The sequence below is a fragment of the Streptomyces bullii genome, assembly GCF_042657145.1.
Taxonomy (GTDB): Bacteria; Actinomycetota; Actinomycetes; order Streptomycetales; family Streptomycetaceae; genus Streptomyces; species Streptomyces bullii.
Genome location: NZ_JBHSNY010000001.1, coordinates 452,016 through 566,942 on the forward strand (window position 1 = coordinate 452,016; position 114,927 = coordinate 566,942).

94 protein-coding genes, 3 tRNA genes and 2 pseudogenes (1 of these 99 cut by a window edge) are annotated in these 114,927 nt (G+C 72.0%); 52 read left to right on the forward strand and 47 right to left on the reverse strand.

Features of this window, described 5'->3' with window-relative positions; translation table 11 throughout:
• The 9 genes from rodA to ACFPZJ_RS02130 form a co-directional block, all read right to left on the reverse strand.
• On the reverse strand, positions 1-187 hold the 5' portion of the coding sequence (gene rodA, locus ACFPZJ_RS02090) for a rod shape-determining protein RodA (RefSeq protein WP_381016298.1). 1,016 nt of this gene lie to the left of the window's left edge; 187 of the gene's 1,203 nt are visible here — the first part of the coding sequence; it begins with the start codon at positions 185-187; its stop codon lies off the left edge, out of view.
• The gene (gene mrdA / locus ACFPZJ_RS02095) at positions 184-2,430 is read right to left on the reverse strand and encodes a penicillin-binding protein 2 (protein WP_381016301.1); all 2,247 of its coding nucleotides are present in this window, start codon (positions 2,428-2,430) and stop codon (positions 184-186) included. Before mrdA ends, rodA begins: the two co-directional genes overlap by 4 nt.
• Before the next feature lie 137 nt (positions 2,431-2,567).
• The gene (gene mreD / locus ACFPZJ_RS02100; RefSeq protein ID WP_381016302.1) at positions 2,568-3,236 is read right to left on the reverse strand and encodes a rod shape-determining protein MreD; all 669 of its coding nucleotides are present in this window, start codon (positions 3,234-3,236) and stop codon (positions 2,568-2,570) included.
• A 13-nt stretch (positions 3,237-3,249) separates the two neighbouring features.
• Complete coding sequence (mreC, locus tag ACFPZJ_RS02105) at positions 3,250-4,224, reverse strand: rod shape-determining protein MreC (RefSeq protein WP_381016305.1); 975 nt, start codon at positions 4,222-4,224, stop codon at positions 3,250-3,252.
• A 215-nt stretch (positions 4,225-4,439) separates the two neighbouring features.
• Positions 4,440-5,459 (reverse strand): rod shape-determining protein, encoded by a 1,020-nt coding sequence (locus ACFPZJ_RS02110; protein WP_006133575.1) that lies wholly within the window; start codon positions 5,457-5,459, stop codon positions 4,440-4,442.
• Between the two features lie 271 nt (positions 5,460-5,730).
• The gene (gene ndk / locus ACFPZJ_RS02115; RefSeq protein ID WP_381016307.1) at positions 5,731-6,144 is read right to left on the reverse strand and encodes a nucleoside-diphosphate kinase; all 414 of its coding nucleotides are present in this window, start codon (positions 6,142-6,144) and stop codon (positions 5,731-5,733) included.
• A gap of 65 nt (positions 6,145-6,209) precedes the next feature.
• A complete protein-coding gene (locus ACFPZJ_RS02120) occupies positions 6,210-6,560 on the reverse strand; it encodes a DUF4233 domain-containing protein (protein ID WP_381016308.1) in 351 nt (116 codons plus the stop codon).
• 7 nt (positions 6,561-6,567) lie between these two features.
• The gene (gene folC / locus ACFPZJ_RS02125) at positions 6,568-8,088 is read right to left on the reverse strand and encodes a bifunctional tetrahydrofolate synthase/dihydrofolate synthase (protein WP_381016311.1); all 1,521 of its coding nucleotides are present in this window, start codon (positions 8,086-8,088) and stop codon (positions 6,568-6,570) included.
• Between the two features lie 97 nt (positions 8,089-8,185).
• Positions 8,186-10,837, reverse strand: a complete 2,652-nt coding sequence (locus tag ACFPZJ_RS02130) for a valine--tRNA ligase (RefSeq protein WP_381016314.1) — start codon at positions 10,835-10,837, stop codon at positions 8,186-8,188.
• A 140-nt stretch (positions 10,838-10,977) separates the two neighbouring features.
• Here ACFPZJ_RS02130 and ACFPZJ_RS02135 point away from each other — a divergent pair, with 140 nt between their 5' ends.
• Positions 10,978-11,967 (forward strand): hypothetical protein, encoded by a 990-nt coding sequence (locus tag ACFPZJ_RS02135; RefSeq protein ID WP_381016317.1) that lies wholly within the window; start codon positions 10,978-10,980, stop codon positions 11,965-11,967.
• 69 nt (positions 11,968-12,036) lie between these two features.
• On the opposite strand, the gene clpX is transcribed toward ACFPZJ_RS02135, so the two are convergent.
• From clpX to ACFPZJ_RS02160, 5 genes are all read right to left on the reverse strand, one after another.
• Positions 12,037-13,323, reverse strand: coding sequence for an ATP-dependent Clp protease ATP-binding subunit ClpX (clpX, locus tag ACFPZJ_RS02140; protein ID WP_381016319.1), 1,287 nt, complete (start codon positions 13,321-13,323; stop codon positions 12,037-12,039).
• A gap of 180 nt (positions 13,324-13,503) precedes the next feature.
• Positions 13,504-14,211: an ATP-dependent Clp protease proteolytic subunit gene (locus ACFPZJ_RS02145; protein WP_381016322.1), complete on the reverse strand. Its 708-nt coding sequence runs from the start codon at positions 14,209-14,211 to the stop codon at positions 13,504-13,506.
• A gap of 109 nt (positions 14,212-14,320) precedes the next feature.
• Positions 14,321-14,926 carry an ATP-dependent Clp protease proteolytic subunit gene (locus ACFPZJ_RS02150; protein ID WP_031114129.1) on the reverse strand — a complete coding sequence of 202 codons (606 nt, stop codon included), beginning with the start codon at positions 14,924-14,926 and terminating at the stop codon, positions 14,321-14,323.
• A gap of 211 nt (positions 14,927-15,137) precedes the next feature.
• Positions 15,138-16,526 carry a trigger factor gene (gene tig, locus ACFPZJ_RS02155; RefSeq protein ID WP_381016325.1) on the reverse strand — a complete coding sequence of 463 codons (1,389 nt, stop codon included), beginning with the start codon at positions 16,524-16,526 and terminating at the stop codon, positions 15,138-15,140.
• A 203-nt stretch (positions 16,527-16,729) separates the two neighbouring features.
• Positions 16,730-16,806 (reverse strand) — tRNA-Pro (locus ACFPZJ_RS02160).
• 153 nt (positions 16,807-16,959) lie between these two features.
• Here ACFPZJ_RS02160 and ACFPZJ_RS02165 point away from each other — a divergent pair.
• Positions 16,960-17,030 (forward strand) — tRNA-Gly (locus ACFPZJ_RS02165).
• Positions 17,031-17,592: 562 nt separating this feature from the next.
• Here the strand turns inward: ACFPZJ_RS02165 and ACFPZJ_RS02170 are convergent.
• A pseudogene (locus tag ACFPZJ_RS02170) lies at positions 17,593-18,069 on the reverse strand (protein kinase domain-containing protein); the annotation flags it as partial.
• Between the two features lie 117 nt (positions 18,070-18,186).
• Complete coding sequence (locus tag ACFPZJ_RS02175) at positions 18,187-18,381, reverse strand: hypothetical protein (protein ID WP_365664803.1); 195 nt, start codon at positions 18,379-18,381, stop codon at positions 18,187-18,189.
• Between the two features lie 695 nt (positions 18,382-19,076).
• Between ACFPZJ_RS02175 and ACFPZJ_RS02180 the strand changes: the two genes are divergently transcribed.
• The gene (locus tag ACFPZJ_RS02180) at positions 19,077-20,213 is read left to right on the forward strand and encodes an acyltransferase family protein (RefSeq protein WP_381016328.1); all 1,137 of its coding nucleotides are present in this window, start codon (positions 19,077-19,079) and stop codon (positions 20,211-20,213) included.
• A gap of 30 nt (positions 20,214-20,243) precedes the next feature.
• Here ACFPZJ_RS02180 and ACFPZJ_RS02185 read toward each other — a convergent pair whose 3' ends face one another.
• Complete coding sequence (locus ACFPZJ_RS02185) at positions 20,244-20,705, reverse strand: HD domain-containing protein (RefSeq protein ID WP_381016330.1); 462 nt, start codon at positions 20,703-20,705, stop codon at positions 20,244-20,246.
• A 45-nt stretch (positions 20,706-20,750) separates the two neighbouring features.
• Positions 20,751-21,929 (reverse strand): PP2C family protein-serine/threonine phosphatase, encoded by a 1,179-nt coding sequence (locus ACFPZJ_RS02190; RefSeq protein ID WP_381016333.1) that lies wholly within the window; start codon positions 21,927-21,929, stop codon positions 20,751-20,753.
• Positions 21,930-22,092: 163 nt separating this feature from the next.
• On the opposite strand from ACFPZJ_RS02190, the gene ACFPZJ_RS02195 reads away from it, so the two are divergent.
• Positions 22,093-23,406, forward strand: a complete 1,314-nt coding sequence (locus ACFPZJ_RS02195; protein WP_381016335.1) for a GNAT family N-acetyltransferase — start codon at positions 22,093-22,095, stop codon at positions 23,404-23,406.
• A 12-nt stretch (positions 23,407-23,418) separates the two neighbouring features.
• Here ACFPZJ_RS02195 and ACFPZJ_RS02200 read toward each other — a convergent pair whose 3' ends face one another.
• The gene (locus ACFPZJ_RS02200; protein WP_381017277.1) at positions 23,419-24,234 is read right to left on the reverse strand and encodes an Fpg/Nei family DNA glycosylase; all 816 of its coding nucleotides are present in this window, start codon (positions 24,232-24,234) and stop codon (positions 23,419-23,421) included.
• 494 nt (positions 24,235-24,728) lie between these two features.
• Complete coding sequence (locus tag ACFPZJ_RS02205) at positions 24,729-25,214, reverse strand: ribose-5-phosphate isomerase (RefSeq protein ID WP_381016338.1); 486 nt, start codon at positions 25,212-25,214, stop codon at positions 24,729-24,731.
• A 206-nt stretch (positions 25,215-25,420) separates the two neighbouring features.
• On the opposite strand from ACFPZJ_RS02205, the gene ACFPZJ_RS02210 reads away from it, so the two are divergent.
• Positions 25,421-26,929 carry an amino acid permease gene (locus tag ACFPZJ_RS02210; RefSeq protein WP_381016340.1) on the forward strand — a complete coding sequence of 503 codons (1,509 nt, stop codon included), beginning with the start codon at positions 25,421-25,423 and terminating at the stop codon, positions 26,927-26,929.
• A 185-nt stretch (positions 26,930-27,114) separates the two neighbouring features.
• Here the strand turns inward: ACFPZJ_RS02210 and ACFPZJ_RS02215 are convergent, their stop codons facing one another.
• Positions 27,115-29,283 (reverse strand): serine/threonine-protein kinase, encoded by a 2,169-nt coding sequence (locus tag ACFPZJ_RS02215; protein ID WP_461096501.1) that lies wholly within the window; start codon positions 29,281-29,283, stop codon positions 27,115-27,117.
• Between the two features lie 198 nt (positions 29,284-29,481).
• On the opposite strand from ACFPZJ_RS02215, the gene ACFPZJ_RS02220 reads away from it, so the two are divergent.
• Together ACFPZJ_RS02220 and ACFPZJ_RS02225 are read left to right on the forward strand one after the other, a co-directional pair.
• On the forward strand, positions 29,482-30,219 hold the full coding sequence (locus ACFPZJ_RS02220; RefSeq protein ID WP_381016346.1) for an LPXTG cell wall anchor domain-containing protein: 738 nt from the start codon (positions 29,482-29,484) through the stop codon (positions 30,217-30,219).
• 48 nt (positions 30,220-30,267) lie between these two features.
• A complete protein-coding gene (locus ACFPZJ_RS02225; protein WP_381017280.1) occupies positions 30,268-30,417 on the forward strand; it encodes a BBE domain-containing protein in 150 nt (49 codons plus the stop codon).
• Here ACFPZJ_RS02225 and ACFPZJ_RS02230 read toward each other — a convergent pair.
• Entirely contained in the window at positions 30,404-30,985 is a 582-nt protein-coding gene (locus tag ACFPZJ_RS02230) for a biotin transporter BioY (RefSeq protein ID WP_381016349.1), read from the reverse strand. The genes ACFPZJ_RS02225 and ACFPZJ_RS02230 overlap by 14 nt on opposite strands.
• A gap of 383 nt (positions 30,986-31,368) precedes the next feature.
• On the opposite strand from ACFPZJ_RS02230, the gene ACFPZJ_RS02235 reads away from it, so the two are divergent.
• Positions 31,369-32,757 carry an amino acid permease gene (locus tag ACFPZJ_RS02235; RefSeq protein WP_381016352.1) on the forward strand — a complete coding sequence of 463 codons (1,389 nt, stop codon included), beginning with the start codon at positions 31,369-31,371 and terminating at the stop codon, positions 32,755-32,757.
• A 189-nt stretch (positions 32,758-32,946) separates the two neighbouring features.
• The gene (locus ACFPZJ_RS02240) at positions 32,947-33,594 is read left to right on the forward strand and encodes a superoxide dismutase (RefSeq protein WP_381016355.1); all 648 of its coding nucleotides are present in this window, start codon (positions 32,947-32,949) and stop codon (positions 33,592-33,594) included.
• Between the two features lie 215 nt (positions 33,595-33,809).
• Here the strand turns inward: ACFPZJ_RS02240 and ACFPZJ_RS02245 are convergent.
• From ACFPZJ_RS02245 to ACFPZJ_RS02255, 3 genes and pseudogenes are all read right to left on the reverse strand, one after another.
• Positions 33,810-33,963: pseudogene (locus ACFPZJ_RS02245) on the reverse strand (SAM-dependent methyltransferase); the annotation flags it as partial.
• A gap of 12 nt (positions 33,964-33,975) precedes the next feature.
• On the reverse strand, positions 33,976-34,599 hold the full coding sequence (locus ACFPZJ_RS02250) for a histidine phosphatase family protein (RefSeq protein ID WP_381016357.1): 624 nt from the start codon (positions 34,597-34,599) through the stop codon (positions 33,976-33,978).
• A complete protein-coding gene (locus tag ACFPZJ_RS02255; RefSeq protein WP_381016360.1) occupies positions 34,596-36,509 on the reverse strand; it encodes an FGGY-family carbohydrate kinase in 1,914 nt (637 codons plus the stop codon). Before ACFPZJ_RS02255 ends, ACFPZJ_RS02250 begins: the two co-directional genes overlap by 4 nt.
• Positions 36,510-36,689: 180 nt before the next feature.
• On the opposite strand from ACFPZJ_RS02255, the gene ACFPZJ_RS02260 reads away from it, so the two are divergent.
• From ACFPZJ_RS02260 to ACFPZJ_RS02305, 10 genes are read left to right on the forward strand one after another with little or no spacing between them, the layout of a single operon-like run.
• The gene (locus tag ACFPZJ_RS02260) at positions 36,690-38,111 is read left to right on the forward strand and encodes an ABC transporter substrate-binding protein (protein WP_381016363.1); all 1,422 of its coding nucleotides are present in this window, start codon (positions 36,690-36,692) and stop codon (positions 38,109-38,111) included.
• A gap of 2 nt (positions 38,112-38,113) precedes the next feature.
• Positions 38,114-38,995: a carbohydrate ABC transporter permease gene (locus ACFPZJ_RS02265; protein WP_381016366.1), complete on the forward strand. Its 882-nt coding sequence runs from the start codon at positions 38,114-38,116 to the stop codon at positions 38,993-38,995.
• Positions 38,995-39,822, forward strand: coding sequence for a carbohydrate ABC transporter permease (locus ACFPZJ_RS02270; RefSeq protein WP_381017282.1), 828 nt, complete (start codon positions 38,995-38,997; stop codon positions 39,820-39,822). The genes ACFPZJ_RS02265 and ACFPZJ_RS02270 overlap by 1 nt, the downstream gene beginning before the upstream one ends.
• The gene (locus ACFPZJ_RS02275) at positions 39,819-40,907 is read left to right on the forward strand and encodes an ABC transporter ATP-binding protein (RefSeq protein ID WP_381016369.1); all 1,089 of its coding nucleotides are present in this window, start codon (positions 39,819-39,821) and stop codon (positions 40,905-40,907) included. The genes ACFPZJ_RS02270 and ACFPZJ_RS02275 overlap by 4 nt, the downstream gene beginning before the upstream one ends.
• A complete protein-coding gene (locus ACFPZJ_RS02280) occupies positions 40,904-41,725 on the forward strand; it encodes a DeoR/GlpR family DNA-binding transcription regulator (RefSeq protein WP_381016372.1) in 822 nt (273 codons plus the stop codon). The genes ACFPZJ_RS02275 and ACFPZJ_RS02280 overlap by 4 nt, the downstream gene beginning before the upstream one ends.
• Positions 41,703-42,779, forward strand: coding sequence for an ABC transporter ATP-binding protein (locus ACFPZJ_RS02285; protein ID WP_381016375.1), 1,077 nt, complete (start codon positions 41,703-41,705; stop codon positions 42,777-42,779). Before ACFPZJ_RS02280 ends, ACFPZJ_RS02285 begins: the two co-directional genes overlap by 23 nt.
• A complete protein-coding gene (locus tag ACFPZJ_RS02290; RefSeq protein WP_381016378.1) occupies positions 42,776-43,819 on the forward strand; it encodes a 2-hydroxyacid dehydrogenase in 1,044 nt (347 codons plus the stop codon). Before ACFPZJ_RS02285 ends, ACFPZJ_RS02290 begins: the two co-directional genes overlap by 4 nt.
• A 29-nt stretch (positions 43,820-43,848) precedes the next feature.
• Complete coding sequence (locus ACFPZJ_RS02295; RefSeq protein ID WP_381016380.1) at positions 43,849-45,273, forward strand: FGGY family carbohydrate kinase; 1,425 nt, start codon at positions 43,849-43,851, stop codon at positions 45,271-45,273.
• A gap of 25 nt (positions 45,274-45,298) precedes the next feature.
• The gene (locus tag ACFPZJ_RS02300; RefSeq protein WP_381016383.1) at positions 45,299-46,336 is read left to right on the forward strand and encodes a glycerophosphodiester phosphodiesterase family protein; all 1,038 of its coding nucleotides are present in this window, start codon (positions 45,299-45,301) and stop codon (positions 46,334-46,336) included.
• The gene (locus tag ACFPZJ_RS02305) at positions 46,336-46,578 is read left to right on the forward strand and encodes a hypothetical protein (RefSeq protein ID WP_381016385.1); all 243 of its coding nucleotides are present in this window, start codon (positions 46,336-46,338) and stop codon (positions 46,576-46,578) included. Before ACFPZJ_RS02300 ends, ACFPZJ_RS02305 begins: the two co-directional genes overlap by 1 nt.
• A gap of 1 nt (position 46,579) precedes the next feature.
• On the opposite strand, the gene ACFPZJ_RS02310 is transcribed toward ACFPZJ_RS02305, so the two are convergent.
• The gene (locus tag ACFPZJ_RS02310; protein ID WP_381016388.1) at positions 46,580-47,227 is read right to left on the reverse strand and encodes a mycothiol-dependent nitroreductase Rv2466c family protein; all 648 of its coding nucleotides are present in this window, start codon (positions 47,225-47,227) and stop codon (positions 46,580-46,582) included.
• Between the two features lie 145 nt (positions 47,228-47,372).
• Between ACFPZJ_RS02310 and pepN (ACFPZJ_RS02315) the strand changes: the two genes are divergently transcribed.
• The 5 genes from pepN (ACFPZJ_RS02315) (at position 47,373) to ACFPZJ_RS02335 (ending at position 55,029) form a co-directional block, all read left to right on the forward strand.
• Entirely contained in the window at positions 47,373-49,949 is a 2,577-nt protein-coding gene (gene pepN / locus ACFPZJ_RS02315) for an aminopeptidase N (RefSeq protein ID WP_381016390.1), read from the forward strand.
• 201 nt (positions 49,950-50,150) lie between these two features.
• On the forward strand, positions 50,151-51,188 hold the full coding sequence (locus ACFPZJ_RS02320; RefSeq protein WP_381016392.1) for a hypothetical protein: 1,038 nt from the start codon (positions 50,151-50,153) through the stop codon (positions 51,186-51,188).
• A 108-nt stretch (positions 51,189-51,296) separates the two neighbouring features.
• Positions 51,297-51,761: an NUDIX hydrolase gene (locus ACFPZJ_RS02325; protein ID WP_381016395.1), complete on the forward strand. Its 465-nt coding sequence runs from the start codon at positions 51,297-51,299 to the stop codon at positions 51,759-51,761.
• A gap of 249 nt (positions 51,762-52,010) precedes the next feature.
• The gene (locus ACFPZJ_RS02330) at positions 52,011-53,777 is read left to right on the forward strand and encodes a TIGR03767 family metallophosphoesterase (RefSeq protein WP_381016397.1); all 1,767 of its coding nucleotides are present in this window, start codon (positions 52,011-52,013) and stop codon (positions 53,775-53,777) included.
• A gap of 103 nt (positions 53,778-53,880) precedes the next feature.
• Positions 53,881-55,029 (forward strand): serine hydrolase domain-containing protein, encoded by a 1,149-nt coding sequence (locus ACFPZJ_RS02335; protein WP_381016399.1) that lies wholly within the window; start codon positions 53,881-53,883, stop codon positions 55,027-55,029.
• An 8-nt stretch (positions 55,030-55,037) separates the two neighbouring features.
• On the opposite strand, the gene ACFPZJ_RS02340 is transcribed toward ACFPZJ_RS02335, so the two are convergent.
• Together ACFPZJ_RS02340 and ACFPZJ_RS02345 are read right to left on the reverse strand one after the other, a co-directional pair.
• Positions 55,038-55,922, reverse strand: a complete 885-nt coding sequence (locus tag ACFPZJ_RS02340; RefSeq protein WP_381016402.1) for a pyridoxamine 5'-phosphate oxidase family protein — start codon at positions 55,920-55,922, stop codon at positions 55,038-55,040.
• A gap of 2 nt (positions 55,923-55,924) precedes the next feature.
• Complete coding sequence (locus ACFPZJ_RS02345) at positions 55,925-56,368, reverse strand: VOC family protein (protein ID WP_381016404.1); 444 nt, start codon at positions 56,366-56,368, stop codon at positions 55,925-55,927.
• Positions 56,369-56,502: 134 nt separating this feature from the next.
• Here ACFPZJ_RS02345 and ACFPZJ_RS02350 point away from each other — a divergent pair, with 134 nt between their 5' ends.
• Together ACFPZJ_RS02350 and ACFPZJ_RS02355 are read left to right on the forward strand one after the other, a co-directional pair.
• Positions 56,503-57,045, forward strand: coding sequence for a CGNR zinc finger domain-containing protein (locus ACFPZJ_RS02350; RefSeq protein ID WP_381016405.1), 543 nt, complete (start codon positions 56,503-56,505; stop codon positions 57,043-57,045).
• A gap of 245 nt (positions 57,046-57,290) precedes the next feature.
• Entirely contained in the window at positions 57,291-60,587 is a 3,297-nt protein-coding gene (locus ACFPZJ_RS02355) for a S8 family serine peptidase (RefSeq protein ID WP_381016408.1), read from the forward strand.
• Between the two features lie 62 nt (positions 60,588-60,649).
• Here ACFPZJ_RS02355 and ACFPZJ_RS02360 read toward each other — a convergent pair whose 3' ends face one another.
• Positions 60,650-61,912, reverse strand: coding sequence for a hypothetical protein (locus ACFPZJ_RS02360; protein ID WP_381016410.1), 1,263 nt, complete (start codon positions 61,910-61,912; stop codon positions 60,650-60,652).
• Between the two features lies 1 nt (position 61,913).
• On the reverse strand, positions 61,914-62,453 hold the full coding sequence (locus ACFPZJ_RS02365; protein ID WP_381016411.1) for a sigma-70 family RNA polymerase sigma factor: 540 nt from the start codon (positions 62,451-62,453) through the stop codon (positions 61,914-61,916).
• A 332-nt stretch (positions 62,454-62,785) separates the two neighbouring features.
• On the opposite strand from ACFPZJ_RS02365, the gene ACFPZJ_RS02370 reads away from it, so the two are divergent.
• Together ACFPZJ_RS02370 and ACFPZJ_RS02375 are read left to right on the forward strand one after the other, a co-directional pair.
• Positions 62,786-63,805: an aspartate-semialdehyde dehydrogenase gene (locus ACFPZJ_RS02370; RefSeq protein ID WP_381016414.1), complete on the forward strand. Its 1,020-nt coding sequence runs from the start codon at positions 62,786-62,788 to the stop codon at positions 63,803-63,805.
• Positions 63,806-63,945: 140 nt separating this feature from the next.
• Positions 63,946-65,082 (forward strand): TerD family protein, encoded by a 1,137-nt coding sequence (locus ACFPZJ_RS02375; protein WP_381016416.1) that lies wholly within the window; start codon positions 63,946-63,948, stop codon positions 65,080-65,082.
• An 11-nt stretch (positions 65,083-65,093) separates the two neighbouring features.
• On the opposite strand, the gene ACFPZJ_RS02380 is transcribed toward ACFPZJ_RS02375, so the two are convergent.
• Positions 65,094-65,570: a DUF1203 domain-containing protein gene (locus ACFPZJ_RS02380; protein WP_381016419.1), complete on the reverse strand. Its 477-nt coding sequence runs from the start codon at positions 65,568-65,570 to the stop codon at positions 65,094-65,096.
• Positions 65,571-66,322: 752 nt separating this feature from the next.
• On the opposite strand from ACFPZJ_RS02380, the gene pepN (ACFPZJ_RS02385) reads away from it, so the two are divergent.
• Positions 66,323-68,914, forward strand: a complete 2,592-nt coding sequence (gene pepN / locus ACFPZJ_RS02385; RefSeq protein WP_381016422.1) for an aminopeptidase N — start codon at positions 66,323-66,325, stop codon at positions 68,912-68,914.
• A 62-nt stretch (positions 68,915-68,976) separates the two neighbouring features.
• Here pepN (ACFPZJ_RS02385) and ACFPZJ_RS02390 read toward each other — a convergent pair whose 3' ends face one another.
• Positions 68,977-69,960, reverse strand: a complete 984-nt coding sequence (locus tag ACFPZJ_RS02390; protein ID WP_381016425.1) for an EamA family transporter — start codon at positions 69,958-69,960, stop codon at positions 68,977-68,979.
• 105 nt (positions 69,961-70,065) lie between these two features.
• Here ACFPZJ_RS02390 and ACFPZJ_RS02395 point away from each other — a divergent pair, with 105 nt between their 5' ends.
• The gene (locus ACFPZJ_RS02395; protein ID WP_381016428.1) at positions 70,066-70,575 is read left to right on the forward strand and encodes a MarR family winged helix-turn-helix transcriptional regulator; all 510 of its coding nucleotides are present in this window, start codon (positions 70,066-70,068) and stop codon (positions 70,573-70,575) included.
• Between the two features lie 27 nt (positions 70,576-70,602).
• Here ACFPZJ_RS02395 and ACFPZJ_RS02400 read toward each other — a convergent pair whose 3' ends face one another.
• Positions 70,603-72,051: an FAD-dependent monooxygenase gene (locus ACFPZJ_RS02400; RefSeq protein ID WP_381016431.1), complete on the reverse strand. Its 1,449-nt coding sequence runs from the start codon at positions 72,049-72,051 to the stop codon at positions 70,603-70,605.
• Positions 72,052-72,354: 303 nt separating this feature from the next.
• Here ACFPZJ_RS02400 and ACFPZJ_RS02405 point away from each other — a divergent pair, with 303 nt between their 5' ends.
• Complete coding sequence (locus ACFPZJ_RS02405; protein WP_381016434.1) at positions 72,355-72,969, forward strand: TetR/AcrR family transcriptional regulator; 615 nt, start codon at positions 72,355-72,357, stop codon at positions 72,967-72,969.
• Between the two features lie 229 nt (positions 72,970-73,198).
• On the opposite strand, the gene ACFPZJ_RS02410 is transcribed toward ACFPZJ_RS02405, so the two are convergent.
• The 3 genes from ACFPZJ_RS02410 to ACFPZJ_RS02420 form a co-directional block, all read right to left on the reverse strand.
• Positions 73,199-73,474 carry a hypothetical protein gene (locus ACFPZJ_RS02410; RefSeq protein WP_381016437.1) on the reverse strand — a complete coding sequence of 92 codons (276 nt, stop codon included), beginning with the start codon at positions 73,472-73,474 and terminating at the stop codon, positions 73,199-73,201.
• 162 nt (positions 73,475-73,636) lie between these two features.
• Complete coding sequence (gene malQ / locus ACFPZJ_RS02415; RefSeq protein ID WP_381016439.1) at positions 73,637-75,745, reverse strand: 4-alpha-glucanotransferase; 2,109 nt, start codon at positions 75,743-75,745, stop codon at positions 73,637-73,639.
• Positions 75,745-75,987 (reverse strand): hypothetical protein, encoded by a 243-nt coding sequence (locus ACFPZJ_RS02420; RefSeq protein WP_381016442.1) that lies wholly within the window; start codon positions 75,985-75,987, stop codon positions 75,745-75,747. The genes malQ and ACFPZJ_RS02420 overlap by 1 nt, the downstream gene beginning before the upstream one ends.
• 244 nt (positions 75,988-76,231) lie before the next feature.
• Here ACFPZJ_RS02420 and ACFPZJ_RS02425 point away from each other — a divergent pair, with 244 nt between their 5' ends.
• The 4 genes from ACFPZJ_RS02425 (at position 76,232) to ACFPZJ_RS02440 (ending at position 81,840) form a co-directional block, all read left to right on the forward strand.
• On the forward strand, positions 76,232-79,132 hold the full coding sequence (locus tag ACFPZJ_RS02425) for a beta-N-acetylglucosaminidase domain-containing protein (protein ID WP_381016445.1): 2,901 nt from the start codon (positions 76,232-76,234) through the stop codon (positions 79,130-79,132).
• Between the two features lie 121 nt (positions 79,133-79,253).
• Complete coding sequence (locus ACFPZJ_RS02430) at positions 79,254-79,787, forward strand: PadR family transcriptional regulator (protein ID WP_381016447.1); 534 nt, start codon at positions 79,254-79,256, stop codon at positions 79,785-79,787.
• A complete protein-coding gene (locus ACFPZJ_RS02435) occupies positions 79,784-80,470 on the forward strand; it encodes an ABC transporter ATP-binding protein (protein ID WP_381016450.1) in 687 nt (228 codons plus the stop codon). Before ACFPZJ_RS02430 ends, ACFPZJ_RS02435 begins: the two co-directional genes overlap by 4 nt.
• Positions 80,467-81,840, forward strand: a complete 1,374-nt coding sequence (locus ACFPZJ_RS02440) for an FtsX-like permease family protein (RefSeq protein ID WP_381016452.1) — start codon at positions 80,467-80,469, stop codon at positions 81,838-81,840. The genes ACFPZJ_RS02435 and ACFPZJ_RS02440 overlap by 4 nt, the downstream gene beginning before the upstream one ends.
• 303 nt (positions 81,841-82,143) lie before the next feature.
• Here ACFPZJ_RS02440 and ACFPZJ_RS02445 read toward each other — a convergent pair whose 3' ends face one another.
• The gene (locus tag ACFPZJ_RS02445) at positions 82,144-82,293 is read right to left on the reverse strand and encodes a hypothetical protein (protein ID WP_381016454.1); all 150 of its coding nucleotides are present in this window, start codon (positions 82,291-82,293) and stop codon (positions 82,144-82,146) included.
• Between the two features lie 51 nt (positions 82,294-82,344).
• Positions 82,345-82,881: an HNH endonuclease gene (locus ACFPZJ_RS02450; RefSeq protein WP_081237222.1), complete on the reverse strand. Its 537-nt coding sequence runs from the start codon at positions 82,879-82,881 to the stop codon at positions 82,345-82,347.
• A 317-nt stretch (positions 82,882-83,198) separates the two neighbouring features.
• Here ACFPZJ_RS02450 and ACFPZJ_RS02455 point away from each other — a divergent pair, with 317 nt between their 5' ends.
• From ACFPZJ_RS02455 to ACFPZJ_RS02500, 10 genes are all read left to right on the forward strand, one after another.
• On the forward strand, positions 83,199-84,290 hold the full coding sequence (locus ACFPZJ_RS02455) for a mechanosensitive ion channel family protein (protein ID WP_381016455.1): 1,092 nt from the start codon (positions 83,199-83,201) through the stop codon (positions 84,288-84,290).
• A 199-nt stretch (positions 84,291-84,489) separates the two neighbouring features.
• The gene (locus tag ACFPZJ_RS02460; RefSeq protein ID WP_381017285.1) at positions 84,490-85,701 is read left to right on the forward strand and encodes an ROK family transcriptional regulator; all 1,212 of its coding nucleotides are present in this window, start codon (positions 84,490-84,492) and stop codon (positions 85,699-85,701) included.
• 91 nt (positions 85,702-85,792) lie between these two features.
• The gene (locus ACFPZJ_RS02465) at positions 85,793-87,127 is read left to right on the forward strand and encodes an ABC transporter substrate-binding protein (protein ID WP_381016458.1); all 1,335 of its coding nucleotides are present in this window, start codon (positions 85,793-85,795) and stop codon (positions 87,125-87,127) included.
• An 8-nt stretch (positions 87,128-87,135) separates the two neighbouring features.
• On the forward strand, positions 87,136-88,077 hold the full coding sequence (locus ACFPZJ_RS02470) for a carbohydrate ABC transporter permease (RefSeq protein ID WP_381016461.1): 942 nt from the start codon (positions 87,136-87,138) through the stop codon (positions 88,075-88,077).
• Between the two features lie 2 nt (positions 88,078-88,079).
• On the forward strand, positions 88,080-88,970 hold the full coding sequence (locus ACFPZJ_RS02475) for a carbohydrate ABC transporter permease (protein ID WP_381016464.1): 891 nt from the start codon (positions 88,080-88,082) through the stop codon (positions 88,968-88,970).
• Positions 88,971-89,079: 109 nt separating this feature from the next.
• The gene (locus ACFPZJ_RS02480; RefSeq protein WP_381016466.1) at positions 89,080-90,345 is read left to right on the forward strand and encodes a 6-phospho-beta-glucosidase; all 1,266 of its coding nucleotides are present in this window, start codon (positions 89,080-89,082) and stop codon (positions 90,343-90,345) included.
• Positions 90,336-91,307 (forward strand): N-acetylglucosamine kinase, encoded by a 972-nt coding sequence (locus tag ACFPZJ_RS02485; RefSeq protein WP_381016469.1) that lies wholly within the window; start codon positions 90,336-90,338, stop codon positions 91,305-91,307. Before ACFPZJ_RS02480 ends, ACFPZJ_RS02485 begins: the two co-directional genes overlap by 10 nt.
• A 236-nt stretch (positions 91,308-91,543) precedes the next feature.
• Entirely contained in the window at positions 91,544-92,977 is a 1,434-nt protein-coding gene (locus tag ACFPZJ_RS02490) for a hypothetical protein (protein ID WP_381016472.1), read from the forward strand.
• A 29-nt stretch (positions 92,978-93,006) separates the two neighbouring features.
• Positions 93,007-94,050 carry a glutamate ABC transporter substrate-binding protein gene (locus tag ACFPZJ_RS02495; RefSeq protein ID WP_381016474.1) on the forward strand — a complete coding sequence of 348 codons (1,044 nt, stop codon included), beginning with the start codon at positions 93,007-93,009 and terminating at the stop codon, positions 94,048-94,050.
• 46 nt (positions 94,051-94,096) lie between these two features.
• Positions 94,097-95,431, forward strand: a complete 1,335-nt coding sequence (locus ACFPZJ_RS02500) for a hypothetical protein (RefSeq protein WP_381016477.1) — start codon at positions 94,097-94,099, stop codon at positions 95,429-95,431.
• A gap of 93 nt (positions 95,432-95,524) precedes the next feature.
• Here ACFPZJ_RS02500 and ACFPZJ_RS39885 read toward each other — a convergent pair whose 3' ends face one another.
• Positions 95,525-95,845, reverse strand: a complete 321-nt coding sequence (locus tag ACFPZJ_RS39885; RefSeq protein WP_461096478.1) for a hypothetical protein — start codon at positions 95,843-95,845, stop codon at positions 95,525-95,527.
• Between ACFPZJ_RS39885 and ACFPZJ_RS02505 the strand changes: the two genes are divergently transcribed.
• The 4 genes from ACFPZJ_RS02505 to ACFPZJ_RS02520 all read left to right on the forward strand — a co-directional run bounded on the left by ACFPZJ_RS02505 (position 95,823) and on the right by ACFPZJ_RS02520 (position 102,429).
• On the forward strand, positions 95,823-98,039 hold the full coding sequence (locus tag ACFPZJ_RS02505; RefSeq protein ID WP_461096476.1) for a serine/threonine-protein kinase: 2,217 nt from the start codon (positions 95,823-95,825) through the stop codon (positions 98,037-98,039). The two genes, ACFPZJ_RS39885 and ACFPZJ_RS02505, sit on opposite strands and share 23 nt — an antisense overlap.
• Positions 98,040-98,042: 3 nt before the next feature.
• Complete coding sequence (locus ACFPZJ_RS02510) at positions 98,043-99,689, forward strand: PP2C family protein-serine/threonine phosphatase (protein WP_381016482.1); 1,647 nt, start codon at positions 98,043-98,045, stop codon at positions 99,687-99,689.
• A gap of 100 nt (positions 99,690-99,789) precedes the next feature.
• Positions 99,790-101,136 (forward strand): vWA domain-containing protein, encoded by a 1,347-nt coding sequence (locus ACFPZJ_RS02515; RefSeq protein ID WP_381016485.1) that lies wholly within the window; start codon positions 99,790-99,792, stop codon positions 101,134-101,136.
• Positions 101,137-101,157: 21 nt separating this feature from the next.
• Positions 101,158-102,429 (forward strand): FHA domain-containing protein, encoded by a 1,272-nt coding sequence (locus tag ACFPZJ_RS02520; protein ID WP_381016488.1) that lies wholly within the window; start codon positions 101,158-101,160, stop codon positions 102,427-102,429.
• Between the two features lie 14 nt (positions 102,430-102,443).
• Here ACFPZJ_RS02520 and ACFPZJ_RS02525 read toward each other — a convergent pair whose 3' ends face one another.
• Positions 102,444-103,427: a methyltransferase domain-containing protein gene (locus ACFPZJ_RS02525; RefSeq protein WP_381016491.1), complete on the reverse strand. Its 984-nt coding sequence runs from the start codon at positions 103,425-103,427 to the stop codon at positions 102,444-102,446.
• 179 nt (positions 103,428-103,606) lie between these two features.
• Between ACFPZJ_RS02525 and ACFPZJ_RS02530 the strand changes: the two genes are divergently transcribed.
• Positions 103,607-104,011, forward strand: coding sequence for a globin (locus tag ACFPZJ_RS02530; protein WP_381017287.1), 405 nt, complete (start codon positions 103,607-103,609; stop codon positions 104,009-104,011).
• Between the two features lie 81 nt (positions 104,012-104,092).
• On the opposite strand, the gene ACFPZJ_RS02535 is transcribed toward ACFPZJ_RS02530, so the two are convergent.
• The 7 genes from ACFPZJ_RS02535 to ACFPZJ_RS02565 all read right to left on the reverse strand — a co-directional run bounded on the left by ACFPZJ_RS02535 (position 104,093) and on the right by ACFPZJ_RS02565 (position 113,259).
• Complete coding sequence (locus tag ACFPZJ_RS02535) at positions 104,093-104,767, reverse strand: DUF8185 domain-containing protein (RefSeq protein WP_381016494.1); 675 nt, start codon at positions 104,765-104,767, stop codon at positions 104,093-104,095.
• A complete protein-coding gene (locus tag ACFPZJ_RS02540) occupies positions 104,764-105,198 on the reverse strand; it encodes an acyl-CoA thioesterase (protein ID WP_381016497.1) in 435 nt (144 codons plus the stop codon). Before ACFPZJ_RS02540 ends, ACFPZJ_RS02535 begins: the two co-directional genes overlap by 4 nt.
• A gap of 2 nt (positions 105,199-105,200) precedes the next feature.
• On the reverse strand, positions 105,201-106,865 hold the full coding sequence (gene ettA, locus ACFPZJ_RS02545) for an energy-dependent translational throttle protein EttA (protein WP_381016499.1): 1,665 nt from the start codon (positions 106,863-106,865) through the stop codon (positions 105,201-105,203).
• Between the two features lie 301 nt (positions 106,866-107,166).
• Positions 107,167-108,576: a Cys-Gln thioester bond-forming surface protein gene (locus ACFPZJ_RS02550; protein WP_381016502.1), complete on the reverse strand. Its 1,410-nt coding sequence runs from the start codon at positions 108,574-108,576 to the stop codon at positions 107,167-107,169.
• A gap of 263 nt (positions 108,577-108,839) precedes the next feature.
• Positions 108,840-109,304, reverse strand: coding sequence for a single-stranded DNA-binding protein (locus tag ACFPZJ_RS02555; protein ID WP_381016505.1), 465 nt, complete (start codon positions 109,302-109,304; stop codon positions 108,840-108,842).
• A 250-nt stretch (positions 109,305-109,554) separates the two neighbouring features.
• A complete protein-coding gene (locus ACFPZJ_RS02560; protein ID WP_381016508.1) occupies positions 109,555-111,648 on the reverse strand; it encodes a GTP-binding protein in 2,094 nt (697 codons plus the stop codon).
• A 3-nt stretch (positions 111,649-111,651) separates the two neighbouring features.
• Entirely contained in the window at positions 111,652-113,259 is a 1,608-nt protein-coding gene (locus ACFPZJ_RS02565) for a dynamin family protein (RefSeq protein WP_381016510.1), read from the reverse strand.
• Between the two features lie 320 nt (positions 113,260-113,579).
• Between ACFPZJ_RS02565 and ACFPZJ_RS02570 the strand changes: the two genes are divergently transcribed.
• A tRNA-Arg gene (locus ACFPZJ_RS02570) sits at positions 113,580-113,655 on the forward strand.
• A gap of 263 nt (positions 113,656-113,918) precedes the next feature.
• Positions 113,919-114,884, forward strand: a complete 966-nt coding sequence (locus tag ACFPZJ_RS02575; protein WP_381016512.1) for a D-2-hydroxyacid dehydrogenase family protein — start codon at positions 113,919-113,921, stop codon at positions 114,882-114,884.
• The last annotated feature ends 43 nt before the right edge of the window (positions 114,885-114,927 follow it).

Genomic DNA, 114,927 nt, shown 5'->3' on the forward strand with positions numbered 1-114,927 from the left:
TGAGCTCGGTGCGGTTGCGGGTCGCCGAGAAGACGAGGAGCGAGCCCAGCAGCGACAGGACCGTCGCCGACAGCAGTATCGGCCAGTCGAGCCGTCGGGCCACCGAGTCACGGGCGAGGATCCGCGTCCAGCCGGAGCGCTCGGGCCCGTAGCCGGAGACCTGGAAGCTGTTCACGCCGCCGGTCATGTCAGCAACCTCCGGCTTCCCCGCCCGCGGCGCCGCCTGCGGGTGTCACGGTTCTCCGGCGTCGGCGGCGCCGCCGTCGCCGGCTGCGTCGGGTCGGTCAGGGCGTTGTCGTCCTTCTCGGTGGCCCGCTGGTCCTTCGCGGGGTCCTTGGGGATCTTCGGGGCGGCGATGGTGCCGTCCGTCTTGACCTTGGGCAGGGCCTTTTGCGGAGCGGGCAGCAGCGCCCTCTTCTTGTCGATCTCGCCGTCCGGGGAGACCCCGTACAGCGCGTTGTAGATGTTGCGGACGGCCGGGCCCGAGGCGCCGGAGCCCGTACCACCCTGGGAGATCGTCATGACGATCGCGTAGTCCTTGGTGTACGTGGCGAACCAGGAGGTCGTCTGCTTGCCGTAGACCTCGGCGGTACCCGTCTTGGCGTGCATCGGGATCTTGTCCTGCGGCCAGCCGCCGAACCGCCAGGCGGCCGTACCGCGGGTGGCGACTCCCGCGAGGGCTTCGTCTATCTCGTCGCGGGTCTTCTGGGTCATCGGCAGCTTGCCGTGCGACTGCGGCTTGATGGGCGTGACCTGCTTGCCGTCGGCGCTGATGACGGCCTTGCCGACGGTGGGGGTGTACATGGTGCCGCCGTTGGAGATGGCCGCGTAGATGGTCGCCATCTGGATGGGGGTGACGAGGGTGTCGCCCTGGCCGATGGAGTAGTTGACGGAGTCACCGGCGCGCAGGCGGTTGCCTTCGAGGCAGTTCTCGTAGGCGATGCGCTGGGCGTAGTCGCCGTCCTTCTTGCCGGTGCGGCACCAGGCGTCCTTGTTGGCCTTCCAGTAGTTCAGCTTCCACTGGCGGTCGGGAACGCGGCCGGTGACCTCGTTGGGCAGGTCGATGCCGGTCTCCTTGCCGAGGCCGAACTGGTGGGCGGTCTTGTAGAACCAGTCGTTGGGGTTCTTCTTCGGCTTGGTGCCGCCGTCGCGCTTCCACTCCTCGTGGGAGAGGCGGTAGAAGACGGTGTCGCAGGAGACCTCAAGGGCGCGGCCGAGGCTGATCGGGCCGTGGTTCTGCGACTCGAAGTTCTTGAAGACCTGGCCGCCGATGGAGTAGCTGCTGGAGCAGTTGTAGGGGCCGTTGAAGGAGTAGCCGGCGTTGACGGCGGCGGCCGTCGGGATCACCTTGAAGATGGAGCCGGGCGCCGACTGGCCCTGAATGGCGCGGTTCAGCAGCGGGTAGTTGGACTTCTTGCCGGTGAGCTTGGCGTAGTCCTTGGCGGAGATGCCGCCGACCCAGGCGTTCGGGTCGTAGGTCGGGTTGGACGCCATGGCGACGACCCGCCCGGTCTTGGCCTCCATCACGACGACGGCTCCGGAGTCTGCCTTGTAGTTCGTGCCGGTGTTGCGGTCGTGCTCCTTGCGGGCCTGCTTCATCGCCTCGTTCAGCTCGTACTCGGCGACCCGCTGGACGCGGGCGTCGAGGCTGGTGACGAGGTTGTCGCCGGGCTGGGCGGGGTCGGCCTCCGCCTGGCCGATGACACGGCCGAGGTTGTCGACCTCGTAGCGGGTGACGCCGGCCTTGCCGCGCAGCTCCTTGTCGTACTCGCGCTCCAGGCCGGAGCGGCCGACCTGGTCGGAGCGCAGGTAGGGCGAGTTGGTGTCCTTCGCCTGTTGGATCTCCTCGTCGGTGACGGGCGAGAGGTAGCCGAGGACCTGGGCGGTGTTGGCCCTGCCGGGGCTCGGGTAACGGCGTACGGCCTGCGGTTCGGCGGTGATGCCGGGGAAGTCCTCGGCGCGCTCGCGGATCTGCAGGGCCTGCTTCGGGGTGGCCTCGTCGGTGATGGGGATCGGCTGGTACGGCGAGCCGTTCCAGCAGGGCTGCGGCGTCTTGGCGTCGCACAGCCGCACCTTCTCCATGACCTCCTTGGGCGTCATGCCCAGCACACCGGCCAGCTTGGTGAGGACCGCCTTGCCGTCGTCCTTCATCTTCAGCAGGTCGGTGCGGGAGGCGGAGACCACCAGCCGGGTCTCGTTGTCGGCGAGCGGCACTCCGCGCGCGTCCAGGATCGAGCCGCGTACGGCGGGCTGGACGACCTGCTGGACGTGGTTGCCGGAGGCCTCCTTGGCATAGGCCTCGCCCTCGCGGATCTGCAGGTACCACAGGCGTCCGCCGAGGGTGCCGAGGAGGGAGAGGACGAGGACCTGGATGACGATGAGCCGGATCTGGACCCGCGGGCTGCGGCCGGTCTCGGGAATGTTGGTCACTGCGGCTGTCTCCCCCTCTCAGTGCGCGTACGTCTGTGCGGGTTCAAGTGATGTGTTCGTGCGTACGAGGGTGGAACGGCGGGCCGGCCCGGCCGGGTTCCTCCCGCCATCACCCGTTCTGGTGAACTCTGCCGAGGTCACAGCCGCTTGACCCCCTTGATGCGTCCCGCCCGGGCCACCCGAGCCCGGGCCGCCTTCACCCGCATCCCGCCCCGCTGGCCGCCGATCCTGAGGCCCGTGCCGCCGGACAGCCAGCCGGAGGAGATGTCGGTGCCCTTGGTCGTGGTGGTCTCGGCGAGCGGGTCGTTCTCGGCACGCCGGGCCAGGGCCATCACCCCGGGCACGACGAACGGGGCGAGCAGCAGGTCGTACAGGGCGGCCGTGAACAGCAGGCTGCCGAGGCCGACGTGGCGGGCGGCGGTGTCGCCGACGAGGGCGCCGACCCCGGCGTACAGCAGCGTGGAGCCGATCGCGGCGGCGACCACCACGATCATGGGGCCGGTCGCCGACTTGAGCTGGCCGGTCTCCGGTTTGACGAGGCCCGCGAGGTAGCCGATGACGCACAGCACCAGGGCGTAGCGGCCGGCCGCGTGGTCGGCGGGCGGCGCGAAGTCGGCGAGCAGCCCCGCGCCGAAGCCGATGAGGGCGCCGCCCACGTGCCCGTACACCAGGGCCAGCCCGAGGACGGTGAGCAGCAGTATGTCGGGGACCGCGCCCGGCAGGTGGAGCCGGGCCAGGACGCTGACCTGGAGGACCAGGGCGACGACGACCAGCGAGGAGGAGAGCAGGATCCGGTTGACGCGCATGAGGTGACAGCTCCTACTGCTCTTGCTGGGGCTGGCCGTCCGCGGACGCCTGACCGTCACCGGGTGCCTGGGCGTCTTCGGCGCCCGGCGTCACGGTGACCGTCACGGTCGGCGTGGGGGTCGGCTTGGGCTTGTCCGGGAGCACCGTGTCGCGTGGGTCCTTCTTCGGGGCCTCCACGACGACGCCGACGATGTCTAGCTTGGTGAAGCTGACGTACGGCGTCACGTACAGGGTGCGGGTCAGGTCGCCGCCGGAGGGGTCCACACGGGAGACCACACCGACCGGCACACCGGGCACGAACGGCCGGTCCGCCTGCGAGCCGAAGGTGACGAGCCGGTCGCCCTTCTTCACCTCGGCCTTTCCGTTGAGCAGCTCCACGCGCAGCGGGCGGTCACCCTGCCCGGAGGCGAATCCGAGCTCGTCGTTGCCCTCCATCCGGGTGCCGACGGTGAAGTCGGGGTCGCTGGCCAGCAGCACGGTCGCCGTGTCGGGCCCGACGGTCGTCACCCGCCCGACCAGGCCGTCCCCGTTGAGGACGGTCATGTCGCGCTTGATGCCGTCGTTGGCGCCGACGTCGATGGTGATGGTCCAGGAGAAGCCCTGCGCCGCTCCTATGGCGATGACCTCGGCGCCCTTGATGCCGTACTGGCCCCTGCCGGCGATCTTCAGCATCTTGTCGAGCTGACGCAGACGGCTGCGGCTGCGGTCGTCGCTGCCGAGCCGGGCCTTCAGGGCCGCGTTCTCCCTCTCCAGCCGGGCGAGCCGGTCGTGCCGCTCGCCGGAGTCGCGGATCGCGGAGACGGCGTTGCCAATGGGGCCGACCGCGGTGGACACCCCGCTCTCGATCGGGCCGAAGACCGCGGCCGCGCCCCGCCGGGCACCGTCGACCGGTGAGTCCTCCCCGCCGCGGATGTCCACCGTGATCAGCGCGAACGCGATCGCGATCAGCAGCACCAGGAGCAGCCGGCTCTCTCGTGTGTCCCTCACGTGCGGCGGCCGTGCCTTCCTCGTCGAGAACGGGTAGGAGGTGTCGGGATGTTCAGGTGTTCGGGCCGGGCGGCACAGCTCGCTCGGCAGCTCGTCGTGGAGCTCGCTGTCCGGAGCTCGTCGTGGAGAGCTCGCTGGGGGGAGCTTATGCCTCGGTATCAACGATCCGCCGTACGAGAGGAGGTCGTCCCGTACGGCGGAATCGAACAGTTACCTCATCTGCGCGGCTGGGCGTCCAGCACCTGCTGGAGCGCCTCGAACTCCTCGACGCACTTGCCGGAGCCCAGCGCCACGCTGTCCAGCGGGTCCTCGGCGATGTGGATCGGCATGCCGGTCTCCCGCCGCAGCCGCTCGTCCAGGCCGCGCAGCAGCGCTCCGCCGCCGGTCAGAACGATTCCCCGGTCCATGATGTCGCCGGACAGCTCCGGCGGGCACTTGTCGAGGGTCGTCTTGACAGCGTCGACGATGGCGTTGACCGGTTCCTCGATCGCCTTGCGCACCTCGGCCGCGGAGATGACGACGGTCTTCGGCAGCCCGGAGACCAGGTCCCGGCCGCGGATTTCGGTGTGCTCGTCGGTGTCGAGGTCGTACGCCGAACCGATCGTGATCTTGATCTGTTCGGCCGTCCGCTCACCCAGCAGGAGGGAGTACTCCTTCTTGATGTGCTGGATGATCGCGTTGTCCAGTTCGTCGCCGGCGACGCGGATGGACTGGGCGGTGACGATGCCGCCGAGGGAGATGACCGCGACCTCCGTGGTGCCGCCGCCGATGTCGACCACCATGTTGCCCGTGGCCTCGTGGACCGGCAGGCCCGAGCCGATGGCCGCGGCCATGGGCTCCTCGATGATGTGCACCTGGCGCGCGCCGGCCTGGGACGACGCCTCGATGACGGCGCGGCGCTCGACGCCGGTGATGCCCGAGGGCACACAGACGACGACTCGCGGCCGAGCCAGATACCGCCGCTTGTGGATCTTCAGGATGAAGTAGCGGAGCATCCGCTCGGTGATCTCGAAGTCGGCGATGACACCGTCCTTCAGCGGACGTACGGCAACGATGTTGCCGGGCGTGCGCCCGATCATCTTCTTCGCTTCGGCGCCGACCGCGAGGATGCCACCGGTGTTGGTGTTGATCGCGACGACGGACGGTTCGTTGAGTACGATCCCGCGACCCCTGACGTACACCAGCGTGTTGGCGGTCCCGAGGTCGACAGCCATGTCACGGCCGATGAACGACATTGAGTTCCCCATCAGGATTCGTCTGGCCTTCCCATGAGCTTTTTGAGGGCTTGTCAGGTAGGCGTGGTGGGTGCTGTGACGTGAAGGCTTCCATCGTAGACGCGCCTTCGCGAACACTGCGGGAGGGTCTCCGCCATTGTCAGCAGATGCGGGACGGCTTCGCTTCTGGAGACGAGCGTTCGGGGACCATCGTTCCCTCGATCGCCACGCATATGCCGGAGAGTCCGGGGGCCGTGCCGTGGGGTGCCCCCGGACCTGCACCGTCGTGCTGTTACGCCCGGCCCGGGAAGAAGATCTTGACCTCGCGCTCGGCGGACTCCTCCGAGTCGGAGGCGTGGATCAGGTTCTCGCGGACGATCACGCCGAAGTCCCCGCGGATGGAACCGGGGGGCGCGGCGATCGGGTCGGTGGGACCGGCCAGCTGGCGCAGGCCCTCGATGACCCGCTCACCCTCGACGATCATCGCGACGACCGGCCCGGAGGCCATGAACTCCACCAGCGGCTCGTAGAACGGCTTGCCCTTGTGCTCGCCGTAGTGCTGCTCCAGGGTCTCCTGATCCAGGGTGCGCAGCTCCAGCGCCGTGATCCGCCAGCCGGCCTTGCGCTCGATACGGCTGATGATCTCGCCGGTCAGGCCGCGACGGACGGCGTCGGGCTTGAGGAGGACGAGGGTGCGCTGGCTCACGACGGGCTCCTTGGAATCAAAGGTTGTGCGGGAGGAAGAGGTTACCGTGCGTGTCCGGGCACCTGTTACGCAGCGTCAGGCTGGTCGGCCTGGGCCGCGAACCGGGCCTTCGCCTCGTCCACCTTCCGCCCGTAGTGCACCGACGCCCACCACAGCGCCCCGAAGATTGCCCCCATGAAGAACATGTGCGGGACGAAGAAGCCGGAGGCGACGAGGGCGATCTGCAGGGCCCAGCCGAGGGCCACCCCGCCGGGCCGGGTGACCATCCCGCACAGCACCAGGCACAGGAACATGGCGACACCGCACACCGTCCACACCGTGCTCACGGACAGGCCCGGGTCCTTCATCGCCACCAGCCCGGCGAAGCCGATGATGAAGAACTCGCCGATCAGCGTCGAGGAGCAGAGCGTACGCATCGGGAACCTAGCCCTTTCCCAGGAGCAGTCGGGCCTCGCCGACAGTGATCACGGAGCCGGTCACGAGCACGCCGCCGCCCGCGAACTCGCCCTCCTCCTCGGCGAGCGTGATCGCGGCCTCCAGCGCGTCGGGCAGCCGCGGCTCGACCTGCACACGGTCCTCGCCGAACACCTCCACGGCGATCGCGGCGAGTTCGTCGGCGTCCATGGCGCGATGGCTGGAGTTCTGGGTGACGACGACCTCGGCGAAGATCGGCTCGAAGGCCTCCAGCAGGCCCCGCACGTTCTTGTCACCGCTGGCGCCGACGACCCCGATGAGCCGGCTGAACTGGAACGCCTCGCCGACCGCCTCGGCCGTGGCCCGCGCGCCCGCCGGGTTGTGCGCCGCGTCGAGGACGACGGTGGGCGAGCGCCGTACGACCTCCAGCCGTCCCGGCGAGGCGACGGACGCGAATGCCTTGCGCACGGTCTCCACGTCGAGCGGCTCGGCCCGCTGCGCACCGACCCCGAAGAAGGCCTCGACGGCGGCGAGCGCGACGGCCGCGTTGTGCGCCTGGTGGGCGCCGTGCAGGGGGATGTAGACCTCGGTGTACTCGCCGCCGAGCCCACGCAGCGTCATCAGCTGGCCGCCGACGGCGACCTGCCGCGACACGACCCCGAACTCCAGCCCCTCCCGGGCCACGGTCGCGTCGACCTCCACGGCCTTCTTCAGCAGCACCTGCGCCGCGTCGACCGGCTGCTGGGCCATGATCACGGTCGCGTCCCGCTTGACGATCCCGGCCTTCTCGGTCGCGATCTCGGCCGGGGTCGAGCCGAGCCGGTCGGTGTGGTCGAGGTCGATGGGCGTGACGACGGCGACGTCCCCGTCGATCACGTTGGTGGCGTCCCAGCTGCCGCCCATGCCCACCTCCACGACGGCGACGTCCACGGGCGCGTCGGCGAAGGCGGCGTACGCCATGCCCGTGAGCACCTCGAAGAAGGACAGCCGGTGCTCCTGCCGCGCGTCGACCATCTCCACGTACGGCTTGATGTCCTGGTACGTCTCGACGAAGCGCTCGGCGGAGATGGGAGCGCCGTCCAGGCTGATCCGCTCGGTGATGGACTGCACGTGTGGGGAGGTGTAGCGCCCGGTGCGCAGGTCGAAGGCGCCGAGCAGGGCCTCGATCATGCGGGCGGTGGAGGTCTTGCCGTTCGTCCCCGTGATGTGGATGGAGGGGTACGACCGCTGCGGCTCGCCCAGGACGTCCATCAGCGCGGCAATGCGGCTGACGGAGGGCTCCAGCTTGGTCTCGCCCCAGCGGGTCGCGAGTTCGCCCTCGACCTCCCGCAGGGCCCTGTCGACCTCCGGGTCCTGGGGCCGCGCGGGCACGTCGGCCTGCGGAGGCCCGCCCTGCGTGCGCAGGGTACGGCTGCCGGCCTCGATGACCGCGAGATCGGGATCGCGGTGCGTCTCCTCCGCGATGATCTCGTCGAAGGAGTCGAGGGGGTCGGGCTGGTCGTCGTTGCCGTTCGGGGGGAGCTCACTCACGGGGCCAGTCTACGTACCCGTGCGAAAGCCCCCGGAACCCGACGGGTCCGAGGGCCTTCACCTCTGCGCGGGACGGCTGCCTCCTCGTGCGGGACGCCTACGCCTGGGGCAGCCGCTCCAGCTGCGTCTGGATCCGGGCGATGTCCTCCTCGGCCTTTGCGAGCCGGGTGCGGATCTTGTCCACGACCTGCTCCGGTGCCTTGGCGAGGAACGCCTCGTTGCCCAGCTTGGCCGTGGCCTGCGCCTTCTCCTTCTCTGCGGCGGCGAGGTCCTTCGCGAGCCGCTTGCGCTCGGCCGCGACGTCGATCGCGCCGGACAGGTCCAGCGCGACCTCCACGCCCGCGACCGGCAGGGTCGCCGTCGCGGTGAAGGCCTCGCCCTCCGGCTGGAGGCGGAGCAGCTGGCGGATGGCGGGCTCGTGCGCGGCCAGGGCCGTGCCCTCCAGGGCCAGCCGGGCCGGGACCCGCTGGCCGGGCTGCAGCCCCTGGTCGGCGCGGAACCGGCGGACCTCGGTGATCAGCGACTGGAGGGTCTCGATCTCCCGCTCGGCGGCCTCGTCACGGAAGCCGCCGGGGGCGTCGGCCCCGGGAACCAGCACGGCCTGCGGCCACTCGGCGATGACGACGGACTCGCCGCCGGTCAGCGTGGTCCACAGCGTCTCCGTCACGAACGGGACGACCGGGTGCAGGAGCCGCAGCGTGACGTCGAGGACCTCACCGAGGACCCGCTGGGAGACCTCGGCCGCCTCGCCGCCCTCCTGGAAGGTCGTCTTGGACAGCTCGACGTACCAGTCGAAGACCTCGTCCCAGGCGAAGTGGAACAGCGCGTCGGACAGCTTCGCGAACTGGTAGTCCTCGTAGTACGCGTCGACCTCGGCGACCACCGAGTTCAGCCGGGACAGGATCCACCGGTCGGTGGAGGACATCCGCGCGGCGTCCGGCAGCGGGCCGGCCACCGTGGCGCCGTTCATCAGCGCGAACCGCGTGGCGTTCCAGACCTTGTTGGCGAAGTTGCGCGAGCCCTGGACCCATTCCTCGCCGATCGGGACGTCGACGCCCGGGTTGGCGCCGCGCGCCAGCGTGAAGCGGAGCGCGTCGGAGCCGTACTTGTCCATCCAGTCCAGCGGATCGACCACGTTCCCGAACGACTTGGACATCTTCTTGCCGTTCTGGTCACGGACCATGCCGTGCAGGGCGATGGTGTGGAACGGCGGCGTGCCGTCCATGGCGTACAGGCCGAACATCATCATCCGGGCGACCCAGAAGAAGAGGATGTCGTAGCCGGTGACCAGGACGGAGTTCGGATAGAACTTCTCCAGGCTCTCGGTCTGCTCGGGCCAGCCCAGCGTGGAGAACGGCCACAGGCCGGAGGAGAACCAGGTGTCCAGGACGTCGGAGTCCTGGTGCCAGCCCTCGCCGCTCGGCGGCTCCTCGTCCGGGCCGACGCAGACGACCTCGCCGTTCGGGCCGTACCAGACCGGGATGCGGTGGCCCCACCACAGCTGGCGCGAGATGCACCAGTCGTGCAGGTTGTCGACCCAGTCGAAGTACCGCTTCTCCATCTCCTGCGGGTGGATCTTGACGCGCCCGTCGCGGACGGCGTCACCGGCGGCCTTGGCGAGCGGACCGACCCTGACCCACCACTGCATGGACAGCCGGGGCTCGATGGTGGTCTTGCAGCGCGAGCAGTGGCCGACCGAGTGGACGTACGGCCGCTTCTCGGCGACGATCCGGCCCTCGGCGCGCAGGGCGCCGACGATGGCGGAACGGGCCTCCAGCCGGTCCAGGCCCTGGAAGGGCCCGTGGGCGGTGATCACGGCGTGCTCGTCCATGATCGTGAGCGCCGGCAGGTCGTGCCGCTGGCCGATCTCGAAGTCGTTCGGGTCGTGCGCCGGGGTCACCTTGACGGCGCCCGTGCCGAACTCGGGGTCGACGTGCTCGTCGGCGACGACCGGGATGCGGCGGCCGGTCAGTGGCAGCTCGATCTCGGTGCCGATCAGGTGGCGGTAGCGCTCGTCCTCGGGGTGGACGGCGACGGCCGTGTCACCGAGCATCGTCTCGGCGCGGGTCGTGGCGACGACGATGGACGCGTCGCCCTCGCCGTACCGGATGGAGACGAGCTCGCCGTCGTCGTCCTGGTACTCCACCTCGATGTCGGAGATGGCGGTCAGGCAGCGCGGGCACCAGTTGATGATGCGCTCGGCGCGGTAGATCAGCTCGTCGTCGTAGAGCCGCTTGAAGATGGTCTGGACGGCCCTGGACAGGCCCTCGTCCATCGTGAACCGCTCCCGCGACCAGGCGACACCGTCGCCGAGGCGCTTCATCTGGCCGGAGATCTGTCCGCCGGACTCGGCCTTCCACTGCCAGACACGCTCGACGAACGCCTCACGGCCGAGGTCGTGCCGCGACTTGCCTTCCTTCGCGAGCTCCCGCTCGACGACGTTCTGGGTCGCGATGCCGGCGTGGTCCATGCCGGGCTGCCACAGCGTCTCGTGGCCCTGCATCCGCTTGCGGCGGGTCAGGGCGTCGATGAGCGTGTGCTCGAAGGCGTGCCCCAGGTGCAGGCTGCCGGTGACGTTCGGCGGCGGGATGACGATGGTGTACGGCGGCTTGTCGCTCTTGTCGTCCGCCTCGAAGTAACCCCGTTCTACCCAGCGCTCGTACAGCTTCCCCTCTACCTCGGCCGGCGTGTACTGGGTCGGCAGTTCGGTCGTGGGCGCTGATTGCGGCTGCTGAGTGTTCTCGGTCACGGGGGTCAGTTTAGAGGTGTCACGACCCAGTCCCGAAACCCGATTCGCTTTGTAACGGTGGGGCCCCCGGCGCCGTGCGCCCGACGTGATTGGGCCAGGATGTCAGGAACACATAAGCATTCTGGAGGGGAACCCAGAACATGAGCTACAACCAGCCGGGCCCGTACGGCGGGCAGCCTCAGCAGCCCGGGCCGTACGGCCAGCCGGGACCGTACGGCCAGCCGCCGCAGGCTCCCCAGCCCGGCTACGGCTACCCCCAGCAGGCGCCGCCCGCCCAGCCCGGTTACGGCTACCCCCAGCAGGCCCCGCAGGGCGTCCCGCCCCAGCCCCCGTACGGCCAGCAGCCTCCCTACGGCCAGCAGCCGCAGTACGGCCAGCCCCCGTACGGCCAGGCTCCCTACGGTATGCCGCAGCCCCCGGCGCCGGGCGGCGGCACGAAGAAGGCGGGCCTGATCATCGGAGCCGTGGCGGTCGTGGCGGCCATCAGCGTGGCGGCGTACTTCCTCTTCGGCGGGGGTGGCGGCGCCGGCGGCCTGGAGGACGACGGGCCGCACAAGCTGGCCACGCCGGAGACGGTGCTCAGTGAGTACAAGCGCGTCGGCAAGGGCGGTGAGGACGCGAGCAGCAGCACCGCGCGGGACCTGGAGAAGAGCGGCGTCAAGAACGGCAAGGCCGTCGGAGCCGCCTACTCGACGGCCGACTTCGGTCACTACGATCCCCAGAACCCCGACCCGGCCGACCTCCCCGACCAGTCCGAACTGCTGACGGCCAAGGGCGTGTCGTTCTTCGGCGGTTACGGTGAGATCGAGGACCCGGAAGCGGTGCTGGACAAGCTCTTCGCCACCATGAAGAAGGAGAGCCAGGAGGACACCTCGAACAGCAACCCGCTGATGTCCGAGCTGGTCGGCGAGCCCGAGGCGGTCGACATCGACGGTGCCGTGATGAAGTGCCAGTCGGCCAAGGGCACCAACGACCTCACCCAGAAGGCCACCACCAACTGGTTCTGCGCCTGGGCCGACTACAGCACGATCGCCGTGGTCTCCCCGGGGGACAACACCAAGGACATCACCAAGGACGCGGCGGTGGACATCGCCACCAAGCTCCGCGGCGAGGTCCGCGAGAAGGCCTGACGAGGCCGCGCACCCCGACGACGAGGGGCCCCGGTCGCCTGACCGGGGCCCCTCGCGTACGTCCGGGAACTACGCCGTCTTCTGCTCCCCCGGTCCCCGCCCCCGCGCGTCCCGCGGGATCAGGGTCGGGTTGACGTTCGACAGGACGACGTCCGCGGTGATGACGACGCGGGCCACGTCCTTGCGGGACGGAACCTCGTACATCACGCCCTGGAGGACTTCCTCCATGATGGCGCGCAGGCCGCGCGCGCCGGTCTGGCGGAGGATCGCCTGGTCGGCGATGGCCTCCAGCGCCTCGCGCTCGAAGTCCAGCTCCACGCCGTCGAGTTCGAAGAGGCGCTGGTACTGCTTGACGAGCGCGTTGCGCGGCTCGACGAGAATCTGCAGCAGGGCCTCGCGGTCCAGGTTGTGCACCGAGGTGATGACCGGGAGGCGGCCGATGAACTCGGGGATCATGCCGAACTTGACCAGGTCCTCCGGCATGACCTCCTGGAACTGGTCCTTGGACTCCATCTCGCGCTTGGAGCGGATCTGCGCGCCGAAGCCGATGCCCTTGGCCCCCGCACGGGCCTCGATGATCTTCTCCAGGCCGGCGAAGGCACCGCCCACGATGAACAGCACGTTCGTCGTGTCGATCTGGATGAACTCCTGGTGCGGGTGCTTGCGGCCGCCCTGCGGGGGGACCGAGGCCGTGGTGCCCTCGAGGATCTTCAGCAGGGCCTGCTGCACGCCCTCCCCGCTCACATCGCGTGTGATGGAGGGGTTTTCACTCTTCCGCGCGACCTTGTCGATCTCGTCGATGTAGATGATGCCGGTCTCGGCCTTCTTGACGTCGTAGTCGGCGGCCTGGATCAGCTTCAGCAGGATGTTCTCGACGTCCTCGCCGACGTAGCCCGCCTCCGTGAGCGCCGTGGCGTCGGCGATGGCGAACGGGACGTTCAGCATGCGCGCGAGGGTCTGCGCGAGGAGGGTCTTGCCGGAGCCCGTGGGGCCCAGCAGGAGGATGTTGGACTTCGCCAACTCGATGGCGTCGTCGCGGCCTTGGGCGCCGCCGTTCTCACCGGCCTGGACCCGTTTGTAGTGGTTGTACACCGCGACGGAGAGCGCCTTCTTGGCGGCCTCCTGACCGACTACGTACCCCTCGAGGAACTCGTAGATCTCGCGAGGCTTCGGGAGTTCCTCCCAGCGGACCTCACTGGTCTCCGCGAGCTCTTCCTCGATGATCTCGTTGCAGAGGTCGATGCACTCGTCGCAGATGTACACACCGGGCCCTGCGATGAGCTTCTTGACCTGCTTCTGGCTCTTTCCACAGAACGAGCACTTGAGCAGATCGCCGCCGTCACCGATGCGTGCCACGGTGTGCTTCCCCTTCGCCTGGGAGACGCCTGGACGTCACCGTCCAGCGGCTCCTGGTGCTGCCTTATGTCCGACGGTACCTTGCCGGGCCCCCCGTTCGGGCCCCCCTTGGCACGGTTCGCTTTGACGTGGACCGTGCCAAACCATGCCAAGGGGCGGCAGACGATACAGCCTCCCGCGTCAGCGCAGGCTGGCGTTGTCCATCTTGCGGGTGGTGATGATCTGGTCGATCAGGCCGTACTGCAGCGCGTCCTCGGCCGTGAGGATCTTGTCGCGCTCGATGTCCTCGCGGATCTTCTCGAGCGGCTGCGTGGAGTGCTTGGCCAGCATCTCCTCCAGCTGCGTCCGCATGCGGAGGATCTCGTTGGCCGCGATCTCCAGGTCGGAGACCTGGCCGCGACCGGTCTCGCTGTACGGCTGGTGGATCAGGACACGGGCGTTCGGCAGCGCCATGCGCTTGCCGGGCGTGCCGGCGGCCAGCAGGACGGCCGCGGCGGAGGCCGCCTGGCCCATGCAGACCGTCTGGATGTCCGGCTTCACGTACTGCATCGTGTCGTAGATCGCCGTCAGCGCCGTGAAGGAGCCACCGGGGCTGTTGATGTAGACCGAGATGTCCCGGTCGGGGTCCATCGACTCCAGGCACAGCAGCTGCGCCATGACGTCGTTGGCGGAGGCGTCGTCGATCTGGACGCCGAGGAAGATCACGCGCTCCTCGAAGAGCTTCGCGTACGGGTCGTACTCGCGGATGCCCTGCGAGGTGCGCTCCACGAAGCGCGGGATGACGTAGCGCGACTCGGCCTGCGGGCCGGTGTACCGGCCCTGGGAGGCGCGCATGTCCTGCACGGCGTGCGTGCGGTCGTAGAGGCCGCTGCCGGGGAAGTCGTTCACGGTGTCTCCTGAGAGGGGCTGAGGCGGTCGGCTGGGGCTGTCTGGGCTCGCTGGGCCCTGTCGGGGCTCACGGGGCCCCACGGGGCCGCTGAGACCCCGTGGGGGCCGCTCAGGCCCCGGTGCCGCCGCCGCCCGGCATACCGGCGGCCGTGGCGATGACGTCGTCGATGAGGCCGTACTCCTTGGCCTCGAAGGCGTCGAACCAGCGGTCACGGTCCGAGTCGCGGGTGATCTGCTCGACCGTCTGGCCCGTGTGCTGGGCGGTCAGCTCGGCCATGCGCTTCTTGGTGTGCAGCAGCCGCTCGGCGTGGATCTTGATGTCCGAGGCCGATCCGGCCAGGCCGGCGGAGGGCTGGTGGATCAGGATCTCGGCGTTCGGCAGCGCGAAGCGCTTGCCGGGGGTGCCGGCGCTGAGCAGGAACTGGCCCATCGAGGCGGCCAGGCCCATGGCGATCGTCACCACGTCGTTCTTGATGTACTGCATGGTGTCGTAGATCGCCATGCCGGCCGTGATCGAGCCGCCGGGGCTGTTGATGTACAGGTAAATGTCCTTGTCCGGATCGGAGGCAAGGAGCAGAAGCTGCGCGGTGATCTTGTTCGCGATGTCGTCGTCGACCGGCTGGCCGAGGAAGATGATCCGCTCGTTGAGCAGCCGGTTGTAGACCTGGTCGCCGAGGCCACCACCGATGGAAGGCTCGCCGGCGGCGGAGGGCATCAGATTCGTCACGTATCCACCTGCTCGTCTTACGACGGCGCCGGGCCGTCTTACGTGTTTCTGCGTATTCATGGACCCTAACGCGGCGGCTCCGCCGGGGAATCCCGTCCAAGGGGGTGTTCGCCGGGGGCGTAGCGCCGCGTAGAACGACGGGCCCCGGGGAGCAAGGTCCCCGGGGCCCGTCGTACGTCCATCAGAGGTGCCGTGAGGCTCAGGCCTCGGGCTTGTCCTCGGCGGCCTCGCCCTCGGTGGCCTCCGTGGCGGCCTCGGCGGCGGTCTCGTCCTCGTCCTCGTCGTCCAGGTCGATGATCTCGCCGTTGGTGTCCTTGACCGTGGCCTTCTCGACCACGACGGCCAGGGCCTTGCCGCGGGCGACCTCGCCGACCAGGAGCGGAACCTGCCCGCCCTCGACGACCGCCTGCGCGAACTGGTCGGGGGACATGCCGGAGGAGGCGGCGCGCCGCATGAGGTGCTCGGTGAGCTCCTCCTGGTTGACGTTGAGCTTCTCCTGCTTGACGAGCTCGTCGAGCACGAACTGGGTCTTGATGCCCTTGATCGCGGCCTCGCGGGTCTCGTTCTCGAACTCCTCGGCGGTCTTGCCCTGGATCTCCAGGTACTTGTCGAGGGTGAGGCCCATCTGGCCGAGCTGGTGGTGCTCGAGGTTGTGCTTGCGGGTGTTGATCTCGTCCTCGAGGAGCTTCTCGGGGACCGGGACCTCGACCAGCTCGAGCAGCTTCTCCAGGACGCGCTCCTGGGCCTGCGTGGCCTGGTCGTACTGCTTCATGTTCTCCAGGCGCTTGCGGCTGTCGGCCTTCAGCTCCTCGAGGGTGTCGAACTCGGAGGCGAGCTGCGCGAACTCGTCGTCCAGCTCGGGCAGTTCCCGCTTGGCGACCTGGGTGACCTTGACGGTGACCTCGGCCTCCTTGCCGGCCGCCGAGCCGCCCTTGAGCTCGGAGGTGAAGGTGGCCTCCTCGCCGGCCGACAGACCCTTGACGGCGTCGTCGATGCCGTCCAGCAGCTCGCCGGAGCCGATGGTGTAGGAGACGCCGTTGGCGACGCCGTCCTCCAGGACCTCGCCGTCGACCTTGGCCTCCAGGTCGATGGTGACGACGTCGCCGTCCTCGGCGGCGCGCTCGACCGGGGAGGTGGAGGCGAAGCGCTCGCGGAGCTGCTCGACCGACTTCTCGACGTCCTCGTCGGTGACCTCGACGGCGTCGACCTCGACCTCGATGCCGGAGTAGTCCGGGATCTCGATGGCCGGGCGGATGTCGACCTCGGCGGTGAAGTTCAGCGTCTCGCCGTCCTTCAGCTCGGTGATGTCGACCTCGGGCTGGCCCAGCGGGCTCAGCTCGGCCTCGTTGACCGCCTCGGTGTAGAACTTCGGGAGGGCGTCGTTGACGGCCTCCTCCAGCACGGCACCGCGGCCGAACCGCTGGTCGATGACCCGGGCCGGGACCTTGCCCTTGCGGAAGCCCTTCACCGTGACCTGCTGGTTGATCTTCTTGTACGCCGCGTCGAGGCTGTCCTTGAGCTCCTCGAAGGGCACCTCGACAGTGAGCCGAACCCGGGTCGGGTTCAGGGTCTCCACGGCGCTCTTCACGGTTCGGTCTCCTTGTGGCTGACTTCTTGGTTTCTGCCGGAGCCAGACAGGTCCGGCGGATTTCGCCGCCCGGAGGGCTTCAGAGGAGTTCTAACCTGAGACACACGGGCGTGCAGCTTGCATAGTAACGGCAGCGGGTAGACGGCCCAAAAGGCGATCGCGCGAGGTGATCGGGTGACGATCACGCGAGCTGATCAGGTGGCTGGTCGGGGTGGCGGGATTTGAACCCACGGCCTTCCGCTCCCAAAGCGGACGCGCTACCAAGCTGCGCCACACCCCGTCTGGTGCGACACGTAGGGTACATGCCGCCGGGCCGTGGGGCCGCCGCATTTCCCCCGCGCCGGTGCGGACGGGAACGGGGTGTGCGGCAAGGCCGGTCCACCCGCTACGATGCCTTCTGTGCCGCGGTCGTCCGACCTGCGGCGCGTTGTACGCGGGCGTAGCTCAATGGTAGAGCCCCAGTCTTCCAAACTGGCTACGCGGGTTCGATTCCCGTCGCCCGCTCCGCATGGCTCAGGCCCAGGTGAGAGGGTGGACACCCGTTCCCTGGGCCTGAGTCGTTCCGGAGGCCGGATCAGCCGTCCGTGTCCCCGGTGTGCCCCTTCCGCCCGGAACCCGCTCGAGCGCCTTCGCGATCATGCCCCCCGCGTCTGCCAGAGACGGTTGACGTGGTTCCGGCGCCTGGAGGAGAGCCGGCCGCCTTCGGCATCGCGACGCCGGCCGTGTGGCCAGCTCACGCCTCTCACGCCTCATACCGCGCCTCGCCGGGTGAGCGCCGCTACTTGTCAGCTCGGTAGAGCTTGATGTCCTTGTTGACGAAGAGCTGGACGTACGCGCACCGCCAGCAGATCAGGCCGGTGGCGTTCTCGTCGGCCCATGCCACAAGTGATCCAGATCTCGCCCAGTGCTGAACGTACCGGCCTTGCCATCGTGCGCACGCCACCCGTCGCTGCCGTGTGAAGCCACGAGACCACCGGGCAGCACGAACCGCTCGGGGAAGAAGACGTCGTCGATGCCGCCGCCGTCGTCGCGGCCGGGCCGGGTGGCCTCGGTCCTGCCTGGCGAACTCGGCGGCGCGGGAGATGCCGAAGCCGATGACGCGGGGGCCGCCTCGGCGAGCATCACCCCGGCCGGTTTCAGGTCCCGGTGGACGACTGTGGCGCGGTGGATGTCGCGCAGGGCCTCGGCGAGCCCGACGGCGGGGTCGCGCAGCCGGGCCGGAGGCAGAAAGGGCCTTGTCGGCGGACCTACGTGCCGAGATCCTCACCCGGGATGTAGAGCGTGGCCCTCCAGGGGTCGGCGCGTCGGCGTTCACGACGGAGGCGGTGAAGGCGCCGCCGACGTGTCGGGCGGCGGCCACCTCGCGGCGGGACCGGGTCGGGAACTCGTCGTCGGCGGCGTGCTGGGCGTGCACGACCTTCACGGCGAGGCGGTGGCCGGAGGCCGATCGGGCGAGGTGGACCACGCCCATGCCGCCGGAGCCGAGGCGGTCCTCGATGCGGTAGCCGCTGCCCTCCCCCGGGTCGGTCTCACGCAGCGCCATTCCCGGACGTTCCCCGTCACGCACCGCCCTCCTGTCCGGGACGAGAGCATGCACTCAGTACGGAGGTCACCCGGATCCTCCGGCCGGGGTGCGCCGGGGCGCGCTCGGGGCGCCCGGTCAGAAGCTGATCGAGTTGATGGTCTCCGCGATCGAGTTGAGGAACCGGTTGATGGACGGCGCCATGCCGGTCGAGGCGAGGAAGAAGCCGAAGAGGATCGCGACGATCGCCGGCCCGGCCTTCAGGGATCCCCCGCGCATCAGCACTATCAGGATGATCGCCAACAGCAGCACCACAGACAGTGAAATGGCCACAACTGATCACACCCTCGGTCGGTCCGCTCTCCCGGCCCGGGGACACGGCCCCGCGCACCCCGCCAGAACCATCGTGCCACCAACCCGGCCGCCCTATGCGGCCCGTGACGCATCGTCCGGATCTCCACCGTCAGGAACCCCTCGCGCGCGCGAGCGGACACGGACCCGACGGCGTTGCTCCGCACAGCAATTCGACAGGACACCCCCGCAGGGAATTCAGTCGGATCGTTTCCATCTCCACACAACGCGTGCGCAGGTAATTCGAATTGCCCCCACAGACATCCCAACGGGCCGGGAACCAGCCGACGCAGGAGCCAGGAAGCGGACATTCCACCGTAGTCGGCTGCTGGTCTTATGCACCGTTTAGTACGGATGAATCATGACAAGTGAGGCGCATATCATGTAAACAATCCTCCCGGTGCGGTGTGTTGACCATCACGTTCACGGCACTGACAACTGCCCGAAATCCGGGGTATCCGCAGCGGTTAGTCAGGAATCACGTCGAGCGTTTTACGGATTGCCGCCTACAACGCTAGGGTGCCTCAGATGTTCCACGCTGCCTCGTCCCCCGCAAGCGCAGCGAGGTCCCGGATGCTCTCCCCGATTCCGTGGTGGGAGGGCCTGTGACGAACTCGCTGCGACCGTACGGCCACCGCAGGGCGCCACTCCCCCCGGCACAGTCGCCGGCGGACGGAGTGCCGAGCCCTCGCTCGCCGCAAAGCCCGCAGAACAAGCAGAACGGCAAGCAGCGCGACGCGTTCTTCGACAACGCCAAGTACCTGGCGATCGTGCTGGTGGCCATGGGCCACGCCTGGGAACCGCTGAAGGATGACAGCCGGATCCTCGAGGCCGCCTACCAGGTCGTGTACGCGTTCCACATGCCGGCGTTCATCATCATCTCCGGCTTCTTCTCGCGCAGCTTCGACATGCGCCCGGACCGGCTCAAGCGCCTGATCACCGGCGTGGCCGTACCGTACATCGTCTTCGAGACCGCCTACCCCCTCTTCAAGCGCGTCATCGACAACGACCCCCACCAGGAGGTCAGCCTCCTCGACCCGTGGTACCTGACCTGGTTCCTGTGCGCGCTGTTCATCTGGCGGCTGACCACTCCCGTCTGGAAGCTGGTGCGCCACCCGCTTCCGCTCGCGCTCGGCCTGGCCATGCTCGCGTCCGTCACGCCCGAGATCGGTGACGACCTCGACCTCCAGCGGGTCCTGCAGTTCCTGCCGTTCTTCGTGCTGGGCCTGGTGATGAAGCCCGAGCACTTCCAGATGGTGCGCCGGCGCTCCGTGCGGATCCTGTCGGTGCCGGTGTTCGCCGTCGCCTTCGCGTTCAGCTGGTGGGCGGTGCCGCGCATGAACACCGCCTGGTTCTACCACCGCGACTCCGCGCAGGAGTTGGGCGCCCCGTGGTGGACCGGACCGGTCATGGTCCTCGCGTTGTTCGGCTGCTCGCTGCTGCTGACCGCCTGCTTCTTCGCCTGGGTGCCGCGCCGCCACATGTGGTTCACCGCGCTGGGCGCGGGCACGCTCTACGGCTACCTGCTGCACGGCTTCCTGGTGAAGGCCGGCGACTACCAGGGCTGGTTCGAGCCCACGTGGCTGCACCGCCCGCTCGGCGAGATCTTCGTGACCGTCCTCGCGGCCGCCGTCGTGACGCTCCTGTGCACCAAGCCCGTCCAGCGGGTCTTCCGGTTCGCGATGGAGCCGAAGATGGAGTGGGCCTTCAAGCGGGACGCGGCCGAACTGGCCCGGGAACGCGAGAAGCGCGAGCAGGGCGACAAGCGGGAGAAGCGCGAGAGCAGCACCGCGCGAGAGAAGGTCGACGCCTAGACAGCGCCCCCTGCTCTCGGGCACCCGTCCTCAGTCGGTCAGACCGAGAAGTGCGCGCATCCGTGCGTACTTCTCGGTCAGTCGTGTGCGGGTGGCCTCGTCGAGGACCGCGAGACGCTGCGGGTCGGCGTTGTGCGCCAGGTCCGCCTCCTTCACCAGCAGCGCGCCGGGCGTGGCCAGGATCCGTGCGGCGTACGCCTCGGGCGGTTCCCCGGCCCGCTTGGTGACCGCCAGCACGATGTCCTTGGTACGGCCGCTCAGCGCCGCCTCGCGCAGCCACCGCTCGCTGAGCGCGTCGTCCTCGACGGCGTCGTGCAGCCAGGCCGCCGCGATCTGCTCCTCGTCGCCGCCGCGGGCCCTGACGCCCTCCGCGACGGCCCGCAGGTGCTCGGCGTAGGGCCGTCCCGCCTTGTCGGTGCGGCCGGCGTGCGCGGCGCGGGCGGTGGACTCGACCTCGGCCAGGGTCAGCGGGGTGCGGGATGTCTCGGTCACTCCCCCAGTGTGGCCCCGCGCGGCACGCGACGACGAGGTGGGGTGTCAGCGGACCGCAGCCGCGGTGGGGCCCTCACGGCAGATCAGCAGCAGCGCCCGGTCGTCGTTGACGTCCCTGGCGACCGCCTCGATGAGGTGCCAGGCCGCTCCGTGGAAGCCTCCGGCGACATAGCGGTCGGCCTCGCCGGTGAGGCGGTCGATGCCCTCGACGATGTCGCGATCGGAGGTCTCCACCAGACCGTCCGTGAACAGCATCAGCACGTCGCCCGGGCGCAGCGAGCCCTTCACGGGGTCGAACTGGGCGCCGTCGTACACCCCGAGCAGCGGGCCCTCGGCCGCCTTCTCCTCCCAGCGGCCGGTGCCGGCGCTGAGCTGGAGGCCCGGCGGGTGGCCGGCCGAGTAGAGCTCGTAGTCGCCGGAGTCCAGGTCCAGCACCAGGTGGATGGAGGTCGCGAAACCCTCCTCCCAGTCCTGGCGCAGGAGGTAGCCGTTGGCGGCGGGGAGGAAGGCGTGCGGAGGGAGGGAGCCGAGGAGACCGCCGAACGCGCCGGAGAGAAGCAGGGCGCGCGACCCGGCGTCCATGCCCTTGCCCGAGACGTCCGTCAGCACGACCTCCAGGGTGCGGCCGCCGTTGGTGCGGGCCGCCACCACGAAGTCGCCGGAGAAGGACTGGCCGCCCGCCGGCCGCAGGGCCATCTCCCGGTGCCAGCCGTCCGGCAGTTTGGGCAGCTTGCTCTGCACCCGGATGCGTTCCCGCAGGTCGAACAGCATGGTGCCACCGCGCCGCCAGGGCACGCCGACCCGGCTGCGGAACTGGGCGAGCAACAGCCCGAAGAAGCCGCAGGCGGCGACGACCAGGACCACGCCCGGGGTCACTCTGGAGGGACCCTCGGTGTACGGGCCGAGCTGCACCGACTCCACGATCAGGGCCGTGGCCGCGGCCGCGTACAGGCCGAGCAGGCTCGCCGGGCGCAGCAGCAGGCCGCCCGCGACGATCGGCAGGACCAGCGCGGCCGGTGAGAACCACACCGAGTTGGCGAGCGTCGCCGTGGTGAGCAGGGGGATCGTGAGGAACAGGCCGCCCAGCGCGACCCAGTCCGAGCCGTCCCCGCGGAAGTAGTCGACGGCGGCTCGGCGCATGCCGACGCGGGCCCGGTGCCACTGCTTCCTCAACCGGGCCGTGAACGTCTCGGCTTCCGCGCGCCGCTCTCGTCCTGCTGCCATTAGTTCGGGACCCTATCCATCGGACCAGCCCCTTGGCACGGGAGGTCCCAGTTGTCCCCCGTCGCAGGGCCGACTTCACAGTGAACTTCACCGCAGGCCGCCGTGCCGCCGTCCCGGAAAAATTCCGTCGCCCCTCCCGTATCGCCCTGGTAGGCATGGCTTCATGGCAACCGACTCGACCGAATCGACCGACGTGCCGGGCCTGACCGACGCGGCCGGCGTGCCCCCATCGACCGACGCCACCGGAGGTGTGCCCGAGCTTCGGGTGCTGCGGCAGGACGAATGGGACAAGTGGTACGACACCCTGATCCGTGCCTTCGGCGGGGTGCCGGAGTCGGCCGAGGAACGGGAGACGTGGAACTCGCTGACCGAGTCCGAGCGTTCTCTGGGTGCCTGGGACGGGGACACCTGTGTGGGGACGGCGGGGGCGTTCACCTTCCGGATGACGGTGCCCGGCGGCGCGTCGGTGCCGGCCGCGGGCGTCACCATGGTCGGCGTGGCCGCCACGCACCGCCGTCGCGGGGTGCTGACGTCCCTGATGCGGCGGCAGTTGGAGGACGTGCGCTCATGGGGCGAGCCGTTGGCCGTGCTGACGGCGTCCGAGCCGGCGATCTACGGCCGGTTCGGGTACGGTGCCGCCGCCTTCCAGCTGAATGCCGAGATCGACACCAGCCGTGTGCGGCTGTCGGTGCCGGACGGTACCGATGACGTACGGCTGCGGTACGCGCCGCCCGCCGACGTCCTCGACGCCTGCGAGGCGGTGTACGCGCGGCTGGTGCCGGGCCGTCCGGGGATGCTGGAGCGGCGGCCCGGATGGGAGCGGGTGGCGCTGCTCGACCCGGAGAGCGACCGGGACGGGGCGTCGCCGTTGCAGTGCGTCGTCGCCGAACGGGGTGGGCAGACGGTCGGGTACGCGCGGTTCCGGGTCAAGCCCGGCTGGGACGTCAGCGGGCACAACGGGACGGTGGTGCTGCGGGATCTGGCCGCGCTGGATCCGGCGGCGGACGCGGCGCTGTGGCGGTTCTTGTTCGGGATCGACCTGACGACGACGCTCGTCGTGCGCGGGCGGCCGGTGGACGACGCGTGGCAGTACATGGTGTCCGACATACGGCGCTGCCTGCCGCGGGTGCGGGACGCGTTGTACGTACGGCTGGTGGACGTGGGGGCCGCGCTGGAGGCGCGGACGTATCAGGCGCCGGTGGACGTGGTGCTGGAGGTGGAGGACTCCTTCTGCCCCTGGAACGCCGGGCGTTGGCGGCTGACCGGGGACGCGAAGGGGGCGACCTGCGTGCGGACCTCGGACGCGGCGGACCTGGCGTTGTCCGTACGGGAGTTGGGGGCGGCGTATCTCGGCGGGGTGAGCCTTGCGTCGCTGGAGGCGGCCGGGCGGGTGCGGGAGATGCGGGCGGGGGCGTCGGCCGAGGCGGCGGTGGGGTTCGGGAGTCCGGTGGCGGCCTGGCTGCCGCACGGGTTCTGAGGGGCGGACCGGCTATTGCGTCTGGCAGGTCGGGCACCAGAAGAGGTTGCGGGCGGCGAGGTCGGCGGTGCGGATCTCGCCGCCACAGATGTGGCAGGGCTGGTGGGTCCTGCGGTACACGTACACCTCGCCGCCGTGGTCGTCGACGCGGGGTGGGCGGCCCATCGCCTCCGGGGTGTGTTCGGGGCGGACCGTGTCGATGCGGTTGGTGCGCACGCCCTCGCGCATGAGCTCGACGAGATCGGTCCAGATCGCGTCCCACTCGGCGGGGGTGATGCCCTTGCCGGGGCGGTACGGGTCGATGTTCCGGCGGAAGAGGACCTCGGCTCGGTAGACGTTGCCGACGCCCGCGACGACCTTCTGGTCCATGAGCAGGGCGGCGATCGTCGTACGGCTGCGGGAGATCCTGGCGTACGCCCTGTGCGGGTCGGCGTCCGGGCGGAGCGGGTCCGGGCCGAGGCGGTCGTGTATCGCCTGCTTCTCGGGAGCGGTGATGAGGGCGCAGGTGGTGGGGCCTCGCAGGTCGACGTACGCGGTGTCGTTGGCGAGGCGGAGACGGACGGTGTCCGTGGGGGGTGGGGCGGGGGCCGGGCCGAAGGTGACCTTGCCGAAGAGCCCCAGGTGGATGTGGATCCAGGCGTCGGAGTCGGCGAAGTTGAGGAAGAGGTGCTTGCCGTGGGCGTCGGCGGTGTGGAGGGGGGTGTGGGTGAGGAGGGCCGCGGCGGCGGCGAACGTGCCCTGGGGGCTGGTCACATGGACGGGGGTGCCGTCGGCGAAGGCGGAGGTGTAGTCCTTGGCCAGGCGGTGGATCGTGTGCCCTTCTGGCAACGTGCGCACCCTCTCTGCATGTCGTTCCTTTGCCCACCGACCCGACCGAATCGGTGGGCCAGAGGCCCGGCTCGGCCTGGGGCTCCGGCCCGGGCGAGTTTCACGCCCACCCCACGCAGGCGGACTCACACACCACACCGGGCAGATGCACGCACCACCTCCGACGGACCCGCACCAACCCGGGCGGACCCGCCAACCCCGGGCAGATTCACGTACCACCCCACGAGCAGGCCCACGCGCCACCCCGGGTGTTCACGCGCCACCCCGGGAGGTACCACCACCGCCCCACCGGGCATGGCCCACGCACCACCCGTGGGGGTCGACGTACAGCCCTTCGCGGATGCGGCACCTCGCTCCTGGCCGCCCTCGTCCCTGGCCCGTCAGCGCATCCGATCCGGGGACGAGGGTCGTGGGCCGAGGGTCAGCACGGCGGAAAGGCTCGCCCCCGGCACACAAGCCACCCTCGCGGCCAGTCGGCGGGGCGGTGCGTGGGGTTACTGCTGGGGGTGGTGGGGCGGGATCGGGGGAAGGTCGCCGGTCGTCTCGTACGTCTTGAGCATGTCGATGCGGCGGATGTGACGCTCGTCACCGGAGAACGGCGTGGCCAGGAACGTCTCGACGAACTTCGTCGCCTCGTCCAGCGAGTGCATGCGCGCGCCCACCGCGACCACGTTGGCGTCGTTGTGCTGGCGGCCGAGTGCCGCCGTCTCCTCGCTCCAGGCCAGGGCCGCACGGACGCCCTTCACCTTATTGGCGGCGATCTGCTCGCCGTTGCCGGAGCCGCCGATGACGACGCCGAGGGCGTCGGGGTCCGCGGCCGTCCGCTCCGCCGCGCGGAGGCAGAAGGGCGGGTAGTCGTCCTGGGCGTCGTAGATGTGGGGGCCGCAGTCGACGGGGTCGTGACCCGCCGCCTTCAGCCATTCGACGAGGTGGTTCTTGAGTTCGTAGCCGGCATGGTCCGAGCCGAGGTACACGCGCATGGGATGAGTGTGACACGGCTGTTTCCGGGCAGCAGCCCCGGGTGTCGATCCTGAAAAGCGTGAGCAACACTCACGAAGCTCAGGAAAACCTCAAGTAACGATCCGGAATCAAAGGTTTCCGAATACCGACACCTCCGATTCACTGGACCAACTCGTACACCGCTCGTACGGGACTCAGTGCAACCGGCGCAAAGGAAATCCGTCCCATGACTTCGCAGCCGACCCTGACGAAGGCCGGAAACGGCCCCGGAGGCCCGGGAGAACCCGGTCCCGGCCTCCAGGCAGGCCTCAAGAACCGCCATCTGTCGATGATCGCCATCGGTGGTGTCATCGGCGCTGGTCTGTTCGTCGGTTCCAGCTCCGGTATCGCCACCGCCGGACCCGGCATTCTCCTGTCGTACGCCCTCGTCGGCACGCTCGTGGTGCTCGTGATGCGGATGCTCGGGGAGATGTCCGCCGCCAACCCGACCTCCGGGTCGTTCTCCGCGCACGCCGACCGTGCGCTCGGGCCGTGGGCCGGGTTCACCATCGGCTGGCTCTACTGGTTCTTCTGGGTGGTCGTACTGGCGGTGGAGGCCACCGCGGGTGCCGTGATCCTCGAAGGGTGGATTCCCGCCGTACCGCAGTGGGCGTGGGCACTCATCGTGATGGTGGTGCTGACCGCGACGAACCTCGTGTCGGTGGGCTCCTACGGTGAGTTCGAGTTCTGGTTCGCCGGCATCAAGGTCGTCGCCATCGCCGCGTTCATCGTGATCGGCGGGCTCGCCGTGTTCGGGGTGCTGCCCGGCGTCGACAGCGAGCAGGCGGGGCTCTCCAACCTCACCGAGCACGGCGGCTTCCTGCCCCACGGTCCCGGGGCCATCCTCACCGGTGTGCTGCTCGTCGTCTTCTCCTTCATGGGCAGCGAGATCGCCACGCTGGCCGCCGGCGAGTCCGAGAACCCGCAGCAGGCCGTGACCAAGGCGACCAACAGCATCATCTGGCGTGTCGCCGTCTTCTACCTCGGCTCCATCTTCGTCGTCGTGTCCCTGCTGCCGTGGGACAGCAAGTCCATCACCGAAAACGGCTCCTACGTCGCCGCGCTGGACTCCCTCGGCATTCCGCACGCCGGTCAGATCATGAACTTCATCGTGCTGACCTCGGTGCTGTCCTGCCTCAACTCCGGGCTCTACACCGCCTCCCGCATGGCGTTCTCGCTCGGTGAGCGCGGGGACGCGCCCAAGTCGTTCGCCCGGACGACCAGCCGGGGCGTGCCGCGTACGGCGATCATCGCGTCGGTCGTGTTCGGCTTCGTCGCCGTCTTCTTCAACTACAAGTTCCCGGACTCCGTCTTCCTCTTCCTGGTCAACTCCAGCGGTGCCGTCGCCCTGTTCGTCTGGCTCGTCATCTGTTTCTCGCAGCTGCGCATGCGGAGGATCATCAAGGCGGAGGCGCCGGAGAAGCTCGTCGTGAAGATGTGGCTGTACCCGTACCTGACCTGGGCGACGGCCGCGCTGATCGTGTTCGTCCTCGGCTACATGCTGACCGACACCGAGCACGACGGGCGCAAGACCGTGCTGCTGTCGCTGCTCGTCGCGGTGGTCGTACTGGCCGTCGCCTTCGTCAAGGAGAAGGTCGGCGGCGGACGCCGGGGGGCCGACGGTGCGGCCCGGGATCGGGACGAGGCCTCGGGCGACGCCCCGAGCGGGGTCTCGGACGAGGTGTCGGCGGGCTGAGCCTCCGGCGTCCGGCAGTTCCGGAACGAGGGCCTGCGGTGCGTACGCGCGCCGCGGGCCCTTCCGTTTTTTCCGCCCTCTTGTAGTCCGTCCTGTTGCCTTCGTCCCCTTGTTGTCCGTCCTGTTGCCTTCGTCCTCTTGTCTTCCGTCTTCCTGTCTCCCGTCTTCCTGTCTTCGCGTGGTGCTCACAGGACCGTGAAGCTGTTCTTGACGTCCTCGTACGTGCTGAGGGCCTCGGTCTCGATCTCCGGCTGGTACCAGGTGTTGACCTGGTACGACGTGCCGTTGGCGTTGAAGCCCAGCAGGCGGGCGTGCCAGTGGACGTCTTCGAGGGTGAAGGTGTACTCCCATACGACCGCCGGGTGCCCCTGGAACGTCGTCTCCTCCAAGCGGATCTTCCGGTAGTCCTGCCCCTGCCGGGCGTTGCGCTCCGAGGTCTGCCAGTTCTCCAGCAAGTCGCCTCTGGCGAGAGAGGACTTGGCGGCCAGTTCCTGCCTGCCGTCCGGCGAGGTGTAGTGGACCTCCGCGCCCGTCTTCACGTCCCGGCGCCAGCCCTCTGGGGTCGCCCACGCGAAGCCTCCCGCTTCCCGGTGTGCGCCGGGCGGCGGACTCGGCGGCCTTGAGGTGCCCTCGACCGTGGGTGACGGCGTGTCGTTTGCGGCGGGGCCGGTGGTGGGGGGCGCGGACGTCGATGAGCTGCCGTGTGCCTGGTGGTCGTCGTCGGGGGATCCCGAGGTCGTGGCCAGGACGATCCCGACGACGGATCCCACGACGGCGACAGCGGCCGCGGCCGGGATGAGCGGTGTACGGCGGCGGCCTCCGCGCCGCCGGGAAGCCGCCGGGACAGCGGGGCCGGGCGGTTCGCCCGGGGGTGCCGGGGTCGGGTGGGGGTGCGTGGGCGGGCGTTGTCGGGTGACCGCTCGGGCGCGCGTGAGGGAGACGGGGGTCGGGGGGTGGGAGGCGGTGGGGCTGTTGCCGGCCGGGGCGTGCTGGGCGGTGGCGGCGGGTTGCTCGTCGGGGGGTGCGGCGTGCTGTGGGGGGACCGCGTCCTCGGGGGGTGGTCGGCGGGGGTCAGGAGGAGCGGACTGGTGCGGGGTCTGCGGGGCGGCCGGAGTGGGCGGCTTGCTGGGGGTCCGGGGAAAGGTGTGGGTGGCCGGGGTCGGGGTCTTCGGTTCCGGTGTGGAGGGGCCGACGGACTCCGGCCCGGACACGGCGGAGCCGCCCGACCCCGGCTCATGTGCCACCCGCGCGGCCTCCCGCCGCTCCGCCGACGCCAACTCCCCTATCGGCACAGCCGAGTCGCCCGACTCCGTCCCCGGCACCGCCCGCGTCGGCTTCGCCGCTCGCCTCGTCCCGCCGTCGTGCCCACCCTCCGGCACGGAGGCCCCTGCGGCCGGTCCCCCACTCCCGCCGCCACCTCCACTCACTCCACCAGCTCCCGTCTCCTCCAGAGCCGACCCCATCACCGGCAACGTCGGCGTCGGGGCCGGGAACGCCACCCGTTCCAGGGTGGATCCGACTTCCGTGAGGGCGGGCCGTACCGACGGGTCCTTGTCCAGCAAGGCGATCAGGAGCTCACGCAGCGGGCCCGCCGTGGGGGGCATGTCGGGCTCCTCGTACAGCACCGCGTGCAGGGTCGCCAGTGTGGTGTCCCGTGCGAACGGGGAGCGGCCGAGGGCCGCGCAGAGGGTGGCGCCGAGGGACCACAGGTCGGAGGGCGGGCCCTGCGGGCGGCCGGAGATGCGCTCGGGGGCCATGTAGTCCGGTGAGCCGACGAGCATCCCGACCATGGTGAGCGCCTTGGCGTCCTGGATGGCGGCGATGCCGAAGTCCGTGAGGACCACACGGCGTTCGTGCGGTTGTGCTCCCGTCGGCGACGTGGTGCCGGTCGCGGGTGCGGGCCGTGTACCGGGACCGGCGTGTGACGCCGGGTTCTCCACCAGGACGTTGCCCGGCTTGATGTCCCGGTGCAGCACGCCCCTCGCATGGACCTGCCGCAGCGCCGCGACGAGCCCCAGTCCGATCCGGGCCGTCTCCCGGGGGCCCAGCGGGCCGTCCTCCGCGAGGACGCGTTCCAGGGAGCGGCCGGCGATCAACTCCATGACGATCCACAGGCATTGGCCCTCGTCGACCACGTCGTAGACCCGTACGACGTGGGGGTGGTCGATCCGGGCCGTGGCCCTGGCCTCGCGCAGCGTGCGTTCGCGCCGGGTCCCGGTGTCCTCGGCGTCGAGGCCGTCCATGCGCATTTCCTTGACGGCGACCTGCCGGTCGAGTATTTCGTCGGTGGCTCGCCACACCCGCCCCATTCCCCCCTGGCCGATACTCTCGACCAATCGATAGCGCCGCGCCACCAATATCCCTGGAACTCCGCCGCTGCTCGTATTCCCCGGCAATTCGCTGCACCCCCTCCATGACGCCGCGAACCGCACCGAGTGAAACACAACGGTCACACTTCGCGCCGTACCAGCATAGTGGGGAGAAATCTTGTGGTAGCTCTTCGAGTACTGCGAATTCAGGCGCAGTCCAGGGGGAACACAAGGGGGGCGAACATGAGTTCTCGTCGCACGACGGCCATCGCGGGGTCGCTGGTCGTGACAGCTTTCTCGGCGGTGGTGATCGTGTCCGGAACCGCCGCGGCGGACGATCCCGGAGCCGCGAGCGGCACGGGGGGAAAGGTGGTCGACCAGGCACCGGCCGGGGTTGAGCTGACCACAGCTCTGCCGGAGAGGATCTCCGTAGACAACGGTTCGGAAAAGACGTCCCTGACCGCCACGGTGAAGAACGAGGGGAGCAAGGACAGCGGAAAGGTCCGGCTGCTGGTCGTCGGTTTCGACGGGCTCACGGTCAGGAACGTCGAGGGTTGTTCCCCGATTGCCGAAAAGAACCTCCCGGAGGGTTCGAACAGCGGTTTCGCCTGTCCCCTCGACAATCTCGCGGCCGGTCGGTCGAAGTCGTACGCCGTCGACGCGACGTACGACCTGGACAAGTCCGGGAAGATCTGTCTGCCCGTGCAGACGGGCGACGGGAAGAAGACGTTCTGGCAGCAGGGTCCGGTGCCGTTCGGCACCACCAACCCCTCGCCCGACGCCCCGGCCACTCCCCTGCTGCTCGGCACCGACAACAAGCCGGTGGCCCCCGACGGCGACGAACGGCCCAGGACCGAACTGCCCAGGACCGGCGTGGAGCAGGCGGTGCCGGCGCTGGGCGCGGCCGGTGCGTCGCTGCTGGCGGTGGGTGCGGCCGGGCTGTGGTGGTCACGGCGACGGCCGGGGCGGCAGCGGGGCTGAGGACGGAGTTTTCCGTCATCGGTCGGGCGGCGGGCCGGGGCCGAAGGGCTGTACGACCCCGGAACGCGCGAGAGGCTCGCCGGGCTGAAGGATCGGTACGACCCGGCGAACCTCTTCCGCAGGAACTGCGGGCCGTTAGCACTGCGGGTCCGCGAGAACTACGGGTTCCGCGAGAGCTACGGCATCAGCGTTCGATGAACTTCCAGGCGGTGGGCAGCGCGCCCATCGCCAGGGCCGCCTTGAGGGCGTCGCCGATCAGGAACGGGGTGAGGCCGGCCGCGATCGCGGCGGTGGCGGACATGCCGGTGGCGAGGGCCAGGTAGGGCACGCCGACGGCGTAGATGATCGCCTCGCCCAGCACCATCGCGCCCGCCATGCGGAGCACGGAGCGGTCGGCGCCCCGGCGGGCCAGGGCACCCACCACGGTGGAGGCGATGATCATGCCGAGGATGTAGCCGAAGGAGGGCGCGGTGGCGCCGGAGGCCCCGCCCGCGAACCACGGCACGCCGGCGATTCCGGCCAGGGCGTACAGCGCGAGCGCGAAGAAGCCGCGGCCCGCGCCGAGGGCCGTGCCGACCAGCAGCGCGGCGAAGGTCTGGCCGGTCACCGGGATTGGGGAACCCGGCACGGGCACGGAGATCTGGGCGGCGAGGCCGGTGAGCGCGGCACCGCCGAGCACGAGGGCCGCGTCCCGGACACGGGAGGCGGGGATCAGGTCGGCGAGAACCTGGCCGGTGCGGGCGGGGGCGGCGGCAGCGGTGCTCATGGGGACTCCGCGGGTGGTGTGGGCAGGTTGGGACACGGCGACGCTATCCCAGCGCGCCGGAGCCGATCACCGTCAGCGCTCGACAAAGGCTCGAGCGCGTGCGTGGTGGGCTCCCGACAACAGAGGGGGGTTACACCGGGTACGGCGTGACGCCGGTCACGGAGGCAGGGAGGTTTCGCTCACGCGGGCGGCGGCCGGGAGGACTGTAGGGTTCCACCAAAAGGGGCCGTCATCGACTCCGGACCGCCGGTGAGCGGACCCCTACGGACCGTGTCCCGGGTGTCCGCATGGTGGGCGGCGCCCGCTTGCCCCTGGGCCCGCCGACCAGACTGGCTCCGTTTTTTGCCGTTCCTGCTCTCTCACGCATTGGACGAACCGCGCCCATGCCCAGCACCACCACCGAGACGCCGTCCACCACGGACGGCGCCTCCCTGTCCCACGGCCTGAAGCAGCGCCATCTGTCGATGATCGCCCTCGGCGGGGTGATCGGCGCCGGTCTGTTCGTCGGCTCCGGCGCGGGTATCGCCGCCGCCGGGCCGTCCATCGTCCTCGCCTACGCCCTCTCCGGTCTCCTCGTGATGCTGGTGATGCGGATGCTCGGCGAGATGTCGGCCGCGTATCCCTCGTCGGGTTCGTTCTCCGCACACGCGGAGCGGGCGATCGGCCCCTGGGCGGGCTTCACCGCCGGCTGGTCGTTCTGGGTGCTGCTGTGCACGGCCGTCGGCCTGGAGGGCATCGGCGCCGCGAAGATCGTCAGCGGCTGGCTGCCGGGCACGCCCGAGTGGGCGTGGGTGGCGCTGTTCATGGCCGTCTTCTGCGTGACGAACCTCGCCGCGGTGAAGAACTTCGGCGAGTTCGAGTTCTGGTTCGCGGCGCTGAAGGTCGGCGCGATCACGCTGTTCCTGGTGCTCGGCGTGCTGGCGATCGCGGGCGTCCTGCCCGGCACGGACTCGCCGGGCACGAGCCACCTCACCGGTGACGGGGGCTTCCTGCCCAACGGCGGCGAGGGCCTGGTCATCGGCCTGCTCGCCTCCGTCTTCGCCTACGGCGGCCTGGAGACGGTCACCATCGCCGCGGCCGAGTCGGAGAACCCGGTGAAGGGCGTGGCGAGCGCCGTGCGGACGGCGATGTGGCGCATCGCGGTGTTCTACATCGGCTCCATGGCGGTCATCGTCACCCTCGTCCCGTGGGACTCCAAGGAGGTCGTCGAGAAGGGCCCGTACGTCGCCGCCCTGGACGAGCTCGGCATCCCGGGCGCGGGCCAGCTGATGAACGTCGTGGTGCTGGTGGCGCTGCTGTCGGCGATGAACGCCAACATCTACGGCGCCTCGCGCATCGCCTACTCGCTGGTGGAGCGCGGCCAGGGGCCGAGGACGCTGGGCCGGGTGTCCGGCGGGGTGCCGCGGATCGCGGTCCTGGCCTCCTGCGTCTTCGGCTTCCTGTGCGTGGTGCTGAGCTACTGGCGGCCCGACGACGTCTTCTCCTGGCTGCTGAACATGATCGGCGCGGTGATCCTGGTCGTCTGGATCCTCATCGCCGTGGCACAGCTGCGACTGCGCCGCCGCCTGGAGCGGGAGGCCCCGGACAAGCTGGCGGTGCGGATGTGGGCGTTCCCGTGGCTGACCTGGGTCGCGATGGCGGGCATGGCCGGGATCTTCGTCCTGATGGCCCGGCAGCCGGACACCCGCGTGCAGCTGTACTCGACGGGCGGCATGACGCTGGTCCTGGCGGTGATCGGGTACGCCCGGCAGAGGGCGCGCGCCCGCCGCTGACCCTCCTCACCCGCCGAAGGCCCCCGCGTGACGCACGCGGGGGCCTTTCGCGTGCCGGGGGGCTTTCGCACGCCCGGGGTTTTCGCACGCCGGGCGCCTTTTTCGCGTGCCCCGGGCCCCGGGCCGACCATCCTGCTGCTAGCGTGCAGTTGCAAGTTTCTTGCAATAAGGTTCGGAGGGGAACCCGCCATGCCCGTCTACACGTTGCCTGACCTGCCGTACGACTACTCCGCGCTCGCCCCGGTGATCAGCCCCGAGATCATCGAGCTGCACCACGACAAGCACCACGCGGCCTATGTGAAGGGCGCCAACGACACGTTGGAGCAGTTGGCCGAGGCGCGGGACAAGGAGCTGTGGGGGTCGATCAACGGCCTGGAGAAGAACTTGGCCTTCCACCTCTCCGGGCACATCCTGCACTCGATCTACTGGCAGAACATGACCGGCCCGAAGGACGGCGGCGGCGAGCCGCTGGCGCAGGACGGCGTGGGTGAGCTGGCCGACGCGATCGCCGAGTCCTTCGGCTCGTTCGCCCGCTTCAGGGCGCAGCTGTCCAAGGCCGCGGCCACCACGCAGGGGTCGGGCTGGGGCGTGCTGGCATACGAGCCGCTCAGCGGGCGGCTGATCGTGGAGCAGGTCTACGACCACCAGGGCAACGTCGGCCAGGGCGCGACGCCGATCCTGGTCTTCGACGCCTGGGAGCACGCCTTCTACCTGCAGTACCGCAACCAGAAGGTGGACTTCGTCGAGGCGATGTGGCGGGTCGTCGACTGGCAGGACGTCGCCCGGCGTTACGAGGCCGCCAAGTCACGTGCGGATGTGCTGCTGATGGCCCCCTGAAGGCCCCGTGGAACGTCCTGCCTCGTGATCGTCTTCTCACCCTTCACGCGGGCAGGCGGCAAGAAGGGAAGCCCCCGCGAGGACGGGACTCGCGGGGGCTTCCCCCTGCCCCGTACGGGTGTCACGGCTTGCGGCGGAGGCCGCCGTGCTGACCGATCGGCCAGGTGGACGCGCCCGGCTCCGGAGGCCAACAGGCACCGGCACCACGCCCGGCAGGCGCGGCTGCTGCGGGCGATCGTGACGATGCCGGGGAAGACGGCGGTGTAGGCGTCGCCGGCCGCCCCGGTCCACGGCGTAGTGGTCCGTGCCGCCCAGCCAGTGGTTCCGGATCCGGGCCGAGTGCGGCACCGACGTGTCGATCTGCGTCATGGGCCCATCACGCTACGGCGCGTCCGGCTCGCATGGCACATTGAGGGACACCAGTGCGGCGGAACCGCCCTCGTCCACGCGGAGTTCGCTCAGGGCCGCGTTGCGCAGCCGTGGGAAGACGCGGCGGTACTCGCCGAGCGGGATGTGCAGCAGGCGGCACAGGACCAGGCGCAGCAGGGTGTTGTGGGCGACGACCAGGACCCGCTGCTCCGGGTGGGCGGCGGCGATGCGGCGCAGGGCGGCGGCGCCGCGGTCGGCCGCCGCGGTGGGGTCCTCCGCTCCCGGGAAGGGGTGTGCGACCGGGTCGGCGCGGAAGGCCGCCGCCCGCTGCGGCTCCTCGGCCGCGAACTCGGCGAGGGTGCGGCCCTCCACCACGCCGAAGTGGCACTCGCGCAGGTCGGTTTCGCGACGCGGCGTCAGGCGCAGTGCACGGCAGGCGGGTTCGGCGGTGGCGATCGCCCGGGACAGCGGGGAGGTCCAGACGGCGTCGACGGGGTGGGCGGCGGCCCACCGGCCCAGCGCCTCGGCCTGGACGCGGCCGGTGTCGGTGAGGGCGATGTCGCTGACCCCGGCGTAGCGGTTCTCGGCGTGCCAGACGGTCTGCCCGTGCCGGGCCAGCAGGAGGGTCGTGGTCATGACTCCGTGGTGTCCAGGTCGAGGCGGGTACGGGCGTGGGCCGCGACCGGGGCGGGCAGCCAGCCGCGCGACTCCAGTGCGTCGACGAGGCGAGCGTACGGCTCGGCGAAGCGGGCGGTGCGGTCGGGGCGCGGGGAGAGGACGGTGCGGACACGGACCATGCGCTCTGCGATGTCGGCGAGCGTGGGAGCGGCGGCCGCCCTGCTCGTCGCCCCGGCACCCGGCACGGCGGCCTGGCTCGCGCCCGCGCCCGGGCCCGTCCCGGCGGCGGTCGCGACGGTCGCGTCGCCGGCCGTAGCGGCGCCCGGTGCGGCGGCCCTACGCCCGGACGCCGCCCCAGGGGGCGCCAGCGAGGCGCCGCGTCCGGGCGTCCCGCCCTCGGCATCCGTACCGCCGGACGCCCGCACATCGGAGGCCGCTCCGTCCTCCCGCCCGGCCGTCCCGCCGTTGCCCCCGGCGTCCGTACCGCAGGGCACCCGCGCGCCGGACGCTCCCGTGTCACCGCGTGCCGCGTCCGCGTGCCCGATCGCCCCCTTGCCCGGCGCGGCACCGGCCGCGGGCCCGCCTTCCGTGTCCGCGTTTCGCGCGGCCCGCACGCCGTACGCCGCCAAGGCCGCCATCCCGAGGGCCGGTTCCGTCTGTTCCGGGACGCGCGCCGGGCGGCCGAGGATGTCGGTGCGCAGCTGGTTCCAGTACGTGCTGCGCGCCGCGCCGCCGGTGAAGGTGAGCGGGCCGTCGAGGGGCGCGCCGAGGTGGTGCAGGTAGTCCAGGCAGAGGCGTTCGGCCAGTCCGACGCCCTGGAGGAGCGCGGCCCACCGGTCGGCGTCGTCGGCGGGCTCGCCGAGGAGGAGGGGCGTGGCGTCGGGGGCCAGGAACGGGAACCGCTCCCCCGGCGACACCAGGGGGTAGGCGAGGGCTCCGGACGGCTCGAAGGCGGCGGCCCGCGCGTCCATGACGGCGGGGTCGGCCTCGGGGAAGGCGGCCGACAGCGCCCCGGCCCCGACGCTCGACGCGCCGCCCGGCAGCCATGTGCCGTCCGGAGCACGGTGGTTGTAGACGACGCCGGTGGGGTCCCGGACCGGGTCGCGGGCGGCGCCCTTCAGGACGAGGGTGGTGCCGAGCACCGCGTTCCAGGCGCCGGGCCGCAGGGCGCCCGAGGCGATCTGGGCCGCGCAGCCGTCGGTCATCCCCGCGATCACCGGCGTGCCGGCGGGGATGCCGGTGGCCGCGCCGGCGGCCGGTACGACCTCGCCGAGGCGGGTGCCGGGGCGGACGACGTCGGGCAACAGGCCGTCGGGCAGGCCGAGTCCGGTGAGCACCGCCTCGGGCCAGACGTCGCGCTCCAGGTCGTAGCCGGTCTTGAGGGCGTGGCTGGAGTCCGCGGGGGGCGGCTTGCCGGTGAGGCGGGCGACGATCAGGTCGGGCTGGTGGGCGAGGCGGAGGCGGGAACCGTACGCCCGCTCGCCGGGCCCGCCCGCACGCACCTCTCCGCCGTACTCCCGCACCAGCCACAGCGCCTTCGGCAGCGCCCAGGTGTCCTGCACCGCGAGTCCCGCCCGGCGGGCCCGGGCCGCCTCGGCCGCCGCGCGCCCGTCGTCGTACATCAGCGCGGGGCTCACCGGGTGCCCCGCGCCGTCCGTCAGGAGCACGGTGCCGGAGGTCCCGCACACCGCGAGCCCGCCGATCCGCACGCCGGCGGCCCGGCCGAGCGCGCAATGGGACGCCGTGCACAGCGCCTCCCACCACTGCCCGGGGTCCTGTTCGTGGCGGATCCCGTCCCGCCGTCCGCGAAGCGGTGCCGAGCCGGCGCCGAGGAGCGTGCCGTCCGAGGTGACGAGCAGGACGCGGACGCTCTGTGTGCCGAGGTCGACGCCCAGCCATGCCTCGCCCCCGAAGCCCTCGTCCGCCATCCCGACCTCCCAGGTTCCCGCACCGGCTTGTTAAGTTCTCACTCTGCCCTGAGATTTTCGGGTGCGCGAGGGATTGACGCCCAACTTCCGCCGTTCCACCCTCTGTTAACGACTCGACTCGACGTGTTAACCCCCGGACACCGGGACCGGACCGGACCGAGCCCCACGTGGAGGTCACGGATGGACACGCACGCGCACGACCGCCGACGCTTCCTCGCCCTGACCGCCGCGGCAGCCGCCGCCCCGCTGCTCACGGCCTGCGGCGCGGGCTTCGGCGGGGGCGACGACAAGAGCGACGGCTCGGCCGCCGACGACGTCACCGGCTCCTTCGACTGGAAGCGCGAGAAGGGCACCACCGTCAAGGCGCTGCTGAACAAGCACCCCTACACCGACGCGCTCCTCGCCGACCTGAAGTCCTTCACCGAGAAGACCGGCATCAAGGTCGAGTACGACGTCTTCCCCGAGGACAACTACTTCGACAAGCTCACCGTGGACCTGTCCAGCGGGCGTGCCTCCTACGACGTCTTCATGCTCGGCGCGTACATGGTGTGGCAGTACGGGCCGCCGGGCTGGCTGGAGGACCTCGGGCCCTGGATGCGCAACTCCTCCGCCACCGGCGACGAATGGGACCAGGACGACTTCTTCCCCAATCTGCTCCAGGCCGACCAGTGGTCGCTGAAGGCGGGCGCGCCGCTCGGGAAGGGCGGGCAGTACGCGCTGCCGTGGGGCTGGGAGACCAACGTCGTCGCCTACAACACCGAGGTGTTCGGCAAGCTCGGCCTGAAACCCGCCGAGACCTTCGACGAGCTGGCCGAACTCGCCGGGACCATCAAGCGCAAGGCGCCGGGCGCCGGCTTCGACGGGATGTACGGGATCGCCGTACGGGGGTCCAGGAGCTGGGCCACCATCCACCCCGGCTTCATGACGATGTACGCCCGCAACGGGCTGAAGGACTTCACGGTCGAGGGCGGGAAGCTCACCCCGGCCATGAACAGCCCCCGGGCCGTGGCGTTCACCGAGGACTGGGCGCGCATGGTCAAGCGGGGCGGGCCGCCGTCCTGGACGTCGTACACCTGGTACCAGTGCTCCAGCGATCTCGGCGCGAAGAAGGCCGGAATGCTGTTCGACGCGGACACGGCCGCCTACTTCCAGGCCGTGCAGGGCGCCAGCCCCGCCTCGGGGAAGATCGCCTTCCATCCGGGGCCGAAGGGGCCGGACGGGTCGCTCGCCACCAACATGTGGATCTGGTCGCTCGGCATGAACGCCAGGAGCAAGCGCAAGAGCGCCAGTTGGCTGTTCCTCCAGTGGGCGACCGGCAAGGAGCACCTGCGCAGGAGCGCGATCACGCACAACCACATCGACCCGGTGCGCAGGTCCGTCAGCCGGGACGGTGCCTACAAGGACAAGATGAAGGGCCTGCCCGGCTTCCTGGAGACCTTCGAGACGGTCGTCGACCACACGAGGATCCAGTTCACTCCGCAGGCCCAGTTCTTCGACGCGACGACCAGCTGGGCCGCGGCCCTCCAGGAGATCTACGGCGGCAAGGGTGCCCGGTCGGTGCTGGACGGGCTGGCGGACGACCTCGCCGGCAAGGTGGGCTAGCGATGCGGCTCGCGCTGCGCCCGTACCTGCTCGTCATTCCGGCCCTGCTGCTGACGTGCGGGATCCTGTATCCCTTCGGGCTCGGGCTGTACTACACGCTGTTCGACTTCTCGGCGAGCACACCGCAGCCCGACATGGTGCGGTTCGAGAACTACCGGACCGTCTTCACCCAGGAGGCGTTCTGGAACTCGGCCTGGGTGACCGTGCTGTACGCGGTCGGGGCCGCCGCCGTCGAGACCGTGCTGGGGGTGGCCGTCGCCCTGCTGCTGCACCGGTCGAGCCTGGTCGGGCGCATCCTGGAGAAGATCCTGATCCTGCCGCTGATGATCGCCCCGGTGATCGCCGCGATCATGTGGAAGCTGATGCTCCAGCCGTCGGTGGGGGTGGTGAACCACCTGCTGAGACCCTTCGGTCTGGGCGGGGTCCAGTGGACCGACACCCCGACCGGCGCGCTGCTGTCGTCCATCGCCGTGGACGTGTGGGTGTACACGCCGTTCGTGGCGATCCTCGCCCTGGCCGGGCTGCGGTCGCTGCCCACCTCGCCCTTCGAGGCGGCGGCCGTCGACGGCGCGGGCTGGTGGTACACCTTCCGGCGGCTGACCCTGCCGATGCTGTGGCCGTACGTGCTGGTGGCGGTGATCTTCCGGTTCATGGACTCGCTGAAGGTGTTCGACATCATCTACGCCCTCACCGAGGGCGGGCCCGGTGACTCGACCGTCGTCCTGCAGATCCGAGCGTACCTGGAGGCGATCCGCTTCCAGCGGTACTCCTTCGGGATCAGCTACACGATCGTGCTGTGGGCCGTGGTGTACCTCGCCGCGATGGTGCTGGTGCGGCATCTGGGGCGGATCCAGCGGCGGGCCGCGGAGGTGGCTGCCACGTGATGTCTCGCAAGCGGTTGTCGGGGTGGCTGGCGGACGCCGCCCTCGTCCTCTACTTCGTCTTCGCGCTGTTCCCGATCGCCTGGATGGTGATCCTGTCCCTGAAACCCGCCGACCAGCTCTTCAGCACGTACTTCTCCTTCTCCCCCACGCTCGACGGGTACCGCACGGTCCTCGGTGACAGCGAGGGCGTCCCGTTCGTGCGGTTCTTCGTCAACAGCCTGGTCGTGTCGGTGGGCGCGGTGGCGCTGTCGCTGGTGGTCGGGCTGCCGGCGGCGTACGCCTCGGCGCGGTGGCGGTTCAAGGGCTCGGACAACCTGATGTTCACGCTGCTGTCGTTCCGCTTCGCGCCGGAACTGACCGTAATCATCCCGCTGTTCGTGCTGTACCAGCAGCTCGGCCTGTTCGACACGTACGTCGGCATGGTGTGGGTGCTGCAACTCGTCACCCTGCCGCTGGTGGTGTGGATCATGCGGTCGTACTTCGCCGACCTGACGCCCGAGCTGGAGCAGGCGGCGCTGCTGGACGGCTACACCCGCAAGCAGGCCTTCTTCAGGGTGGCGCTTCCGCTGGTCAAGCCCGGTATCGCGGCCGTGTCGCTGCTCGCCTTCATCTTCGCCTGGAACAACTTCGTCTTCCCGCTCATCCTCACCTCCAACGAGGCGCAGACGGTGACCGTGGGCGCGCTGTCCTTCCTCGGCGGGGACCGGCCGAAGTACCACCTCACGGCCGCGGCGGCCCTGGTGTCCGTCGTGCCGCCGCTGCTGCTCGCGCTGACGATCCAGCGGTATCTGGTGCGGGGGCTGTCGTTCGGGGCGGTGAAGTCGTGATCCGGCTTCAGGGCGTCCGGAAGACGTACGGGAAGGTCACCGCGCTGGACGGGCTCGACCTGGAGGTGCGCGAAGGCGAGTTCTTCTGTCTGCTCGGGCCGTCCGGCGCCGGCAAGACGACCACCCTCAAGACCGTCGCCGGGCTGGAGCGGCCCGACTCCGGGACGGTCGCCCTGGACGGGCGGGACATGGCGGACGTCGAGCCGTACGACCGGGGCGTGGCCATGTGCTTCGAGAGCTACGCGCTCTACCCGCACCGCTCGGCCTACGACAACCTCGCCTCGCCGCTGCGCTCACCCCGCCACCGCCTCCCCGCCGACGAGGCGCGTCAGAGGATCGGCGCGGTCGCCGAACTCCTCGGCATTTCCGGCCTGCTGGACCGGCCGGTGGGCCGGCTGTCCAACGGTCAGCGGCAGCGTGTGGCGCTGGGCCGGGTGCTGGTCCGGCCCGCCCGCGCCTTCCTCCTCGACGAGCCCCTCTCCCACCTGGACGCCAAGCTGCGCCAGCAGATGCGGGCCGAGCTCAAGGCGATCGGCGCGATGCAGCGCACCACCACGCTGTACGTGACGCACGACTCCGTGGAGGCGCTGGCCCTCGGCGACCGGATCGGGGTCGTCCGGCAGGGGCGGATCGTGCAGACGGGCACCCGGGAGGAGATCTGGTACGAGCCCCGCGACACGGAGGTCGCGCGGGCCTTCGGCCGTCCCCGGATCAATCTGCTGCCGGGGACGGTGACGGACGGCGGCGGTTTCCGGTCGGCGGACGGGCGGGTCGAACTGCCGGTGCGGGCGCAGGCCTCGCCCGGCACCGACGTCCTGGCCGGGATACGGCCCCGCGACCTCGCGCTGCGCGGCGACGGGCACGAGCTGACCGGCACCGTGTACGTCACCGAGGTGCTCGGCCGGTCCGTCGAGGTGACCGTGCGGCTCGGCGGGCAGCGGGTCTCGCTGGTCGCGCCGCGCGCCGACGCGGCGCGCCTGCGGCCCGACGAGACGGTACGGCTGTCGCTGCGTCCTGAGAACCTGCTGCTGTTCGAGGCCGACCGGCCGGAGCGCCCAGGACGACGGATAGAGACACAGCGATGAGCAGCAGCAGCGCGCAGCAGGGACCCGCGGCCCGGCAGGCCGCGATGGCCGAACAGGTGCTGGCCGAGGGCTCGGCGACGGCGGCCGAGCTCGCCGAGCGGTTCGGGGTGAGCCTGATGACCATCCACCGCGACCTCGACGAACTCGAACGGCAGGGCATCGTACGGAAGTTCCGGGGCGGGGTGACGGCGCAGCCGTCGGGGGTCTTCGAGTCGAACGTGCAGTACCGGCTGAAGACCATGCGGGCCGAGAAGGCCGCGGTCGCCGAGCAGGCGGCGGCGCTGATAGAGCCCGGCATGGCGGTCATGCTCGACGACTCGACCTCCACCCTGGAGATAGCCCGCAGGCTGCGCCTCGGCGACGTCACCCCGCTGACGGTCGTCACCAACTTCCTGGAGGCGATCAACCTGCTGTCGGACCAGCGGGGCATCCATCTGATGGCCCTGGGCGGCGATTACGACCCGCTGCACTCTTCCTTCCTCGGGGTGTCGTGCGTGGAGGCGATCGAGCAGCTGCGGGTGGACGTGTGCTTCACGTCGACGTCGGCCGTGCACGGGGGGTACGCCTACCACCAGGAGCAGCACATCGTGTCCGTGAAGCGGGCGATGCTCGACGCGGCGGCGCGCAACGTGCTGCTGGTCGACCACACCAAGCTGGGCCGCGTCGCCCTGCACCGGGTGGTGCCGCTGTCCCGTTTCGACCTGCTCCTGGTGGACGACGGGGCGTCGGCCGAGGCACTGCGGGACCTGGACGAGCACAAGGTCGACTACCGAGTCTGCGCGACGAAGGGCCGTGATGACCGAGCTGGAGCTACGTGATCTGCGCAAGTCCTACCGTTCCCGGGGCCGCCCCGCCGTGGACGCGGTGCGCGGCCTCGACCTGAGCCTGCGCTCCGGGGAACTGCTCGGGCTGCTGGGCCCGTCCGGGTGCGGAAAGTCCACCACCCTGCGGATGATCGCCGGGCTGGAGACGGTGACCGGCGGGGACATCCTGGTCGGCGGGGCGTCGGTGGTGGACCGGCCGGCACAGCGGCGGAACATCGGGGTCGCCTTCGAGAACTACGCGCTGTATCCGCCGCTGACGGTCGCGGAGAACCTGGCGTTCGGGCTCCGGGCGCGGGGCCGCAAGGCCCGTGGCGACGTGGAGCGCACGGTGGCCGGCATCGCCGAGCGGGTCGGACTGACCGGCCTCCTGGACGCCCGCCCGGCCGGCCTGTCCAGCGGCCAGAAGCAGCGCGTCTCCCTGGCCCGCGCCCTGATCCGCGAACCGGACGTCCTCCTCCTCGACGAACCCCTGTCCCACCTGGACGCGGCCGAGCGCGACACCACGCGCCGCGAACTCAAGCGCATCCAGAAGGACCTGGGGCACACGACGATCCTGGTCACCCACGACCAGGAGGAGGCGCTCTCCCTCGCCGACCGGATCGCCGTGATGAGGGACGGCGTGATCCAGCAGCTCGGCACCCCGTACGAGATCTACGACAGCCCGGCCAACGTCTTCGTCGCGGACTTCGTCGGCGAGCCCGCGATCAACCTGCTGCCCGGGATCGGGGACGACGACGGCCACGCCCGGCTGTCCGGCTCCGTACGGATCGCGCTGCCGGTGCCGGTCGCGCCGGGGCGTGAGGTGGTCGTCGGGATCCGCCCGGAGGACCTGCGCCTGGCGCCCGACGGCCCGCCCGCCCGGGTCGTCGCCCACGAACCGCTGCTGGAGGCGGGCATCGCGACCCTCGCGCTCGACGGCGTGGAACGGCACCTGGTCGTCCTCACCGACCCCGAGGTGCGCCTCGCGCACGACGACCGCGTCCACGTCACCGCCGACCTCGACCACACCCATGTCTTCGACGCCGAGACGGGAGACTCCCTGCGATGACCGATGCGTTGACCGGTCCGGTCCATGTCGTGGCCGCCGGTGACCACTTCGTCCTGCCGTCGCTGATCACGCGCGCGGTGGGCGACGAGCTGCGCGACCGTCCCCACGCCGTGCGGGAGGTGACCCTCAGCTGGCCTCTGGAGCCGTTCGGGCCGGTGGCCGAGGTGCGTGAGGCCAGTGACGCCGAGGACGAGCTGATCGAGGCGCTGACGGGGGCGCAGGTGCTCGTGACGCAGATGGGGCCGGTCACCGAGCGGGTGCTGGCGGCCTGCCCGCAGCTGCGGCTGGTGGTGGTGTGCCGGGGCGGCCCGGTGAACGTGAACCTCGACGCGGCGAAGAACCGTGACGTGCGGGTCTGCTTCGCGCCGGGCCGCAACGCCGCCGCGACCGCCGAGTTCACCCTCGGCCTGCTGCTGGCCGTGCTGCGCCGCATCCCCCAGGCCCACGATCTGCTGGCCCGGCAGGGGAGTTGGGAGGGAGCGGCGTACTACACGTACGAGCGCAGCGGTCTGGAGCTGGAGGACCTGCCCGTCGGGCTGGTCGGCTACGGGGCCGTCGGCAGCAGGGTCGCGCGTGTGCTGTGCGCGTTCGGCGCTCGGGTGATGGTGTACGACCCGTACGTGCACGGCGACATCCACGGACTGCGCGTGCCGTCGCTGGAGGACCTGCTGCGCGCCTCCCGGGTGATCACCCTGCACGCCCGGCTCACCGACGAGACCCGCGGGCTGATCGGGGCCCGTGAACTGGCGCTGCTGCCGCGCGGGGCGGTGGTGGTGAACGCGGCCCGCGGTCCGCTGCTGGACGAGGACGCGCTGTGCGACGCGCTGGAGGGCGGGCAGGTGTCGGCGGCGGCGCTGGACACGTACGCGCGGGAGCCGCTGCCCGCGGGGGCGCGGCTGCTCGGGTTCGCCGACCGGGTGGTCCTCACCCCGCACCTGGGCGGGGCGAGCCGCGCGGTGGCGGAGAAGGCGGCCCGGATCGCCGCCGAGGAGGTCGGGCGCTGGGCGCGCGGGGACCGGCTGGCGCACTGCCTGACCTGAGGAGCCGTACGAGCCCGGAGGAGGGCGTCATGTACGTCGGTATCGATGTGGGCACGTCCATGGTCAAGGCGGCGGCCTTCGACGGCACGGGCCGGGAACGGGCCGTCGCCGCGCGCCCGGTGGGCCTCGCGCTGCACGGCGGGGTGGTCGAGCAGGACATGGAGAAGGTGTACGCGGCGGTCGTCGCCGTGCTGGAGGAGCTGACGCGGCGGGTGCCGGAGCCGGTGGAGCTGGCCGGGCTGACCGGGCAGGGCGACGGGGTGTGGCTGGTGGACGGTGAGGGCCGGCCGGTGCGGCCCGCCGCCTCCTGGATGGACGGGCGGGCGCACGAGCTGGTCGGGCGGTGGCTGGCGGACGGCACGTTCGAGACGGTGTTCCGGCGCACCGGCAGCGCCATGTTCCCGGGCTGCCCGGGCCCGCTGCTGGCCTGGCTGGACCGGCACGAACCGAAGGCGCTGGACACCGCCGAAGCGGCCCTGTACTGCAAGGACATGGTGTTCCGGCGGCTGACCGGCGCTCCGGCGACGACGGATGTGTCGGACGCGTCGATGCCGTTCCTCGACCCGCGGACGCGGACGTACGACAACCGGGTCGTGGAGCTGCTCGGCCTCACGCACCGCCGGCGGCTGCTCGCCCCGGTCAGCGACCCGGTCGCGACGGCCGAGACGCGCGGTGAGGGCCTGCCGGCCGGCACCCGGATCGCGAACGGGCCGTACGATCTGCCGGCCTGTGCGCTGGGCGCCGGGGTGACGGCTCCCGGTGACGGGCTGCTGATCGTCGGGACGTGTCTGGCCAGTCTGGTCGCCACGACGGAGCTGGACCTGAGCGGCGAGCCGGCCGGTCTGTACATCTCCACGGACCGGCCCGGCCACTGGCTGCGCGCCATGCCCGCGATGGTCGGCACGGCGGCCCTGGACTGGGTGCTGTCCACGACGGGCGTGCCGCACGCGGAGGTGGACGGGCTGCTGGCGGACACCCCGCCCGGCGCGCACGGTGTGCGCGTCCTGCCGTACTTCGCGCCCTCCGGGGAACGCGCCCCCTTCGTCGAGCCCCGGCTGCGCGCCGAACTCACCGGCGTGTCCCTGGAGTCCAGCAAGGGCGACCTGGTCCGCGCCACCTGCGAGGGCATCGGTTACGCCGCCCGCCACTGCCTGGACGCCGCCGGGCTGACCGGGAGCCTGGCCGTGTGCGGCGGCGGGACCCGCTCCGCCGCCTGGATGCGGCTGCTCGCCGACGTGCTGGGCCGGCCGCTGCGGGTCGTCGAGGGCGAGGTCGGCGCGCGGGGAGCGGTACTCGCGGCAGCCGAGCGGTACGGCATTCCGCTGGACGCGAAGGCCTGGACCGAGCCCACGGCAGTCGTCGAGCCGGACCCCGGCCGGGCCGCGTACTACGCGAAGGGATACCGGGAGCACTTGACCCGCCTGGACCAGGCGCGGGCACGGGCGCGCGCCTGACCGGCCTCTCACGAAGGGGAGTTGTATGCAGCTCGGACGGAGATCGCTGCTGCTCGCGGCGGCCGGTGGTGCGGTGGGCGCGGCCGTGCCCGGGACGGCGGCCGGGGAGGCCGGCGGGAGACGGGTCCCGCTGGTCATCGGCCATCGGGGCGCGGCCGGCTGGCGCCCGGAGCACACGGCGTCCTCGTACACGTACGCCGTGCAGACGGGCGCCGACTGGATCGAGCCGGATCTGGTGCCGACGAAGGACCATGTGCTGGTGGTCCGGCACGAGAACGAGATCTCGCAGACGACGGACGTGGCCCGCCGGCAGGAGTTCGCCGACCGCCGCACCACGAAGACGGTGGACGGGCGGCCGGTGACCGGCTGGTTCACGGAGGACTTCACGCTGGCGGAGCTGAAGACGCTGCGGGCGGTGGAGCGCCTGCCGCTGGTCCGCAACCGCAACACGGTCTTCGACGGCCGCGAGGAGGTGCTCACCTTCCAGGAGGTGGTCGACCTGGCACGGAAGCTGTCGGCGGCACACGGCCGGACGGTCGCGGTTTTCCCGGAGACCAAGCACCCGACGTACTTCCGTTCGATCGGCCTGCCGTTGGAGCCGAAGCTGGCGGCCGCGATCCGCCGCAACCGTCTCGGCCCCCGCGAGTGCGTCGTGCAGTCCTTCGAGCCGACGAGCCTGAAGCGCATGACGGGCCTGGGCGTGCCGCTGTGGCAGGCGCTGGGGACGACGGGCGGGCCGTACGACGTGCCGTCGGTGACCTACCGGGACATGATGACGCCGGCGGGCCTGACGCGGATCGCGCGGTACGCGGACTGGATCGGCCCCGACAAGTCGTCGCTCGTCGGCACCTCCCTCCTCGCCGACGCGCACGCCTCGGGCCTGCGGGTCGGCCCGTACACCTTCCGCGCGGAGAACCAGTTCCTGCCCGCGGACCTCCGGCGCGGTAGCGGACCGGCCGATTTCGGGGACGCGTTCGCGGAGTGCGCGCTGTACTACCGGCTGGGAGTCGACGCAGTCGTGACGGACTTCCCGGATCTGGCGGTGCTGGCGAGGAGGGACTGATGAGGACACGCACACTGTCGTGCCCCACCTGCGGGACCATGCAGGAATTCCGGCTGCTCAACGACGAGGAGAGGGCGGCGCTGCGCGCGGAGCACGGCGACCGGTACTACGTGGACTGGTACTGGCGCTGCACCGCCAAGGGCTGTCTGTCGTACTACCGCCACCTGAAGATGAGCGACGGGGGTCTCCTCCCCGAGAGGTTCCGCGAGGAGGAGCAGGAGGAGACCGCCGGCCCTCGTTGATCTACAGGTTGCTGAAGTCCGGGCCCTTGGTACGGGTGCGCTTGATCTCGTAGAAGCCGGGGACCGAGGCTACGGCGAGGGCGCCGTCCCACAGGCGGGCGGCCTCCTCGCCCTTGGGGGCGGGGGTGACGACCGGGCCGAAGAAGGCGATCTGCTCGCCGTCGGGGCCGGGCACGGCGATGACCGGGGTGCCGACGTCCTGGCCGACCTTCTCGATGCCTTCCTTGTGGGAGGCGCGCAGCTGCTCCTCGTACGGGGTGTCGTCCCAGTGGTCCATCAGCGACGCGGGCAGGCCGACGTCCTTCAGGGCGGCGGCGACGGTGTCCTTCCCCGGGCCCTGGCCCAGGTTGTGGATGCGGGTGCCGAGCGCGGTGTAGAGGTCGCCGAGGACTTCGGCGCCGTGCTCCTCCTGGGCCGCGATGACGATCCGGACGGGACCCCACGCCTTGGTCTCGAGCAGCTCGCGGTACTCCTCGGGCAGTTCGTCGAGCTTGTCCTCGTTGAGGACGGCGAGGCTCATCACATGCCAGCGGACCTCGATGTCCCGCAGCTTTTCCACCTCCAGCACCCAGCGCGAGGTCATCCAGGCCCAGGGGCACAGCGGGTCGAACCAGAAGTCGACCGGGGTGGCGGGGGTCTTGTCCGACATGTCTCTCCTCATGGGTCAGGGTCTCTGAGGAGAACACCGCTGGTCGGCCCGGCCATTCCCGGCTGCCCCAGGTCAGGGGCGCATGGCAGGATCGGTGCTGTTCAGCCGTAGCGACGACATCCACGACGTATGAGGGAGCGCGCCCGTGCCCGGTGAGAATCTGTCCCGCGACGAGGCCCGGGAGCGGGCCGCCCTGCTGTCCGTCGACGGGTACGAGGTGTCCCTCGACCTCAGGTCCGCGGTCGGCGAGGACAGCGGTGACGGGCCCCGTACGTTCCGCTCCGTCACCACGATCCGCTTCCGCTGCAACGAGCCGGGCGCGGCCACCTTCGCGGACCTCGTCGCACCGAGCGTGACGTCCGTCACCCTCAACGGCCGGGATCTCGACCCCGGGCAGGTCTTCGACGGCTCCCGGATCCTGCTGGAGGACCTGGCCGCCGACAACGAGCTGGTGGTCGACGCCCGGTGCGCCTACTCCCGCACCGGCGAGGGCCTGCACCGCTTCGTCGACCCGGAGGACGGCGAGGTGTACCTGTACACGCAGTACGAGCCGGCCGACGCGCGCCGGGTGTTCGCCAACTTCGAGCAGCCGGACCTCAAGGCCCCGTTCCGCTTCGAGGTGCGGGCGCCCGGGGGGTGGACGGTGTGGAGCAACGGCGTCGGTGAACGCGCCGACGGGGTCTGGCGGTTCGCGGAGACCAAGCCGATCTCGACGTACATCACGTGCGTGGTGGCGGGCCCGTACCACTACGTGACCGACACCTACGAGCGGACCCTCCCGGACGGCACGCGGCTGGAGATCCCGCTCGGCGCGCTGTGCCGCAAGGGTCTCGCCCCGCACTTCGACGCCGACGACGTCTTCCTGGTCACCAAGCAGGGCCTGGACTTCTTCCACGACCACTTCGACTACCCGTACCCGTTCGGCAAGTACGACCAGGCCTTCGTGCCCGAGTACAACCTGGGGGCGATGGAGAACCCGGGTCTGGTGACCTTCCGGGAGGAGTACATCTTCCGGGGCAAGGTGACGCGGGCCTCCTACGAGGGCCGGGCCAACGTCGTGCTGCACGAGATGGCGCACATGTGGTTCGGCGACCTGGTCACCATGGAGTGGTGGGACGACCTGTGGCTGAAGGAGTCCTTCGCCGACTTCATGGGCGCGTTCTCCCTGGTCGGTGCGACACGGTTCAAGGACGGCTGGATCACCTTCGCCAACCGGCGCAAGGCGTGGGCGTACCGCGCGGACCAACTGCCCTCCACGCATCCGATCACCGCGGACATCCGCGACCTGCAGGACGCCAAGCTGAACTTCGACGGCATCACCTACGCCAAGGGCGCCTCCGTGCTCAAGCAGCTGGTGGCGTACGTCGGCCAGGACGCCTTCCTGGAGGGCGCCCGCCGCTACTTCAAGCGGCACGCGTACGGCAACACCCGGCTCGGCGACCTGCTGTCGGTGCTGGAGGAGACCAGCGGGCGGGACATGGGGGCGTGGGCGCGGTCCTGGCTCCAGACGGCCGGTGTGAACTCCCTGACGCCGCAGGTGCTGCTGACCGCCGACGGCCGTGTCGACGAGCTGGCGGTGGTGCAGGAGGCCGCCGAATCGCACCCCGAGCTGCGGCCGCACCGGGTCGCAATCGGCCTGTACGGGCTCACGGACAGCGGGACGCTGGAGCGGTACGCGCGCGCCGAGGTGGACGTCGACGGTTCGCGGACGGTGGTGGCGGAGCTGGCCGGCACCCGCGCGCCCGAGCTGGTGCTGGTCAACGACGACGACCTCACCTACTGCAAGACGCGCTTCGACACGACCTCGCTGGCCACGCTGCGCGAGCACCTGGGCTCGACGACCGACCCGCTGGCCCGCGCCCTGTGCTGGTCGGCGCTGTGGAACATGACCCGGGATGCGCTGCTGCCGGCGCGGGACTTCGTGGACCTGGTGCTGCGGTTCGCGGGCCGCGAGTCGGACATCGGAGTGCTGCAGATGCTGCACGCCTGGGCGAACTCGGCGCTGGTGCACTACGCCGCCCCCGAGTGGCGTGCGACCGGCGAGCGGCTGCTGGCGGAGGGCGCGCTGCGTGAGCTGCGGGCCGCCGAGCCGGGCAGCGAGCAGCAGCTGGCGTGGGCGCGGTTCTTCGCGACGGTGGCGTCGGCGCCCGCCGACCTGGAGCTGCTGCGGGGGCTGCTGGACGGCACGGCGAAGGTCGACGGGCTGGAGGTGGACCAGGAGCTGCGCTGGGCGTTCCTGGAGCCGCTGGCCGCGCACGGGGTGGCGGACGAGGCCGTGCTGGCCGCCGAACTGGCCCGCGACGACACGGCGTCCGGCAAGCGCCACCAGGTGCGCTGCCTGGCGGCCCGGCCGTCGCAGGCGGTCAAGGCACAGGCGTGGGCGCAGGTCGTGGAGTCCGACCAGCTCTCCAACGCGCTGGTGGAGGCCACGATCGCGGGCTTCGCGCAGTCCTCGCAGCGCCAGCTGCTCGCGCCGTACACGCAGAAGTACTTCGCGGCGATCGAGCGGGTGTGGACCGAGCGGTCGATCCAGATCGGCATGGACGTGGTGCGCGGGCTGTTCCCGGCGCTCCAGGACTCGCCGGAGACGCTGGCTGCGACGGACGCGTGGCTGGCCGCGCACGAGGACGCGGCGCCGGCGCTGCGCCGCCTGGTCCTGGAGGCGCGGGACGACCTCGCACGGGCGCTGCGCGGACAGGCGTGCGACGCGGCGGCCGTCTGACCAGCAGCTTTGGCCTGAGCTTGGGCCGCTGGTGACCGTTACGAAATTCAGGCAATGAGGCCGTAACCCCTGGTCCCCACCCGATCGGACCAGGGGTTTTCGGCATCCGAACACGCGTCCTTTAGTGCGGGCTTGTCCGCCTTTGTCGACAGGCGTGTAACAGGGGTTAAAAGAGGGATCGAGTGCGGGAAATGCCGGGACATGAACCACAACACCCCGCTCTCCCCCCGCCCCCTCCACCACCTGCCCCACGGCCTGCGCCGTGTGATGACCGTGGCGCAGCTGCGTTCGCACGGCGTCCCGGCCGCGGAGACGACCGATCGGTGCCGTCCCGGCGGGCCCTGGCAGCAGCTCCTCCCGGGCGTCGTCCTGCTCCATCCGGGCCCGCCGGTCAGTGATGAGCGGCTGCACGCGGTCCTGCTGTACGCGGCGCGGGAGCGGGGCACCGGGGTTCCGGCGCAGCCCGGCGCGGACGAGGCGCCCGCCCCGGCCTACGCCGACGCCATGATCACCGGGCTCGCGGCGCTGACGCTGCACGGTTTCGCCTCGGCTCCCCCGCTGCCGTCCCTGGACACGATCGACGTCCTGGTGCCACGGCTGCGGCGGCTGCGCTCGACGGGCTGCGCGCGCATCGTGCGCGCTCCGTCGCTGCCGGCCCCGGAGCAGGTCACCGGCCTGCCGGTGGCTCCGGTGCCGCGTGCGCTGGCCGACGCGGTGGCGGAGCTGGAGGACGCGGGCACGGTGCACCGTCTGCTGACGGAGGCGGTGCGCGGCGGACACTGCGAACCTACGGCGGTGGTGCGTGAGTTGACGCAGGCGCGGCTGCTGAGCCGTCCGCACGTGGTGGACGCGGTGGACTCCCTGCTGGCCGAGGGCCGGGCGATCGCGGAGGACCGGCTGTACCGGATGGTGCGCGAGTACGGTCTGCCCGACCCGCTGTGGAACGTCGAGCTGCGGCTGCCCGGCGGCCCGTGCCTCGGCGGTCTGGACGCCTACTGGCCGGAGCAGGCGGTGGCGGTGGAGCTGGACGTGCGGGCGCCGCGTCCGCAGGACGACGAGCGGTGGTCGGAGTACGTCCGCAAGCGCGAGCACCTGGAACGGCTGGGCATCACGGTCGTCCACATCACCCCGAGGAAGCTGCGCGACGCGATGGAACAACAGGCCGCGGTGGTCCGTACGGCCCTGATGGCGTCCGACGACCGGGAGCCCGCCGCGTACGTCGTGGTGCTGCCCCGATAGTGACGGGCGGGAGGGCGTCAGGAGGGGAGCGGAGGGGCCGCCACCGGTTCGGGGCGGCCCCTCCGCGTGGGTCTGCCGCCGGGGGCGTCGTCCGGGTAATGTCCGGCAATGCGACAGGAGTTGAGGGTGGCGGCCTACGCCGTGTGCGTGCGCGACGGACAGATCCTGCTGGCCCGGTGGGTGGCCCGGGACGGCACCAGGCGCTGGACCCTGCCGGGTGGGGGCATGGAGCACGGTGAGGATCCGTACGACACGGTCGTCCGCGAGGGCGAGGAGGAGACCGGCTACGCGGTCGATCCGGTCGCGCTCCTCGGCGTCGACTCCGTCAAGCGGCTCTACCCCCGCCGCTTCGGCGCCCCCGCCGACCTCCACGGCCTGCGCCTGTTCTACGAGGCCCGCATCACGGGCGGCGAACTGCGGTACGAGACCGACGGCTCCACCGACATGGCCGCCTGGCACGACCTGGCCGCCGTCCCCGATCTGGACCGGGCCGGACTGGTCGACGTGGGGCTGCGGCTGTGGCGCGAGCGGCCCGCCGTGGGACGCGTGACGGACCTCGGGGAACACAGGTAGGAACGGCTGCCGAGCGGTTCCGGTACCCCGCCAGGTGAACGCGGAGCAACCGGCTCCCGGACGCTTCGGGAGCGACCGACGACACACCGGGTGGCCCAAGATCCACGTACGGTGATCGGCGCTGCGCGTTGCCGCCGCGTTCACGCACAGGTCATTCCCGATGCCAACGATCCAGTACGAGCGGGACGTTCGCCCGGCGGGCGGCCCGCGACCACTGCCGACGCGTTTCGCACTCGGGGAGACAAGCGCATGTCGCGCACACGCTCAGTCGCCGGCTCCGCACTCGGGATCCACCGTCGTTCCGTCCTCGCCGCCACCGGAGCGGTCGCCCTGTCCGCGGGCGTCGGGCACGCGCTGCGGCCCAGCGACAGCCAGGCCGCCACCAACACCGCCGCCACCGAGGCGCACGGGTCCGTGCTCGCCTCCTCGCGGCAGGCACCGGCCGCGCCGCTCGCCCCGTACACCAAGGGCACCACCCTCGCCTCCGTCGCCGCCCCGCGCGGCAGCGCCGGCTACCGCCGCCTCGGTGACGGTCCCGGCTGGGAACGGGTCGTGCGCGCCGAACTGGCCGCGCCCCGGTCGGGCCGCGCGGGCCGCCGTACGGCGCTCGCCGCGTTCGTGCAGCTCACCGACCTGCACATCATCGACGCGCAGCATCCGCTGCGCCTGGAGTACCTGCGTTCGGCCGACGCGCACGCCTGGCGGCCGCAGGAGGCGCTGACCGTGCAGGGCGCGATCGCGCTCGTGGAGCGGATCAACGCGCTGCGCGGCGCCCCCGTCACCGGTTCCCCGCTGCACTTCGCCATGACCACCGGCGACAACACGGACAACAACGCCCGGTCCGAGCTGGAGTGGTTCCTGACGGTCATGAGCGGCGGCCGGATCACCCCCAACTCCGGGGACCCGCGCCACTACGAGGGCGTCCAGAACAGCGGCCTGAAGCTGTACTGGCAGCCCGACGCGGCCGTGCGCGACGCCGACAAGCAGCTCGGCTTCCCGCACCTGGACGGTTTCCTGCGGGCCGCGATCCGCGAGGTCCGCAGCCCCGGTCTCAACCTGCCCTGGTACTCGACGGTCGGCAACCACGACTCCCTGCCGCTCGGCTGCTACGCCTCGCACGGCGACTCCTACCTCACCGAACTCGCCATCGGCGGTAAGAAGCTGATGAGCCTGCCCGCGGCGGAGGCGAAGAAGCTCCAGGACGCCATCAAGAACGCCACGGACCCGCGCGGAGTGCGGTACGCCGACTTCCTCAGGGCACACGCCCGGAACATGCGCTCGGTCACGCCCGACGAGAAGCGCGCCCCCTTCACGCCCGCCGAGTACCTCAAGGCCCATCTCGACCCGGCTCACCGGGGCCTCGGCCCGGTCGGCCACGGCTACTCCTCCGCCAACCTCGACGCGGGCACCCAGTACTACGCCTTCCGCATCGCCGACGACGTCCTCGGCATCAGCCTCGACACCACCGACCCGGGCGGCCACTACGAAGGCTCCGTCGGCACCGCCCAGCTGAGGTGGCTGGAGAAGACGCTGCGGCTGAACAAGGACGCGTACGCGGTGATCTTCAGTCACCACACCAGCAAGACGATGCGCAACACCCGGCCCGACCCGGCCCGCCCCGACGAGCGCCGGCACAACGGGCAGGAGGTGCTCGCCCTGCTCGGCCGGCACCGCAACGTGCTCGCCTGGGTGAACGGCCACATCCACCGCAACGCCATCACCCCGCACACCGGGCCCGGCGGCCGCTCCTTCTGGGAGATCTCCACGGCCTCCCACGTCGACCACCCCCAGCTGGCCCGGGTCATCGAGATCGCGGACAACAAGGACGGCACGCTGTCGCTGTTCACCACGCTCGTGGAGTCCTCGGCCCCGCACCGCACGGACTTCGCCGACCTCTCCCAGACCGGCCTGGCGGCCCTGTACCGCGAGCTGTCGTACAACGCGCCGGGCGGCAGCACCGGGCTGGGCGGCGACCCGGAGGACCGCAACACCGAGCTCCTGCTGAAGAAGAGCTGAAAGCAGCTCAACCACCACAGGGCACCTCAACCCCCGCACCACACGGCGGGTCTCTCCCCCCGACCACGCTCAACGGGAGCGATCGGAGCAGGGGGAGGACGACATGACCGTACGGGTGCGAAGAGCGCTGGTGGCGGTGACGGCCGTCGCGCTGTCGGCCGCGCTGGCGGGTCCGGCCGGCGCGGCCGGACCCGCCGCCGGACAGGGCGGCCACGAGGCGACCCGGCAGGCGATGAAGGCCGCCGTCGAGGACGGTGTGCCCGGCGTCACGGCGACCGCCCGCGACGCGCGGGGCACCTGGTCGGCCACCGAGGGCGTCGGCGACGTCAGGACGGGCGAGCCGCGTTCGGCGCGGGACCGCTACCGCGTCGGCAGCATCACCAAGACGTTCGTGGCCACCGTGCTGCTGCAACTGGAGGCCGAGGGGCGCCTCTCGCTGGACGACACGGTGGAGAAGTGGCTGCCGGGAGTGGTGCGCGGCAACGGCCACGACGGCAGCCGGATCACCCTCCGCCAGTTGCTGAACCACACGAGCGGCATCTCCAACTACACGGCGGACGAGGACTTCGGCCGCAGGTACTTCCTCAAGGACGGCTTCTTCGAGCACCGCTACGACACGCTGTCGCCCGAGGACCTGGTCGGGATCGCCATGTCCCACAAGCCGGACTTCGAGCCGGGCACGTCCTGGAACTACTCCAACACCAACTACGTCCTGGCCGGTCTGGTGATCGAGAAGGCCACCGGCCGGCCGTACGGAGAGGAAGTGCGCCGCCGCGTCATCGCCCCGCTGGACCTGGACGCGACCTCGGTCCCGGGCACGCGGGTCACCGTCCCGCGGCCCAGCAGCCGCGCCTACTCCAAGCTGTCGGAGACGACGACGGGCCCGACGTACGACGTCACGAGACTCAACCCGTCGCTCGCCTACGCGGCCGGCGAGATGATCTCCAACTCGTCCGACCTCAACCGGTTCTACACGGCCCTGTTCCGCGGCCGTCTGCTGCCCGCCAAGCAGCTGGCCGAGATGACGGACACGGTGCCCCTGGACAAGGACAACGCCTACGGTCTCGGCCTGCAAAGGACCAGGCTCAGCTGCGGCGTGAACGTCTGGGGCCACGGCGGCGGCATCCACGGCTCCATATCCGACGCGGTCACGACCCGGGACGGCCGCCACTCGCTGGCCTTCAACTTCAACGGCGACTGGTCCGGAGACACGGCGGCGGTCATCGAGGCGGAGTACTGCGGCAGCAGGTGAGCCGTGCGTCAGCCCGGCGGGTCCGGGTTGGCGGGCGAGAACTCCGGCGGGGACCAGCGCAGCGGTACGGCGGACGGGGTCTCGACGACCTCTTCGACGGTGAAGCGGACCCGGCGCTCCCCGTCCGCCCCGAACTCCGTGCGCGCCTCACCGGTGAGCTGAAGGGCCGTGCCCGTCGCCCAGTCCAGGAACAGCAGGCCCGCGCGCGGGTCCGCCGCCAGGTTGCCCAGGGTGAGAAACATGGCGTTCCCCGCGTAGTCACGCCAGCTCAGCTCACGCGGGGAGTCGACGCGGACGAAGCCGGGGTTGCCGCCGCGGTGGCTGGCGTCGGCGCCGCCGTCGTGCACGGAGGCGACGAAGAAGGTGTCGGCGGCCCGGACGAACGCGGCCTGGGCCGCCGACAGTTCGCCGCCGCGGCCGGGCTGCCCGGGGGTCCGCTCGACGGTCTCGTACGAGTGTCTCCTCTGGAGGTACTTGGGACAGTTGGAGAACACCTGGTCCGCCTCGACGGCGAAGCCCCGGGCCGTGCGGCGGAGCCGGCCGTTGAGGCGCATACGGCGGCGGGTGCGCGGGTCCAGGGCGATCGTGCCGACGGAGGTGCCCGGCGTGGTGAGGGCTGCGGCGAGCGGGTCGGTGGGCCGCGTCCCGCCGGTCACCGACATCTGCCGGGGTCCCGTGGCCCGTACGAAGCCGGGTGTGCCGGTGAGCGCGGAGGCCCACACCCGGCCCGTCGCCGGGTCGGCGGCGCCGACCACCAGCAGGGGCTGGAGTTCCAGGAAGGCCGCGGCCACGGGTTTGATGCCCTGGCCGATGGAGCGGCCGACGTGGTCGGCGGCCGCGCGGACGCCGACCCGGTCCTGCACCGCGCGCGAGCCCCTGTGGTAGACGCCCACGATTAGAAGAAGCCGCAGGTCGGAGCGGACTGGCTGGGCGCCGGCGCCCCCTGCGCGCCGCTGTGCACCGAGATCTCCAGGCGGGTGCCGTCGGGGTCGTGGAAGAAGATGCCGCCGGAGGCCGCGCCCTCGTGGTGGGCGACCACACCGTCGTACGCGAAGTCGACGCCGTAGGCACGCAGGGCCGTCTCGTACTCCCGGACCCGGTCCAGCGAGTCCGCCGCGAAGGCGAGGTGGTGCAGCCCGGCGCGGTCGGCGGCGTACGGCTCACCCGCCTGCTGCCAGAGCGTGAGCAGCAGGTGATCGCCGTCGCCGAGGAACGCGTACCGCCTGTCCTCCTCCTTGCCCTCGCCGATCAGCGCGAAGCCCAGCACGTCCCGGTAGAAGGCGAGCGAGCGGTCGAGGTCGGTGACGTTGAGGCCGATGTGGCCGGTGCGCAGGGTCATGACTGCTCCTGGAGGGTCGGTCGGTGGATGTGGAGGTCTGCGAATCTAACCGGTGTCATGCACGTTAGAGGTTAGGTCCCTGGCGAGTCAACCGGTCACGTACCCTTGAGTGGTTAGCCCCGAAGGGAGTCCGCATGCCCGCCCCGCAGGACCCGCGTCCGCTCACCGGTGAACCCCTCGCCCTCGACCTGCTCAACACGCGGTGGATGAGGGAGGGCGCCGCACAGGACCTGCTCACGGACACCGACGGGCTGGCGGTCTGGCTGCGCACCAACGGGCTCGACGGCCGCTTCACCGCCGACGCGACGACCCTGCGCCACGTCCTGCAGGCGCGGGACGCCCTGCGCAGGGCCGTGGACGGGTCCCTGGAGGAGGGCGCCGGGCCCGTGGACGCCGTGCTCGCGCACGGGCGCATCCGCGCCACCCTCACCGCCGACGGGCCGGGCGAGGAGGCCGAGTTCGACGACGACTCCTGGGGGCCGGCCTGGCTCGCCGCCCGCGACTACCTGGACCTGCTGAGCACCGCGCCCGACCGGATCCGCGCCTGCGCCCACGAGGCGTGCGTCCTGCACTTCTTCGACACCTCGCGCAACGGCACCCGCCGCTGGTGCTCCATGGCGGCCTGCGGCAACCGCGCCAAGGCGTCCCGGCACTACGCGCGCACCAAGGACGCCTGACGGCGAGGACGGCGCTTTACCCGGCTACGGCAGCCGTGGGCGACTTGCCCGCTTCGGGGCTCATCTCCCCCAAGGGCATAGGGGGTTTTCCCCATACATCCATTTCGATTCGGCCAACTCTCCCCAAACAATCGCCCCTTGCGTAAAGCTGAGCGATCGTCCGGGGCCACGTCCCGGACCGTTGCGGCCAGGACCGATCGGCCCCGGTCGCTCACCGCTCGTTCCTTTACCAACAAGGGATGCCGATGACCCTCACCCCCCAGCGCGACCCGATACCGGGCGCGAGACGCGTGGCGCGCATCGCCGTGGCCGCGGGTCTCGTCGCCGCGCTCAGTGCGGCCGGGCCGATACCGATGGCCTTCGCCGCCGACGCCCCGGCCGCCGCCCCGGCCGACGGGGACGTCAAGTCCGCGCACGACAAACTCGGTTCGGACGACGCGGACCTGCTCGCCGAGGCGAAGGCCGAGGGCGAGAAGAACGTCACGATGATGATCGCGACCGCGCCCGGGAAGACCGAGCAGGTCGCCGAGCAGCTGGACGCGGTCAAGGGCGGCTCGGTGGGCCGGACCTACGACCAGCTCGGATACGTCCGCGCCACCGTCCCCACCGCCAAGGCGGACGCGGCCATCGCCGCCGCCACCAAGCTCTCCTCCGTGCACGGCATCGACCTGCGCGAGGAGATCCCGCTGGACGACCCGGCACCGAGCGCGGACACCGCCAAGGGCGCCGGCGCCACCGGCAGCACCGGCTACCCGGCGCCGGGGAAGAACACGCCCGCCGAGAACCCGTACAACCCGTCCTTCGAGACGGGCGCCGTCGACTTCGTCGAGGACCACCCGAGGGCGGACGGCCGCGGCATCACCATCGGCATCCTCGACTCCGGCGTGGACCTGGGCCACCCGGCGCTGCAGAAGACCACGACCGGCGAGCGGAAGATCGTCGACTGGGTGACGGCGACCGACCCGCTGGTCGACGGCGACCGCACCTGGCGCCCGATGCTGGACTCGGTGTCCGGGCCGACGTTCACGCACAGCGGCCAGACCTGGACGGCGCCGGCCGGCTCCTACCGGGTCAGCGTCTTCAAGGAGTCGTACACCACCGGCGGCGACGCCGCGGGCGACGCCAACCGGGACGGCGACACCACCGACGACTGGGGCGTCCTGTACGACGCGGCGGCCGGCACGGTCCGCGTCGACCTCAACGACAACCACGACTTCGGTGACGACACCCCGATGAAGCCGTACAAGGACGGCTTCCAGGTCGGGTACTTCGGCACCGACAACCCCGCCACCGACGTCGCCGAGCGTCAGCCGTTCGTCGTCGAGATCCGCAAGGACGTCGTCTACAACGCGGCCGGCGCCAAGGCCGACTTCGTCAACATCGGCGTCATCGAGTCCGAGCACGGCACGCACGTCGCCGGCATCACCGCCGCCAACGGCCTGTTCGGCGGCAAGATGGACGGCGCCGCCCCGGGCGCGAAGATCGTCTCCTCCCGGGCCTGCACCTGGTCCGGCGGTTGCACCAACGTCGCGCTCACCGAGGGCATGATCGACCTCGTCACCAAGCGCGGCGTCGACATCGTCAACATGTCCATCGGCGGCCTGCCGGCGCTGAACGACGGCAACAACGCGCGCGCCGAGCTGTACACGCGCCTCATCGACGAGTACGGCGTGCAGCTGGTGATCTCCGCGGGCAACTCCGGCCCCGGCGCCAACACCATCGGCGACCCGTCCCTGGCCGACAAGGTCATCTCGGTCGGCGCGTCCGTCTCCAAGGAGACCTGGGCCGCCAACTACGGCTCCGTCGTGGAGAAGAAGTACGCGCTGATGCCGTTCTCCTCGCGCGGTCCGCGTGAGGACGGCGGCTTCACGCCGACGCTGGTCGCGCCGGGTGCCGCGATCAACACCATCCAGACCTGGCTGCCGGGCGCCCCGGTCGCCGAGGCGGGCTACTCCCTGCCGGCCGGCTACGGCATGCTCCAGGGCACCTCGATGGCCTCCCCGCAGGCCGCGGGCGCCTCGGCGCTGCTGCTGTCCGCCGCCAAGCAGAAGGGCATCGCCCTGCCGCCCGCGAAGCTGCGCACGGCGCTGACCTCGACCGCCGACCACATCAAGGGTGTGCAGGCGTACGAGGAGGGTGCGGGCCTCATCAACATCGAGGACGCCTGGGACGCGATCAAGGACGGCGCCGACGCCCACGGCTACACGGTCAAGGCGCCGGTCGACACCGCGATCGACCAGTTCCTGAAGACCCCGGGCTACGGCACCGGCATCTACGACCGTGAGGGCGGCCTGAAGGCCGGTGTGAAGAAGACCTACGAGGTCACCATCACGCGCACCTCCGGCCCGGACAAGGCGCTGCGCCACGAGCTGCACCTGGAGAACAACGCCGGCGGCACCTTCCGCATCGCGAGCTCCGACGAGGTCTCGCTGCCGCTGAACAAGCCGGTCACCGTGAAGATCGCCGCCAAGGCGCCGTCCGCCGGCATCAAGAGCGCGATCCTGGAGGTCGACGACCCGCGCACCGAGGGCATCGACAAGCAGATCCTCAACACCGTGGTCGTCTCCGCGCCGCTGAAGTACACCTTCTCGGCGTCCGGCACGCAGCAGCGCAACAGCTCCACCTCGTACTTCGTCACCGTGCCCGAGGGCACGAAGACGCTGGAGGTCGCGCTGAGCGGGCTGCAGGACAAGAGCCAGACCCGGTTCATCGCCATCCACCCGTACGGCGTCCCGGCCGACCCGACGTCGACGATCAACTGCTACCCGAACTACAACAACCCCGCCAACACCTGCCGCCCCGACCTGCGTTCGTACGCGAGCCCGCAGCCGGGCGTGTGGGAGATCGAGGTCGAGTCGCGCCGTACGTCGCCGCTGCTCGACAACCCGTACAAGCTGGACGTCGCCGTCCTCGGCGCGTCCTTCGACCCGGAGACCGTGACCGTGCCCGAGGCGAAGGTCGGCACCCCGGCCACCGCCTCCTGGAAGGTCACCAACGCCTTCGCCGCCCTCGACGGCAAGCTGGTCGGCGGCCCGCTCGGCTCGGCGAAGACGACCCGTCCGTCCATCAAGCAGGGCGAGACCCAGACCACCACGGTGGAGGTGCCCGAGGGCGCCAAGTCGCTGGACGTCGTCATCGGCGGTGTCTCCGACGCGGCGGCGGACCTGGACCTGGCCGTGTACGACGCCGCCGGCAAGGAGGTCGGCAGCTCCGCGGACGGTGACTCGGAGGAGTCGGTCTCCGTCCGGTCCCCGGCCGCCGGTACCTACACCGTCGAGGTCGTCGGCTACTCGGTGCCGGCCGGCACCACGGCGTACAACTATCGCGACGTGTTCTTCGCGGCGACGCTCGGCAGCGTCACCGTCGACGGTGCCACGCCGGTGAAGCTCGGCACGGGCGAGTCGGCCACGGTCTCCGGCAGCGTGACCGCCACGGCGGCCGCTCCCGAGGGCCGTGAGTTCTTCGGCCGGGTCCAGCTGGTCAACGCGCGCGGCACGGTCGCGGGCGTCGGCAGCGTGAAGATCGAGAAGGTCGTGCCGTAACACCGGCGGGACCGTTGGGGGCGGGCGTCCGTACGGCGCCCGCCCCTTGCTTTCCCCGTTCCTCAGCAGGTGAGGGTGCGGGACTCGGGCAGGGACGCGGTGAGCAGGGCCCGTTCGCGGGCGATCTCCTTCTCCCCGAGGAACAGGGCGTCCGGGACGGATCCGTGCCGCGGCAGTCCGACGAGGACCTCGTCACCCCGGCGGAGCCGGGGGTGGACGCCCTCCTCCCGCACGAAGGTGACCTCGTCCGCACCCTTCTGCGGCTGGTACGACCGGGTCACCCGCAGGGTCACCCGGTCCTGCTCGCCCCCGGGCAGCGGCCGCACCGCGACGACGGTGCCCTCGGCGACGACCCGGGCGCAGGCGAGGTAACGGGGACTGCCGAAGAGCTGCCCGGCGGCCTCCTTGGCACCGGCCTGGGAGGAGTCACCGGCCGAGGTCGTGCCGGCCACGCCCCCGCCCTGGGCCACGAGCCAGCCCATACCGACCACCACGGCGGCGGCCGTGGCGGCGGCGAGCGCTCCGAGGACGACACCGACAGGCCGGCGCCTGCGCCGCCCGGACAGCGACGGCACCGCCCCGGCACCGGGCGCTGTCGACGACCGCACCGGCGCGTGGGAGCCGACCCCGGACTCGACACCCGCAGAGAACCCCACCGGCGCATCCGAACCCACCCCGGACTCGACACCCGCAGAGAACCCCACCGGCGCGTCGGTAGCGTCCGCGGACCGGCCGTCCGGCCTCCGCGACGGGCCCACCGGCGACACGGGCGCCGCCCCGCCACCGGCTTCGGCACCCGCATCGGGCGCAGGCCCCACCCGCGCGGCAGAGGCCGCCGCAGAGCCGGGGTCCGGCGTGGGCCGGGAGTTCAGCGGCGCGGCTGACGGCGTCGTGGGCCGGCTGTTCAACGGCGTGGCGGAGGGCGTCCCGGGGCCGGTCTTCCGCGCGGGCCCCGTCCCGGCCGGGGGCCGCGCGGCCTCGTCTCGCCCCGGCGGGGGCGAGCTCCCCGCCCCGGCTACGGCGCCGGTGCCCGTCTCTCCCCCGGTACCGGTCGCCGTCTCCGCCGCCGCCTCGATCTCGCCGCGGCCCGCCAGCGCCTCCCCGATCCGCCCCAACTGCTTCCTCAGCAGGGCGACATCCGCGGCGGCGGCGCGGCGGGCGGCGAGGAAGTCCGGGTCCCGCAGGGCTTCCGGCGGCAGGGGATCGTCCGTGAGCGCCGCCATCAGCGCGTCCATGCCGCCGTACACGGCACCGTCGTAGGTCGCACCTTCGCGCGCGTCACCGTCGGGCCCGGCCTCGCGCCGGTCGTCCTCGCGGGCGGTCACGTCACACCACCTCGTCCTCGTGCAGGCGGGCGCGCAGGGCCCGTACCGCCGTGTGCAGCCGGCTCTTGACCGTGCCCTCCGGGACGCCCAGCTGCTCGGCGATGGAGCGCACCGGCAGGTCCGCGTAGAAGCGCAGGACGACGACCTGGCGCTGGGCGTCGGGCAGCTCGTCCAGGCCCTGGGCGACGGCGAGGGAGAGCAGGCGGGTGTCCTCGCCGGAGGGGACGTGCTCGGGCTGCCGCAGGGAGGCCAGCCGCTCCCCGAGCCGGTCCCGGCGGCGTTTGGCCCGGTGCCAGTCCATGGCGAGGTTGGAGGCGACGACCGCCGCCCACGCCGAGAGGTCCCGCGGCGCCTCCTGCCCGCGCGCGGCACGCTCCAGCAGCCGCAGGCGGACCTGCTGTACCCCGTCCGGCAGGTCCGCCTGCGGCACCCCGCCCAGCGCGAGCACCGCCCGCACCCGGCGTTCCTGGGCCGCGTCCAGCGGATCGTCGCCCGCCCCGGCGTACGCTCCGCCGCCGCGCCGGGTCCTTCCCCGCAGCACAAGCCACCCCCCTCACCGTGTTTCTCCTACGACGCCGCGACGGGCCGATTCGTTCGGACGGCTCTCCGGCCGAAACAGAGGTGTACGTCACACCGCCGTGTGGCGGGCTGCACACCGGGCAGGCGAGCTTGCGGTGCGGAGCCCCGCGTGGGTGCAATTCCTGCAGCTCAGCGGAGCGGACGCCGGACGTCCGCAACCGTCGGCCGGGGCGGGCCGTCCCATTCCCCGGGCACCCCGCCCAAAAAATTGGACAGGCGGGCCGTGGTCGGCCGCATGATGGAAAAGCCTCGGTCGAGCAGCACAGACACAGCAAGGACAGAGAGGGAGTCGCCGTGAGGGTCGGAATCGTCGGAGCCACCGGACAGGTCGGCACGGTCATGCGCAGGATCCTCACGGAGCGGAACTTCCCGGTCGAGGAGCTGCGCCTGTTCGCCTCCGCGCGCTCGGCGGGGACGGTCCTGGACGGCGTGACGGTGGAGGACGCCTCCACCGCCGACTATTCCGGCCTGGACATCGTGCTGTTCTCGGCGGGCGGCGCCACCTCCCGGGCGCTGGCCGAGAAGGTCGCCTCGCAGGGCGCCGTGGTGATCGACAACTCCTCCGCCTGGCGCAAGGACCCCGAGGTCCCGCTGGTCGTCTCCGAGGTGAACCCGCACGCGATCGCGAACCGCCCCAAGGGCATCATCGCCAACCCGAACTGCACCACGATGGCCGCGATGCCGGTCTTGAAGCCGCTGCACGAGGAGGCCGGCCTCGAAGCCCTGGTCGTGGCCACGTACCAGGCGGTGTCCGGCTCCGGCCTCGCGGGCGTCGCCGAGCTGCACGGCCAGACGCAGAAGGTGATCGCCGACGCCGACAAGCTCACCCACGACGGCGAAGCCGTCGACTTCCCCGAGCCCGGCGTCTACAAGCGCCCCATCGCCTTCAACGTGCTGCCCTTCGCGGGCAACCTCGTCGACGACGGTCTGAACGAGACCGACGAGGAGCAGAAGCTGCGCAACGAGTCCCGCAAGATCCTGGAGATCCCGGAGCTGAAGGTGTCCGGCACCTGTGTACGTGTCCCGGTCTTCTCCGGTCACTCCCTCCAGGTCAACGCCCGCTTCGCCCGCCCGATCAGCCCGGAGCGCGCGACCGAACTGCTGTCCGACGCGCCCGGTGTCGTCCTCACCGACATCCCGACCCCGCTCCAGGCGGCCGGCAAGGACCCCTCGTACGTCGGCCGCATCCGCCGGGACGAGACGGTGGACAACGGCCTGGCGCTGTTCCTCTCCAACGACAACCTCCGCAAGGGCGCGGCCCTGAACGCCGTGCAGATCGCGGAGCTGGTGGCGGCGGAGCTCGCCGCGCAGTAGGACGTCGGCTGTCGGGGCGGTCACCTTCGCCGAGGTGACCGCCCCGAACGTTTCTCCGACTGTTTCCGGACCGTATGGAACTGTTTCCGGACTGTACGAATCCGGCCCGCGGCCTGTGGCGTCCGTGTGAAGATCTCGCCATGACGCAGATGGTGAACGGCGGCGGCCTGCCCGTGCCCTCAGCGCCCCTCCGGGTGGCCGTGGCCTGGCGCCAGGGGCCCGGAGTCCCGGACGTGGACGTCTTCGCCCTGCTGCTCGACACGGCGGGCCGGGTCCGTTCGGGCGCCGACCTCGTCTTCCGCCACCGGCCCGCGCATCCGTCGGGGACCGTGCGCCACCTCGGCACGGACCAGGAGGCGGGCGGCACGGGCTCGGACCGGCTGTGGCTGGATCTCGCCGCCGTCGAGCCCGGTGTGGGCCGGGTCGTGGTGGTCGCCGCCTCCGTCGCTGCGGAAACGTTTGGGCAGTTACCGCCGCTGGACGTCCGGGTCGATCTGCCGACCGGTCAGGCGCTGGTGTCCTTCACGCTCGGTGACAGGGCCAGGGAGACGGCCCGCGTGATCGGCGAGTTCCGCCGCGGGGACGGCGGCTGGACGTTCCGCGCGTACGGCCGGCACCACCGCTCGGGACCGGCCGGGCGGGCGACGGACCCCTGCGGCACGGTGGTCGAGGCCGGTCACCGGCCGACGGCGGCCCATCCGTCCACCGTCGGGCAGGCCCCCTCGTTCCCGCCCTTCGAGCACCGCGGTTCGGGCCGGCAGCGTGTCACCTGCCCGCCTGACCTGCCGCCCGGCGCCCGGGTGGTCGTCGAGATCGAGTGCCGGAACAGCATCTCGGTCCACATCGACTCCTGCGACGCCCACGGCCGCGGCGACCGGGACCTGCTGTCCGCGTACGAGGACGAGGTGCACGGCCGTACGGTGGCCGCCGTCCCGGCGGACCGCCCGCTGTCCCTGCTGGTGTGCGCCGACACGCCCTGGACGCTGCGGGTGCTGCCGCTCGCCCGCGCCCGGCGCCTGGTGCACGGCCTCCCCGGCCGGGGCCCCGACCTGCTGGTGTACGAGGGTCCTGCGGCCGTGCTGTCCTTCGCGCACCGGGGCGAGAGCAACTTCGCCGTCTGGCACTACGTCCTCTCCCCCGGCCCCGACCGCCCGGAGGACGACGAGGACCTCCTCGTCAACGAGGTCGGCCGCATCGACGTACTGGCCCCGGTACGGGTCCCCGGAGTGCTGCGCATCGAGGCCGACGGCGCATGGCACGTCGGGGTGGTCGGCTGAGTCCGCGCCCGTCAGGGCCTGCGCACCTCGTACAGGAAGCAGCCGTACTCCACCGCCCGGACGTGCACGAGGGCGACCGCGGGACCGGCGAAGGCCTCGTCGAAGGCCGCCTCGAACCCGGCGGCGTCCTCGACCAGCCGTCCGCCCATGATGCGCCCGTCGGCGGAGTAGCGGCGCACCGTGCGGTGGGCGTGGGTGAAGGGCAGCTCCTCTCCCTCGGGACCCGCGCACTCCTCGGCGTGGACGAAGACGGGGCCCTGCTCGTCGTACGCGCCCGGGTCGGCGCCCGTCTCGGCCGCCCAGCGGCGCAGGGGCGCGTAGGAGACGAGCGCGATCCGCTCGCCGGGCTCACTGCGGCGCAGACAGCAGCGCAACGGGGCGCCGACCTCGTCGTCGACGACGGGCACCACCGGCCGGCCCGAGTCGTCGGCCGTCCGGAGCTCTTCGAGGACCGGACCGGGGATGGGTCGTGCGATGTATGCGGTCATGCGTCCCAGGCTCACGCCCACCGCTCGCATGGACCGGCGGATTCCGGACGTCGCGTTGCCCGCGCCGACCGAACGACCGCCCCCGGCAACGCGAGAAGCACCGACTCGCGCCGACGCCGGGCGTCGCGGGGGTGGAGCGACACACTCGGTGGAGCGCCGCGGGCGGCTAACCGGCGCGGGCGGCAGACCAGCACGGGCGGCAGAGCGTCATGCTCGACGGCTCGGCGCGGGCGGCGGAGCGTCGGGGCCGGCCGAGGCTCTCGTGGTTCGGCTCCCCGGGCTGACGCGCCGTGAGTACGGCGGCAGTGCGTCAGTGAGGACAGCGGCGGCGCAGGCACCTGCGCCCACGCCGGCAGCACGCGCGCCGACGCAGACAGCGCTACCACCTTGCGCCAGTGGGCACCGCAGCAGCACGCGCGCCGGCAAGCACGGCGGCGGCGCGCCGCCGCCGAGGACAGCCGCACCACACGAGCCGACAGGCGCAGCAGCAGCACACGCGCCAGCGAGGACAGCCGCACCACTCGCGCCGGCAGGCCCGGCAGCGGCGCACGCGCCGACCACGGGCATGGCGGCGGCGCACGCGTCGTCAGGCACGGTCGCCGTACAGACACCGACAGGGCGGGTGACGGTCACCCGGCCGAGGGTTTCCCCTCCCGTTGCCCGGGGTGGGACGCGGACCAGCCCGGATCAGGCGATGCGCATGGAAGGATGACCAGACCGACACATACGAGGTGTACCGAGGAGATGACCGCGTGCCTGGCACAAACCTGACTCGCGAAGAGGCGCAGCAGCGGGCGAAGCTGCTCACCGTTGACTCGTACGAGATCGATCTCGACCTCTCCGGCGCGCAGGAGGGCGGCACCTACCGGTCCGTGACCACGGTGCGCTTCGACGTCGCCGCCGAGAACGGTGCCGAGTCCTTCATCGACCTGGTGGCCCCGACCGTCCACGAGGTGGTCCTCAACGGGGACTCCCTCGACCCCGCCGAGGTCTTCAAGGACTCCCGCATCGCCCTGCCCGGCCTGCTCCGGGGCCGCAACATCCTCCGGGTGACCGCCGACTGCGCGTACACCAACACGGGCGAGGGTCTGCACCGGTTCGTCGACCCGGTCGACAATCAGGCCTACCTCTACACACAGTTCGAGGTGCCGGACGCCCGCCGGGTGTTCGCGAGCTTCGAGCAGCCGGACCTCAAGGCCACCTTCCAGTTCACCGTGAAGGCGCCCGAGGGCTGGACCGTCGTCTCCAACTCGCCCACCCCCGAGCCCCAGGACAACGTCTGGGTCTTCGAGCCGACGCCGCGCATCTCGACGTACATCACGGCCCTGATCGTCGGCCCGTACCACTCGGTGCACAGCGTGTACGAGAAGGACGGGCAGAGCGTGCCGCTGGGCATCTACTGCCGTCCGTCGCTCGCCGAGTACCTCGACTCCGACGCGATCTTCGAGGTGACCCGGCAGGGCTTCGCGTGGTTCCAGGAGAAGTTCGACTACGCGTACCCCTTCGAGAAGTACGACCAGTTGTTCGTGCCGGAGTTCAACGCGGGCGCGATGGAGAACGCGGGCGCGGTGACCATCCGCGACCAGTACGTGTTCCGCTCGAAGGTGACGGACGCGGCGTACGAGGTGCGCGCCGAGACCATCCTGCACGAGCTGGCCCACATGTGGTTCGGCGACCTGGTCACCATGGAGTGGTGGAACGACCTGTGGCTGAACGAGTCGTTCGCCACGTACACCTCGATCGCCTGCCAGGCCGCCGCGCCGGGCTCGAAGTGGCCCCACTCGTGGACGACGTTCGCCAACTCCATGAAGACGTGGGCGTACCGGCAGGACCAGCTGCCGTCCACGCACCCGATCATGGCGGACATCCGCGACCTGGACGACGTGCTCGTCAACTTCGACGGCATCACGTACGCCAAGGGCGCCTCCGTGCTGAAGCAGCTCGTCGCCTACGTCGGTGAGGACGAGTTCTTCCGGGGCGTGCAGGCGTACTTCAAGCGCCACGCGTACGGCAACACGCGCCTGTCCGACCTGCTGGGCGCGCTGGAGGAGACCTCCGGCCGCGACCTGAAGACCTGGTCGAGGAAGTGGCTGGAGACGGCGGGCATCAACGTGCTGCGCCCGGAGATCGAGACGGACGCCGACGGGGTCGTCACCTCCTTCGCGATCCGGCAGGAGGCCCCGGCGCTGCCCGCCGGCGCCAAGGGGGAGCCGACGCTGCGCCCGCACCGCATCGCGGTCGGCCTCTACGAGCTGGACGACGCGAACGGCAAGCTGGTGCGCGAGGAGCGCGTCGAGCTGGACATCGACGGCGAACTGACCGCCGTACCGCAGCTGGTGGGCAAGCGCCGCCCGGCCGTGGTGCTGCTCAACGACGACGACCTGTCGTACGCGAAGGTCCGCCTGGACGAGGCGTCGCTGAAGGTCGTCACCGAGCACCTCGGGGACTTCGAGGCCTCGCTGCCGCGCGCGCTGTGCTGGGCGTCGGCCTGGGACATGACCCGGGACGCGGAGCTCGCCACCCGCGACTACCTCTCCCTGGTGCTGTCCGGCATCGGCAAGGAGTCCGACATCGGTGTCGTGCAGTCGCTGCACCGCCAGGTGAAGCTGGCGATCGACCTGTACGCCGACCCGGCCGCGCGCGAGACGCTGCTGGCCCGCTGGACCGAGGCGACGCTGGCCCATCTGCGGTCCGCCGAGCCGGGCGGCGACCACCAGCTGGCGTGGGCGCGGGCGTTCGCGGCGACGGCGCGCACACCGGAGCAGCTGGACCTGCTGGAGGGTCTGCTGGACGGTTCGCAGACCATCGAGGGGCTGGCCGTCGACACGGAGCTGCGCTGGGCGTTCGTGCAGCGGCTCGCGGCCGTGGGCCGCTTCGACGAGGCGGAGATCGCGGGCGAGTACGAGCGGGACAGGACGGCGGCGGGCGAGCGTCACGCGGCGACCGCCCGGGCCGCGCGCCCGACCCCGGAGGCCAAGGCGGAGGCCTGGGCGTCGGTCGTCGAGTCCGACAAGCTCCCGAACGCCGTCCAGGAGGCGGTGATCTCCGGCTTCGTCCAGACCGACCAGCGCGAACTGCTGGCGCCGTACACGGACCGGTACTTCGAGGTGGTCAAGGACATCTGGGAGTCCCGCTCGCACGAGATGGCCCAGCAGATCGCGGTCGGCCTGTACCCGGCCGTCCAGGTCTCCCAGGAGACGCTGGACAAGACGGACGCCTGGCTGTCCTCCGCCGAGCCCAACGCGGCCCTGCGGCGGCTCGTGTCGGAGTCCCGGGCGGGCGTGGAGCGCGCGTTGCGGGCGCAGCGCGCGGACGCGACGGCCTCGGCGGCCTCCGCGGAGTAACCGACCGTACGACGACGAGGGGCGCCCGGTGCCGGAACCGGGCGCCCCTGCGTACGTACGCGTCATCGCGCGGGTAAGGAGGTCTGGCCCGCCATCGCCCCGGACGACCGCCGCGCCCGGCCGCCGTGTCCCGCGACGTCCCGGGGGGTCTGCCCGCCGCGCGGCCCTTCTCCGCCCCCGTGCCGCGGCGCGATCTGCCCCGCCACCGTCGCCCCGAACGCCAGCACCATGCCCGCGACCTGCACCGGGGTCAGCGCCTGCCCGAGGGCGGCCCAGCCGACGATCGCGGCCGTCAGCGGTGACAGCGGGCCGAGGAAGGTGACCTGGGTGGCGGTGAGCCGCCCGATGCCGCGGAACCAGAGCCAGTACGCCACCGCCGTGTTGGCGAGGGCGAGGTAGAGGTAACCGCCGACCGCCCGGCCGTCCAGCGCGGGCGGGGCCCCCTCGACGAGGAAGGCGAGCGGGGCGATGAGCAGGCCGCCGGCGGTCAGCTGCCAGCCCGTGAGGGCCAGCGGGCCGACCCCCTCGGGACGCCCCCACTTCTTGGTCAGCACCGTGCCGGTCGACATGGAGGCGGTGGAGGCGAGGGCCGCCAGCACACCGAGCGTGTCCAGCGCCCCGGCCGCCTTCAGGACGACGAGGCTGACCCCGAAGGCCGCCACGACCCCGGTGATCAGCGTGCGGGCCGTCGGTCGCTGTCCGAGCAGCAGCGCCGACAGTGCGGCCACGAGCAGCGGCCCCACCGAGCCGACGACCGCCGCCATGCCGCCGGGCAGCCGGTACGCGGAGAGGAACAGCAGCGGGAAGAAGGCGCCGATGTTCAGCGCGCCGAGGACCGCCGCCTTGCCCCACCAGGCGCCGCGCGGCAGCACCCGGGCGAGGGCGAGGAGCAACAGACCGGCGGGCAGGGCGCGCACGAGCCCGGTGAACAGCGGGCGGTCGGCCGGGAGGAGCTCGGTGGTGACGGCGTAGGTGGTGCCCCAGGAGATCGGGGCGAGGGCGGTGACGGCGATGAGTGTGGCGCGGTTCGCGGCCGTGGGAGGCATGGGTCGCACCCTTCGAAGGGGTCAATGGAAAGTAGCTTAGTACTAAGCAACTTTTCGTCAAGCTACTTTCTTGCAGGCGACCGAGGCGCGGCGGATACTCGTGCCATGAGCGAACGCCCCGAGCAGCGCAAGGACCCCGTCGACGCGATCATCGACCAGTGGGCGGCGGTCCGGCCCGACCTGGACACCGCCGCGATGGAGGTCTTCGGCCGCATCTACCGGCTCTCACGCGCGATGGGCGACCGGATGGACAGGGCGTACGCGAAGTACGGCATCTCGCGGGGCGAGTTCGACGTCCTGGCGACCCTGCGCCGCTCCGGCGAGCCCTACACGCTCTCGCCCCGCCAGCTCTCGGCCACCCTGATGCTCACCACCGGCGGCATGACCGGCCGCCTCGACAAACTGGAACGCGCGCAGCTCCTGCGCCGCTCCCCCGACCCCCACGACCGCCGCGGCCTGCAGGTCACGCTCACCCGGAAGGGCCTGGACCTGATCGACGAGGCGGTCGGCGCCGGCCTGGCCGCGCAGACGGAGGCACTGTCGGCCCTGGACGACGAGCAGGCCGGCCACCTGGCCGGCCTGCTGCGCGAGTTGCTGTTCGCCACCGAGAGGTAGCCGGCGGCGCCGAGGCGCCCCGCCGCCTCAGCCCACGTGCGTGGCCAGCGCCGTCTCGATCGCCCGCGCGTCCGGCGCGTCGGCCGCCCACGCCACGTACCCGTCCGGCCGCACCAGCACGCTCGTACGACGGTCGCTCGCCCAGCGTTCCACGGCCAGCCGGTCCTTGCGCTCGGCGCCCGTGCCCATCCCCTCCGGGCCCGGGGTGATCAGCACGAACCGGCCGCCGCGCAGGGACTCGTACAGCCGGCCCCCGCCGGCCAGGGCGACGTCGGGGGCGCGCAGGCCGGTGAAGCGGTGGGAGCCCCGGGGCCTGGCGTACCGGTAGCCGATGCCCGTGACCTGACCGAGCGCCCTGCGCTGCGCCGGGCCGACGGTGTCGACGAGGGTGGCGACGGCGGTGCGCAGGGCGATCGTCCAGGGCCGCTTGGCCATGGCGGCGCGCACGATGCCGCCGCTGCTGAGCAGCACCGTCCTGCCGACGGGGTGACGTTCGGCCTGGTAGGTGTCGAGGAGGCCGTCGCCCGCGTGCCCCCGCACGACGGCGGCCAGTTTCCAGCTGAGGTTGGCCGCGTCCTGCAGGCCGGTGTTCATTCCCTGGGCGCCGGCCGGGGTGTGGACGTGCGCGGCGTCCCCGGCGAGGAAGACCCGGCCCGACCGGTAGGCGGGGGCCTGCCGCTCGTCGCTGTGGAACCGGGACATCCAGCGCGGGTCGTGCATGCCGAAGTCACGGCCGAGGGCACGCCGGGTGGCCTCCTTGATCTCGTCGAGCCCGAGGGGCGCGTCGTCGGGGAGCTCACGCCGGCGGTCCCAGCAGATCACCCGGTGGTAGCCGTCACCGAAGGGCACGAGGAAGGCGAAGGCGTCGCCGACGGCGTTGAAGGTGAGCAGCTCGCCGGGCTCCTCGGCCACCCGGACGTCGGCGAGCATCACGGACCGGATCACCGAGCGCCCGGGGAACGGCAGCCCCACCGCGTCGCGCACGGTGCTGCGCATCCCGTCGGCCCCGACGACGTACGCCGCGCGCAGCGACCGCGCGCCCTCGCCGGGCCCGCGGACCTCGACGGTCACGCCCTCGTCGTCCTGCGTCAGCCCGGTCACCTCGCTCTCGTACCGGAACTCCGCCCCGGCCTCGGACGCCCACCGCTCCAGGACCTTCTCCACCTCGTACTGCGGCAGGACGAGGATGTGCGGGAAGCGGGAGGGGAGCGAGGACAGGTCGAGGGAGAGACGGCCGTAGAGGCGGAACCGGTCGAGTCGCCGGCCCACGCGCTCCAGTTCCCCGGCCAGGCCCCGGGCGTCCAGCTGCTCCAGGGTGCGGGCGTGCAGGACGAAGGCGCGGGAGAGGTTGCTGACCTGGTGCGGGCGCTTCTCGACGACGGTGACGGGGACGCCGGCGGTGGCGAGGTCGCCGGCCAGGAGCAGACCGGTGGGGCCGGAGCCGACGACGATCACGGAGCGGGCGGTGCCGTTCATCAGGGCCTCCCTGGGGCCAACGTACGGGGATCTGCGCTGCTGGGCGAACGGGTGTGGTCAACGGGCGGTGCCACCGGTGCCAACGGGTGGTGGCGTCCGGGAGGTCAACAACAGCTGTTCGCCTGCATGTGTTGGCCTACAGCCGTTCGCCGACCTCCGTGGGCCGACCACCCTCGGCCGACGCGCGCCTGCCAACGAATGTTTGCCAACACCCGTTGGCCACCACTCGTTGACCAACGTAAAGGCGAGGGAGGGCTGCGTCAACAGTTGTTGGCCAACGCTCGTTGGCCTACGCTCGTCGGCATGCCCGACAGCACGCCCCTCAGCACATCCGCCACCCCGTCAACCGACAGGGCCAGCGCTCCCGCGCGCCGCTCCGACACCACCCGTGCCGCCATCCTCCACGCCGCCCGCGAGCGTTTCGCGGCCGACGGCTACGAGCGGGCCACCATCCGCGCCATCGCCAAGGACGCCCGGATCGACCCGTCGATGGTGATGCGCTACTTCGGCAGCAAGGAGGGCCTGTTCGCGTCCGCCGTCGCCGTCGATCTGCAGCTGCCCGACCTGAGCGCGGTGCCCAGGGACGAGGTCGGCCGGACCGCGGTCACGCACTTCCTCGCCATGTGGGAGGAGAACGAGGTGCTCACGGCCCTGCTCCGGGTCGGCGCCGCCAACCAGGCCGGGGCCGAGCGCATGCAGGGCATCTTCCGGGACCAGCTGATGCCGGTCGCCCGGCAGGTGTGCCCGGACCCCGAACAGGCCCCGGCACGGGCCGCGCTCAGCGCCACGCAACTGCTCGGGATGGCGCTCACCCGGTACGTCCTGCGCTTCCCGCCCGCCGTCGCGCTGACCCGCGAGGAGATCGTGGCGTGGCTGGCCCCGACGGTGCAGCGCTATCTGACGGCGCCGCATCCGTGAGCACGGCGCTGCGCCTCGGGGCTCCGGAACACATCCCGAGCTCCGGAACACCTCCCTGAGTGCCGGAACAGGCGAAGGCGTCGAAGGCGAGCAGCGCGAGGGCGCCAAAACAGGCAAGGGCGCCGTCCGGGCCGTACGCATGGCCGTGTGCGTACGTACGCCCCGGACGGCGCCCTCGAAAAACCGTGCGGACCCGCAGCGGGCCCCGCGTCAGGCCGCCAGGCCCCGGTCAGGCCTTGGCGTCGGCCTCGGTCCTGATGTTGGAGCTGGTCACGTCCTTCTTCTTGTGCGACCTGTCCCCGACCATCACCAGGCCCGCGATGACCGCGAAGAGCACGAGCGGGGCCACGACGAACAGACCCAGCGTCTCGATGACGCTCAGGCCCGGGCCGGGGTCGTCGCCGTCGTCGCGGGTCAGCGCGAGCGCGGGGGACGACATGAGCAGCATCATCAGCGTCGTACCGGCGGCCAGGGCGCCGGCGCGCAGGGCGTTCTTCTTGTCCACGGTGCCAAAAGTATCAACGCCGGGTGGGGGTGCGCGCCCGGGGGTGCCCCAGGGCGCCCGGTGTCGTGGGCGAGACCGCTGGGGCCACTGGGGGCTGCCCCTCCCAAACCCCGCTTCGGCCGGGAACGGGCCTCGCCCTCAGGTTCCGCCCGGGCCCCTTGATCAGGCGCCGGACGTGCCGGTGCCGCGCCGCCCGCCAGCGGAGCGCAGCACTTCCACCAGCGCGTGCAGCCTGGGCGACGCCGCCAGCTCCTCCAGCGTCACCGGCCGGCCCTCCGCGTCGGCGACCGGCAGACGCCAGTTCGGGTACTGGTCCCACGTGCCCGGCAGGTTCTGCGGGCGGCGGTCGCCGACGCCGTCCGGGAGCCAGACGCCGATCATGCGGGCCGGGGTGCGCAGCAGGAAGCGGTGCACGGCCTGGATCTCGGCCTCCTCGGAGGAGACGTCGGTGCCGCCCGCGCCCTGGAGCAGGCCGAGCCGGGTGAGCACGGCCAGCCACTGCGCCGTGTCCGCGGCGGCCTCGGCCCGTTCCTCCTCCAGCGGGCGGGTCAGCAGGCCCAGGCCGTCGCGCAGGTCGACGTGTTCGCCGGTGAGCCGGGCCGCGGTGGGCGGCAGGTCGTGAGTGGTGGCGGTGGCCAGGCAGTCGGCGCGCCAGCGGTCGGGGGGCAGGGGCTGCCCGTCGCCCTCCCAGTCCCGCTCGAACCACAGCACCGACGTGCCGAGGACCCCGCGCTCGCGCAGCGCCTCGCGCACGCCCGGTTCGACCGTGCCCAGGTCCTCCCCGATGACCAGCGCCCCGGCCCGGGAGGCCTCCAGGACGAGGACGGCGAGCATGGCCTCGGCGTCGTAACGGACGTAGGTGCCCTCCGTCGGCGGATGGCCCTGCGGCACCCACCACAGCCGGAACAGGCCCATCACGTGGTCGATGCGCAGGGCTCCGGCGTAGCGGAACAGGGCGCGCAGGAGGTCGCGGAAGGGGGCGTAGCCGGACTCGGCGAGCCGGTCGGGGCGCCAGGGCGGCAGCCCCCAGTCCTGGCCGCGCGCGTTGAAGGCGTCCGGTGGTGCGCCCACCGACATCCCGGCGGCGAAGTACCGCTGTTGCGCCCAGGCGTCGGCGCCCGCGGGATGCACCCCGACCGCGAGGTCGTGCACGATCCCGACCGGCATCCCGGCCTCGCGTGCCGCGCCCTGGGCGGCGGTGAGCTGGGCGTCGGTGAGCCAGGCGAGCCGCGACCAGAAGTCGATCCGGTCCATCAGGCCGGCGCGGGCGCGGGCGGTGTCCGCCGAGCGCGGGTCGCGCAGGCCGGTCGGCCACCGGTGCCAGTCCGGCCCGTGCACCTCGGCGAGCGCGCACCAGGTGGCGTGGTCCTCCAGGGCCTGGCCGTGCTCGGCGAGGAAGTCGCAGTAGGCGGCGCGTCTGCCGGGTCCCAGCGGCACCTGGAGCACCAGTTCCAGCGCCTGCCGCTTGAGCTCCCACACCGCGTCCCGGTCGATCAGAGCGCCCTTGTCCAGCACGGCCTCGCGCAGCCGGCCGGCTCTCTCCAGCAGCGCGTCCAGCCGCTCGCGGTCCTCGGCGTAGGCGTACTCCGGGATCTCCTCCACGCGCAGGTGGATCGGGTCGGGGAAGCGGCGCGAGGAGGGTCGGTAGGGGGAGGGGTCGGTGGGGGCGCCGGGTACGGCCGCGTGCAGCGGGTTGACCTGGACGAACCCGGCGCCGAGTGCCCGCCCGGCCCAGGCGGCGAGTTCCCCGAGGTCACCGAGGTCGCCCATGCCCCAGGAGCGGCGGGAGAGGAGGGAGTAGAGCTGGACGAGGAGTCCGTAGGAGCGGCCGGCGGGTGCGGGCAGCCGGGGCGGGGCGACGACCAGATGGGCGCGGGCGCTGCGGCCGTCGGGGGCCGTGGCGGTCAACCGGTGGACCCCGGGCGGGAGTTGTCCGGCAAAGGCGCGTGTCTCGCCCTGCTCGGTCTCGATCCGCAGCCGGGTGCCGTCGGGCAGGGCGGCCAGCGCGGCCGGGGTGCTTGCGCTCCAGCCGACGACGGTCGGGGGCAGCAGCCGCTCACCCAGTTCCCGCTCGCGGGCGGCGAGCGCGGCACGCACGGCCTGCGGGGTGCTCGCGTCGACGCCGAGGGCAGCCAGGGTCAGGGTGACGGCGGTGGCCGAGGCCGCGACCGTGCGGTCCGGGGACGGGCTGTAGGAGGTGGCGACGCCGTGCAGGCTGGCGAGACGGGTCAGGTCCTCGGAGGGGGGTTCGGCCGGCCGGGGCGTGGTCATCAGGGCCTCGTGAAGTCCGGGATCACCGCCGAGGGCTCGCTGGTGAGCGGCGCGGCGTCGGAGAGCGGCGGCTCGCTGGTGAGGGGTTCGGCGTCGGGCAGGGGCGGCTCACTGGTCAGCGGGGCCTCCACGCAGGCGCCCTCGGCGCTGAAGACGCAGAAGTGAGGGGTGTCGGGCTGGGCGGACAGGTCCGCCCTGCGTTTGGACGGGGCCTGGAGCGGAAGGTGGGCCGATACAGCCACGGGGGCCTCCTGGTCGGGTTGGGCTTCGGTGGGCTATCGCAGCCCTACCCAGCGGGCGCGACGGCAGACGCCCCACGACCGACAACGTAGTTCTGGTCACAATCCGTCCCCATCTCCTCTCCCCGGATTCCGGCAATTCAGTCACAACGGCCACAGTCGTTGACATGTTCCCCGGGCAGATGGTGGGCTCGATCCCTGAAGATAACGAGTCGGACACGGACGTCGAGCCATCAGGAGGGGGCCTGTGCAGCCGCGGCGCGGGAAGAGGGCAGCAGCTCTCGCGTTCGCCGTCGTCGCCGGAACCCTGGGCACCGCTCCCGCCGCGGTGGCGGCCCCGCCCGTCCCCGGCACGGCCGGCAGTCGCACCGAGGCGACCGACACGGCCGGGGCCGACGCCTCCGTCTGGCCGCGCCCGCAGTCCCTGCGTGCGAACGGCGCCCCCGTGGCGGTCACCGACGAGGTCGCGCTGCTCGCCGACGCGACGGCCGACCCGTACGCCGTCGACGCCCTGCGCGAGCTGCTGCGGCAGGCCGGGGCGCGCCGCGTCACATCCTCCGCGCGGCCGGGCGCCCTGGTCGTACGCGCCCGGACGGACGCCCCGCACGGGGATCCCCGGCACGCCCTGCCCGCCGGCGGATACCGGCTGACAGCCGGCCAGGGCGCCGTCTCCCTCACCGGAGCCGACGGGGAGGGCCTGTTCCACGCCGTCCAGACGCTGCGTCAGCTCCTGCGGCCGGACGGGACGATCCGGGCCGTGGACGTGCGCGACTGGCCCGGTACCGCCGTGCGCGGCGTCACCGAGGGCTTCTACGGCACCCCGTGGACGCACGGGCAGCGTCTGGCCCAGCTGGACTTCATGGGCCGCACCAAGCAGAACCGTTACCTGTACGCCCCCGGCGACGACCTCTACCGGCAGGCCCGCTGGAGGGAGCCGTACCCGGCCGGGCGGCGTGCCGAGTTCCGGGAGCTGGCCGAGCGGGCGCGCCGCAACCACGTCACGCTCGGCTGGGCGGTCGCGCCGGGCCAGGCGATGTGCTTCGCGTCGGACGCCGACCTGCGGGCACTGACGCGCAAGCTCGACGCGATGTGGGCGCTGGGCTTCCGCGCCTTCCAGCTCCAGTTCCAGGACGTCAGCTACAGCGAGTGGCACTGCGAGGCGGACGCCGACCGGTTCGGTTCCGGTCCCGGGGCGGCGGCGCGGGCCCAGGCCCGGGTGGCCGACGCCGTGGCCCGGCACCTGGCGGAGCGGCACCCCGGTTCCGCCGCCCTGTCGGTGATGCCGACCGAGTACTACGAGGACGGCACCACCGCGTACCGGCGGGCGCTGGCGGCCGCCCTGGGCGAGGACGTCGAGGTGGCGTGGACCGGTGTCGGCGTCGTGCCCCGGACCATCACGGGACGCGAACTGGCCGAGGCGCGGGCGGTGTTCCGGCACCCGCTGGTCACCATGGACAACTATCCCGTCAACGACTACGCCCCCGGCCGGATCTTCCTCGGCCCCTACCAGGGCCGCGAACCGGCCGTCGCCGCCGGCTCGGCCGCCCTGCTCGCCAACGCGATGGAGCAGGCGGAGGCGTCCCGCATCCCGCTGTTCACCGCCGCCGACTACGCCTGGAACCCGCGCGACTACCGGCCCTGGGAGTCGTGGCGCGCCGCGATCGCCGACCTCGCGGCCGGTGACGCCCGACGCGAGGAGGCGCTGGCGGCCCTCGCCGGCAACGACGCCTCGTCGGTCCTGAACGAGGAGGAGTCGGCGTACCTGCGGCCGCTGATCGAGGCGTTCTGGCGGGACCGGGCGAGCACGGACGGCAGCCCCACGGCCCCCACATCGGGCCGGGCGCCGGACGACACCGAGGCCGCCCGGCGGCTGCGTGCCGCGTTCACCGTGCTGCGGGAACTGCCCCGGCGCCTGTCCGGCACCGCCCTGGCCGCCGAAGTCGCCCCCTGGAGCGAGCAGTCGGCGCGGTACGGCGAGGCCGGGACGACGGCGCTCGACATGCTGCGCGCCCAGAGCGCCGGCGACACGGCGGCGGCGTGGACGGCGTACCAGGCGCTGGGCCGGCTGCGGGCGCGGCTGGAGAAGGCCCCGGCGACGGTCGGCCAGGGCGTGCTGGACCCGTTCCTGCGGCGGGCGCAGAAGGCGTACGAGCAGTGGGCGGGCATCGACCACGAGCCGCCCGCGCCCCGTGGCGACGCGGCCGGCGCCCGCACGCTCCGCTTCCCGCGGGCCCGCCCGCTGGCGGCCGTGACGGTCCTCACCGAACCCGGCACCGGAGGAAGCGTCGAGGTGCGCGCCGTCGGAGAGGGCTGGCGGCGTGTCGGCGAGCTGACCAGGGCGGGCGCCACGGAACTGCGCGTGGCCCGGCGCGTGGACGCCGTCCGCGTCACCGGCCCCGCCCCCACCCGGGTACGGCACCTCATCCCCTGGTTCGCGGACTCCCGCGCCGGCTCGCTGATCATGGCGCGCGACCGCACGGACGTGGAAATCGGCCGCACCGAGCGCCTGACGGCCCGGGTCGGCTCGCAGCGGCCCTCCGACGCCCGCGGCCGGCTCTCCGTCGAGGCCCCCGAGGGCGTACGGGTCCGTGTCCCGCGCGCCCCGCTGACGGTGCCCCGGGGCACGACGGTGGACGTCCCGGTCGAGGTGACCGTGCCGGAGGGGACCACGCCGATGCGGTCGTTCGAGGTACGGCTCGGGTTCGGGGGGACCACGCGGACGCTGACGGTCCGGGCCGTCGCGCGCACCGGCGGCCCCGACCTGGCGCGCGCCGGCCGGGCGAGCTCCTCGGGCGACGAGACCCCCGACTTCCCGGCGTCGGCGGCGAACGACGGCGACCCGCACACCCGCTGGTCCTCCCCCGTCGACGACGGCGCCTGGTGGCAGGTGGAGCTCGCCCGGCCGGCGCGGCTGGGCGAGGTCGTCCTGCGCTGGCAGGAGGCGTACCCGTCGGCGTACCGGATCCAGGTCTCGGCGGACGGCCGCCGCTGGCGCACGGCGGCGGCGGTGCGCGACAGCCGGGGCGGGCGGGAGACCGTGCGGATGGACGAGCGGGACGTGCGGTACGTGCGCGTGCAGGGTGAGCGGCGGGCGACGCCGTACGGGTATTCGCTGTGGTCGGTGGAGGCGTACTCGGTGGAGGCGTAGTCCGTCTCCCGTGCAGCCGGCCGGTAAACCCGGCGCGTGAGCGGGTGTGACGCACCCCACTCTGGATACAGGCCCAGGCCACTATTCACTCAGTACATGTACTGAGTACATAATGATCGCCATGAGCACCCGCCACATCCTGCTGGGGCTGCTCGCCTCGGGTCCAAGCCACGGCTACGACCTCAAGCGACGCCATGACGAACGTTTCCCGCAGGCCCGCCCGCTGGCCTACGGGCAGGTCTACACGACCCTGCAACGCCTGGTCCGCGACGGCCTCGCGCAGATCGAGGGCACCGACGCGGACGGCGGCCCCGAGCGGACCCTGTACGGCTCGACCGACGCGGGGGCGCGCGAACTGGCCCGGTGGGCGGCCGAGATCGCCCCGCCGGCGCCCTTCGTCACGAACGAGATCTTCGCCAAGGTCGTCGTCTCGATCCTGGCGGGCGGCGACCCGGAGGCGTATCTGCGGGCCCAGCGCGCCGCCCACATGGAGCGGATGCGTGAGCTCACGGCGGTGAAGTCCGCCCCGGGCGCGGATCTGGCGACCGTGCTCTCGGCGGACTTCGCCCTCAACCACCTCGACGCCGACCTCCGCTGGATGACGACCACGGCGGCCCGGCTCACCACTTTGACCGCGGAGGTCGACGCAGCATGAGCAACCCAGTGCCCCTTCTGGCGGCCCGTGGCCTGACCAAGGCGCACGGCAGGACCCCGGCCCTGCGCGGCGCCTCCGTCGAACTGCGCCCCGGCGAGATCCTCGCCGTGACCGGCGCGAGCGGCAGCGGCAAGTCGACGCTGCTGCACTGCCTGGCCGGCATCGTCCGCCCGGACGAGGGTTCGGTGACGTACGGCGGTGAACGCCTGGAGGAGCTGTCCGAGAAGCGGCTGAGCGAGCTGCGCCGCACCGAGTTCGGTGTGGTGTTCCAGTTCGGGCAGCTCATCCCCGAGCTGACGGCGCTCGACAACGTGGCGCTTCCGCTGATGCTGGGCGGTGCCGCCCGCGCCGAGGCCCGGGCCCGGGCGGCCGAGTGGCTGGAGCGGTTCGGGGTGCGCGGCCAGGAGGGGCTGCGGCCGGGTGAGATGAGCGGCGGTCAGGCCCAGCGCGCCGCGCTGGCCCGGGCCCTGGTGACCGGCCCGAAGGTGGTCTTCGCGGACGAGCCGACGGGGGCGCTGGACTCGCTGGCGAGCGAGCAGGTGATGACGGCCCTGACGCACACCGCCCGCGAGTCGGGCACGGCGGTGCTGCTGATCACGCACGACGCGCAGACCGCCGCGTACGCGGACCGGGAAGTGCAGCTGCGGGACGGCGCTGTGGTCCCGCTGGGGGTGTCGGCATGACGTTCCTCACGTCCCTGCGCTCCGACCTGCGTCTGGCCTGGCAGCTCACCCGGGGCTCCGACCGCGGCGAGTGGTGGCGGATCACGCTCACGGCGGCCGGCGCGGCCCTGGCCACCGGTTTCGCGCTCGCGGCCGTCACGCTGGCCTCGATGCGGGGCAGTTACTCCGTGTCCCTGGCCGCCGGCCTGCTGGACGAGCCCGGCACGCGCGCCGGGGTGATCGCCGGTCTGCTGCTCCTGCTGGTCCCGGTGCTCGGGTTCCTCGGGCAGTGCGCCCGTATCGGGGCCGTGCACCGCGACCGGCGGCTGGCGGGGCTGCGGCTGGCCGGGGCGTCGCCCTGGCAGGTGCGCAGGATCGCCGCGCTGGAGACCGGGCTGGCCTGTCTGCTCGGCTCGGTGGCGGCCATCGTCGTCGCGGTGCCGGTCCTGCTGCGCCTGTGGGAGCGCCCGGCCGCCCTGGCCTGGGTGGGGATCGCGCTGGTCGCCGTCGCGGTGCCGGTGCTGGGCGCGGCGACGGGCGCGCTGGCGCTGCGCCGGGTGGTGGCCTCGCCGCTGGGCTGGGTGCGCCGCGTCGGTCCGCGTACCGGGCGGGGGCCGGCGCTGCTGTTCCTGGCGGGGGCGCTGCTGACCGGGGTGGTGGCGCTGCTCGCGGTGACGGCCGCCTCCACGGGCACTCCCTACCGGCCCGACGGCAAGCCCCCGCTGGCGATGTCCGGCCTGGTGCTCGTGGCCGGCGCGGGCGCGGTCTGGCTCGCCGGGGCCACGGCGAAGCTCACCGGGCGGCTGCTGGCGGCCCGGGCCCGGTCGGCCGCGACGCTGATCGCGGCGGAGCGGCTGCGCGACGACCCGTGGGCGGCGGCCCGTACGCACGCGGCGGTGCTGCTGGCGACCCTCGTGGGGACTGGCTTCATGGGGATCCGGCACACGCTGCTGGAGGTGCTCGACTCGCCGAAACACCTGTACGAGAGCCGGGCCTTCTACACGACCGGCCTGGACCTGACGGCCGCCGCCGTCGTGGTGGGCCTTCTCATCACGCTGTCCGGTCTCGCCGTCGGCACCGCCGAGTCGCTGGCCACCCGCCGCCGGGGCCTGGCCGCGCAGAGCGCCGCAGGGGTGCCCCGTGCGGTGCTCGGCCGGGCGCTGCTGCTGGAGACCGCGCTGCCGCTGGCTCCGGCGGTGCTGCTCGCGGGCGCCGCGGGCGCGGCGCTCGGCTTCGGCTACGCCACGCTCACCGACGACGGCGAGGTGTCCCTGCCGTGGGCGTCGCTGCTGGTGCCCGTCACGGTCTACGCCGCGTGCCTGCTGGCGGCGGCCACCTCGCTGCCGCTGCTGCGCCGCTCGGTGCGCCCGGCGGAGCTGCGCTACGCGTGAGCCCGCCCTGACCGGCCGGCCCCGGGGAACGGAGGGGATCCCCGGGGCCGGCTCGCTCCCGTACGGCGCGGATCACCGCCGACGGGGGCGGGTTCACCGCGGGCGGGTATCACCACGGCCGGGCGGCATCAGCACCGCAGGGACGGAGACCACCGCAGGGACGGAGACCACCGCCACCGGGACGGGGAACACAACCGGGACGGGACGACCACCGCCACCGGGACGGAGACCACCACCGGGGCGGGGATCACACCGGGACGGAGACCACCGCCACCGGGACGGAGACCACCACCGGGGCGGGGATCACACCGGCACGGAGACCACCGCCACCGGGACGGAGACCACCACCGGGGCGGGGATCACACCGGGACGGAGACCACCGCCACCGGGCGATGTGCCGCTGCGACGCCTGCTCGGTACGACCGCCGAGTCGGCGTCCACGGTGATCAGCACCGCTGAACGGAGGCCCCCGCCGTACGGCCCAGACGAAGGCCCGGATCGTCGTCAGGCGGAGATGCCGTCGATCCGGGCCAGTGCGTCGTCCGCGCCGTACGGCTGCAAGTAGGGCAGCCAGCGCGGGTCCCTATGGCCGGTCCCGATGATGCGCCAGGCCAGCCCGGTGGGCGGGGCCGGTTTGTGGCGCAGCCGCCAGCCCAGCTCGAAGAGGTGACGGTCGGCCTTCACGTGATTGCAGCGGCGGCAGGACGCCACCACGTTGTCCCAGACGTGCTTGCCCCCGCGGCTGCGCGGGATGACGTGGTCGACGCTGGTTGCGACGCCACCGCAGTACATGCACCGGCCCCCGTCACGGGCGAACAGCGCCCGCCGGGTCAGAGGAACGGGTCCCCGATAGGGAACCCGGACGAATCGCTTGAGCCGGACCACGCTGGGTGCGGGGACTGTGACGGTCGCGCTGTGCAGATAGGCGCCGGACTCCTCGAGGCAGACGGCCTTGTTCTCGAGGACGAGGACGAGCGCGCGGCGGAGCGGTACGACGCCGAGTGGCTCGTACGACGCGTTGAGGACCAGGACATGCGGCACGGATGCCTCCTTGGACGCCGGCGGCGCGTGGCTCGCGCCGGGACGATTCGTAGCCAGTCTCCCCTCATGCCTGGTGGTGGCGCCACCATGTCCCCGTAACGGGCTGGGAGTGTTTTCGACCACACCCTGATTCATCCCCCGGATCATGGCCTGTTCAAGCCCAGGTGAGCCCGGTCTCTCCTTCACACATCGGGCGGGGGCACACACAATGCCCCGTTAGTGTGGTGGTTCTGCCCGTACGGTGACCTTCCTGTGATCTCGACGGACTTGACCGCTGCACCGTGCGGGGCAGACCGCTGCACCTGGAGGTACCTGCCGTGTCCTTGTCCGCCGTCCTACTGGCCGCCGGCGCGTCGCCGTCGCCGTCTCCCTCGGAGACCGAGGCGCCGTCGGTGCCCACGCTCCAGGACGCCCAGGAGAGCGCGACGAACGCCGCCGGCTGGATCGAGCAGAACTGGTCGACCTGGCTCGCGATCGGCCTTCGGGTGCTGCTCATCCTGGTGATAGCGGCGGTGCTGAGAGTGGCCGTGCGGCGGGCCATCACCAAGCTGATAGACCGCATGAACCGCCCCGCCGACGCGACGAGCACCACGGCGCTCGGCGGACTGCTGGTCAACGCCGAGCGTCGCAGGCAGCGGGCGGCGGCGATCGGCTCGGTGCTGCGTTCGGTGGCGAGCTTCCTGATCTTGGGAACCGCGGCGCTCATGGTCCTTGGCACGTTCCAGATCAACCTGGCCCCGCTGCTGGCCTCGGCCGGAGTCGCCGGTGTCGCGATCGGTTTCGGCGCCCGCAACCTGGTCACGGACTTCCTCTCCGGCGTCTTCATGATCCTGGAGGACCAGTACGGCGTCGGCGACACCATCGACGCGGGCGTCGCCTCCGGCGAGGTGATCGAGGTCGGCCTGCGGGTGACCAAGCTGCGCGGCGACAACGGCGAGATCTGGTACGTGCGCAACGGCGAGGTCAAGCGCATCGGCAACCTCTCCCAGGGCTGGGCGACGGCCGGCGTCGACGTCACGGTCCGCGCGAACGAGGACCTGGACCGGGTGAAGGCCACCCTCGACGAGGTCGCCGAGAAGATGGGCAAGGAGGAGCCGTGGAACGAGCTCCTGTGGAGCCCGATCGAGGTCCTCGGCCTCGACTCCGTACTGCTGGACTCGATGGTGGTCCGCGTCACCGCCAAGACGATGCCGGGCAAGTCGCTGTCCGTCGAACGCGAGCTGCGCTGGCGCATCAAGCGGGCCTTCGACGCGGCGGACATCCAGATCGTCGGGGGCGCCACCGCCCCCGCCCTGGACGAGCCGGCCGCCGACCCGACGGCGTCGGTGGCGCCCCCGTCGGCGTACGCGAACACGGGCTCGCCGCAGTCCGCCGCGGCCTCCCCGCTCACCCCGCCCACCACGAAGTGACGCGCCCAAGCTCCCGCTGAAGCACCCGCGCCACCACGCCCCCGCAGGTAACGACTCCGTTGCCGCGGGGGCGCGCTCTTGACGCCTCCTTCCCGCCGGGCCTACCGTCCCCCCAACCCGATAGGAAACCTTCCTAACAGTGGAGGGGGCACTCGGGCCCTGAGAAGCTGGGCAGTCCGAGGAGAGGCAGGTGTCGACCGTGGCAGGAACCGCCGGTACGCCGGGCACCCCGCGCGTCCTGCGCGCCATGAACGACCGTGCCGCGCTCGACCTGCTGCTGGAGCACGGGCCACTGTCCCGCACGCGGATCGGCAAGCTCACCGGCCTGTCCAAGCCGACCGCGTCCCAGCTGCTGGCCCGTCTGGAGGCGGCAGGGCTCGTGCTGGCCACCGGCACCACCGAGGGCCGGCCGGGCCCCAACGCCCAGCTGTACGAGGTCAACCCGGCCGCCGCGTACGCCGCCGGGCTCGACGTCACCCCCGAGCGCGTCCTCGCCGCGGTCGCCGACGTCACCGGCCGCACGGTCGGCCGCTACGAGCTGCCCACCCCCGGCAGGCGCACCAGCACCCCCGTCGTCCAACAGGTCACCGACGCCCTGGACGGCGCCGTGAAGGCGGCGGGGCTGGCCCGCGACGACGTCCACCGCCTCGTCATCGGCACACCCGGCGCCTTCGACCCCAACACGGGCCGCCTGCGCTACGCCTCCCACCTGCCGGGCTGGCACGCGCCCACCCTCCTCGACGAACTCGCCGCCGCCCTGCCGATGCCGGTCGAGTACGAGAACGACGTCAACCTCGTCGCCATCGCCGAGCAGCGCCTGGGCGCCGCCCGCGGCCACGAGGACTTCGTCCTGCTGTGGAACCAGGAGGGCCTGGGCGCCGCCCTGGTCCTCGGCAGCCGGCTGCACCGCGGCTGGACGGGCGGCGCCGGCGAGGTCGGCTTCCTGCCCGTGCCCGGCACCCCGCTGGTCCGCCAGGTCAGCAGGGCGGGCAGCGGCGGCTACCAGGAGCTGGCCGGTTCCCAGGCCGTGCCCCGGCTCGCCCGCGAGCTGGGCGTCGAGGACGTCCCGCAGGGCCCGTACGCGGAGGTCGCGGCGCGGCTGGTGGCCCGGGCGGCGCAGTCCGACGACGACCGCCACCGCGAGCTGCTCCAGACGTACGCCACACGGCTGGCGACCGGTTTGGCCTCACTCGTCTCCGTCCTCGACCCCGAACTCGTCGTCCTGAGCGGCGCCGCCCTCACCTCGGGCGGCGAGACGCTGCGCGCCCTCGTCCAGGCCGAACTGGAGGAGCTGGCCGCCTCCCGCCCGCGCCTGGTCGTGGGCGGCGTCCGTGAACACCCCGTGCTGCGCGGCGCGTTGGAGAGCGCGCTGGCGACCACCCGCGACGAGGTCTTCGACACCTCGCGCTGATCACCGGGTGCGGTCCCTCCGCCCCGCCCCGCACCCGGTCCCCCGCACCGGTACCCCGGCACACCCTTCCCGTCCCACCGGAGAGTCCGCCATGCCCGAAAACCGCCGCCGCGCCGCCGCGGCCGCCGCCCTCGCCTCGATGTGCCTCCTCGTGACGGCGTGCACCGGCCAGTCGCAGACCGGCGCCACCGACGACCCCGACGCCGAGACCACGATCACCTTCTGGCACGGCTGGAGCGCCCCGGCCGAGGTGAAGGCGGTCCAGGACAACATCGACCGTTTCGAGAAGGCGCACCCGAACATCGAGGTGAAGGTCGTCGGCAACATCAACGACGACAAGCTCAACCAGGCGCTGCGCGCGGGCGGTTCGAACGGCCCGGACGTGGTGTCGTCGTTCACGACCTCCAACATCGGCAAGTTCTGCTCCTCGGGCGCCTTCCTCGACCTGAAGCCCTTCATCGAGAAGTCGAAGCTCGACCTCGACAAGACCATCCCGAAGCCGATGCTGGACTACACCCGGTTCGAGGGCACCCGCTGCGCCCTGCCGCTGCTGGGCGACGCCTACGGCCTGTACTACAACAAGGACGCCTTCGAGAAGGCGGGCATCACGTCCCCGCCGAAGACCTGGTCGGAGTTCGCGAAGGTCGCCAAGAAGCTCACCGTCACCAAGGGCGACAGCTACGAGCAGCTCGGCTTCATGCCGAACTACCACGGCTACGAGACGGTCGTCAGCCACTACATGTCCCAGTGGGACCACGCCTACTTCGACGAGGACGGCAAGTCGAACATCGCCAAGGACCCGGCGTTCGCCGAGATGTTCACGTACCAGAAGAGCCTCGTGGATTCCCTCGGCGGCTTCGCCAAGCTGGAGAAGTACCGCACCACCTTCGGTGACGAGTGGGGAGCCAAGCACCCCTTCCACACCGGCCAGGTGGCCATGCAGCTCGACGGCGAGTGGCGGCTGGGCATGGCCCAGGACGCCGGCGTCGGCTTCGAGATCGGCACCGCCCCCATGCCCGTCGCCGACGACGAGGTCGACGAGTACGGCAAGGGCTTCCTCTCCGGCACGATCATCGGCATCGCCCCGCAGAGCGAGAAGCAGAACGCGGCCTGGGAACTGGTGAAGTACCTGACGACCGACACCGATGCCGTCGTGTCCTTCGCCAACGCCATCCACAACGTGCCCTCCACGTTCGCGGCCCTGAAGTCCCCCGACCTCAAGGTGGAGCCCGGGTTCAAGACCTTCCTGGACATCGCCCAGAACCCGCACTCGAACACCCCGCCGGCCTCCGTCAACGGCTCCACGTACCAGACGACGCTGCAGGACTTCGGCTACCAGTACGAGTCCGGCAAGGTGAAGGACCTGCGGGCCGGTCTGGAGAAGACCGCGAAGCAGATCGACACCGACATCGAGCAGGCGAAGTAGCGCCGTCGATGTCCTCGCAAACCTCCCGCGCGAAGCGCCGCAGGTCGGCGCTTCGAACGGTGGCCTTCCTGTCACCGTGGCTCATCGGGTTCGGCGTCTTCTTCGCCTATCCGCTGGTGTCCACCGTGTACTTCTCCCTGATGAAGTACGACGGCTTCGGCACACCGGTCTTCCGCGGCCTGGGCAACTGGGCCTACGTCTTCGAGAACTACCCGCTGTTCTGGCCGGCGCTGCGCAACACGCTCTGGCTGGTGCTGGTGATGGTGACCTGCCGGGTGGTGTTCGGCCTCGGCATCGGCCTCCTCATCACGAAGATCAAGACCGGTACGGGCGTCTTCCGGACCCTCTTCTACCTGCCCTACCTGGCCCCGCCGGTCGCCGCGACCCTGGCCTTCGTCTTCCTCCTCAACCCCGGCACCGGCCCGGTCAACTCGATCCTCGACGGCCTGGGGCTGCCGACACCCGGCTGGTTCACAGACCCCACCTGGTCCAAGCCGGCCCTCACCGCGCTGGCGTTGTGGGGCGTGGGCGACCTGATGGTCCTCTTCATGGCCGCGCTGCTCGACGTACCGAAGGAGCAGTACGAGGCCGCGGAGCTGGACGGCACGTCGGCCTGGCAGCGCTTCCGGTACGTCACCCTGCCCAACATCTCGCCGATCGTGATGTTCGCCGTCGTCACCGGCGTGATCCAGACGATGCAGTACTACACGCAGCCGCTGGTGGCCGGGAAGGTCGCCTCCGGCATCATCGGCGGCTCCGGCCAGCAGTTCGAGCCCGGCTACCCGGACAAATCCACGCTGACCCTCCCCCAGCTCGTCTACAACCTCGGCTTCCAGCGCTTCGACTACGGCTCGGCCTGTGTGGTCGCGCTCGTGCTGTTCGCCCTCGCCATGGCGTTCACCGCGCTGCTGATGCGGCGCCGGGGCGGACTGATCCAGGCAGGTGACTGACGATGACCCAAGTACTGGGTTGGCCGGTCGACTTGAACACACCGACGGTCGCCGAGCGTACGGCCCGCCGCAGGGCGCTCCTGGAATGGATAGCGATCCACTCCCTCGGCATCGCGGCCGCGCTCTTCTTCACCCTGCCCTTTGTGTTCGTCGTCCTGACCTCGCTGATGAGCGACCAGCAGGCACTCACCCGCGACCTGGTCCCGGACACCTGGGAGTGGGCCAACTACACCAAGGTCTTCGACACCCCAGGCTTCCTCACCTGGTGGCGGAACACGCTGGTCTACGCCGGCCTGGGCACGGTCCTCACCGTCGTGTCGTCCGTCCCGGTGGCGTACGCGCTCGCCAAGTTCCGCTTCCGTGGCCGGAACCTGTCCCTGATGCTGGTCATCTCGATGATGATGCTGCCGCCCCAGGTGATCATCATCCCGATGTACCTGTTCTGGGCGAAGCAACTGGATCTGTCGGGCACCTTGTGGCCGCTGGTCATCCCGATGGCTTTCGGTGACGCGTTCTCGATCTTCCTCCTGCGCCAGTTCCTCATGACCATCCCGAACGAATGCCTGGACGCGGCAAGGGTGGACGGCTGCGGCGAATTCCGCACACTTCTGCGCGTGGTCATCCCCATGGCGAAACCGGGAATTGCCGCCGTGGCCCTCTTCCAGTTCTTCTACGCCTGGAACGACTACTTCGGGCCGCAGATCTACGCCTCAGAGAACCCGGGCGCCTGGACCCTCTCCTACGGCCTGGAGTCGTTCAAGGGCGCCCACCACACCGACTGGAACCTGACCATGGCCGCCACCGTGCTGGTGATGGCCCCCGTGATCCTCGTGTTCTTCTTCGCCCAGAAGGCGTTCGTAGAGGGAGTCACACTCACCGGAGTGAAGGGCTGAACCATGCTGCATCTCCCCCGGGGACGCCGTGCCCCCTTGTCGCCGCGCGGCGGGCCGGCCTCCCGGCCGAAGACGACCATCACCGGTGCCTGAGAGCGAGGAACGCACAGTGAAACTCACCGTGGTCGGCGGAGGCTCGACCTACACCCCCGAACTCGTCGACGGCTTCGCCCGCCTGCGGGACACCCTCCCCCTCGACGAACTCGTCCTGGTCGACCCGGCGACCGACCGCCTGGACCTGGTGGCCGGCCTGGCCCGCCGCATCTTCGCCCGCCAGGGCCACCCCGGCCGGATCCGCACCACCGCCGACCTGGACGCGGCCGTGGACGGCGCCGACGCGGTCCTCCTCCAACTCCGCGTCGGCGGCCAGGCGGCCCGCGAGCAGGACGAGACCTGGCCCCTGGAGTGCGGCTGCGTCGGCCAGGAGACCACGGGCGCCGGCGGCCTGGCCAAGGCGCTGCGCACGGTCCCCGTCGTCCTGGACATCGCCGAACGCGTGCGCCGCCGCGCCCCCGGCGCCTGGATCATCGACTTCACCAACCCGGTCGGGATCGTGACCCGCGCCCTGCTCCAGGCGGGCCACAGGGCGGTCGGCCTGTGCAACGTGGCGATCGGGTTCCAGCGCAGGTTCGCCGCCCTGCTCGGCGTCGCCCCCGCCGACCTCCACCTGAACCACGTCGGACTGAACCACCTCACCTGGGAGACGGGGGTACGCCTCGCCGGCCCGGAGGGCGACGACGTCCTGCCGAAACTCCTCACCGACCACGGCGACGAGATCGCTGCCGCGCTCCGCCTCCCCCGCCCCCTCCTCGACCACCTGGGCGCGATCCCCTCCTACTACCTGCGCTACTACTACGCGCACGACGAGGTCGTACGAGAACTGCGCACCAAGCCCTCCAGGGCGGCCGAGGTGGCACGCATGGAGAAGGAACTGCTCACCCTGTACGCGGACCCGGCCCTGGACGAGAAACCCGCCCTGCTCGCCCGGCGGGGCGGCGCCTACTACTCGGAGGCGGCGGTGGACCTGGCCGCCGCCCTCCTGGGCGCGGCCGCCTCCCCGTACCAGGTCGTGAACACGTACAACAGGGGGACGCTCCCCTTCCTCCCGGACGACGCGGTGATCGAGGTCCAGGCGGCGGTGGGCCAGAAGGGCGCGACCCCGCTGGCGGTCGGCCCCGTGAACCCGCTCTTCACGGGCCTGACGGCGAACGTCACGGCCTACGAGCACCTGGCCCTCGAAGCCGCCCTGCACGGCGGCCGGGACCGTGTCCTGACCGCACTCCTCGCCCACCCCCTCATCGGGCAGTACGAGTACGCCGACGCCCTCACCGACCGACTGATCGCACACAACCGGGAGCACCTCGCGTGGGCGTGACGGCCGCCGTCCTCGCCGTGGACGCGGGCAACAGCAAGACCGACGTCGCGGTCGTGGCCGCCGACGGCGCCGTCCTGGCCACGGCGCGCGGCGCCGGCTTCCGCCCGCCCGCCATGGGCATCGGCACGGCGGTCGACACCCTCGCCGCGACGGTGAGCCGGGCCCTCACCGCCGCCGGCGTCACCTCGGTCGGCCATGTCTCGGCCTGCCTGGCGAACGCGGACTTCCCCGTGGAGGAGGAACAACTCGCCGCCGCCCTGCACGCACGCGCGTGGGGCACCACGACCGAGGTCCGCAACGACACGTTCGCGCTCCTGCGCGCGGGCGTCACCGAGCCCCGCGGGGTCGCCGTCGTCTGCGGCGCCGGCATCAACTGCGTCGGCATGCGCCCCGACGGCCGCACCGCCCGCTTCCCCGCGCTGGGCCGTATCTCCGGTGACTGGGGCGGCGGTTGGGGCCTGGCCGAGGAAGCCCTGTGGCACGCGTCCCGCGCGGAGGACGGCCGCGGCTCCCCCACGGCGCTGGCCTCCGCGCTCCCCGCCCACTTCGGCCTCCCCTCGATGCTCGCCCTCGTCGAGTCGCTGCACCTGGGCCGCATCGACCCCGCCCGCCGGCACGAGATGACCCCCGTCCTCTTCACCACGGCGGCGGCCGGCGACACCGTCGCCCGGGCGATCGTCGACCGCCAGGCGGAGGAGGTGGTGGCCATGGCGACGGTGGCACTGACACGGCTGGACCTGCTCGACGAGGAGACACCGGTCCTGCTGGGCGGCGGGGTACTGGCCGCGCGGCACGCCCGACTGAACGACCGCGTCCACCGGTTGCTGACCGAGCGGGCGCCGAAGGCGGTACCGCGGGTGGTGACGGCGAGGCCGGTGCTGGGTGCGGTGCTGCTGGGGCTGGACCGTATCGGGGCGGATGCGGGGGCACACGCGCGGGTGCGGGCGTATTTCGAGGCCTGAACGCGCGGCCGGGCGCTCCAGCAGGCTCCACGCAAGTCGCGCAGGCCGCCGCGGGCGTCGCCCCCCGGCCCCACCGTCACCCGCACGGGGGAACCGAACAGATTCCCCCGACGTGTTCCTGGGCAGAGGTGATGCGGCGCGGGCGTCGATCCGATCAAGATGCCGGTAACGCCGGTGCGGATGTCGGTCCCGGCAGTGATACTTGCGGCGACGGATGGCCATGGGGGAGGTCAGCAGTGACACAACCGCCGACGAGCAACGCGGCACCACCACCCGCCCCCACGGGCGTGCCCACCCTGCCGGCCGTCCCACCACAGCCCACCAGGGCAGCCCACGGCGCCCCGTCCGCACCACCCCCTGCGCCCCGCCGCACCGCCTTCGCCGAGGGCCTCGACCAGCTCCGCGCGGCGGCCACCACCGAACCCGGCCGCCTGCGCGTCATCGGCGCCGTCCTCGCCCTCCTCGTCCTCGCCTTCGGCGCCGTCGCCGCCTGGCAGATGACCGACCGCACGGCCGCCGCCGACGACGTCCTCACCAGCAGCCAGCCCCTCGCCTCCGACGCGGCCGACATCTACCGCTCCCTCGCCGACGCCAACACCGCCGCCTCCAGCGGCTTCCTCGCCGGCGGCCAGGAGACCAGGGAGAGCCGCGACCGCTACGAGAAGAACATCCGCACGGCCGCCGCGAAACTCGTCAACGCCGCCGCCAACTCGGACCCCGGCTCCCCCTCCGCGGCGACCATCGCCAAGCTCAACCGGCTGCTGCCCGAGTACAAGGGCCTGGTCGAACGCGCCCGCACCTACAACCGCCAGGGCTTCCCCGTCGGCGGCGCCTACCTGCGGTACGCGAACGACAAGATGCAGAACCAGATGCTCCCGGCGGCGGAGGACCTGTACAAGAAGGAGAACCAGCGCCTGCGCGCGGACTACGCGGACGCGACCCCGTACCCGTGGGCGGCCATCGCCCTCGGCGTCGTCGCACTCGCCGCGCTCGCCTGGGCCCAGCACCGCAACTACGTACGAACCAACCGCGTTCTCAACCACGGCCTGGTGGCCGCCACGGCGACCGCCACCGTCGTCCTCCTCTGGCTGGTCGTCGGCCACAGCGTCGCCCGGGCGGGCCTCGACGACTCCTACGAGCACGGCGTCCGCTCGCTGAACGTCCTGCACGACGCCCGTATCGCCTCCCTTAAAGCCCGCGGCAACGAGAACCTGACGCTGGTCGCCCGCGGCGCGGAGACCACGAAGTCGGGCGACGACCTCTACGACGCCGCCTTCGCCGCGGACATGGACGCGCTCGGCCAGGGCCTGGCCGCCGCCGGGAGGCTCGCCGACGACACCGCGGGCGAACGGCCGGTGACCCAGGCCGTCGGCAACATGAAGGAGTGGCGCAAGCGTCACGAGGCGGCCCGCGAGGAGGACGAGAACGGCAACTACCAGGAGGCGCTGGACAAGGTGATCGGCGCCGAGGGCGCCACCGGCGAGTGCTTCGACAGCGTCGACGAGAATCTCCGCGTGGCACTGGCGCACGAGGAGAAGGAGTTCGAGCGGGCGGCCGACGACGGCCGTGACGCGATGACCGGCCTGCCGGCGGGCGCCGCCGTCCTCGCGGTGCTGGGAGCGGCCGGCGCGGTGCTCGGCATCGGACGCAGGCTGTCGGAGTACCGGTGAACCGGGCCGAGACGAAAGGGGGCGTGACGATGCGAGCACGACGACTGCGGGCCGGCCTGAAGGGCTGGGGCGGTGTGGGTGCGATGGCGGTCGTCTGCGCCCTGGCGGTGGCGTTCGCCCTGCTGCTGCCCCTGGCCCAACCGGCCGCCGTGGACGGCGCGGAGAGCGGCGCCCAGCGCGTGGCCCGGGCCACCCAGGTGAAGGCCGACGCGGACTGCGACGACCCCGAGAAGCAGACCCTGTCCCCCTCCTCAGCGGACGGGCCGACGATCACGAAGATCAAGAACCGCGAGGGCGAGAAGCGGAAGCTGGTCGTGGGCGTCGATCAGAACAGCTACCGGTGGGGCTACCGCAACCCCAACAGCGGCTCGTCCGGCGACCTGGAGGGCTTCGACATCGACCTGGTCCACCGGATAGCCGAGGACATCCTCGGCGACCGGGACGCGGTCCAGTTCAAGGCCATCCCCACCAACCAGCGCATCCAGGCCATCGAGGACGGCCGCGTCGACATGGTCGTCCGTACGATGACGATCAACTGCAAGCGGCTGCTCGACGTCGCCTTCTCCGCGCCGTACTTCAAGACGGGCCAGCAGGTCCTGGCCCCCAAGTCCTCGCCGATCACGGGCTACGACGACACGCTCGCGAACAAGAGGATCTGCACGGCTGCGGGTTCCACCGCGTACACGACCCTGGAGGAGGGCAGGAAGAAGGGCGACCTCCCCGACTCCGCCGACATCTCCACCACCGTGCCCAACCAGCTCGACTGCCTGGTGCGACTCCAACTCGGCGAGGTCGACGCCGTGGTGACCGACGGCGCGCTCGCCGCGAGCCAGGCCGCTCAGGATCCGACGGTCCGGCTCAAGGGCGAGCCGTTCACGACCGAGTACTACGGCGTGGCCATGAACAAGAACGCGGACGATCTGGTACGCCGGGTGAACCAGATCCTGGTGGACTACCGCGACGACACCGCGAACGGCTGGCAGGCGTCGTACGACAGGTGGCTGTCGGCGACACTGGGGGACGACGCGGCGAAGTCGGCACCGCCCCGGCCGGAGTACCTCCGCACGAACTGACCGACGTCGTAGCCGTCAACGGACCGAACGCAGCGAGAGGTGATCGATGGGCGTCACGGGACCCGCCGGGCCGGTTCTGGACCGGGACGAGGTGGACCGTGCGCTGGCGCGGCTCGGGGCGGAGCACGAGGCGATCGAGACCTCGCTGCTCGCCCTCCAGGACCACGCGGGCCGCAGACTCCTGGAGGGCGCCGAGCTGACCGGCGTCACCAAGGAGCGGTGGACGGCCACGGAAGCGTCGATCACGCTGCTGTGGACGTACTTCGACGCGTACACCGACGCGTTGCGCACCGCCCGTGAGATCCGCGCCCGGCGCCGCTGGTCCAGCCGCGAGGACCTGGTGGAGCTGACGGAGCTGCTGCGCGGCGAGTCCGTCACCGTCGCGGGCTCCGCGGCCGCGACCGCCAACGCACCAACCCTCGCCCACGCCCCCGGCAGACTCAGCGAACGCTACTCGCTCACCACCCTCGTGGAGCGGATGAACGAGCTGTACGCGAGGAGTCTGGACATGGTGGTCGCCGCCGACGCGGTCTGGTCGGCGCTGCCCGCCCGTATCGACTTACTGGCCGCCGAGCTCCAGCGCACCCGCCGGCTCGCGCATTCGGTCGGCGTACGCCCCGGTGAGCACCCGGCGGGCGACGACCTGGAGCGCATCACGCGCACGCTGACGAAACTGCGCGAGCAGGTGATCTCCGACCCGCTGGCGTTCTGGCTGCCCGCCGAGGGCAGCTCCGCCCCGGGCGGGGGCAAGCCGGACACCAGGATCTACGACCGTGAGGCGCGCGCCCTGGAGGACGTACGCCGGGAGATCGACGCGGTACTGACGGTCCGTCAGGACGCGGAGCAGCGGATCGTGAAACTGCGGGACCTGCTCTCCCGCGCGGACCGGACGCTCGCCGAGGCCCGCACCGCCCGCGGCGAGGTGCTCGCGAAGATCGCCGCTACGGAGGTCCCGGTCGTCAGCGGACCACCTACCGCGCTGCAGGAGCAGCTGGCGACGGCCGCCGAGTACCGCAGACAGGCCCAGTGGCACCGTCTGTCCCCGCTCCTGGAGTCCCTGGAGCAGAAGGCGGAGGACGAACTGCTGCGCGCCCGCGAGTCGCTGACGGCGGTCACCGCGCCCCTGGCGGTCCGCGCCGAGCTGCGCGGCCGTCTCGACGCGTACAAGGCGAAGGTCGCGCGGCACGGATTCGCGGAGGACCCGCTGCTGGTGGAGCGGTACGAGAAGGCGCGCCGCATGCTGTGGAGCGCGCCCTGCGATCTGCGCGCCGCCGAACAGGCCGTGCTGCGCTACCAGCAGGCGGCGGCCGAACTGCTCGGCACGGCACCGCGGGTGCCCGGGCCGAGCGTGTCCGAGGACCGCGGGGGGCCCGGCGCATGAGCGACAAGGGGGAGGCAGCGTCATGAGTCAGGCACAGAACCCGCCGCGGAATCCGGCGTCGGGCGACGCGCCGGGCCAGGCGCGGCGCAGCTGTCAGCGGCCGGGCTGCGGCGGCGCGTACGAGGACGTGGGCGGCGGCGAACTGTACTGCGACACCTGCGGTCTGGCCCCGGTCGTCTCGGCGAACGGCATGGTCGGCTCGCCCCCGACCGGCGTCACCGTCGGCGGCAGGGGCGGCTCCCACGGCTCCGGCGGTTCGTCGGGCAGCGGCAGTTCCGGTTCCAGCAGCCGCAGTGCGCGTACGTCGTCGCAGTCGTCGAAGTCACGGCGCTCGGTGTCGGGACGGCTGTCGCGTTCGCTGTCGGGCACGTCGACGGGCCGTTCGGTGTCGGTGCGCAGCTCCGGTTCCGGCACCGGTTCCTCGGCCCGCGGGCGGCTGGGCGCCGGACTGGTCCAGGTGCCGCCGATCCCGCGCCCCGACCCACGCGCGATGGTGCTGGACAACCCCGAGGTGCCCGAACGGAAGCGGTTCTGCTCGCGCTCCGACTGCGGGGCGCCCGTGGGCCGGGCCCGGGCCGGCCGGCCGGGCCGCACGGAGGGTTTCTGCACCAAGTGCGGCCACCCGTACTCGTTCGTCCCGAAGCTGAGGACCGGCGACGTGGTGCACGGCCAGTACGAGGTGGTCGGCTGTCTGGCGCACGGCGGGCTGGGGTGGGTCTACCTCGCCGTGGACCGGGCGGTCTCCGACCGGTGGGTGGTGCTCAAGGGCCTGCTGGACACCGGCGACCAGGACGCGATGGCCGCGGCGATCTCCGAGCGGCGCTTCCTGGCGGAGATCGAGCACGCCAACATCGTGCGGATCTACAACTTCGTGGAGCACCTGGACCAGCGCACCGGCTCCCTCGACGGCTACATCGTCATGGAGTACGTCGGCGGCAAGTCACTGAAGGAGATCGCCAACGCCCGCCGCACCCCTGAGGGCAGGCGGGACCCGCTGCCGGTGGAGCAGGCATGCGCGTACGGCATCGAGGCCCTGGAGGCGCTCGGCCACCTGCACAGCCGCAACCTGCTGTACTGCGACTTCAAGGTCGACAACGCCATCCAGACCGAGGACCAGCTCAAGCTGATCGACATGGGCGCGGTGCGCCGCATGGACGACGAGGAGTCGGCCATCTACGGCACGGTCGGCTACCAGGCGCCGGAGGTCGCCGAGGCCGGCCCGTCGGTGGCGTCCGACCTGTACACGGTGGCCCGCACCCTCGCCGTCCTCACCTTCGACTTCCAGGGCTACACGACCGTCTACGCGGACTCACTGCCCGACCCTGACCACATCGAGGTCTTCCGGCAGTACGAGTCGTTCTACCGCCTCCTGGTGCGCGCCACCGACCCGGACCCGGCCCGCCGGTTCGCCTCCGCGCAGGAGATGAGCGAGCAGCTGACCGGTGTGCTGCGGGAGGTCGTGTCCCTCCAGACGGGCCGCGCCCGGCCCGCGCTGTCCACCCTGTTCGGTCCCGAACTCAAGGTCACCGACACGGAGTTGTTCCCGACGCTGGACGGGGAGGTGTCGCGGCTGGGCGCGCGGCCGGTGCCGGCCAGGAGAAAGGCCGCCGCCGCTTCCCCCGCCCCCGCCTCCGCCTCCGCGGCCCTCACCGGGGGGCCGGGGATCGTCAGGCCCGTCCCCGCGCCCGCCGCCGCCCTCGCCCTGCCCGTGCCGCACGTCGACCCGTCCGACCCCAACGCGGGTTTCCTCGCGGGCCTGATGACCTCCGCGCCGGCCGAGCTGATCACCGCCCTCGCGGCGGCCCCGGCCCCGTCCGTCGAGACCCGGCTGCGGCAGATCCGGGCCTGGCTGGAGACCGGCGACGCGGCCGCCGCGCTGCGGGCCCTGGCCACCCTGGAGGAGGAGCGGCCCGACGACTGGCGGGTGGTCTGGCACCGGGGCGTGGCCGCGCTGGTGACCGGCGACCACGAGGGAGCCGCGCTCGCCTTCGACGCGCTCTACGACGCCTTCCCCGGCGAGATCGCGCCCAAGCTGGCGCTCGGCCTGTGCGCGGAGGTTCTGGGCCAGCTCGACAACGCCGCCGAGTACTACCGTCTGGTGTGGTCGACCGACCCGAGCTTCGTCAGCGCCGCGTTCGGCCTGGCCCGTGTGCGGCTGGCGACCGGCGACCGGCGCGGTGCCGTAGGGACGCTGGAGTCGGTGCCGGAGTCGTCCATCCACTACACGCCCGCGCGCGTGGCCGCCGTACGGGCCCGGCTCAGGCAGCGTACGGCGACCGCCTCGGACGGGTCGTTCCTGGACGACCTGACCGCCGCCGCGGGGCAGGTGGAGGCGCTGGAGGCGTACGGGCTGGATCCGGCGCGGCGGGAGCAGTTGTCGGCCGAAGTCCTCGGATGCGCGCTGGACTGGGTACTCTCCGGGGGCCAGGGTTCCGCCCCGACCGCCGCCGGGGGACGGACGCTGCTCGGCAGCGGCCTGGACGAGCGGGGCCTGCGTTTCGGCCTGGAGCGTTCGTACCGCACGCTGGCCCGGCTCGCGCGGGGCGGCGAGGAGAGGATCGACCTGGTGGAACGTGCCAACCGTTACCGCCCCCGGACGTGGGTGTAGTTGATGTCGCAGATGCCCCAGTTGTCCGCCTGCCCGAGCTGCGAGGAACCCCTCGAGTCGGGTGACCGTTTCTGCGGCGCGTGCGGATACGACCTGTCCGCCGTGCCCGCACGGCCTCAGGACAACCCGACGATCGCCATGAACGGCTCCGTGCCGCCCGCGGGCCCGCCGGGCCGGGGGTATCCGGAGCCCCCGTCGGCACCGCCGACCGACGTGGCCTGGCCCGCCGCCGTCCCGGACGGCTCCGCCGGCCCCGCCCCGGCGCATCTGCCGACGGACCTGCCCGGCACGGACTCGGGCGGCTCCGCCCTGCCCCCGCAGGCCCCCTCGCCGGCCCTGCCCCCGCCGGCCCCGTCGCCGGTGCCGCCTCAGGCCGCGCCGCCCGCCGTCGTCCCGCGGCAGCCGCCCCTGCCGGGCGCCTCCCCGTCCCCGGCGCAGGGCACCCCGCTCCCGCCGCCTCCGGGCGCTCCGCAGCAACCCCCGGCCGTGGACGCCCCCGTGCCCCCGCCCGGCGCCGCACCGGCCCCCCCGGCCACCGGCGTGCGCTTCGACCGGCCCGCTCAGCCGGACGACCGCCGGCCCGACGGGCCCCCGGCACACCACCACGCGCACCCGGCACAGCCCGAGGTGCACCCGGCACAGCCCGACGCGCGTCCGCGGCAGCCCGACGAGTACCCGCTGCAGGCTCCGGACCCGCGCGTCGCCGCGGACCTCGCGGCGCAGGCGGCGGCAGGCGGCAAGGTGTGTGTGGCCTGCCGTGCGGGCCGGGTGGACAGCGACGGCTACTGCGAGAACTGCGGCCACGCACAGCCGCGCGAACGGGACCACATGGAGCAGGAGTCCGGTCCGGTCGCCGCGGTCAGCGACCGCGGCCTGCGCCACCACCGCAACGAGGACGCGTTCGCCATCGGCTGCACCGCGCTGCCCGACGGCTCCCCCGCCGCCGTGGCGATCGTCTGCGACGGCGTGTCGTCCGCGACCCGCCCGGATGACGCCTCGGCCGCCGCCTCGAAGGCGGCCGGCGACGCGCTGCTCGAGGCCCTGCCGCGCGGCACCCACCCGCAGCAGGCGATGCACGACGCGATCGTCGCCGCCTCACGCGCCGTCAACGCGCTGGCGAACGAACCGGCCACGGCCCGCGAGCAGGCCCCGCACCAGAACGCCCCGGCCTGCACTCTGGTCGGCGCGGTGGTGATGAACGGCCTGCTGGTCGTCGGCTGGGTCGGCGACAGCCGCGCCTACTGGGTGCCGGTGGACCGCGGCGCTCCCGCGGCCCGGCTCACCGAGGACGACTCGTGGGCGGCGCAGATGGTCGCCGCGGGCCTGATGAGCGAGGCCGAGGCGTACGCCGACGAGCGCGCCCACGCGATCACCGGCTGGCTCGGCGCGGACGCCTACGAACTGGAGCCGCACACCGCGTCCTTCAAGCCGGACCGGCCGGGTGTGGTCGTGGTCTGCACGGACGGCCTGTGGAACTACGCCGAGGCGGCCGAGGAGATGGCCCGGGTCCTGCCCCTGGACGCCGCCGTCCACCCGCTGCACAGTGCCCGGGTGCTGGTAGGTCACGCCCTGGACGGCGGGGGCCACGACAACGTAACAGTGGCCGTCGTGCCGTTCCCCGCCGTGCCGCAGGGGGCAGGATCGGCCTGAGGCCGCGCACGGGGACGCCTCAGCGGACCGGAGGGGACCGGTCCGCACACTGTCGTCGCCCCGCTCCGGTGGGGGCTTTCCAAGGGGGAGCGAAGCAGGCATGGCCAATTTCTCGAAACCGAGCGTGCCGCAGTTCTCGGTGGACGTGTACCAGAACGAGTACCTGCCGGAGGGCGGCCGTGAGGTCAACGCCATCGTCACGGTGACCGCGAGCGGAGGCGGCACGGTCGGCAGCGCGGTCACGGCGCCCCACCTCTACGCGCCGGGCCGGGGCCCGTCCGCGGCCGTGGCGATCATGGTGGACTGCTCGGGGTCGATGGACTATCCGCCCACCAAGATGCGCAACGCCCGCGACGCCACGGCCGCCGCGATCGACACCCTGCGCGACGGCACGCACTTCGCGGTCATCGGCGGCACGCACGTGGCCAAGGAGGTCTACCCGGGCGGCGGTCGTCTCGCGCTCGCCGACACCACCACCCGCGAGCAGGCCAAGCAGGCGCTGCGCCGGCTCAGCGCGGGCGGGGGCACGGCCATCGGCACCTGGCTCAGGCTGGCCGACCGGCTGCTGTCGTCGGCGGACGTCGCCATCCGGCACGGCATCCTGCTCACCGACGGCCGCAACGAACACGAGTCGCCCGAGGACCTGAAAGCGGCGCTCGACTCCTGCGCCGGGCGCTTCACCTGCGACGCGCGCGGCGTGGGCACCGACTGGGAAGTGAAAGAAGTCACAGGGATCGCCTCCGCCCTGCTGGGCACCGCCGACATCGTCGCCGACCCGGCCGGACTCGCCGCCGACTTCACGCGGATGATGGAGACGGCGATGGGCAAGGAGGTCGCGGACGTCTCCCTGCGGCTGTGGACCCCGGTCGACACCACGGTGAAGTTCGTCAAGCAGGTCGCGCCCACCGTCGAGGAGTTGACCGACCGGCGCACCGAGGCGGGCCCCCGCGCCGGGGACTACCCCCTCGGTTCCTGGGGAGACGAGTCCCGCGACTACCACGTCTGCGTGGAGGTGCCGGCCGCGCACATCGGCCAGGAGATGCTCGCCGCCCGGATCTCGCTGGTGATTCCGCAGTCCGACGGCAGCGTCCAAAACCTCGGCGCGCAGGGCCTGGTGCGGGCCGTGTGGACGGACGACATGGCGGCCTCGACGTCGATCAACCCCCAAGTCGCCCACTACACCGGCCAGGCCGAACTGGCACAAGCCATCCAGCAAGGGCTCGATCTGCGCAAAGCGGGAGACTTCGACGGAGCAACGGCCAAACTGGGCCGGGCCGTTCAGCTCGCCAGTGCCTCCGGGAACGCGGATACTGCGAAACTCCTTGCGAAGGTGGTGGACGTGGTCGATGCCGCGACAGGTACTGTGCGACTGAAGGCGAAGGTCGAGGAGGCCGACGAGATGACGCTCGAGACCCGGTCCACCAAGACTGTTCGTGTGAAGAAGTGACGTAGAGAGGGAAGCGCCGACATGCCGACCTGCCCGAACGGACACCAGTCGGGCTCCGACGACTGGTGCGAGGTCTGCGGTCACCGCATGGCCGGTGCCGTGCCTCCGCCCCCTCCCCCGCCGCCCCCGCCCGGTGGCGGCGGTTACGGTTTCCCGCCGCCACCGGGCGGCCCGGGTGGTCCCGGCGGTCCCGGGGGCCAGCCCGGCGGGCGTCCGCACCTGTCCGCCGTACCGGACCCCGCGCCGGAGCTGTGCCCGCAGTGCCGTACGCCGCGTGAGGGCGGCGCGCCGTTCTGCGAGGAGTGCCGGTGGAACTTCCTGACGAACACGGCGACCTCGTACACCCCCGCCGCGCCGCGCCCGTCGGCGCCCGGCCCGGGCGCGCGCTTCCAGCCGCCGGGCCCGGGCGGCCCGTCGTACGGCGGTGGCGACTCGTACGAGTACCAGGCTTCGCGTCCCTCGCAGGTGAACCGGCCCGCCGAACCGATCCCGCCGGGCCCGCCCTTCGGCAACGAGCCCTCCGGACGCCCCGGGCCGCCCGGTCCGCCGCCTTTCGGTGCCGACCCCTCGCGGCCCGTTCCGCCGCCGCCCGGCCCGGGCGGTCCCGGTGGCGGCCCGCAGGGCTACCAGCAGTCCCCTCCGCCGGCCCCGCCCGGGTTCCCGCAGGAGACCCACCGGCCCCAGCCGGGCGGCCCGCCCTACGGCGGCGGTGACGACGACTGGGTGATCTCCCCGCCGTCGTCCACCGGCCCCGGAGGCCCCGGTGGTCCCGGACGTCCCGGAGGCCCCGGTGGTCCGAACGGGCAGGGCGGCGGCTACGGATACCCGCAGCCCGGCGCGACCCAGGCCCCGCCCGGCCCGGGCCCCGGCGGCTTCCCGCAGCGGCCGGCGACCTGGACCGCGACGATCGGCCCGGACCGCGAGTACTTCATGGCGATGATGCAACGCTCCGGGCCCGAGGCCGCGGGCCTGAACCTGCCCGCGTACTCGCCCGAGCAGCAGCGCACGCTCACCGGCAACCAGGTCACCATCGGCCGCCGCCGGCACTCCACCGGCGACACCCCCGACATCGATCTGTCGGTGCCGCCGGAGGACCCGGGCGTCTCGCACCAGCACGCGGTGCTGGTGCAGCAGCCGGACGGCAGCTGGGCCGTCGTCGACCAGAACTCGACGAACGGCACGACGGTCAACGGCTCGGAGGAGCCCATCACGCCGTTCGTGCCGGTGCCGCTGCAGGACGGCGACCGGGTGCACGTGGGCGCCTGGACGACGATCACCATCCGCAGGGGCTGAGCACCCGGGCAAACTCAGGCCGGGAGGGGCCAGGCGTACGGCCCCTCCGGGTCGTCCAGCCACGCCCACTCCCGGTCGCCACTGACCGTGATGCCGTACCGCTCCCGCTGCGGCATGCCCTCGCGGTCCCACAGCGCGTACGCCTCCTGCGGGTCGAGGCTGCCGCGGGTCAGCGCCAGCAGGAACCGGAACACGTCGCTCTCCCTGGCCCGGTGCGGCACTCCGCCCAGGGCCGGCGCCGGGGCCCCGGAGCGGTCGGAGCCGCGCAGCGGCACGAAGTAGGCGGGCGTGTGCAGGAAGCGGCCCTCGGCGTGCTCGGCGTCCTGCACCGTGAGCAGGACCAGCCCCGTGGCCAGCGGGGTGAGGATCCGGCCGCCCGGGCGGCACTGGGCGAGCCAGGCGCGCGGGATCGAGGGCAGGGCACACGTCGCGACGATCCGGTCGAAGGGGGCCCGGGCGGGCACGCCGCGCGCGCCGTCACCGGTGACGACGACCGGGTGGTACCCGGCGGCGGCCAGGTGCCGGCGGGCCGACTCGGTGATCTCCGGGTCGAGGTCGACGGTGGTGACCTGCTCGTCGCCGAGCCGGTGGGCGAGCAGGGCGGCGTTGTAGCCGGTGCCGGTGCCGATCTCCAGGACCCTGTCGCCGTCCTCGACCCGCAGCTCGGCCAGCATCGCCGCCATCAGGGACGGCTGGCTGCTGGAGGAGAGCAGCTCGCCGTCGCGCAGCCGCGTCGCCAGCGGGGCGTCCTGGTACGCGCCGCGCACCCACCGCTCGCGCGCCGGCCGGTCGGGACTCTCGCCCCAGCGGCGTTCGAAGCCTGCGACGACGCCGACGTAGTAGTACGGCACGAAGAGGTGACGGGGGACCGCGGCGAACGCCTCCCGCCACACCGGGTCGGCGGCCCAGGCGCCGCTCGCGTCGATCTCCCGCACCAGCGCGGCCCGCGCCGAGGCGGCGAGAGCCTCCAGGTCCTTGTCGATCGCGTGCCCGCCCATGTCTCCACGGTACGGGCGGCCACCGGCGCCCCGGGGCGATCCGGTGGTCCTACGCCTGGAGTCCTGGTTCCCCGCGTCTGAGACCATGGACGGCGTACTGCATTCCCCGGGGACGTCCCCCGGGCCCCCGGCCGAACAGCCTCGGGGCGGACCGCATGAGATTGGTGAGGCAGACCCACGTGAAGGAGATCCGGCGCGGCACGCTTCAGGAGCAGACCTTCTACGAGCAGGTCGGCGGGGAGGAGACCTTCCGCCGGCTCGTTCGCCGGTTCTACGAGGGAGTCGCCGAGGATCCGCTCCTGCGGCCCATGTATCCCGAGGAGGACCTGGGCCCCGCCGAGGAGCGCCTGACGCTGTTCCTCATCCAGTACTGGGGCGGCCCGACGACGTACAGCGAGAACCGCGGCCATCCCCGCCTGCGGATGCGTCACGCCCCGTTCACCGTGGACCGGGCGGCGCACGACGCGTGGCTGAAGCACATGCGGGCCGCCGTGGACGATCTCGGCCTGTCCGAGGAGCACGAGCGGACGCTGTGGAACTACCTGACGTACGCGGCGGCGTCCATGGTGAACACCCCGGACTGACCTCCCCGGATCCGGCGCCCTCCGGATCCGGCTCGCGCGGCCGGAGGGACCGTGGGCGCGGTCAGCGCGGTGAGCACACGGTCAGCGCACGCTGAGGCCCAGCGCCCCGGCTCCGGCCCGCCGCACCGCGATCGATCCGTACGGGGTACGCAGCCGCAGCCACGCCCCGGAGGAGACCAGGCCGAGCCCGCCCTCGCTCTCGGGACGCAGGAACCCCAGCGACTGGGCGGCGTGCACCGCCCGCACCGGCAGGTCGGTGTCCCCCACCGTGCGGGACCAGATCTCCCGTCCGATCCGGTCGAGTTCGGCACGGGTGCGCCGCTCGGGCGCGAGCTCCCCCGTACGGGACCGGAACTCGGTGACCGCGGCGGTCACGAGCGCCCGCAGGGCCTGTGGCGCCGGCAGCCCGGGCTCGCTGCGCCAGCCACCGCGCGGCGGCAGCACACCCGCCCACGGCGGACCGGTCACCGCGCCCGGCACGACGGCCGTCGCCGCCGTCTCGTCCACCGACTCCAGGAGCTCACCGGCGGACACGGTCACGTCGAGCGTGACCTCCAGCCCGTTCTCGTACGGCTTCACCAGCCGTACCGCGCGCACCGCCAGCACCTCGAAGGACGGCGGCCGCCCGAAGACGGCGAGCGCCGTGCCCGCCGCCTGCAGACGCACCGCCGCCCCACGGTCGTAGTGGAGCAGCCGGGAGAGGAAGGCGGCGAGGTCCGCTGCCTCCCCCTCGTCGGCGAGGTGGAGCACCGTCATGCGGCGACGGCCTCCCCCTCGTCGGCACCGTCGGCGGAGTCGGCCTCGTCCATGTACTCCTCGAGGAACTCCCGTTCCTCCGCCGTGATCCGGCGCGGCCGCTGCGCCTCGAAGTCGAACGGCACGATCACCGTCGAGGCCCGGACGTAGATCTGGTCGCCGTCCTTGACCTCGTAGGTGAGCGTGAACGACGCCGCCCTGATCTGCGTCACCCACAGCTCGATGTCCACCGGCGCGTGCCGGTGGACGAGCTGCCTCTTGTAGTCGATCTCGTGACGCGCCACCACAGACCCCTGCTGGAAGTCCTTGTCCGGGCGGAACAGGAAGTCGATACGGGCTTCCTCCAGGTAGCGCAGGAACACCACGTTGTTGACGTGGCCGTACGCGTCCATGTCCGCCCAGCGCAGCGGGCAGCGGTAGATGTGCCGCAAGATCAGCCCCGGGTCAGCTTCTTGTAGGTGGCACGGTGCGGACGGGCCGCGTCCGGGCCGAGCCGCTCGATCTTGTTCTTCTCGTACGACTCGAAGTTACCCTCGAACCAGAACCACTTGGACTCGCCCTCGTAGGCGAGAATGTGCGTGGCCACACGGTCGAGGAACCACCGGTCGTGGGAGACGACGACGGCGCAGCCCGGGAACTCCAGCAGGGCGTTCTCCAGGCTGGACAGCGTCTCCACGTCCAGGTCGTTGGTCGGCTCGTCGAGCAGCAGCAGGTTGCCGCCCTGCTTCAGGGTCAGCGCCAGATTCAGCCGGTTGCGCTCACCGCCGGAGAGGACCCCGGCCGGCTTCTGCTGGTCCGGGCCCTTGAAGCCGAACGCGGACACGTACGCCCGGGAGGGCATCTCGACCTGGCCGACGTTGATGTAGTCGAGCCCGTCGGAGACGACCTCCCACAGCGTCTTCTTGGCGTCGATGTTCTCGCGGCTCTGGTCGACGTAGGAGATCTTGACGGTGTCGCCGACCTTGATGGCGCCGGAGTCGGGCTGCTCGATGCCCTGGATCATCTTGAACAGGGTGGTCTTGCCGGCGCCGTTCGGACCGATGACACCGACGATGCCGTTGCGCGGCAGCGTGAAGGAGAGGTCGTCGATCAGGACCTTCTCGCCGAAGGCCTTGCTGAGGTTGTTGACCTCGACGACGACGTTGCCCAGTCGCGGCCCCGGCGGAATCTGGATCTCCTCGAAGTCCAGCTTCCGCATCTTGTCGGCCTCGGCGGCCATCTCCTCGTACCGGGCCAGACGCGCCTTGGACTTGGCCTGCCGCCCCTTGGCGTTGGAGCGCACCCACTCCAGCTCTTCCTTGAGGCGCTTCTGCCGCTTGGCGTCCTTCTGCCCCTCGACCTTGAGGCGGGCAGCCTTGGTCTCCAGGTACTTGGAGTAGTTGCCCTCGTAGCCGTGCAGACGGCCGCGGTCGACCTCGCAGATCCACCCGGCGACGTTGTCGAGGAAGTACCGGTCGTGGGTGACGGCCACGACGGTGCCCGGGTACTTGGCCAGGTGCTGCTCCAGCCAGTTCACCGACTCGGCGTCGAGGTGGTTGGTGGGCTCGTCGAGCAGCAGCAGGTCCGGCTGCTCCAGCAGCAGCTTGCACAGCGCGACGCGGCGGCGCTCACCACCGGAGAGGGTGGTGACGGGCCAGTCGCCGGGCGGGCAGCCGAGGGCGTCCATGGCCTGCTCGAGCTGGGCGTCGAGATCCCAGGCCTCCGCGTGGTCGAGCTCCTCCTGGAGCTTGCCCATCTCCTCCAGGAGCGCGTCCGAGTAGTCGGTGGCCATCAGCTCGGCGATCTCGTTGAACCGGTCGAGCTTGGCCTTGATCTCGGCCACACCCTCCTGGACGTTCTCCAGGACGGTCTTCTCCTCGTTCAGCGGGGGCTCCTGCAGCAGGATGCCGACGCTGTAGCCGGGGGTGAGGAAGGCGTCACCGTTGGACGGCTGCTCCAGCCCGGCCATGATCTTGAGGACGGTGGACTTACCGGCACCGTTCGGACCGACGACGCCGATCTTGGCACCCGGCAGGAAGTTCAGGGTGACGTCGTCGAGAATCACCTTGTCGCCGTGCGCCTTGCGCGCCTTGCGCATGGTGTAAATGAACTCAGCCAAGAGAAACCGTCCGGCAGCTTGAAATCTGGCAGTGGGCAGATACACCCCATCTTGCCGTACGGCTAGGCCAGGGTGGAAACGCGTATGCTGCTGGGCTTCTGACCTGGGATTTCTCCGCTGATGGCTGTGGCTCGTCTGTCACTGCCGGTCGCCGTTGGTCGGCTTCGGGCAGCCTCGCACGGCCCAGGGACGGCCCAGAGATGATCGGCATGTGCAGTCGCCAAGGATCCGTGCCGCACGGCGCCGCCCAGTCCCCCGGTGCCCGCGCAGTCCCGCAATGCCGCTCAGCCCCACGCGCCGCTCAGTCCCGCGGCGGCGTCTGCCTGCGGCGGACGATCAACAGGGCCGCTCCACCGATCACGACCAGGGCGATCGCCGTGCCGGCGATGAACGGGGTGGCGCTGGAGGAGCCGGTCGCGGCCAGGTTCGTGGGCGAGGTCGGGCCGGCGACCGTCGCCGGGCTCGGCTCGGTGAGGGTCTGGGTCGTGGCGCCGCCCTGTGGGCCCTGGGTGCGGCAGTCGAGCATGCCGGTGAACCGCTGCTCGAAGCCGCCGGGCCCCTGGACGGTGAAGTCGTACCCCTGGTCCTCCGGCAGGGGCAGCGTCACCGTCAGGGTCTCCCCGGCGGCGACGGTGTGCTTCGTGCCGGCCAGCTCGAAGGTGTACGGCTCGTCGCCCTCGTTGACGGCCGTGAGGTCCACCCCGCCCTCGGCGCAGTTCTTCTCCGCGGACAGTGCGGTCAGCGCCCCGCTCTCGCCCCACGTCGCACTGGCCGCCGCCGAGACCGTCGACGCGCTGGAGCCGGCCAGGATCTGCGTTTGGCTGCGGCCCTCCGACGCGAAGGCCCGGCCGACCGGGACGGTCGTGGAGGCCTGCACGGTCAGCTGCGCCGTCCCGGCCGGCGCGTCCTTCGGCACCTCGAAGAACAGCTGGCTGCCGTCCCGGGCCGACGTGACCGCCCTGCCGGTCCGGTCGACGATTCGTACGCCGCTGGTGGCGGCGTCCGCCGGCGGTGACACCGTCACACCCCTCGCGTTGGTGCCCACCGTCACCGGGCCGAGCCGCTCCCCGGGGCGGCCGGAGACCGCGGCCGGGGAGAGGGTGAGCGACGCCCTGGGCTCGGGCAGGTCGCGGGCGTTCTTCTCCAGGTAGTCCGCGAGCCGCTCGGCCTGCGGGTCGACGGCGTCGACGTCCGCGTCGTCGGAGTAGCGCCAGATGGCCACCTGCGTACCGGCCGCGGCGTCCTGTTCGGTGAGCGCGCCGCGCACCCCCGCCTTCTGGGCGAGCGCCGCGAGGTCGTTCACCTGCGGGTAGGAGTTCTGCAGGATCCAGCGGATCCGGCCGGCGTCCTTGTTGGCACCCAGCGAGGTGCCGTCCCAGGCGGTCTCGTGATACCTGGCGTCCTTCTGCGTGGGGTTGTGCATGTCCACGCAGTACGTCTGCAGGGTGCCGCCGCCCTCGACGGACATCTCGAACAGCCCCGCCGACACCTGCTGGTCCCCGGGCTCGCCATGTATGACCGCGGCGCCGTACGTCTTGAGCCCGCCTATGGTGGCGGTCGCCCCGCTCTCGCTCCGCGCTGTCTCCTCGGCGCCGGCCGTGCCGGCACCGGCCATCACCCCGGCCGTGACGAGCCCGGACACCAGCGTCGCGGCACCGAGGCCGACGGCCCCTCGCCTGCGCGCGGACAACGCAGAGAACGCAGCAATCACCAAATTCCCCTTCGAGCAGGACCCGTTGACGTGGGGGGACGGTCCCACCAGCAGAATCTCCCAGCTCCGAGAGCTATGCCCGGCATCCTAGGGACGCCGCGCAGCCCGCTTCCCGGGGATGCCGCCGGGCGCCCGATCCGACTCGGAATCGTTATCGCGGAGACCACCGCTGAACAGGGCTTATCGACAATTCCACCCCGGTTGGTCCGGTACGCGCCCGCCGAAGAGCCGCGGGCCCACCACCGTCGCCCGGGCAGCTGACGTCACGTCACTGCCGCTGGCTCCCGCCGCGGTTGGGCCTCGTTTGCGCCGGAATCCGCGGGGGTCTCCCAGTCGGGCTCGGGCTGCGCCGGCGCGGACGCCGTCTCCGGCCGGCCCGCGCGCCGGAAGGCCGACGTGCCCCAGGTCAGGTCGTGGCCGATCGCCACCGCGTCGATGTCCGCCGAGGTCCAGTTCTGTCCCTCGCGCACGTCCGTACGCACCTTCAGCCTGCCCTGCACGATGACCGGTTCCCCCACCGACAGGGACGCCTGCACGTGCGTGGCGAGCTGCCGATTGGCCCACACCGTGAAGAAGTTGGTGTGCCCGTCGGCCCACGTGTTCTTCTCGCGGTCCCAGTAGCGCGAGGTCACCGCCAGCCGGAACCTCGCCGACGGACCGGACACCGGCTCCCGGTACACCGGCGGCGTCGCCACCCGGCCGACCGCGCAGACCATCGTCTCGTTCATCGCGAATCCCTCCCTCGCCCGGTTCCGACGCCGGGCTGACACGCGTACGGGCCCGTCCCGTACGGCTGCGTCCGACGCGGCGGCCGTGCATGACGCACCGACCGCCGCCGACACGGCGATCGCGTTCGTCGCGAGCGCCGTGACGCCAGACTGCCTCCGCCGGGCCGAGCCCGCCGAGCCCTGTGGACCACCGCCCACCTGGGGAAAACTCCGCCACTCGAACGAGTGAGTCACCCCACCGTCGCACCGCTCATCCGCGGGCACCCACCCCGATGACCCGCCCGTACTGTTCCCGCACCTCCCCGTACCGGAGCAGCTCCGCCGCCACGGGATCGAGTACCCGGGCCCGGCCGCAGCCCGCCGCCGCCTCCCGCAATCGCCGCTCCGCCTCCTGCCCGTACCGCCTCGCCGGGCCGCGGGCCGCCATCCGGCAGCTCCACTCGATGAGCGGCCCGCCGACGATGCCGATCACCATCAGCAGCACCGGCACCCCCAGGTTCGGCGACATGAACCCGATGATCTGGCCCAGCAGCCACAGCCCTCCGAGGAACTGAAGGATCGTCATGGATGCCTGGGCGAGCACGGCCACCGGCCACCAGCCCGGCCGCGGCGGCCGCCCGGGCGGCAGTCCCGCGCGCGTGGCGAGCTCGTCCAGCGCCTCGGGCAGCCCCTGGGAGCCGCGTGCGGCCGCCTCCCGCACCGCCTGCGCCCACGGCGCCGGCAGCCCGGCCGACGCCCGGTCGGCCACCATGCGTACGGCCTGTTCGACCCGCTGCCGGGCCGTGGCCTCCTCGTCCGCCTGGGTGCGCAGCGGGAACCGGCCGGTGGGCGCTTCGCGCCGACCCTGGTACCAGCGCCACAGCCGCAGCCAGGGGGTGCCGCAGGCGCGGTTGGCGTTGCGCAGCCACGCGCGTTCGGCGGCCTCGCCCGCGGCCGTGGCACCCACGGCGTCCGCGAGCAGGGCCGAGAACTCCTCCCGCGCCTCCTCGCTGAGCCCGGTCCGGCGTCGGGTCGCGTACACGGGCCACAGCCGCGCGGCGGCGAGATCGACGTCGGCCGAGATCCGGCGTGCGGCGGCGCCGCGTTCCGCCACGAACTGGCCGAGCACTTCGCGCAGTTCCCCGACGCCGTCCCCGGTGAGCGCGGACAGCGCGAGCACGGTCGTGCCCGGTTCGCCGTACTCGCCGAGGGCGATGCCGTCCTCGTCGAGCAGTCGCCGCAGGTCGTCGAGGACCTGCTCGGCGGCCTCGCCGGGCAGCCGGTCGATCTGGTTGAGGACGACGAACATGACCTCGGCATGAGCCGCCATGGGCCGCAGGTAGCGCTCGTGGAGCATGGCGTCGGCGTACTTCTCGGGGTCGACGACCCAGATGACCGCGTCGACGAGCGCCAGGACGCGGTCCACGGCCTCGCGGTGCTGTACGGCCGCCGAGTCGTGGTCGGGCAGGTCGATCAGGACGAGCCCGCGCAATTGCCCGTCCACCTCGCTCTGCAGCGGACGCCGCCGCAGCCGGGGCGGGATGCCGAGCCGCTCGATGAGGCCGGCCGCCCCGTCGCTCCAGCTGCAGGCGATGGGCGAGGCGGTGGTCGGCCGGCGTACGCCCGTCTCCGAGATGGCCACCCCGGCGAGCGCGTTGAACAGCTGGGACTTGCCGCTTCCCGTCGCGCCCGCGATGGCGACGACGGTGTGCTGCCCCGACAGTCTGCGCCGCGCGGCCGCCTCGTCGAGGACCCGGCCGGCCTCGGCCAGCGTCCTGCTGTCGAGCCGGGTGCGGGAGAGCCCCACCAGTTCGCGCAGCGCGTCGAGCCGCGAGCTCAGCGGACCGTCGTACGCCAGAGGGCTCACACCCGGCGCGACCGGCGCTCGGCTCTCCATGACGGGGTAGGGCCGCTCGGTGACGGTCTCGTTGACACGCCGCGCGATCAGCCCGTCGTCCCACGCACCCGCGGAGTCCGTACGACCGCCCGCGCCCGGGCGGATGGAGGCGTCGGCGTCCGCCACGCGCGCGTGGGCGTCGTGCGCGCGTCCCTCGCAACGCACCTCGGCGTCCCGCTGCCGCCCGCCCTCCGTCGCAGGGCCCTCGGAACTGCCGGCGGAAGCGGCCTCCCCGGGTGAGCCGCTTTCGGGAGCGTCCTGTTCATGGGCCCGTTTCCCGGCCTGATCGCCCCGCTGCTCCTCCACGGCGCCCGCGTCCGCCTTGGGGTCACCGAGGTCGCTCGCATCACGGGTCTGGCCTGAGTCACAGCCATCACGAGCATCTCGGGAGTCCTCACAGTCCCGGGAACCCCGGGAGTCCCGTTGGTCGTGGTGCTCGGTGTGGTCCTGGTCAGTGACGGCGGTCACCGGTCACCTCTCCTTCTGCAGTACGGACAGCGCGGCAATCAGTTCGGCCTGGGGCTCCGGATGCACCTCCAGTGCGTCGAGCGGGGCGAGACGGCGTTCGCGCTCGGCGTGCATGACCCGGTCGACATGCTCGACGAGCAGCCGCCCGGCCCGCTCGCGCAGCCGCAGCGCCCGGTGCGCGCCGATCCGCTCGGCCAGCCCTTCTCCCGCCGTGCGGCCCCGGCGGCCGCCGAGCAGCGCGGTGGCGACCAGGGCGGCGACCGTCTCGGGGTCGGGCGCGAGGCTCCGGTCGAGCTCACGCATCTCTTCCTCGGCGTACTCCTCCAGCTCCCGCCGCCACCGCCGTACGGCCAGCTCGATGCGGTGCTCGGCGCTCTCCGGGGCGCAGTCGCGGTCGGCGAGCTCCGGGGCGGCCGCGGCCGGTTCGCGCCGCCAGGCGTCGTTGACGCGCTCGTCGGCGGCGGTGACCGCGCACAGCAGCACCGCGCTCAGGCTCTCCACGAGGGCGTCGAGAAGCTCGCCGGCGGTGCAGTCGAGCGGGAAGGCGCGCCACCGTTTCAGCGCGTCCCCGGCGAGTACGGCCCCGGCCTGCAGCCGGCCTCGCACGCGCGTGTTCTCGCTGTCGTACGCCGAGTCGACGGCGGCGGTGAGCCGCATGGCGGCCGCGTGCTGCGCCGCGGCGGCGCTGGCGAGCTCGGGCATCCGGGACTTCAGGGACTCCAGGACGCCGTACGCCGTGCGGGCCATGACGTGCTGCCGGGCCGCCGCGTCCTGCGCCTGGTGGACGAGCCAGGTGCGCAGCTGCGCGACGGCGCTGCCCGGCAGCAGCCCGCCGCCCCACACCGACTCGGGCAGCTCCGGCACGGTGAACCGCGGTACGTGCCCGAGGCCGGCCTTGGTGAGCAGGGCGCCGTACTGCCGCGACACCTCGGTCGCCACCTGGTGGGGCACGCGGTCCAGCACCGTGACCAGGGTGACGTCGTACTCCTTGGCGGTGCGCAGCAGGTGCCAGGGCACCGCGTCGGCGTACCGGGCGGCCGTGGTGACCATCACCCAGATGTCGGCGGCGCAGATCAGCTCGGCGGCCAGGATCCGGTTGTCGGAGACCAGGGAGTCGATATCGGGCGCGTCGAGGAGGGCGAGGCCGGGCGGCAGCGTGTCGGCGGTCTCGATGCGCAGCACGCGCGCGGGGTTCTCGCCGGGCAGCAGCAGGTCGTCCGTCGGCTCCCGTTGAGGCCCCCACACGCGGGTGAGGTCGGGCAGCACCCGCATCCCGCTGAACCAGTGCTGGTCCTCCGGATGGCAGACCAGCACCGGCGTCCGGGTCGTCGGCCGCAGCACGCCCGCCTCGCTCACCCGCCGACCCACGAGGGAGTTGACGAGCGTCGACTTCCCGGCCCCCGTGGAACCTCCCACGACGGCCAGCAACGGCGCTTCGGGCTCTTTGAGGCGGGGCACCAAATAATCGTCGAGCTGCGCGAGCAGTTCGTCGCGGTTGGCACGCGCGCGTGGAGCCCCCGCCAGGGGCAGCGGGAAGCGTGCGGCGGCGACACGGTCGCGCAGGGCGGAGAGTGCGTCGAGCAGCTGAGGCCTTACGTCCAAGGTCACCACATGTGAAGAATGCCCAATTTTAGGGGAATTCTGAAGCATATGAGCATGTCTGCGCGCCGAGGGAACAGAAGGGACGGAAGGGACTACTGGGACACGGGCGCGGTCCTGGCATAACGAGTGCACAACACCCGCTGCGTGAGAGGCCGAAAGCGGTGCACGATTCGTACCTGCCTGCGATTATCAGGACCGCTTCACCGAACCTCCACATCGAGCCACGGAGGCGAAGCAACAGGGGCAAGGATGCGGGAGCCCTATCCTTGTCCCCGGCACGTCACGGATCAGCCCACACCCGGGCACCACGACAGAGGCCACCACACCAGGCCCCCGTAGCTCAGTGGATAGAGCAGGCGCCTTCTAAGCGCTTGGCCGCAGGTTCGAGTCCTGCCGGGGGCGCCACTGACAGCCGTCCGAGGCTTGGGGCCGCGAAGAAACACCCAGGTTTCTCGGCGTCGGCCGCACGCACGCCGTAACCGGTGCTGAGCCACGTCACTTCGCCGGACACCCCTTCACACCGCACTCCACAGGCCGTTGCTCGCCCTCTGGCCCTTCCTCGTCCCCTCGAGGCCCGTCATAGAGTCGGTCTCGCCGCCCCGTACCGAGCCCCGGAGCGCCGGGAGCGTCGGAACGGGTCCGAGCGGGCACCGGAGAGAGGGGACGACGTGCGGCTGCGCTGCGCTGTGCTGGACGACTTCCAGAGGGTGGCCGCGGAGGCCACGGACTGGTCGCCGATCGCGGACGACGTGGAGGTCGTCTCCTTCGACACCCACTTCGCCGACGAGGACGCCCTCGCCGCGGCCCTCGGCGGGTTCGACATCGTGGTGACCCTGCGGGAGCGCGTCCCCTTCCCCGGTTCCCTCATCGCCCGGCTGCCGCGGCTGAAGCTGCTCATCGCCTCCGGCATGCGCAACTCGGTCATCGACTACGCGGCGGCCGAGGCACACGGCGTCACCGTGTGCGGCACGGCCAGTTCCTCCACGCCGCCCGTCGAACTCACCTGGGCGCTGCTCCTCGGACTCGCCCGGGGCATCGTCGAGGAGAGCACCGCCCTGCGCACCGGTGGCCCCTGGCAGTCCACCGTCGGCGCCGACCTGTACGGCCGCCGTCTGGGATTGCTCGGCCTCGGGAAGATCGGCAGTCGGGTGGCCCGGGTGGGCCTCGCCTTCGGCATGCGGGTCAGCGCCTGGAGCCAGAACCTCACCGGGGAACGCGCCGACGAGGTCGGCGTCGAGCTCGCCGCCGACAAGGAGGAGCTCCTCGCGACCAGCGACTTCGTGTCGGTCCACCTCGCCCTCGGCGACCGCACCCGCGGGCTCCTCGGCCCCGCGGAACTCGCCCTCCTGAAACCGACCGCCTACCTGATCAACACCTCCCGCGCGGCGATCGTCGACCAGGACGCCCTCCTCGCCGCCCTGCACGAGGGCCGGATCGCCGGCGCCGGCGTCGACGTCTTCGACATGGAGCCGCTGCCCGCCGGCCATCCGATGCGCACGGCACCACGCCTGCTGGCCACGCCCCACCTGGGCTATGTGTCGCGGGCCAACTACGAGACGTACTACGGCCAGGCGGTCGAGAACATCCGCGCCTACCTGGCCGGGTCGCCCGTACGGGTCCTCCCGTCCCCCTGACGCGCGCGGCCCGGGTGACGTCCTGAACGGCGTCGGCCGCCGC

What these genes read in the sequence shown, in the direction of transcription:
- ACFPZJ_RS02305 (WP_381016385.1), top strand. Translation starts at nt 46,336, where the DNA reads ATGAGGACACGCACACTGTCGTGCCCCACCTGCGGGACCATGCAGGAA.
- ACFPZJ_RS02110 (WP_006133575.1), bottom strand. Translation starts at nt 5,459, where the DNA reads ATGTCGTTCATCGGCCGTGACATGGCTGTCGACCTCGGGACCGCCAAC.
- ACFPZJ_RS02495 (WP_381016474.1), top strand. Translation starts at nt 93,007, where the DNA reads ATGCGAGCACGACGACTGCGGGCCGGCCTGAAGGGCTGGGGCGGTGTG.
- ACFPZJ_RS02390 (WP_381016425.1), bottom strand. Translation starts at nt 69,960, where the DNA reads ATGCCTCCCACGGCCGCGAACCGCGCCACACTCATCGCCGTCACCGCC.
- ACFPZJ_RS02150 (WP_031114129.1), bottom strand. Translation starts at nt 14,926, where the DNA reads ATGCCCTCCGCCGCCGGCGAGCCTTCCATCGGTGGTGGCCTCGGCGAC.
- ACFPZJ_RS02535 (WP_381016494.1), bottom strand. Translation starts at nt 104,767, where the DNA reads ATGACGGTGCTCCACCTCGCCGACGAGGGGGAGGCAGCGGACCTCGCC.
- ACFPZJ_RS02335 (WP_381016399.1), top strand. Translation starts at nt 53,881, where the DNA reads ATGACCGTACGGGTGCGAAGAGCGCTGGTGGCGGTGACGGCCGTCGCG.
- ACFPZJ_RS02320 (WP_381016392.1), top strand. Translation starts at nt 50,151, where the DNA reads ATGAACCACAACACCCCGCTCTCCCCCCGCCCCCTCCACCACCTGCCC.
- ACFPZJ_RS02440 (WP_381016452.1), top strand. Translation starts at nt 80,467, where the DNA reads ATGACGTTCCTCACGTCCCTGCGCTCCGACCTGCGTCTGGCCTGGCAG.
- ACFPZJ_RS02400 (WP_381016431.1), bottom strand. Translation starts at nt 72,051, where the DNA reads ATGAACGGCACCGCCCGCTCCGTGATCGTCGTCGGCTCCGGCCCCACC.
- ACFPZJ_RS02345 (WP_381016404.1), bottom strand. Translation starts at nt 56,368, where the DNA reads ATGACCCTGCGCACCGGCCACATCGGCCTCAACGTCACCGACCTCGAC.
- ACFPZJ_RS02290 (WP_381016378.1), top strand. Translation starts at nt 42,776, where the DNA reads ATGACCGATGCGTTGACCGGTCCGGTCCATGTCGTGGCCGCCGGTGAC.
- ACFPZJ_RS02515 (WP_381016485.1), top strand. Translation starts at nt 99,790, where the DNA reads ATGGCCAATTTCTCGAAACCGAGCGTGCCGCAGTTCTCGGTGGACGTG.
- ACFPZJ_RS02475 (WP_381016464.1), top strand. Translation starts at nt 88,080, where the DNA reads ATGACCCAAGTACTGGGTTGGCCGGTCGACTTGAACACACCGACGGTC.
- ACFPZJ_RS02310 (WP_381016388.1), bottom strand. Translation starts at nt 47,227, where the DNA reads ATGTCGGACAAGACCCCCGCCACCCCGGTCGACTTCTGGTTCGACCCG.
- ACFPZJ_RS02330 (WP_381016397.1), top strand. Translation starts at nt 52,011, where the DNA reads ATGTCGCGCACACGCTCAGTCGCCGGCTCCGCACTCGGGATCCACCGT.
- ACFPZJ_RS02265 (WP_381016366.1), top strand. Translation starts at nt 38,114, where the DNA reads ATGCGGCTCGCGCTGCGCCCGTACCTGCTCGTCATTCCGGCCCTGCTG.
- ACFPZJ_RS02300 (WP_381016383.1), top strand. Translation starts at nt 45,299, where the DNA reads ATGCAGCTCGGACGGAGATCGCTGCTGCTCGCGGCGGCCGGTGGTGCG.
- ACFPZJ_RS02375 (WP_381016416.1), top strand. Translation starts at nt 63,946, where the DNA reads ATGACGCAGATGGTGAACGGCGGCGGCCTGCCCGTGCCCTCAGCGCCC.
- ACFPZJ_RS02395 (WP_381016428.1), top strand. Translation starts at nt 70,066, where the DNA reads ATGAGCGAACGCCCCGAGCAGCGCAAGGACCCCGTCGACGCGATCATC.
- ACFPZJ_RS02210 (WP_381016340.1), top strand. Translation starts at nt 25,421, where the DNA reads ATGACTTCGCAGCCGACCCTGACGAAGGCCGGAAACGGCCCCGGAGGC.
- ACFPZJ_RS02295 (WP_381016380.1), top strand. Translation starts at nt 43,849, where the DNA reads ATGTACGTCGGTATCGATGTGGGCACGTCCATGGTCAAGGCGGCGGCC.
- ACFPZJ_RS02250 (WP_381016357.1), bottom strand. Translation starts at nt 34,599, where the DNA reads ATGACCACGACCCTCCTGCTGGCCCGGCACGGGCAGACCGTCTGGCAC.
- ACFPZJ_RS02280 (WP_381016372.1), top strand. Translation starts at nt 40,904, where the DNA reads ATGAGCAGCAGCAGCGCGCAGCAGGGACCCGCGGCCCGGCAGGCCGCG.
- ACFPZJ_RS02380 (WP_381016419.1), bottom strand. Translation starts at nt 65,570, where the DNA reads ATGACCGCATACATCGCACGACCCATCCCCGGTCCGGTCCTCGAAGAG.
- ACFPZJ_RS02270 (WP_381017282.1), top strand. Translation starts at nt 38,995, where the DNA reads ATGTCTCGCAAGCGGTTGTCGGGGTGGCTGGCGGACGCCGCCCTCGTC.
- malQ (WP_381016439.1), bottom strand. Translation starts at nt 75,745, where the DNA reads ATGACCACGCCCCGGCCGGCCGAACCCCCCTCCGAGGACCTGACCCGT.
- ACFPZJ_RS02470 (WP_381016461.1), top strand. Translation starts at nt 87,136, where the DNA reads ATGTCCTCGCAAACCTCCCGCGCGAAGCGCCGCAGGTCGGCGCTTCGA.
- ACFPZJ_RS02235 (WP_381016352.1), top strand. Translation starts at nt 31,369, where the DNA reads ATGCCCAGCACCACCACCGAGACGCCGTCCACCACGGACGGCGCCTCC.
- ACFPZJ_RS02135 (WP_381016317.1), top strand. Translation starts at nt 10,978, where the DNA reads ATGAGCTACAACCAGCCGGGCCCGTACGGCGGGCAGCCTCAGCAGCCC.
- ACFPZJ_RS02195 (WP_381016335.1), top strand. Translation starts at nt 22,093, where the DNA reads ATGGCAACCGACTCGACCGAATCGACCGACGTGCCGGGCCTGACCGAC.
- ACFPZJ_RS02260 (WP_381016363.1), top strand. Translation starts at nt 36,690, where the DNA reads ATGGACACGCACGCGCACGACCGCCGACGCTTCCTCGCCCTGACCGCC.
- mreD (WP_381016302.1), bottom strand. Translation starts at nt 3,236, where the DNA reads ATGCGCGTCAACCGGATCCTGCTCTCCTCCTCGCTGGTCGTCGTCGCC.
- ACFPZJ_RS02525 (WP_381016491.1), bottom strand. Translation starts at nt 103,427, where the DNA reads ATGGGCGGGCACGCGATCGACAAGGACCTGGAGGCTCTCGCCGCCTCG.
- ACFPZJ_RS02510 (WP_381016482.1), top strand. Translation starts at nt 98,043, where the DNA reads ATGTCGCAGATGCCCCAGTTGTCCGCCTGCCCGAGCTGCGAGGAACCC.
- ACFPZJ_RS02500 (WP_381016477.1), top strand. Translation starts at nt 94,097, where the DNA reads ATGGGCGTCACGGGACCCGCCGGGCCGGTTCTGGACCGGGACGAGGTG.
- ACFPZJ_RS02520 (WP_381016488.1), top strand. Translation starts at nt 101,158, where the DNA reads ATGCCGACCTGCCCGAACGGACACCAGTCGGGCTCCGACGACTGGTGC.
- ACFPZJ_RS02220 (WP_381016346.1), top strand. Translation starts at nt 29,482, where the DNA reads ATGAGTTCTCGTCGCACGACGGCCATCGCGGGGTCGCTGGTCGTGACA.
- ACFPZJ_RS02190 (WP_381016333.1), bottom strand. Translation starts at nt 21,929, where the DNA reads ATGGCAGCAGGACGAGAGCGGCGCGCGGAAGCCGAGACGTTCACGGCC.
- ACFPZJ_RS02120 (WP_381016308.1), bottom strand. Translation starts at nt 6,560, where the DNA reads ATGCGTACGCTCTGCTCCTCGACGCTGATCGGCGAGTTCTTCATCATC.
- ACFPZJ_RS02285 (WP_381016375.1), top strand. Translation starts at nt 41,703, where the DNA reads ATGACCGAGCTGGAGCTACGTGATCTGCGCAAGTCCTACCGTTCCCGG.
- ACFPZJ_RS02240 (WP_381016355.1), top strand. Translation starts at nt 32,947, where the DNA reads ATGCCCGTCTACACGTTGCCTGACCTGCCGTACGACTACTCCGCGCTC.
- ACFPZJ_RS02435 (WP_381016450.1), top strand. Translation starts at nt 79,784, where the DNA reads ATGAGCAACCCAGTGCCCCTTCTGGCGGCCCGTGGCCTGACCAAGGCG.
- ACFPZJ_RS02255 (WP_381016360.1), bottom strand. Translation starts at nt 36,509, where the DNA reads ATGGCGGACGAGGGCTTCGGGGGCGAGGCATGGCTGGGCGTCGACCTC.
- ACFPZJ_RS02205 (WP_381016338.1), bottom strand. Translation starts at nt 25,214, where the DNA reads ATGCGCGTGTACCTCGGCTCGGACCATGCCGGCTACGAACTCAAGAAC.
- ACFPZJ_RS02405 (WP_381016434.1), top strand. Translation starts at nt 72,355, where the DNA reads ATGCCCGACAGCACGCCCCTCAGCACATCCGCCACCCCGTCAACCGAC.
- ACFPZJ_RS02430 (WP_381016447.1), top strand. Translation starts at nt 79,254, where the DNA reads ATGAGCACCCGCCACATCCTGCTGGGGCTGCTCGCCTCGGGTCCAAGC.
- ACFPZJ_RS02555 (WP_381016505.1), bottom strand. Translation starts at nt 109,304, where the DNA reads ATGAACGAGACGATGGTCTGCGCGGTCGGCCGGGTGGCGACGCCGCCG.
- ACFPZJ_RS02465 (WP_381016458.1), top strand. Translation starts at nt 85,793, where the DNA reads ATGCCCGAAAACCGCCGCCGCGCCGCCGCGGCCGCCGCCCTCGCCTCG.
- ACFPZJ_RS02230 (WP_381016349.1), bottom strand. Translation starts at nt 30,985, where the DNA reads ATGAGCACCGCTGCCGCCGCCCCCGCCCGCACCGGCCAGGTTCTCGCC.
- ACFPZJ_RS02350 (WP_381016405.1), top strand. Translation starts at nt 56,503, where the DNA reads ATGCCCGCCCCGCAGGACCCGCGTCCGCTCACCGGTGAACCCCTCGCC.
- ACFPZJ_RS02325 (WP_381016395.1), top strand. Translation starts at nt 51,297, where the DNA reads ATGCGACAGGAGTTGAGGGTGGCGGCCTACGCCGTGTGCGTGCGCGAC.
- ACFPZJ_RS02355 (WP_381016408.1), top strand. Translation starts at nt 57,291, where the DNA reads ATGACCCTCACCCCCCAGCGCGACCCGATACCGGGCGCGAGACGCGTG.